Consider the following 112,120-nt stretch of genomic DNA (forward strand, 5'->3'; position numbering starts at 1 on the left):
AGATGCAGTCCCACGGCCACGATGCACGGTGCGGGCCGCCGCCACCGCTCCGGCCAGATGCAGTCCCACGGCCACGATGCACGGTGCGGGCCGCCACCACCGCGCCGGCCGAACGCCACCGGCTGCGGCTGCGATGCATGGCGGGCCCGCCATCGCTCCGGCGCGGCCCGGCCGGGCCTGGATTCGTGGTGCGGGGAGCCGGGCTCAGGGTGGAGGGTCGGGGTGGAAGTCTGCGGTCAGCTCGCGGTAGGCGTCGAGGACCGTGCGGGTCTGCTCGGCCAGGTCGGCGCCGGGGTCCGAGGGCGGCAACGCGGCCGCGGACTGTTCGGGGTCGGTGGGCTGCAGGGACTCCCGGGCGGCGCGGATGGCGCGGCGCATCTCCTCCTCGCGGGTGAAGTTGCGGCCGGCCTGTTCGGCCCGGCGGAGGCTGGCCTCGCGGTGGGACAGCTCGGCCTGCAGGTCGGCGAGGGCGCGCTCGGTGGCGTCCCGCTGGGCCTGCACTTCCAGGGCGGTGCCGTCGGCCGGGGACTGGGCGGCGAAGTCGGGGCGGCTCAGCTGGGCGAGGACGGCGGCCAGCTTCTGCCTTCGGGCCAGGACGCCGGAGATCTCCCACAGGGCGTCGGCCAGCATCGACTGGGCCTGGTTCACGTCGATCAGGCGGCCCAGGTGGGGCCACGTGTCGCTGATGGCGTCGGCCAGGGCCACCGAGCGGTCGAAGGTGGCGCGCTCGTCGGAAGCGGTCAGGATGTGCGCACCGGAGGGGGCCGGGCGGGGGCGCCGGTCGTTGCGGGCGTTGCGACGGCGGCGCACGACCGGTTCGGCGTAGGCGGCGCCGAAGAAGGTGACGGCGGACATGAGCAGGCCGAACTCGATCGGGGCGAAGGCCGCCACGACGCCACCGGCGATGAGCGAGGGAACGATGAAGATGGCGGCGCCGGACGGGGAACGGCGCTCCTCGACCGCCTTGCTGACGCTGGGCACGGTGGTCTCGACCAGGGCCTGCCAGGAGCGCTGCACGAGCCGGGTGCCGGACATCGGCAACCGCTCGCGGGAAACCACGATGGCCGCCTCGTCCCGCATGACGTACAGCCGCGATCCCACGTGTCGAAGGATAGGGGACCTGGTCACGTCGGATGACCCACCGGTCACCGGCGACGTCGAACGGGCCCTCCGCCGCAGGCCCGCGACGTTCCGGGCCTGCGGCCGAGGCGAACCGCTCGAGGTCCTAGAGCTGCGGCGCCACCTCGGCGGCCACCAGCTCGACGTGGGCGAGGTCGCTCAGGTCGAGGACCTGCAGGAAGATCCGCGTTGCGCCGGCTGCCTCGTACGCCTTGAGGGTCTCCACGACCTCGGCGGGCGTGCCGACGATGCCGCCGTTCTCGCGCATCTCGGCCGGGTCGCGGCCGATCGCCTCGGCCCGGCGGCGCACCTCGGCGTCGTCGCGGCCGACGCAGAGCACCGCGGCGGCCGAGAGGGCCGGCAGCGGGGTGCGGCCGACCGCCGAGCACGCCGCGCGCACCCGCTCGTACGCCGGGGCCACGTCCTGGACCTTGACGAAGGCGACGTTGAACTCGTCGGCGTAGCGGGCGGCGAGCGCGGGGGTCCGCTTTTTGCCCTGGCCGCCCACGATCACCGGCGGGCGCGGCGACTGCGCGGGCTTGGGCAGCCCCGGGGAGCCGCTGAGCTGGTAGTGCTTGCCGTGGAAGTCGTACGTCTGCCCGGCCGGCGTGGCCCACAGCCCGGTGATGATCTCGAGCTGCTCCTCGAGCCGGTCGAAGCGCTCGCCCAGCGGCGGGAACGGGATGCCGTACGCGGCGTGCTCGGCCTCGAACCAGCCGGCGCCCAGCCCGAACTCGACGCGCCCGCCGCTGATCTGGTCGGCCTGCGCGACCGCGATGGCCAGCGGCCCGGGCAGCCGGAACGTGGCCGAGGTGACGAGCGTGCCGAGCCGGATGCGGGAGGTCTCCACGCCCAGCGCGGCGAGCGTCAGCCAGGCGTCGCTCGGACCGGGCAGGCCGTCGCCGCCCATCGTGAGGAAGTGGTCGGAGCGGAAGAAGCCGTCGTAGCCGCTGGCCTCGGCGGTCTGCGCGACGCGGCGCAGATCGTCGTGGCTCGCCCCCTGCTGGGGCTCGGTGAAGATCACGAGACGCATGACCTCAACCCTGCCAGATGGGCGTCGGCGCGCCCGGGGGAACCTGCCACACACGATCCGTAGCAAGGCAGTAACGTTTCCTGCCATGGCCGGGTATGCATGGATCAGCCTCACCACTGACTACGGAACGTTCGACGGCTTCGTCGCGGCGTGTCACGGGTCGATCGCCCGCATCGCCCCGGAGGTACGCGTCATCGACGTGACGCACCACGTGCCACCGGCGGACGTGGCCCGCGGCGCCGCCGTGCTCGCGCAGACCGCGCCGCATCTGCCACCCAGCGTGCACGTCGCCGTGGTCGATCCCGGCGTGGGCACGGCCCGCCGCGGGATCGCCCTGGCGACGCCGAACGGCGTGCTGGTCGGCCCCGACAACGGGCTGCTCATCTGGGCCGCTGAGGCGCTCGGCGGCATCGAGCGCGCGCACGAGCTGGCCAACAAGGACTGGTTCCCCACCGCCGTCTCGAGCACCTTCCACGGCCGCGACATCTTCGCTCCGGCCGCCGCCCGCATCGCCGCGGGCGCGGGCCTCGACGAGGCTGGCCCGGCCGTCGACAGCGACACTCTGGTACGCCTGCCCGCGCCGGTCGTCACGGTCGGTGACGGCTGGCTGGAGGCCGAGGTGCTCACCGTCGACCGCTTCGGCAACGTGCAGCTGGCCGCGACCGGCGACATGCTGCGCGGTCTCGGCGCCGAGCTGCTGATCAACGGAACGGTCAGCGCCCGGCGCGGCACGACGTTCGCCGACGTCGACAAGGGCGAGTTGCTGGTCTTCGAGGACTCGGCCGGGCACGCGGCGATCGCCGTCAACAACGGCCGGGCCGTGGTCGTGCTGTCGGTGCGGCCCGGCGACGTGGTCAAGATCGCAGTGCGGCAGTAGAGCGGGCGTACGTCCGCTCGCCCGCCAGCCGCCACAACAGCCGTGCGGGCAGCGGCAGCTCGGCGAGGAAGCGGCGTCGCTCGTCCGGCGTCGCCTCCTCGAGGATCGCGCCGAGGAAGACCAGCGCCATCCGGCCCTTGGGGATGACCTCCTTGGCGCGCTCGCCCACGGCCCGCCACTCGGCCGGGGTGAGGTGCTGCTCGATGAGCGGCAGCACTTCGCGCTCCTCGTCGGCCAGGTGCTCGTCGAGCGCCGCCGACGCCTGGGCGATCACGTCGGTGAGCTCGTCGCGGTCGGCGGCCAGGGCCCGGCGCCGCCAGCGGGGCAGGATCTCGTCGATGCGCTCGAGCGGCTGGTGCAACCGCTCGTGCTGCGCCTCCATCCGGTTGATCAGGTCGGTGTGCATCCGGGCCCGGGTGAGCAGCAGCGGCCAGACCAGCTCGTCCTCGGCCGAGTGATGGTGGTGCAGCCCGGCGGCCACGTTGGCCAGGTGCGCACCGAGGATTTCGGCGCGAGCGGTGTCGCCGGGCCGGACCGCCCGGATCAGCGCGGGAAGCATGCGGAACTCGCGGCGGAACACCCGGTGGACCACGACCATGTCCCAGGTGTCGGTGCGTTCGGCGGTGGTAACGGAAGTCATGCCGCCACGGTCGCAAGGCCGACTTGCAGACTGACTGCAAGCGGCCTGCATCCTTATGCTTTGAAGCCGTGCTGATCGCCCGCGTGCTCGGTGCCACCGAGATCGAGGTGGACGGAACCGTCGCCGACCTCGGCGGGCCGCTGCCGCGCCGGCTGGTCACGGCGCTGCTCGCCGCCGAGGGCCGGGCCGTGACGGAGGAGGCGCTGGCCGAGGCGGTCTGGGGCGATGACGCGCCCGTGAACCCCAGTTCCTCGATCCAGGTGTACGTCTCCCGGCTGCGCCGCGTGCTGGGCCGGTCGGCGCTGCCGCGGGCCGGCGAGGGCTACCGGCTCGCGGCCGACGACACAGACGCCGCCCGGTTCGCGGCCGACGTGCGGCGCGGCCGCGAGTTGCTCGACGACGAGCGGCCCGGCGAGGCGCTGCGGTCCTTCGACGCCGCCCTGGCCCGGTGGCGCGGTCCGGCGTACGCGGACCTGCCGGAGTCGCCCGCTCGCGCCCACCTGGACGAGCTGCGCGCGGTCGCCGTCGAGGAGCGGCTCGCGGCGCGGCTGGCCTCCGGGGACGCCCCGGGCGTGGTGGGCGAGCTGGAGGCCGCGATCACGACCGAGCCCTACCGCGAGCGCCGGTGGGAGCTGCTGATCCTGGCGCTGTACCGCAGCGGGCGCCAGGCCGAGGCGCTCGCCGCGCTGCACCGGGTGCGGGCCCGGCTCGCCGACGACCTGGGCATCGACCCCGGCCCGGCCCTGCAACGGCTGGAGAGCCGGCTGCTCGCCCAGGACCCGGGGCTGCTGCTGACGGCGCGCCCGGCCCCGGCCGTACGCCCGCTGTCGCACTTCTTCGGGCGCTCGGCGGAGCTGGCCCTGATCGCCGAGCTGTCCGCGGCGAGCCGGCTCGTCACGCTGGTGGGCCCGGGCGGGGCGGGCAAGACGCGGCTGGCGGTCGAGCACGCCGCCGCGCACGACCCGTGGTTCGTCCGCCTCGCCGACGTCACCGACCCCGCGCTGGTGCCCGCCGCCGTGGCCGCCGCGGTGGGCGTACGCGGCAGCACCGTCGACGCCGTCGCCACCGCGCTCGGCGACCGTTCCGGCCTGCTGCTGCTCGACAACTGCGAGCACGTGGTCGCCGCGGCCGCCGACCTGGCGCTCACCCTGCTCGCCCGCTGCCCGGGCCTGCGCGTGCTCGCCACCAGCCGCGAGCCCCTGGGCGTCGACGGCGAACGGCTGCTGCCCGTGGCGCCGCTGCCGGCCGCCGACGCGATCGCGCTGCTGACTGACCGGGTCACCGCCGTACGCCCCGGCTGGCGCCCCGATCCCGCCGACGAGCGTGCCCTGGCCGGCATCGCCGCCGCCCTCGACGGCATCCCGCTCGCGCTCGAGCTGGCCGCCGCCCGCGCCCGCGTGCTCAGCCTGACCGACCTGCTCGGCATGTTCCACGACCGGTTCCCGGCGCTGGGCCCCGTGCCGCGCGGCGCGCTCGCCCCGCACGAGACCCTCGAGGCCGCCGTCGCCTGGAGCGTCGACCTGCTCGCCGCCTCCGACCGTGCCGTGCTGCTGCGCCTGTGGCCGTTCGAGGGCGGCTTCCCGCTGTCGGCGCTCGAGGACGACCTGGACGCGCTCTCCGGGCTGGTGGCGCGGTCGGTGGTCGTCGCCGACACGACCGTCACGCCCACCCGCTACCGGCTGCTGGAGATCGTGCGGGCGTACTGCCGCAAACACGACCCGCAGCCCGAGCGCAGCCGGGAGCTGCACGCCACCTGGGTACGCCGGCTGGTCGAGCAGCACGCGCCGCTGCTGCGCGGCGAGCGTTCGACGCACGCCATCCGGGTGCTGAACCGGGAGCTGCCCAACCTGCGGGCGGGCATCGCGCACGATCTCACCGTGGCGCCCGCCGCCGCCCTGCGCACCGCCGGGCTGCTGGAGTGGTTCTGGTTCCGCGGCGGGTTCGTGGCGGAGGGGCTGCCGCTGCTGCGGGCCGTCATCGCCGCCGCGCCGGACGCGCCGCCGGTCGACCGTGCCCGCGCGTGGGTTGCCGCGGGGCTGCTGCGCTACATCGCCGGCGACATGGACGCCATCGAGGACCTGCGCACGGCCGAGGCGATCCTCGACGGCGCGACCGGGCACGACGCGCTGGACCTGCGCGCGCACCTGGCCTACTACAAGGCGCTGTACTGGTCGGTCCGCGGCGAGTTCGACCGCGCCGTCACGCAGGCCGGCAAGGCGATGGAGCTGGCCGGGCAGGTCGGGGAGAAGTACGTCGGGGCGTCCGCCGCGATGTCGCTGGGCGCGGCGCTGACCGGCGCGGGGCAGGTCGCCGAGGGCCGGCGCGTGCTGCAGCAGGCCCACGACCAGTCGCTCGCGGTGCACCAGCGCTGGACCGCCGCCATGACCGGGCTGCTGCTGGCCCGCGCGCTGCTGACCGGGACGCCCGACGCGCGGGAGGCGCTGGCCGTGCTGCGCCGGGCCCTCGCACGCTTCGCCGAGGAGGACGACATCGGCAACGTGCTGGCCGGGCTGCACACCGGCGCGTACGCGCTGGCGCTGACCGGCCGGGCGCGGGAGGCCGCCACCCTGCTGGTCGCCGTGCGCCGGTTCGCCGCCCGCCGCGGCATCGACCCGGACGCCACCGACCCGCCCCGGGCGGCCGCGCTGGCGGCCACGCTGACCCCCGCCGACCTCGCCGCGGCCGAGCACGCCGCCGCGGACCTGGAGGAATCGGCGCTGCCCGCGTTACTGGGACCGCCGCCGGGGCAGGATTGAGGCATGCCCGAAGGCGACACCGTCTGGAACACCGCGCGCGTGCTCGAACGCGCCCTTCAGGGTGAGGTGCTGACCGGTTCGGACTTCCGCGTGCCGCAGCTGGCCACCACCGACCTCAGCGGCTGGACGGTCGCCGAGTCGGCCAGCCGCGGCAAGCACCTGCTGACCCGTCTCACCCGCGACGGTGAGAAGCCGCTCACGCTGCACTCGCACCTGCGCATGGAGGGCGCCTGGCGGGCGTACGCCCCGGGCGAGCGCTGGACCGGCCGGCCCGCCTACCTGATCCGCGTCGTGCTGCGCAGCAGGCGTTCCGTCGCGGTCGGCTACCACCTGCACGAGGTCGCGCTCTATCCCACCGCCGAGGAGGAGACCCACGTCGGCCACCTCGGCCCCGACCTGCTGGGCGCCGACTGGGACGTGGACGAGGCGGTACGCCGCATCGCCGCCCACCCCGAGGTCACGATCGCCGAGGCGCTGCTCGACCAGCGCAACCTCGCCGGCGTGGGCAACCTCTACAAGGCCGAGACGCTGTTCCTGCGTGGACTCTGGCCGTGGACGCCGGTGGCCCAGGTCGACGACCTGCCGGGCACGGTGCGGATGGCCCAGAAGCTGGTGGCCTCGAACCGCGGCCGCTGGACGCAGACCACGACCGGCTCGCTGCGGCGGGGCGAGACGAGCTATGTGTACGGTCGTCGCGCCAAGCCGTGCCGGCGCTGCGGCACGGCGATCCAGAAGGACGAGAAGGGCGAGCGGATCACATACTGGTGCCCGCGCTGCCAGCCCCGGCCGCCGGCCGCTTGAGCTCCGACAGCCCCTCGGCGACGCCGCGCAGCCGGTCGGCGGCGTCGACCAGGCTCGCGAAGGCGGGGTGCTTGCCCTCCACCATCGGGTGCCCGTCCTCGGCGACGTAGCTCGCGGCGGCCGCGACCAGCCGCTCGTAGGCGTCGACGCCCTCGGTGAACTGGGCGGCCAGCGACGCGTGCGACTCCGTCAGGGCGTCCCGCTGGTCGGGCGGGGTAATCGGCAGCGCGCGTTCCACCCCGGCCACCCGCTGGCCGAGGTCGCGCAGCCACTGCTCGGCGGTCGCGGCCTCGAGCAGCGCCGCCTGGCCCGGCCCGTGCAGCCGGCCCGCGAGCATGGTGAGCGTGGCCGACGCCCGGTCGAGCCTGTCCCACGCCTGGGTGATCGCCGAGCCGCGCAGCGCGTAGCGGTTCTTCTGCCGGCGCACCTCGTTGACGACCGTGCGGCCGGCCGGGAAGCGCTCGATCGCCGCGGTGAGCTTGCCCGCGGCCAGCGCCGGGTCGGGCGCCGGGGGCGCCGGGGTGGCGGCCAGCTCGCGATGGTCGCTGAACCGCCACCAGGCCAGCGCCACCGAGGCGCCCGCGGTGCCGGCCCAGATCGCGTCGGCCCAGCCGATCCCCGAGTACGGGGTGAGGACGGCGGTGGCCGCGGTCAGTCCGCCTCCCAGCACACTCCACCGCCGCGCCGAGCTGCGCAGCCGCTTGAGTCGCCGGAAGTACCTGGTCCGCTCGTCCACCGTCGTCCTCCCCCTCGGGCCGTGGATCGTCAGGTCAGCCGGCGGCAGAGGTGTCGCCGCGCTTCTGGTTCATGCTCGCGCGGAGCTCGTCGAGCCGGGCGACGCCGGCCGGGTCTGCAGCCGGAGTGGCGGAGCCGGCCTGCTCGACCGCGGGCTGCGCCGGGGCGGCCCCGAGCTTCTCGCCCGCCATGCTGGCGCGGATCTGCTCGAGCCGCGAGGAGCCCGCCATGTCGAGGCTGGACTTCTGCACCTCGAGCATGCGGCCCTCGACCGAGTTGGAGGCCAGCTCGGCGCGGCCCATGGCATCCGCGTAGCGGCGCTCGATCTTGTCGCGGACCTCGTCGAGCGACGGCGTGTTGCCGGGCGCGGCGAGCGACGACATCGACTCGAGCGACTTGGCCACCGTCTCCTGCATCTTGGCCTGCTCGAGCTGGCTGAGCAGCCGGGAGCGCTCGGCGATGCGCTGCTGGAGCACCATCGCGTTGTTCTCGACCGCCTTGCGGGCCTGGCCCGCGGCCGACAGCGCCTGGTCGTGCAGCGTCTTGAGGTCCTCCATCGACTGCTCACCCGAGACCAGCTGGGTGGCGAGCGTCTGGGCGGTGGACTCGTATTTCTGGGCCTCGGACTCGTCGCCGGCCGCACGCGCCCGGTCGGCCAGGACCAGCGCCTGCCGCGCCATGCCCTGCAGCTTCTCGACCTCGGACATCTGCCGGGACAGCTTCATCTCCAGCTGGCGCTGGTTGCCGATCACCGCCGCGGCCTGCTGCACGAGGGCCTGGTGCTGGCGCTGTGCGTCCTCGATGGCCTGCTGGATCTGAACCTTCGGGTCGGCGTACTCGTCGATCTTCGCGCCGAAGAGCGCCATCATGTATCGCCAGCCCTTGACGAACGGATTCGCCATGTCGCGGTATCCCCTCAATGTCGCTCAATCGGTTCCGCCACCGACGCAGATCGAGGAGCTGTCGCGATGGCAGTTACCTGGTGTGGTCATGCCATCGTGTCAGCTCGACGCCACCGACGTCACGTGACCTCCGGGGGATCTCAGGGTCTCCCCCAGGCTTCGAGGCTACGCGCAAATCCTGGTCGGGGTCGATCCCGAGGGGCCGTCCCCGAGGACTGCACGGATTCGTGGAACCGGGCCGGAACCACAACAGGCCGGGCTCGCTCTCACGAGCGGGCCCGGCCTGTGCAAAAGGATCTCTCAGGCGGCGTAGACGACGTCGCGTTGTGGTTTGCGTGTCGTGTGCAGGGTCGCCTTGAGCGGCGAGTCCTGGCGGACCGAGACGGAGACGTTCCCGTCGGTCGCCATCTTCTTGACGGCGTCGCTCTTGTCGTCGACCGGCAGCAGCACGCCGTCCATGTCCTCGGCGAGGGAGAGCGTGTCGCTGACCTCGCTGAGCAGTTCGGAGAGGCGTGCGCCGAGCGCGTCACAGATGGCGGCGAGCAGCTCGCTGGACGCTTCCTTCTGGCCGCGCTCGATCTCGGACAGATAACCCAGGCTGACGTTCGCGGCGGTGGACACCTCGCGCAGCGTGCGGTGCTGCCCCTGCCGGCGCGCCCGTAGTGCGTCGCCGATGACCCGGCGTAGCAGGACCATGGCACCTCCTCCTGCGGCGGGGCCGCCGGCACACGCCGGAGGCTTCCCGCAACCGTACCCGCTGCCGGCGATACCGACATCCCGCCCCGCCGAAATCCGGGACGGCCCGACAGCGGGGCATCTGGACAACCTCTGCGATCAATGGGGCATTCCCCAGCTCAGGACGGTGCCGGGGCGCCCTCGATACAGTTTGAGAGCAGTTGTAGTGCCCGCGTCACACTTTCAGTGCGGATGGCCTCGCGATTTCCGTCGAGTTTCAGCTCGCGCACCTCGGTGCCGGGCGGCCCGGCGACCGCCACGTAGACCAGCCCGACCGGCTTGCCGTCCTGCGGCTCGGGCCCGGCCACGCCGGTCGTCGCCAGCCCCCAGTCGGCGCCGCACCGCTCGCGGGCGCCCTCGGCCAGCGCGGCGGCGACGTCGCCGTCCACCGGCCCGCGCTCGTCCAGCAGGTCGCTCGGCACGCCCGCGAGGGTGTGTTTGAGCTCGGTGGCATAAACCACGAGCCCGCCCCGATAGACCGCGCTCACCCCGGGGATCTCGACGACGGTCGCGGCCACGAGACCACCCGTCAGCGACTCCGCGGTGGCAAGGCTCTCCCGGCGCTCGACGAGCCGGTGCACGGCCGCGGCGGCGGCCACGTTCAGGTTTTCCACACCGATCATCTACCCGCGAGAACCCGGTGCATTCCGGGCATTGCGGCGCAGTCGCAAGGCCTCGATCACATAGTCCGCACCGGTCACAACGGTCACGACCGTTGCGGCCCCCATCAGCACCACGCCGACGACGTCGAACGGCTCGGGCACCGGCCACAGGTACCACGCGATCGCGGCGATCTGCAGCACGGTCTTGAGCTTGCCGCCGCGGCTGGCCGGGATGATGCCGTAGCGGATCACCCAGAACCGCAGCGCGGTGATGCCCCACTCGCGCACGAGGATCAGCAGCGTCACCCACCACGGCAGCCGGTCGTAGACCGACAGCAGCACCAGCGCCGTGCCGGTGAGGGCCTTGTCGGCGATCGGGTCGGCGACCTTGCCGAACGAGGTCACCATCGACCAGCGCCGGGCGATCCAGCCGTCCACGAAGTCGGTGGCCGAGGCCACGCAGAAGACCAGGCAGGCCGCTATGCGCGCCCCGGTGCCCTCGAGCTGCGACGACACCACGAGGCCGAGGAAGACCGGCACCAGCACGATCCGCATCACGGTGAGGACGTTCGCCGCGTTGTACGGCGACACGGTCCGCGGCGCGGACACCGGGACCGGCTCGTCGGTCACCGCGCGGACACCGGTGCCGCGGAGATCATCTCGACCGGCACGGCGACCAGGTCGACGCCCTCGGTGGCGGTGACCCGCGCCCGCACGAAGTCGCCGGGGCGCAGCGCGGCCACGTCCGTACCCTCCGGGCCGGCGACCAGCGTGGTGGAGCCGTCGACCTCGGGGGCCTGGTGCTCGGCGCGGCCCTCGACCTCGCCGTGCTCGACCGAGTCGACCAGCACCTCGACGATCGAGCCGAGCCGTTCCTCGGCCCGCTGGGCGCAGAGCTCGTCGGCGAGCGTGACGACCCGGTCGTACCGCCGCTTGATCGCGTCCTCGCTCACCTTCTTGTCGAGGCCGGCCGCCTCGGTGCCGTCCTCGTCGCTGTAGTCGAAGACACCGATCGCGTCGAGCCGCGCCTCGGAGAGGAACCGCACCAGCTCGTCGACGTCGCGCCGGGTCTCGCCGGGGAAGCCGACGATGAAGTTGCTGCGCGCGCCGGCCGCCGGGGCCAGCGCGCGGGCGGAGTCGAGCAGCTCCAGGAACCGCTCGGTGGAGCCGAACCGGCGCATGCGGCGCAGCACGGGCTCGCTCGAGTGCTGGAACGACAGGTCGAAGTAGGGCGCGACGCCCGGGGTCGTGGCGATCGCCTCGACCAGGCCGGGCCGGGTCTCGGCGGGCTGCAGGTAGCTGGCGCGCACCCGGACGATGCCGTCGACCGCGGCGAGCTGGGGCAGCAGCTTCTCGAGCAGGCGCGGGTCGCCGAGGTCCTTGCCGTACGACGTGCTGTTCTCGCTGACGAGCACGAGCTCGCGGACGCCGGATTTCGCCAGCCACTCCGCCTCGGCGAGCAGCTCCTGCGGGTCGCGCGAGACGAAGGCGCCCCGGAACGCCGGGATCGCGCAGAACGCGCACTTGCGGTCGCAGCCGCTGGCCAGCTTGAGGCTGGCGACCGGGCCGCTGTCGAGCCGGCGGCGCAGCACCGGGCGCAGGTGGGCGGGGGTGTGCTCGTCGACCGTGGCGTGTCCCGGAATGACGACCTTGGCGGACTGGCGCTGCACCGGCGTGATCGGCAGCAGCTCGCGCCGGTCGCGCGGGGTGTGCGCGTCGAACCGCTCGCCCGCCATCACCCCGTCGAGGCGGGCCGCGATGTCGGCGTAGTCGTCGAAGCCCAGCACCGCCTGCGCCTCGGGCAGGCTGTCGGCCAGCTCACGCCCGTAGCGCTCGGCCATGCACCCCGCGGCGACGACCTTGGCTCCGGTGTCGGCGGCGGCGAGCAGCGTCTCGATCGAGTCCTGCTTCGCCTTCTCCACGAAGCCGCACGTGTTGACCAGCACCACGTCGGCCCCGTCGGCATCGGTGCTCACCTGCCAGCCACCCTCGTCGAGACGGGCGGCGAGCTCTTCGGAGTCGACCTCGTTACGGGCACAGCCGAGGGTGAGCAGGGCGACACGGCGGGAAGAAGAAGGAGTTACCGACACCCGACCAGGTTAGCGGGCGCCGGGACTGATCCGAAGGCGCGCCCGAGCCGTACCCCTGCATGCTATGGAGACTGCCCCGAAGCGCCAGCGGCACGCGGAAGCTCTGCTCGTCGCCGCCCTCGTCGTCATCGCGATCCTGGCCCGCTGGGCCGGCTTCTCCACGAAGACGAACGACATGAACATCTTCTTCCAGTGGTACCACCAGCTCGGCCGCGCCGGCGGCTGGCGGGGCATCGGCGCCGAGGTGGGCAACTACAACGCGCCGTTCCTCTATCTGCTGGCCTTCACGCTCTATCTGCCCGGCCCGCTGATCCTGAAGATCAAGGCGGTGTGGGTGGTCTTCGACGTCGTGCTGGCGTTCTTCGCCTACCGGATCGTCGCGCTGCGGTGGCCGGGCAGCCGCATCCCGACGGCCACGGCGCTGGTCGTGGTGCTGCTGCCGACCGTGGTGCTCAACGCCTCGTTCTGGGGCCAGATCGACGCCATGTGGGCCGCGCCGGCGCTGGGCGGCGTCTACTACCTGCTGCGCGGCAAGCCCTGGTGGGGCGTCGCGCTGTGCGGCGTCGCGCTGGCGATCAAACCGCAGGGGCTGTTCATCTTTCCGCTCCTGCTGCTGCTGGCCCTCGCCGGCAGGATCCCTTGGCGTACGCTCCTCGCCGCGCCCGCCGTGTTCCTGGTGCTCGACCTGCCGGCCATCGCCTTCGGGCGCAACCCGATCGAGCTGCTCACGATCTACAGCATGGGCCGCCAGGCCCGCAACGTGCCCGAGCTCAGCCTGCGCGCCCCGAACGTGTTCGCGCTGGTCACCGGCGGCATCCGCGAGGACACCCTGCGCCTGTTCGGCTACCTGTTCGCCGCCGCGGTGGTGCTCGGCGTGATCTACGTGCTGATCGCCCGCGCCGTCGAGCTGACCGCCGAGCGGACCGTGCTGGCCGCCGCGCTCTTCTCGATCATGATGCCGTTCCTGCTGCCGGGCATGCACGAGCGCTACTTCTTCCTGGCGGACGTGACGACCGTGGTGCTGGCCGCGTACCTGCCCCGGCTCTGGTTCGTACCGCTGCTGGTGCAGGCGTCGTCGCTGCTGTCCTACCAGCCGTACCTGTTCGGCCGCGTCGTGCCCGTGCTCCCGACGATCGGCGCCCTGCTCATGCTGGCCGCCCTGGTCGTCGTGGCCCACCGCCTGCTGAGCGAGGCGTTCCGCCGCGACCCGATCGAGGAGGAGCTCAGTCGTCTGGTCGAAGAGACGCCAGAGCTTCCGCTAGCTCGTCGGGCTTGACCAGCACGTCGCGGGCCTTGCTGCCCTCGGACGGGCCGACGATGCCGCGGGTCTCCATCAGGTCCATCAGGCGGCCCGCCTTGGCGAAGCCCACCCGCAGCTTGCGCTGCAGCATCGAGGTCGAGCCGAACTGCGACGTCACGACCAGCTCGATCGCCTGGACCAGCAGGTCGAGGTCGTCGCCGATCTCCTCGTCGATCTGCTTCTTCTTGCTCGCCGGCGCCTCGGTGACGTCCTCGCGGAACTCCGGCTCGCGCTGGTCCTTGCAGAACTTGACGACCGCCGCGATCTCCTTCTCGTCGACCCAGGCGCCCTGGATGCGGACGGGCTTGGAGGCGCCCATCGGCAGGAACAGCCCGTCGCCGCGGCCGAGCAGCTTCTCGGCGCCCGGCTGGTCGAGGATGACCCGGCTGTCGGCCAGCGACGACGTCGCGAACGCCAGCCGGGACGGCACGTTCGCCTTGATCAGGCCGGTCACCACGTCGACCGACGGGCGCTGGGTGGCCAGCACCAGGTGGATGCCGGCGGCCCGGGCGAGCTGGGTGATGCGCACGACCGAGTCCTCGACGTCGCGCGGCGCGACCATCATGAGGTCGGCGAGCTCGTCGATGATGACCAGCAGGTACGGGTACGGCTTCATGACCCGCTCGCTGCCGGGCGGCGCGGTGATCTCGCCGTTGCGCACCTTGCGGTTGAAGTCGTCGATGTGCCGTACGCCGTTGGCCGCGAGATCGTCGTAGCGCATGTCCATCTCGCGCACGACCCACTCGAGGGCGTCCGCGGCCTTCTTCGGGTTCGTGATGATCGGCGTGACGAGGTGCGGGATCCCCTCGTACGCGGTCATCTCCACCCGCTTGGGGTCGACCAGCAGCAGCCGTACCTCGTCCGGGGTCGCCCGGGTCAGCAGCGACACCAGCAGCGAGTTGAGGCAGGAGCTCTTGCCCGCGCCGGTCGCGCCCGCGATCAGGATGTGCGGCATCTTGGCGAGGTTGGCGACCACGAAGCCGCCCTCGATGTCCTTGCCGAGCGCCACCAGCATCGGGTGGTGGTCGGCGGTGGCCGCCCGCGAGCGCAGCACGTCGCCCAGCGAGACGTTCTCGGGGTCGGTGTTGGGGATCTCCACGCCGACCGCGCTCTTGCCCGGGATCGGGCTGAGGATGCGCACGTCGGGCGACTTCACCGCGTACGCGATGTTGCGCGACAGCTGCGTGATGCGCTCGACCTTGACGCCCGAGCCGACCTCGACCTCGTACCGGGTGACCGTCGGCCCGCGGGTGAAGCCGGTGACCATCGCGTCGACGTTGAACTGCTCGAACACCCCGGTCAGCGCGGCCATGATCTCGTCGTTGGCGCGGCTGCGGGACTTCGCCGGCGCGCCCTTGCCGAGCAGCGTGGGCGGCGGCAGGCGGTAGTCGCCCGGCACCGCGCTGATCTCGAGCTGCTCGGCGCGGGTGGGCATCTCGGAGTGCTCGGGCGGTTCCGGCTTCTTGCGGCTGACCGGCACCTTGGGCACGGCCACCGTGTCGTGCAGCAGGAAGTCGTCGTCCTCGGCGGGCGGCTCCTCGGGCTCGGAGCCGGCCAGCCCGATGTCGGCCAGCGAGCCCTGCCGGCGGCGCGACGGGCGGCGCGGGGGCTGCTCGTCCTCGTCGTCGTCCCCGGGCAGCTCGGGCACGGGCAGCGGGGCACGCTCGGTGGACCGGCCCAGCAGCACGTCGACGAGCAGCATCACCCGCTCGGGCACCTTGTTGATCGGCGTGGCCGTGATCACCAGCAGGCCGAACACGAAGAGCAGCACCAGCAGCGGCACCGCGACCCACGCCGTGACGGCCCGCTCGAGCAGCGCGCCGAAGCCGTAGCCGAGCAGGCCCCCGGCCTTGGTGATGCCCACGTCGTCGGCGGGCTGCTCGCTGATGTGCAGCAGCGCGGCGGTGGCGATGATGATCGCGGTCCAGCCGACCAGCGAGCGGCCGCGGTGCTCGGGGTCGGCGGGCTTGCGCATCAACCGCACCGCGCCGTAGAGCAGCAGCAACGGCAGCAGCACCGCCAGGGCGCCGAAGAACAGGTGCGTCGAGTCGGCGAGCCACTGACCCACCGGCCCGGCGCTGTCGGCCCAGACCGCCACCCCGACCAGGATCGCGAGCCCGAGCATGAGCAGCCCGGCGCCGTCGCGGCGGTGCTCGGGGTCGATCTCCTTGGCGGTGGCCGCCTGCCTGCCCACGCCGCGGGCCGCCCAGCCGACGCTGTGCGCCACGCCCATCCACAGGGCCCCGAGGCCGCGGCCCACGCCGGTGGCGATGACCGCGCCGAGCGTGGGACGGGCGCGGGAGGCCGTACGGGCCCGGGCCGCCGGGCGGGTCGACTTGGTGGACTTGCGTGCGGGCTGCCGCGCCGGTTGCCGGGCACGGCTGGTCGCGGCGCCGCGCGACGTGGACGCGGCGCGACCCCGGCTCGCCGGAGAGGTTCGGCCCGCCATGGTCACACCGTATCGCCGCGACGCTCATGAATCCGGGAGGCGCACCGACGTAGAGTCGGCGGGTGCAGCCCTTCACCAAGGACATGATCGCCGAGGCGCTCGACGCCCGCGGCTTCACCTACTTCACCGACGCCGACGGCGACCTCGGCGGGAACTTCCAGGGGAACCTGATCTACTTCTTCCGGATCGGCGAGCAGCAGGAGGTGCTCCAGGTCCGGGCCATGGTGCAGCACCTGTTCGCGATCGAGGACGTGCCGCGGCTCTACGAGTTCTGCAACTCCTGGAACCACGACCAGCTCTTCCCCAAGGCGTACGTGCACGTCAACGACGACGGGACCGTGCTGGTGGTCGGCGAGGTGATCGCCGACTGGGAGAAGGGCGTGACGCCCGAGCAGCTCGACCAGGTGATCATCGCCGCGGTCGCGACCAGCGTCCAGCTCGCCAACGAGGTCGCCGAGCTGCGCCAGTCGTCCTGAAAAGGCCGATGCCCGGGGGCCGCATCGGCTCCCCGGGCATCGGCGCGGGCGTCACGGGGTGGTGAAACCCAGGGTGTACGCGCCGCTGCCCGCGGAGGCGACGACGACGTACCGGTAGGTGCCGGCGCGGCCGTTGAAGGTCAGCTCCTTGTCGCCCTCACCGGTGGCGCTGGCGACCGTGCGGAAGCCGCGGCTGGTGAGCCGCTGGAGGACCAGGTCGAAGTCGGCCCCCTCGGCCGTGGCCGTCAGACAGGCGGTCTGCCTGCCGGCGTTGGCGCGGAACGAGCCGCCCTCCGGCTGGGCCTGCGCGGTGCGCGCCCGGGGCAGCTGACCCGTGCGCTGCACGGCCTGGTCGGCGCAGTCGCCCGCGGGCTGCTCGGCCGGAGGCTGCTCGGCCGGGGGCTCGGAAGCCGGCGGCTCGCTGGGCTCGGCCGTGCCGCCACCGCCGTTGCCCTCCCCGCCGCCGGTGGTGACCAGCGTCAGGTTCTCCGCCGCGAGGATCTCGTTGACCGGCTGGAAGAACGTCTCGCCGCCGACCGTGCAGTCGCCGGACCCGCCCGAGGTCATGCCCTGGGCCTGGTCGCCGCTGAGCCACGGGCCGCCCGAGTCGCCGCCCTCGGCGCAGACGTTGGTGCGGGTCAGGCCGGTGACCGCGCCCTCCGGGTACACCACGGTCTGGTTCTTGGCGAGGATCGTGCCGCAGCGGGTGCCGGTCGTGGAGCCGGAACGGCAGACCGCCGCGCCCACCGGCGCCTCGGTGTTGCCGGCCACCGGCAGCTCGTTGCCCGCGAAGTCGTTGACCACCGGGCGCGGCGTCCAGTTGCCGTTGACCTCGACGAAGCCCATGTCGGCGTTGCCGGGGAAGGTCGACGCCCGGACGGTGCCCTGCGCCTGCTGGTTGAAGCCGGACGTCGTGGAGCCCACGCCGCCGCAGTGGCCGGCCGTCACGAAGCCGCCCTCGACCGAGAAGCCGATCGAGCAGCGGGCGGTGCCGCCGTCGACGCGGATGAAGTACGGGTCGGCGCCGCGCACGTCGAACAGCGGCTTGGGGCTGGCCGTGCTGGTGACGACCGAGTAGGTGCCGGCGGCGACGCCGGCCGTGCGGGCCAGCCTCTTGGCGGACGCCTGCTCGCCGGGCTTGGCGACGACGACCAGCTTGTTGGTCGCGACGTCGACGTACCACCCGGTGACGCCGGAGGCCTCGGAGCGGACCGAGTCCAGCTTCTCCTTGGCCTTCACGAGCGACTGCTCGCTGCGCTCGACCAGCACCGGCACCGCGCCGGCGGCCCGGACCGCCTGCTGCGCGTCCGGGTCGGTGACCGCGATCTTGAGCGTGCTGCCGTCGGTGGCCAGCCAGGCGCCACCGAAGCCCGTGCCGGTCTGCGCCGACAGCTTGGCGCTCACCCGGCTCGCCCACTTGGACCTCTGCAGGCGGGCCGTCGCCTGGTCGCCGTCCAGACCCAGGTCGCGCTGCATCGCCGCAAGGATCTGCGCCGAGTAGCCGCTCGCCCGGGGCTGGGCCGCCTTGGTCGACGGCGTGGTGCCGGCCATCGACGGCAGGGTGAACGCCACCGCCGCTCCGCCGGCCACCACGACCGCCGCCGCCACGGCGATCCGTCTGCGCTGCATCTCTGGGTACTCCCCTCGCCACGGGTGCCGTGGGGGCGGCACCGTGACCTGAAGTACGGGGATCGGCAGCGAAAGGTTTAAATGCGGATCAGACTTCTACGACGGTCGGCACGATCATCGGCCGGCGGCGGTACGCGTCGTTGACCCACCGGCCCACCGTGCGCCGCACGACCTGCTGCAACTGGTGGGTGTCGGTGATGCCGTCCTCGGCCGAGCGGTGCAGCGCGGCGGTCAGCAACGGGATCACCGGGTTGAACGCGTCCGGGTCCTCGCTGAAGCCCTTGGCCGAGATGTTGGGCTCGCCCACCACCTTGCCGGTCACCGAGTCGATCACCACGGTCGCCGAGATGAACCCGCCGTCGCCCAGGATCCGCCGCTCGGTCAGCAGCGACTCGCTGACGTCGCCGACCGCGAGCCCGTCGACGTAGACGTAGCGGTTCTGCACCCGGCCGACGTGCCGCGCGTGCCCCTCGACCAGGTCGACGACGTCGCCGTCCTCGCAGAGCACCACCCGGTCGGGGGCGACGCCGGACTCGATGCCGAGCTGGGCGTGCGCGCGCAGGTGCCGCCACTCGCCGTGCACCGGCATGAGGTTGCTGGGGCGTACGACGTTGAGCAGGTAGAGCAGTTCGCCGGCCGGCGCGTGGCCGGAGACGTGCACCTTGGCCGTCTCCTTGTGCACCACGGTGGCGCCGGCCCGGGACAGCCGGTTGATCACCCGGTAGACCGAGGTCTCGTTGCCGGGCACCAGCGAGCTGGCGAGCACGACCGTGTCCCCGGTCTCGATCGTGATGTGCCGGTGGTCGCCGGTGGCCATGCGGCCGAGCGCGCTCATCGGCTCGCCCTGCGACCCGGTCGACATGAAGACGACCTCGTCGCCCGGCAGGCTGGTCGCCTCGTCGAGGCTGACCAGCAGGCCGTCGGGGATGTTCAGCAGGCCCAGGTCGCGGGCGATGCCCATGTTGCGCACCATCGAGCGGCCGATCAGGGCGACCTTGCGCTCGTACTCCCAGGCGGCGTCCAGCACCTGCTGGACGCGGTGCACGTGAGAGGCGAAGCTGGCCACGATGATCCGGCCCTTGGCCTTGCCGAAGATCGAGCTGAGCACCGGGCCGATGTCGCGCTCGGGCGCCACGAAGCCGGGCACCTCCGCGTTGGTCGAGTCGGACAGCAGCAGGTCGACGCCCTCGGCCCCGAGCCGCGCGAAGCCGGCCAGGTCGGTGATGCGGCCGTCGAGCGGCACCTGGTCCATCTTGAAGTCGCCGGTGTGCAGGATCAGACCGGCCGGGGTGCGTACGGCCACCGCCAGCGCGTCGGGAATGGAGTGGTTCACCGCGAAGAACTCGCAGTCGAACGGCCCCAGCCGCTCGGTCTGCCCCTCACGCACGGTCAGCGTGTAGGGGTCCAGGCGGCGCTCGGCCAGCTTGGCCTCGACCAGCGCGAGCGTGAACTCCGAGCCGACCAGCGGGATGTCCGCCTTGTGGGCGAGCAGGTACGGCACGGCGCCGATGTGGTCCTCGTGGCCGTGCGTGAGCACGATCGCCTGGATGTCGTCGAGCCGGTCCAGGATCGGCGTGAAGTCGGGCAGGATCAGGTCGACGCCCGGCTGCTCCACGTCGGGGAACAGCACGCCGCAGTCGATGACCAGCAGCTTGCCGTCGAACTCGAGCACCGTCATGTTGCGGCCGATGGCTCCGAGCCCGCCCATGGGGATGACGCGCAGCGCGCCCTCCGGCAGTGGCGGTGGCGGATCCAGCTCCACGTGAGCTTGACTCATTGGCGTTTATCTGTCTTTCGTCGTTTGAAGCCGGCTCTCGCCCGTCACAGGCTGATGCCGGCCGCGGCTGCGTCCTGGCGCAACTGGTCGAGTTCGGCGCCGGTCGCGTCGACCAGCGGCGAGCGGACCGGGCCCGCCGGGCGGCCCTGGGCGTTCAGGCCCGCCTTGACCAGCATGGTCCCCGGCACGCGGAAGATGCCGGTGAACAGCGGCATCGCCCGCCGGTGCAGGGCCAGGGCGGCGGCGTTGTCCCCGCGCTCGAACGCCTCGATCATGTCTTTCGCCAGCACGCCGGTGAAATGGGTGGAGGTGCCGACCAGGCCGGCGCCGCCGATCGACAGCAGCGGCAGGGTGGCCGCGTCGTCGCCGGAGTAGTAGGCCAGGTCGGTGCGGCTGAGCACCTCCGAGCTCGCGACGAGGTCGCCCTTGGCGTCCTTGACCGCCACGATGCGGTCGTGCTCGGCGATGCGGCACATCGTCTCGGTGGCGATGGCGACCCCGGCGCGGTGCGGGATGTCGTAGACCATCACCGGCAGGCCGACCGAGTCGGCGACCGTGAGGAAGTGCTTGGCCACGCCGGCCTGCGGCGGCTTGTTGTAGTACGGCGTCACGACCAGCACGCCGTGCGCGCCGGCCTTCTCCGCGGCGTGGGCCAGCTCGATGGTGTGAGCGGTGTTGTTGGTGCCCACCCCCGCCACGACCTTGGCCCGGTCGCCCACCGCGTCGACCACGGCGCGGAGCAGGGTCTCCTTCTCCGCGTCGGTGGTGGTCGGCGACTCACCGGTGGTGCCGCTGACGACGAGCGCGTCGTTGCGCTGCTCGTCCACGAGGTAGGTGGCCAGGTGCGCCGCGCCCTCGACGTCGAGGGAGCCGTCCGGGGCGAACGGGGTGACCATCGCGGTCAGCAGCCGTCCGAAGGGTCGCGGGTCGTGCGTCATACCCCCCAACCTATAGGACGGCCCATTCAGACGTAGAGCGCGGTGAACGGGGCCCAGGGCAGGTTACGCAGCACGCTCCACACGCCCCACACAGCGACGAAGGTGATCAGAACGGCCGGGCTGAGCGTGAGCTGCGGCAGGTTCCACCGGAAGAGGCGCTTCGCGGCCCAGGCCACGTACATGTAGAGCAGGAACGGCACCGCGAACGTGAAGATCGCGTGGTGGCGGGCGGCGGCGGGCAGATCGCCGTGCAGCAGGAACCAGGCCGCGCGGGTGCCGCCGCAGCCCGGACAGACGAACCCGGTGGTGTATTTGAGCAGGCAGGTGGGGGCGTCGCCGGCGCCCGCGTCGGCCGGGTGGGAGGCCAGCGTGTATCCGGCGGCCGCGCCCATGCAGGCCAGCAGCGCGACCGGCGCGGCCCAGACCGGCGACCTGGTCCACACCCGCTGGACGAACCGGGTGACCCGGTCGGGCCGGTGCTGCTGCGCGTAGTAGGCGAGCCACTCGGGCGGCACGGGCGGGCCCTGCACCGGCTGGTCGTCGAGCCACGGCCGGGCGGCATCCGGGGTGGTGGCGGCGCTCATGAGCGCCACGGTACACCGGCCCGGCCCGCTCCCAGGGCGGCTGCCCGGCCCGCTCCCAGGGCGGCTGCCCGGCCCGCTCCCAGGGCGGCTGCCCGGCCCGCTCCCAGGGCGGCTGCCCGGTCCGCTCCCAGGGCGGATGTCAGCGGGGCCGTCACGGTACACCGGCCGGGCTCGCTCCCAGGGCCGCCGTCAGCGGGGCCGCCAGGTCGCCCCGCTCGGGCAGCGCGATCTCGCTCAGGCCCAGCCAGCCGGCCAGGCGGTGCAGCTCGGCGGCGAGCGCGGCGGCCGTCTCGTCGGCGTCGGCGCCGGCCTCGAGCCACGCGGCGGGGATCAGCAGGCGGCCGGACTTGCGGTCGGCCTTGAGGTCGACCCGGGCCGCGAACCGGTCGCCGAGCAGGAACGGCAGCACGTAGTAGCCGTAGAGCCGCTGGGCCGCGGGCACGTAGATCTCGATGCGGTAGTTCATGCCGAACAGCCGCTCGGTGCGCCCCCGCTCCCAGATCAGCGGGTCGAACGGGCTCACGAGCGTCGCCGCCCTGATCCAGCGGGGCAGCCTCGCCTCGTGGTGCAGATAGGTCGGCTGTTTCCAGCCGGGAACCCGTACGGGAAGGAGCACTTGATCCTCGATGAGCTCGGCGACGGCCTGCTTGAACCCGTCGACCGGCAGCCGGAAGTAGTCGCGCAGCTCGGGCTCGGCGGCGACGCCCAGCGCGCGGGCGGAGAGCTCGACCAGCGCCCGGAACGCGTCGACAGGCGCGGGGGTCGGCGCGTTGAGCACCGCCTGCGGCAGCACCCGCTCGGGCAGGTCGTAGCGCCGGGCGAACGACGTCGTCCGCTCGGCCGCGGTGACCTGGCCGGTGTAGAACAGCCACTCGAGGGCCTGCTTGACCGACGACCAGTTCCACCCCCAATGGTCGGTGCGGCGGGGCTCGTCGTGCTCGATCTCGGCGGCGGTGATCGGCCCGCGCTGGCGCACCACGTCGAGCACGCGGGCGACCAGCTCGGGCTGCTCCTGCGCGACCCGCCGCATGCCGCCCCAGGCCATCTCTCCGGCGCGGGCCATGCGCCAGCGGAACAGCGGCTGCAGGTCGGTGGTGATCAGCGACGCCTCGTGCCCCCAGAACTCGAACAGGTCGCGCGGCTTGCGGTAGGCCGCCCGCTCCAGCAGCTCGACCGGATAGGGCCCGAGGCGGCTGTAGAGCGGCATGAAGTGGGCACGCTGCAGCACGTTGACCGAGTCCATCTGGATCAGGTGCACCCGGCGCAGCACCCGCCGCAGGTGGCGCAGGTCGGTCGCGCCACCCGGCTTGGGGTCGGCGAAGCCCTGCGCGGCGAGCGTGACACGGCGGGCCTGCGCGACGGAGAGCGAGTCTGGGAGAGCCATCGACGAGCACGGTAGAGCAGGGGTACGACAAAATCGCGGGATGGCCGAGATTCGCCCGTTCGCCGACGCCGACGCCCGCCCCGTCGCCGAGATCCACGTGCGCACCTGGCAGGTCGGATACGCCGGGATCGTCCCCGGGGACTACCTCGCCGGGCTCGACGTGGACGAGTTCGTCGCCCGCCGCCGCACCCGCCCGCTGCCCGAGGGCGCCCAGACCCTGGTCGCGGAGGAGGACGGCCGGGTCGTCGGGTTCGTCAGCTTCGGGCCGTACCGCCGGGAGGACGGCCCCGACCCCGGCATGGGCGAGCTGTACGCCATCTATCTGCACCCCGACCACTGGGGACGCGGCACCGGCCGCCGGCTGATCGACGCCGCGCGGGGCGGGCTGGCCGCGGCGGGCTTCCCCGACATGCGGCTCTGGGTGCTCACCGGCAACACCCGGGCCCGCCGGTTCTACGAGCGTGCCGGGCTGGCGCCGGACGGCGTCGAGAAGTCCTGGACGCCCCGCGGGACCACGGCCGAACTACCCGAAATGCGCTACGCGACCGCTCTGTAGGCTCCCCGCATGGCAATCGGCTTCGTCCGTCCCGCGCGCCCCGGCGACGCCGCGGAGATCGCCCGCATCCAGCTCGCCACGTGGCGCACGGCGTACCGGCGCATGTTCCCCGCGCACGTGCTGGCCAACCTCGACGAGGCCTACCTGGCCCGCGGCTGGACCGAGGCGATCGAGCAGCCGCCCAGCGAGCAGCACCGCGTCCTCGTCGCGGTCGAACAGAGCGAGACGGCGACCAGCACGGTCGGCTTCGCCGCCGCCGGCCCCGCCGACGAGCAGGCGCTCGCCCCCGAGGAGCCGCCGCTGCCCGCCACGTTCGCCGCGGTCACCGACCTGCTGGTCGAGCCGCGCTGGGGCCGCCGCGGCCACGGCAGCCGCCTGCTCTCCGCCGCCGTCACCCACTGGCGCGACGACGGCTTCACCCACGCGGTGGCCTGGGCGTACGAGCAGGACCAGGCCATGCAGAAGTTCCTCACCTCGGCCGGCTGGCAACCCGACGGCGCCGGCCGCGCGCTCGACGTGGACGACATGCTCGTCCCCCAGCTGCGCCTGCACGTGGCGCTGAGCGGAGAATAGAAAGGTGACCACGCCGACCTTCGTCTACGACGGCGACTGCTCGTTCTGCTCCACCTGCGCCGAGTTCATCACCAAGCGCATCCCCACCCACGCCCGGGTGGTCCCGTGGCAGTTCGCCGACCTCGACGCGCTCGGCCTCACCGCCGACCAGTGCGAGGAGGCCGTCCAGTGGGTCAGCGCCGACGGCACGGTCGCCTCGGGCCCGGACGCGATCGCCCTGCTGCTGCGCGACGCCGGCCGGTTGTGGCAGGTCGCCGGCGGGGCGCTGCAGCTGGGGCCGGTGCGGCTCGCGGCGTGGCCGGCCTATCGGTGGGTCGCCGAGCATCGCCATCTGCTGCCGGGCGGAACTGCGGCTTGCTCCTTGCCGCAGGCCCAGCGGGACGCGCTCTACGGGCGCGACGGCTGATCGGCTTGCGCGCCTTTTCTTGAGCCCACCCCGCCCTACCAGGGGGCGGGCCCAAATCCTACGCCGCGCCGGCGCCGGGTTTCCGTTGTCCACATCCGGCCGTCGTCCACAGGCCGCGCTCGCTCGTCCGAACCCACGGAACCACTGAGCCCGCTCCACTGAGCCGCTTAGGCCGTCCCACTAAGCCGCTGAGGCCGTCCCACCCGAGCCACCGAGCCAACCTCCTCAGCCGCTGAGCCCGTCCCACCCGACCACTGAGCCCACCCCACCCGACCAGGGGGGCGGGCCCAGACCCTATGCCGCCGCGGCGCCCGACGTTGTGTTGTCCACATTCGCGCGCTGTCCACAGGCGGCTGCCCACGTCCGACCCGTTTGTGGTCCGATGGGTGGGCCCCGGCCGACCACCGAGGGCTGGCTGGAGGCGCGGGACTCCGAGCCACGGGGCCGGCGGCGCCGGACTCTGAGCCACGGCGCCGGCGGTACCGGGCACCCGGGGCTCCCGGGCGGGGAGCGGCGGGGCCGGACAGAAGCGGGGCCGAAAAGCGGCGGACACCGCGCCGCAGAGACCTGAGACGCCGGCCGTCGGAGCCGCCGCGACGACGGTCGAGCCGGAGTGAGCCGACCACCGACGGCCGAGCAGAAGCAGGCCGACCACCGACGGCTGAGCATCTGAGCCGACCACCGACGGCCGAGCAGAGTACGCCAAGCCCTCGTGCTGAGCAGGAGCAAGCCGAGCAGCGACAACCGGTAGGAAGTAAGCAGAGCAAGACAGCCGAGCGCAAGTAAGCAGAGCACAGACGGCCGAACACGAGTAAGCCCAGCACAGACGGCCGAGCGGGAATGAGCCGAGCGCCAACAAGAAAGTCGGCAAGGAGGACAACGGGCAGAGGAATCCGGCACCGAGCAGGGAGACGAACGGCGACGACTCTAAGGCGCCGCCGCCGAGGAGGGAGAAGGACGACCCAGGTGACGGCGGACCCACTCGACCGGCCGCACCCGCTCGAGCGAGAGGAAGCTGGCCATCGCCACCAGGTGAGGAGCGAAGGAAATGGTGATCATCGAGAACGTCATGAGGTGGAAGGAGTAGAAGAAGGCCACCCCCAGCCAGCGGAACCGCTGCGGCACGGCGAAGATCAGCGGGCTCAGCAGCTCGAACAGCATGATGCCCACCTGCGCCGCGATCAGGAGGCCCGGGATCACGGCTATCTCGTCGGCGAACCAGGTGCCGCGGCGGATGATGGCCTGGGCGAGCACGGCGCTGGTCAGCCAGTCGACGCCGCCGAAGCGGAGCTTGGCCCAGGCGGCGAGGAAGTACGTGCAGACGACCGCGATCTGGGTGACCCGCAGCGCCCAGCCGCCGGCCTCGCTCAGCGTCCGGTCGCCGTGCCGGGCGCGGCCGACGGTGGGCAGGACGGCGAGCGCCACGAGCAGGCCGACACGGTCGTGGTCGACCTTGCCGTAGCTCATCGCGATGACCATCCACTCGAGGTACAGCGCGAACACCGCCCACCCGAGCAGCCGCGGCGCCCGCCCGGTGGCGGCGGCCGGCGCGAGCACGATCAGGGCCCAGAACACGGCCCACACGAGCAGGTGGGTGGGCGTCGGCAGGTGCAGCAGACGGCCGATCAGCAGCGGCTCGTACAGGTCGCCGGGCGTGTTGGCGTGCGAGCGGACCCAGGGGGTGAAGACGACCAGGTCGAGGACGACGAAGACGTACACCAGCGTGCGGAAGGCGGCGATCCTTCCGAGCGGCACCGGCGCGAACAGCCATCTCATGGGCGCGTCCATTCCGCGACGACCTCGTCGCGCCACGTGCCGGTGGGGCGGGCGTGTTCGATGCCGTGCCAGCGCACCACGATGCGCACCGAGCGCAGCGGGGCCGCGCCCGGCGAGTGGTCCGCGTACGCGGAAGCGACCCGGCTCAGCCGCGAGGGGTCGTCGACGTACGCCTGCTGCTGGCCCTCGATCTCGGCCCGGCGGATGCCGCTGTTGCCCTCGGTGATCGCGACCGTACGACCGTCGGCGTCGACGCCCTCGACGCGGGTGTCACGCGCGTCGCCGTTCGGGTCGGGCGCCGTCGAGTACATCCGGAACGGCCCGAACGGGAAGTCGTCGTCGGTGCCCCACAGGGTGCCGGCGAGCAGCAGCGCCCCGGCGATCAGGGTTGCTACGACCCGGACCGATCGGCCGCGTACAGAGAGCTGGTCCACAGCGAGACAAACTAGCGGGCTCAGTCGAGGAAGCTGTCCAGCCCGACCGTCAGGCCCGGGCGCTGCAGGATCTTGCGGACGCCGAGCAGGACGCCGGGCATGAACGACACCCGGTCGAGCGAGTCGTGGCGGATGGTGAGCGTCTCGCCGAGCGAGCCGAACAGCACCTCCTGATGGGCGACCAGACCCGAGGCGCGTACGGCGTGGACCCGTACGCCGTCGATGTCGGCTCCGCGGGCGCCGGCGACCTCGTCCTTGGTGGCGTCGGGCTGGGGGCCGAGCCCGGCCTCCGCGCGGGCCTGCGCGATCAGCTTGGCCGTGTGGGTGGAGGTGCCGCTGGGCGCGTCGAGCTTGCGTGGGTGGTGCTGCTCGATGATCTCGACGGACTCGAAGTAGCGGGCGGCGCGCGCCGCGAACTGCATCATCAGCACGGCGCCGAGGCCGAAGTTCGGCGCGACCAGCACGCCGACGCCGGGCTTGCCGGCCAGCCAGCCGCGCACCCGGTCGAGCCGCTCGGCGGTGAAGCCGGTGGTGCCGACGACCATGCTGATGCCCTGGTCGATCGCCCAGTGCAGGTTGTCCATGACCACGTCGGGCGTGGTGAAGTCGACGAACACCTGGGCGCCCGCGTCGGAGGCCTTGAACAGCTCGTCGCCCTGGTCGATCATGGCGACGAGGTCCATGTCGCCGGCGGCGTCGACCGCCTTGCACACCTCGAGGCCCATGCGGCCCCGCGCTCCGAGCACGCCGACGCGGATCGTCTCCACCTGGTTCGTCACGTGGACAATTTAGTCCGCCGCGCCCACCAGCGTTCGGCCAGGCTCACCACCGTGAAGACGCCGGCGACGTAGAGCCAGCCGACCAGCACGTCGATCACGTAGTGCTCGCCCGTGTAGACCAGCGTGAACGTCATGGCCAGCGGATACGCGAGCAGCACCGGCCACCACCGCTTGCGCACCATCGGCAGGAAGAACGCCACGGCCATCATGGCGTACGCGGTGTGCAGCGACGGCATGGCGGCCACCGGGTTGGACTGCTCGACCTGCAGGGCGTTGAGCGTGTTGCCGGCGCCGTGCAGCCCGATGACGTCGAGGCCGCGCGACGAGAAGCGCTCGACGTGATCGCCGAGGTAGCCGTACTGGGAGGCCCACCACGGCGGGGCGGCCGGGTAGAGGAAGTACGTGACCAGGCCGGCCAGGCTGAGCGTGATCCAGCGCCGGATGAACCGGTAGGACAGCTTGCGGCTGCGCACCCACAGCACCACGGCCACCGTCGGCACGGTGAGGAAGTGCGAGATGTACACCAGCGTGGTGACCACCTCCCACCACGGGACGTGCTTGGTGTACAGGTGCTCCTGCAGCCAGACGGTCGGGACCTTGCCGTCCGTGAGCCAGCCGAACATCGCCGTGTCCGCGTCGATCAACGGGTAAACGTGCGGCGCGAACAGCTTGTCCGCGGCGCCCCGGGACACGTTGTAGAAGACCAGCAGCAGGACGACCGGGCCCCAGTCGCGCAGGAACAGCAGATGCTCACGCCAGGGCAGGTAGTTGCGCCACGCGATCGTGGCCAGCCACAGCCAGCCGAACGCGGTGACCGGGTCGCTGGTGGGCACGCCGACCAGCCACACGAAGACCGCGAACGCCACCGCCCAGATCGTCATGCCGATGATCCGGCGTTGGCGTTGCTCCGGCGTGATGGCCGGAGTGGGCGGCGGCGGAGCTTCCAGCGTCGTCACGGGGTCCAAGGTTAACCGTGGGTCCCGAACGCCGATTCGTCGAAGGGGCCGACCACGGCCAGCGACATCGGCTGGGCGAACAGCTCGGCCGCGATCGCGTTGACCTCGTCCCGGGTGACCGCGTCGACCCGGGCGAGCAGCTCGTCGACCGCCATGAGGTCGCCGTAGAGCAGCTCGGACTTGGCCAGGCGGCTCATCCGCGACCCGGTGTCCTCGAGACCCAACACGTACGAGCCCTTGACCATGCCCTTGCCGCGGGCCACCTCCTCGGCCGTGACGCCCTCGGACGCCACGCGGGCGAGCTCGGCGCGGGCCAGGTCGAGGACCTCCTCCACCTTGCCGGGCGCGCAGCCGGCGTAGACGCCGAACAGCCCGGCGTCCGCGTACTGGCTGGCGTACGAGTAGACCGAGTACGCCAGGCCGCGGCGCTCGCGGATCTCCTGGAACAGCCGGCTCGACATGCCGCCGCCGAGCACGTTGTTGAGCACGCCCAGCGCGAAGCGGCGCTCGTCGCGGCGGCCGATGCCGACCCCGCCGATGACCAGGTGACCCTGCTCGGTGTCGCGGTTGCGCACCACCGTGTGCGGCTTCTGCGTGGGCACCCGCTTCGTGCCGCCGCGGGGCGGGGCCGGGGCGGCCGGCGCGGAGTCGAGCGCGGTGCCGGCCAGGGCCTTGCGGACCAGCCGGACGACCGTGGCGTGGTCGAGGTTGCCCGCGGCCGCGATCACGATGTGCGGCGCCTTGTAGCGGCGCCGGTAGAAGCCGTTGATCTGGGCCCGGGTCATCGGGGTGATCGATTCCTCGGTGCCCGAGATCAGCCGGCCCAGCGGGTGGTCGCCGAAGATCGCCTCGGTGAAGATGTCGTGCACCTCGTCGCCGGGCTCGTCCTCGTGCATGGCGATCTCTTCGAGGATCACGCCGCGCTCGGTCTCGACGTCGGCGGGCTCGATCAGCGAGTCGGCGACGGCGTCACAGAGCACGTCGACCGCGAGCGGCAGGTCGGCGTCGAGCACCCGCGCGTAGTAGCAGGTGTACTCCTTCGTGGTGAAGGCGTTCGTCTCGCCGCCCACGGCCTCGAGCTCCGCGGAGATCTGCAGCGCGGTGCGCTTGTGGGTCCCCTTGAAGAGCAGGTGCTCGAGGAAGTGCGAGGCGCCGAGCATGCCCGGCGTCTCGTCGCGCGAGCCGATGCCCACCCAGACGCCGAGTGCGGCGCTGCGGGTGGTCGGGATCGCCTCGGTGACGATGCGCAACCCGCTGGGCAGGGTGGTGCGCTTGACGCCGTCCGAGAGGGTCCTGGTGGACACGCGGGCCGACCTCTCGGCCGGCCCGCGGGAACTCGTTGCCACTAGTGGTTACTCGCGGCGCTCGCCACGGTCACCGCTCGGGCGCGACCGGCGACGACGGGGCTCGCCGCCGCCTTCGCCACGCTCGCGCGGCTCACGCGGCGGACGGCCACCCTCGGAGGAGGCGGCGGCGGCCGGCGCGGCCGGGGCCTCCTCGCCCTCGGGGCGGACCTTGTCGAGGTAGATCTTGCCGCGGGCGTCGATGTCCGCGATCGACACCTCGACCTTGTCGCCGACGTTGAGGAAGTCCTCGACCTTCTCGACGCGCTTGCCGTCGCCCACCTTGGAGATGTGCAGCAGGCCGTCGCGGCCGGGCAGCAGCGAGATGAACGCGCCGAACGCGGCCGTCTTCACCACCGTGCCGAGGAACTTGTCGCCGACCTTGGGCAGCGTCGGGTTCGCGATCGCGTTGATCCGCTCGACCGCGGCCTCGGCCGACGGGCCGTTGGTCGCGCCGACGTAGATCGTGCCGTCGTCCTCGATCGAGATGTCGGCGCCGGTCTCGTCCTGGATCGCGTTGATCGTCTGGCCCTTGGGGCCGATCACCATGCCGATCTTGTCGACCGGGATCTTCACCGAGGTGACCCGCGGCGCGTACTCCGACATCTCGGCCGGGGCGTTGATCGCCTGCTCCATGACCTCGAGGATCGTGGCGCGGGCGTCGTGCGCCTGCTGCAGGGCGCCGGCCAGCACGTCCGACGGGATGCCGTCGAGCTTGGTGTCCAGCTGCAGCGCGGTGACGAACTCGCTGGTGCCGGCGACCTTGAAGTCCATGTCGCCGAACGCGTCCTCCGCGCCCAGGATGTCGGTCAGCGCGACGTACTGCGTCTTGCCGTCGACCTCGTCCGAGATCAGGCCCATCGCGATGCCGGCGACCGGCGCCTTGAGCGGCACACCGGCGCTCAGCAGCGACAGCGTCGAGGCGCAGACCGAGCCCATCGAGGTGGAGCCGTTGGAGCCGAGCGCCTCCGAGACCTGCCGGATGGCGTACGGGAACTCCTCGCGCGTCGGCAGCACGGGCACCAGCGCCCGCTCGGCCAGCGCGCCGTGGCCGATCTCGCGGCGCTTCGGCGAGCCCACCCGGCCGGTCTCACCGGTCGAGTACGGCGGGAAGTTGTAGTTGTGCATGTAGCGCTTGGACTTCTCCGGCGCCAGCGTGTCGAGCGCCTGCTCCATGCGCAGCATGTTCAGCGTGCTGACGCCCAGGATCTGGGTCTCGCCACGCTCGAACAGCGCCGAGCCGTGCACCCGGGGCAGCACGCCGACCTGGGCCGACAGCGGCCGGATGTCGCGCGGGCCGCGGCCGTCGATGCGGATCTGCTCGCGCAGCACCCGCTGGCGCACCTCGCTCTTGGTGACCGAGCGGAAGGCGGCGGAGATCTCCTTCTCGCGGCCCTCGAAGCGCTCGTCGAGCTGCTCGTGCGCCTTGGCCTTGACCAGGTCGAGGGCCTCCTCGCGCTCCTGCTTGCCCGCGATCTTGAGCGCCTCGGCGGTCTCCTCGCGGACGGCCTCGACCACGGCCGAGTAGACGTCGTCCTGGTAGTCGAGGAACACCGGGAACTCGACGGCCGGCTTCGAGGCGACCTCGGCCAGCTCGCTCTGCGCGCGGCACAGCTCGCGGATGGCGGGCTTGGCGGCCTCGAGACCGCTCGCCACGACCTCCTCGGTCGGCGCGGTGGCGCCGCCGGCGATCAGCTTGATCGCGTTCGGGGTGGCCTCGGCCTCGACCATCATGATCGCGACGTCGGCGCTGTCGCCCTCGCCGACGACCCGGCCGGCGACGACCATGTCGAAGGTGGCCCGCTCGAGCTCCTCGAGGGTCGGGAACGCGACCCACTGGCCGTCGATGTGCGCCACGCGGGTCGAGCCGATCGGGCCGCTGAACGGCAGGCCGGACAGCTTCGTCGACATCGACGCGCCGTTCATGGCGACCACGTCGTACGGGTGGGCCGGGTCGAGCGCGAGGACGGTCTCGACGACCTGGACCTCGTTGCGCAGGCCCTTGGTGAACGACGGGCGCAGCGGCCGGTCGATCAGGCGGCAGGTGAGGATCGCGTCCTCGCTGGGGCGGCCCTCACGGCGGAAGAACGAGCCGGGGATGCGGCCCGCGGCGTACATCCGCTCCTCGACGTCGACGGTCAGCGGGAAGAAGTCGAAGTGCTCCTTCGGCGACTTGCTGGCCGTGGTGGCGGAGAGGACGACGGTCTCGCCGAGCTGGACGATGACCGAACCGGCGGCCTGCTTGGCGAGGCGGCCGGTGGAGAAGGTGATCTCGCGGGTGCCGAACGTGCCGTTGTCGATGACGGCGGTGCGAGACTCGGTGCCGAGAGCGGTGTTCTGCTCTGTCATGTGGTGCGGTACTCCTTCGTCGAGGACCCGGCGGTCTACACAGCGCGGTTTCCAGGCTGCCGGTCTTCGATCGAAGTACCCAGGAATGTCTGCCTGGGGACCACTACCGAGGACCGGTGGCTTGCCCTCTGCGTACCGCGCGGGTCCGTGGGTGAAACATGTCGGGGGAGTGGCCGCGTCGGGCCACTCCCCCGTCAAGTCATCGGCGCAGGCCGAGGCGCTCGATGAGCGACCGGTAGCGCTGAACGTCCTTCTTCTGCACGTAGTTGAGCAGGCGGCGGCGACGGCCGACCAGCAGCAGCAGACCACGACGGCTGTGGTGGTCGTGCTTGTGGGTCTTCAGGTGCTCGGTCAGGTCGGCGATCCGCTTGGTCAGCATCGCGATCTGGACCTCGGGCGACCCGGTGTCGCCGTCCTTCGCCTTGTACTCGTCGATGATCTTGTTTTTGGTCTCTTGATCGAGCGCCATGTTCTCCGTGATCCTGTGTTGCCGGTGAGATACGGCTACCCCGCGACCCGCGGCGTCGGGCAGGCAGGCGGGACCGGTCGTCGGACATCCGACGGCACCCCAACCCTACCAGGGCGTCAACGGAGCAACGCGCGGGTCTCTTCCACGTCCTCGCGGATCTGGGCCACCAGCGGTTCGATGCCCTCGTACGTGCGTTGTTCGCGCAGATGGGCGACGAAGTCGAGGCTCACCCGCTCGCCGTACAGGTCGCCGTCGAAGTCCAGGACGTACGCCTCCACCCGGCGCTCCTGCCCCGAGAAGGTGGGGTTGGTGCCGATCGACACGCTCGAGGGCAGCCGGGCGGCGTGCTGGCCGCCACGGATCAGCCAGGCCGCGTAGACACCGTCGGCGGGCACCGCGGCGTAGCGGTGCACCATCAGGTTCGCCGTCGGGAAGCCCAGCTCGCGGCCGCGCTGGTCGCCCCGGACCACCACGCCGGCCAGGCGGTGCGGCCGGCCGAGCGCCGCGGCTGCCGCCCGCACGTCCCCGGCGTCGACACAACTGCGGATGTACGTCGACGAGAAGACCAGCCCGTTGTCGGAGACCAGCGGCGCGTCCTCCACGGTGAAGCCGAACGACACCCCGAGCCGCTCGAGCAGCGCCACGTCGCCGGCCGCCCGATGCCCGAATCGGAAGTTGTCGCCGACCACCACGACCGCGGAGTGCAGCGCCTCCACCAGCACGTCGTGCACGAACGCCTCCGGGGTGAGCTGCGAGAACGCCGGGGTGAACGGCACCACGCAGAGCGCGTCGACCCCCAGCTGCTCGATCAGCTCGGCCTTGCGGACCGGCTCGGTGAGCACGGCCGGGTGCGACCCCGGGCGTACGACCTCGGACGGGTGCGGGTCGAAGCTGACCACCACCGACTGCAGGCCCAGGTCGCGGGCCCGCTTCACGGTGTGCCCGATGATCGCCTGGTGGCCGCGGTGCACGCCGTCGAAGACCCCGATCGTGACGACCGACCGCCCCCAGCCGCCCGGCACCGTCTCAAAGCCCCGCCACCGCTGCATGTGTTCCGCCCTCCCGGCGTACGCGTCCCGGCCTCAGCCTACTTTTCAGGCGGGAGCGAGCACTATCTCGGCCCGCGCGCGCCCCTCCCGCTCGGACACGATCGCCAGCACCTCGCCGCTGGGGGCGAAGACGGCGTACGGCCCGTCGATGCCCGCGGGAGCCAGGGGGCCGCCGTGGCTGAGCACCCGGGCCTCGTCGGCGGTGGCCTCCCGCTGCGGGAACGCCTGCCGCGCGGCCTGTGACATCGGCAGCGACACCACGTCGGGGGCGACCTGCTCGAGCTGTTCCAGCGTGCGGGCCTCGGCCAGCGTCAGCCCGCCGACCGCGGTGCGGCGCAGGGCCGTCAGGTGACCGCCGACTCCCAGCGCCGAGCCGAGGTCGCGGGCGATGGCGCGGATGTAGGTGCCCGACGAGCAGGTCACGTCGACGTCGACGTCGATGTGCCCGTCGCCGCGCCGGATGGCGAGCACGTCGAGCCTCGACACCGTGACCCGGCGGGCGGGAAGCTCGACCTGCTCCCCCTCGCGCACGCGCTTGTAGGCCCGCTGCCCATTGATCTTGATGGCGCTCACGGCGCTGGGCACCTGGTCGATCTCGCCCCGCTGCCTCGCCAGCCCCTCGTGGATCGCCTCGTCGGTGACCCCGTCCGCGGGCGCGGTGGCGGTGACCTCCCCCTCGGCGTCGTCCGTGATCGTCGACTGCCCGAGGCGGATGGTGGCGGTGTAACTCTTCCCCGACCCGATGACGTACGTCAGGAGCCTCGTCGCCCGGTTGACCCCGATGATCAGCACGCCGGTCGCCATCGGGTCGAGCGTGCCGCCGTGACCGACGCGCCGCGTCTTCGCCAGCCGCCGGATCCGCGCCACCACGTCGTGCGACGTCATCCCCGCCGGCTTGTCCACCACGATCAGTCCGTCCGCGCTCACCCGACCACCTTAGGAGCCGCCCCTCCCCCACACCCCGCCGGGCGCGCCCTCAGCGCTGGACGCCCACCACGGCCCAGCGGCCCGAGCGCCAGCGCCACACGATCGTGACGAAGCGGATGAGGATCAGCAGGGCGAGGCCGGCCCAGACGCCGCCGAGGCCCAGGTCGAAGAAGTACGCGATCCAGATGGCCGGCAGGAAGCCGAGCAGCGCCGCGGCCAGCGTGATGTTGCGCAGGAACCGGATGTCGCCCGCGCCGATCAGCACGCCGTCCAGCGCGTACACGACCCCCGCGAACGGCATCAGCCCGATGAACCAGGGCCAGACGAGCGCGGCCTGGTCGTGCACTCCGGGGTCGGGCGTGAACCAGCCGGGGATGGCGTCCGACCCGGCGGCGGCGAGCAGCGCGAACACGACCCCGGCGATCCCGCCGGCGATCGTCACCTTGCGCGCGACAGCGATCGCGCCGGCGGCACTGCCGGCGCCGAGCGCCGCGCCGACCAGCGACTGGGCCGCGATCGCGACCGCGTCGAGGGCGAGCGCGCTGAAGAACCACAGTTGCAGGGCGATCTGGTGCGCTCCGACCGACTCGACCCCGAACCGGCTCGCCACCGCGGTTGCCGACAGGAAGCAGGCCTGAAACGCCGCCCCGCGGATGAGCAGGTCGCGCCCGACGCGCAGCTGCTGGCCGATGATGTGCGGGCTGGGGCGCAGATAGCGGGTCTCGCGGACCAACGCGTACAGGAAGAGGAAGCCGGAGACGCTCTGCGCGACCACGTTGGCGATCGCCGACCCCGTGAGCCCCCACCCGACCGGGTAGACGAGCAGCGGGCACAGCACCGCCGACAGCACGTTGGCGCCGAGCACGAAGAACAGCGGCCGCCGCGTGTCCTGCACGCCGCGCATCCAGCCGTTGCCGGCCGCCGCGAGCAGCAGACCGGGCGCTCCGAGCGACGCGACCCGCAGCCAACCCGCCGCGGCCTCCGCCGTCGCGGGGTCACCCGAAAGGGTCTGCGCGAGCGGGCCGGCGAGCGGCTGGGCGAGCAGAGCCAGCAGGACGCCCACCGCCAGCGCCGTCCACGACGCCTGGACGCCCTCCGCGACCGCCGCTTCGCGGTCACCGGCGCCGAACCGCCGGGCCGCGCGGCCGGTGGTGCCGTACGCCATCAGGGTCCCGAGCCAGACCGCCACCGACATGACCGTGCCGCTGACCGCGACCGCCGCGAGCGGCACCGGCCCGAGGTGGCCCACGACTGCGGTGTCGACGAGCACGTAGAGCGGCTCGGCGGCCAGCACGACCAGTGCGGGCAGCGCGAGCTGGGCGATCCTGCGGGAGTCGGTCTCAGGCCGGGCAGGCGAGCTCATGAACAGTCATGATGCTCGCCCGGTCGTAAGGAGTGCAACGCGGGTGAAGACTTACTGCCCTACTGCCGCGTGTCCATCGACGTCTGCAGCGCGCGACGCGCCTGCTCGCGGGCCTCGTCGGTGTTCTGGGGCTTCGGCTTGGCGGCCATGATCGTGGTCCTTCCACGGTGGGTGCGGACGCAGCGCGACGGCACGCGTCCTCGGATCGGTCGAGCGGGCGTCACATGTGCCGGCCCGGGATCGCCGGGCGCATGGCGGTGGTGACGCGGCCCGAGTCGGTGGACCCGGGTGGCTCGAGGCTCCGCAGCGGGCGGTTGTCACGGCCGCGCAAAACCAAATCACCGTTCAGGTACCAAACTATCGTTCAGTCCGCGGGATGGAGCACTGTTCCCACGCTGCGAGACGTCGGGCCGATTTCCGGCAGGGTGAAGTGCCGCCTGTCACGGCGATGAGCTGGTAGGACGCTCAACGGAGGGATCCAGCCGCCATCCGCGGGCGATCAACCGGACGATCGGGTCGCTGGCGACCACGAACGTGACGGCCGACACGGGCGAGCCTCGTGTTTCCGGACGCTCCGCGTCAGGTGAGGTGGGCGTCCAGGAGGGGACGGATCTCGGCGATCACGTCGTCGGGGGTGCCGTACGCGGTGAAGCCCGCGGCCAGCCGGTGACCGCCGCCGCCGAGGGCCGTGGCCACCGCGCTGACGTCGACGCCGCCCTTGGAGCGCAGCGACACCGCCCACTCGCCGGGGACGAGCTCCTTGACGAGGACCGCCACGTCGGCCTCGGCCACGCCGCGGACCGGGTCGATCAGCGAGTCGAGCACGTAGGGGCGCTGGCCGTGGCGTTCCAGGTCGGCAGTGGTCGCGTACGTCCACACCAGGCCGCGCCCGCCGGCGGCGGCCGGGTCGAGCAGCGCGCGGCCCAGCACCTCGCCGGCCAGCTTCATCGCGCCGAACGGGCGGGTGTCGAAGGTGCGCCGGGCGATCGCGGCGGGGCTGATGCCGGTGGCGATCAGGCGGGCCGCCAGCGTGTGCACCGACGGCGAGCGGACGAACTTGAACGAGCCCGTGTCGGTGGTGAGCGCGACGTACAGGCATTCGGCGATCTCGGCGTCGAGCGGCACGCCCAGGCGGCTCAGCAGCTCGTCGGCCACCACCGAGGTCGCCGCGGCGCCGGGGTCGACGAGGGCGACGTCGCCGAAGCCGGTGTTCGACGCGTGGTGGTCGAGCACGACCACGCGGGAGCCGCCGTCGAGCAGGCTCGCCAGCCCGCCCAGGCGCGACTCGGCGGCCACGTCGAAGATCAGGGTGAGCGCCGGCGACGCGTACGCCTGCTGCTCTGGAACGAGCAGGTCGATGCCGGGCAGCGCGCGGTAGGGCTCCGGCACGTCGAACTCGCCCGGGAAGGTGGCGCGCAGCCGGGTGAAGCCGAGCCGCCGCAGGCCGAGCGCGAAGCCGAGCATGCTGCCGAGCGCGTCACCGTCGGGGTTGACGTGGCAGATCAGCTGGACCTCGTCGTCGAGCCCCGCGCCGCGGACGGCAGCGACCGCCGCCTCCCAGTCCGACGCCGCGACGGCCTCGGACGGGCCGGCGACGCGGGAGGAGGCAGCGGCCCGGGAGGAGGGAGTGCGGCCCGGCGTCGGGCCGGGCCGCACCGCGGAGGGCGATGTCACCCCTGGTCCTCGCGGGCGCCCACCCGCTCGGTGTCCGGGGCGTCGTCCTCGTCGTCGTCGCTCTTGTAGGGGTCGGGGTCGCCCGCGTACTGCTTGCCGGCGGCCAGGCGCTGCACCTCCTGGTCGCGCTGGCGGGCCTCGGCGAGCAGGTCGTCGATCTCCTTGGCGTGGTCCTGCACGTTGTCGAGCACGAACGCCAGGCTCGGCGAGTGCCGCAGCCCGAGCGCGTGCCCCACCCGGGTGCGCAGCATGCCCTTGGCGCTCTCGAGCGCCGCCTGGGTGGCCGCCTGCTCGGTCGGGTCGCCGAGCACCGTGTAGTAGACCGTCGCCTCGCGCAGGTCGCCGGTGATCCGCGCGTCCGTGACGGTCACCATGCCGAGCCGGGGGTCCTTGATCTCACGCACCAGCGACGCTACGAGTTCCCGTACGCGTTCCGCATGCCGACGCGTCTTGGCCGGGTCCGACATATCGCCCACCTCCGACTGGAATCCCGCGGGTCCGAACAACCCCCGCCCAACTGCTGAAGCCTACCCACGCGGCCGCCGGGCCGAACGTCCCCCACTCAGTCGTCGTCGCCGTAGAGGCGGCGCCGCACGGAGAGCAACTCGATCTCGGGACGCCCGGCCACCTGGTTCTCGCAGGTGTCGATCACGGCGCGCGCCTGCGCGGGCTCGGCGGCCACCGCCGCCACCCCGAGCTGGGCGCGCCCGTGCAGGTCGTGAAAGCCCACCTCGGCGGCGCTGACCTCGTATTTCTTCAACATCGCGAGGATCGGGCGGACATAGGAACGCTTCTGCTTCAGCGAGCGCGAGTCACCCGGAAGAAGCAGGTCGAACACTGCGGTCTCGGTATACATCAGCGCGAAGGTTACTGCTCCCGTACGACATCGCGCCTCGCGATTATCACGTCGCGCTCGATGCCCTGGTCCACCCGGTGCTCCAGGGGCAGGTGCGGTACGACCTCGAGGCCGTTGGCCAGCAGGATGTCCTCGGCCAGCTCCCGGCGCGCGACCTTGGTGTTCCACGAGAGCCCGAGCGCCCCGCCCTCGCGCAGCAGCGGCAGCCACTGCGGCACCGCGCGTTCCAGCAGGTCCAGCGGCCGCCGCGAGATGCCGCCCTCGTCGTCGTAGGAGCCGTGCGCCACCCCGTACGGCAGATCGGCGACCAGCACGTCCGCCACCCCGCCGCGCAGCAGCCCGTCGAGCTGGGTGGTGTCGGCCTGCAGCACCACGAGCTTCTGCACGGCGCCCGCCTTGTGGTCGTCCTTGCTGGCTGCCAGCGACACCTCGAGCCGCCGCGCGGCCCGCCGGCCCTGCCGCCGTACGGGAACCAGCTCCGCGGTGTGCTTGAGGCGCTTGCGCTTGAGCCACGTCTGGAGGAACAGCTTGTACGCCTCCACGTCCTTGCCGTCGATCTCCACCCCGACGGCGTCGTAGCCGTACATGAGCGCCTGGTTCAGCGTGGTGCCGCGCCCGCACAGCGGGTCGAGCACGGTGAGGCCGCCGTCGAGCATCCGGCCGGCCGAGGCCGAGGCGAGCAGCGTCAGGTTGAGCACGAGCTTGGTGAACTGCTCGTTGGTCTTGCCCGCGTACTTCGGAATGGTGATCAGGTCGCTGTCGTAGCGGGCCAGCGGCGCGAGGGCGAGCGGGCGCAACAGCTCGTCGTCGACGCGCTCGAACAGGGCGTACGCCGACGAGAGGTTCGAGAGGTACGCGATGTCGCGCGCGCCGAGCTGTCCGGAGAACGTGAGGTACTCGACGCCGCCCAGCGAGGTGACGGAGACCTCCGACGTGGCGGGCGCGAGGTAGCCGAGGAACGCCGTCAGCTCGGCGGTCGCGAGCCGGGCGGCCTGGTCGGCGTAGACGCGGTTGGCGGAGGGGGCGAGCAGCAGGGCATACCGGGACATGGGTGCCATTGGACAGCAAGGCCCCCGGCACCGAAGTGCCGGGGGCCTCGACCGTTGCGAACCTTACGCGCGCGGCTTCTCGCGCATCTCCCAGGTCTCGATCACGTCGCCGACCTGCGGGCTGCCGAAGCCGCTCATCGTCAGACCACACTCGAAGCCCTCACGGACCTCGGTGGCGTCGTCCTTGAAGCGGCGCAGCGAGCTGATCGTGACGTTGTCGGCCACCACGACGCCGTCGCGCAGGACGCGAGCCTTGGCGTTGCGGCGCAGCAGACCCGAGCGGACCAGACAGCCGGCGATGAGACCGATCTTGGACGAGCGGAACACCTCGCGGATCTCCGCCGTGCCGAGCTCGACCTCCTCGTACTCCGGCTTGAGCAGGCCCTTGAGCGCCGCCTCGATCTCCTCGATGGCCTGGTAGATCACGCTGTAGTAGCGGATCTCCACGCCGGCGCGGTCGGCCAGTTCCTTGACCTTGTTGGAGGCCCGGACGTTGAAGCCGATGATCGTGGCGGTCTGCTCCGACGAGGCCGACGCCAGGTTGACGTCGCTCTCGGTGATCGCACCGACGCCGCGGTGGATGACCTTGAGCTGCACCTCGTCCGGAATGTCGATCTTGAACAGCGCGTCCTCGAGGGCCTCGACGGAACCGGAGCCGTCACCCTTGATGACCAGGGTGAGCGACGCCTTCTCGCCTTCCTTGAGGTCACGCATGAGGTCGTCGAGCGACTTCGCGCGGCCCGAGTTGGCGAAGGTCGCCGCCCGGCGGCGAGCCTGCCGCTGCTCGGCGATCTGCCGCACGGTGCGGTCGTCCTCGGCGGCGAGGAACGTGTCACCCGCGCTCGGCACCGAGGTGAGACCCAGCACCAGCACCGGACGGGCGGGACCCGCCTCCGCGACCTGGTTGCCGTTCTCGTCGAGCATGGCGCGGACGCGGCCGTGCGCGCCGCCCGCCACGATCGAGTCGCCGGCCCGCAGCGTGCCCTTCTGCACCAGGACGGTGGCCACGGCGCCGCGGCCCTTGTCGAGGTGCGCCTCGACCGCGACACCCTGGGCGGGGCCGTCGGTCGGAGCGGTCAGCTCCAGCGCCGCGTCGGCGGTCAGCAGGACGGCCTCGAGGAGGTCGTCGATGCCGATGCCGGGCTTCGCCGCGACGTTGACGAACATCGTGTCGCCGCCGTACTCCTCGGCGAGCACGCCGTAGTCGGTCAGCTGCTGGCGCACCTTCTCGGGGTTCGCGTCCGGCTTGTCGACCTTGTTGACCGCGACCACGATCGGCACGTCGGCGGCCTTGGCGTGGTTGAGCGCCTCGACCGTCTGCGGCATCACGCCGTCGTCGGCAGCCACCACGAGGATGACGATGTCGGTCACCTTGGCACCGCGGGCACGCATGGCGGTGAACGCCTCGTGACCCGGGGTGTCGATGAAGGTGATCGCCCGGTCCTCGCCGTTGTGCTCGTACTGCACCTGGTAGGCGCCGATGTGCTGGGTGATGCCACCCGCCTCGCCGGCGACCACGTTGGTCTTGCGGATCGCGTCGAGCAGCTTGGTCTTACCGTGGTCGACGTGACCCATCACGGTCACGACCGGCGGCCGGGTGACCAGGCGGGACTCGTCCACCTCGGCGTCGAGGTCGATGTCGAACTGCGCGAGCAGCTCGCGGTCCTCGTCCTCGGGGCTGACGATCTTGACCTCGAAGCCCAGGTGCTCGCCGAGCAGCAGCAGGGTGTCGTCGGACACCGACTGCGTGGCGGTCACCATCTCGCCCAGGTTGAACATCTCCTGGACCAGCGAGCCGGGGTTCGCGTTGATCTTGTCGGCGAAGTCGGAGAGCGACGCGCCGCGGGAGAGCCGGACCTCCTGGCCCTGACCGCGCGGAGCGCCCGAGCTCATCTGCGGCGCCGACAGGTTGTCGAACTCCTGACGCCGCTGCTTCTTCGACTTGCGACCGCGGGTCGGCCGGCCACCGGGACGCCCGAAGGCACCCGCGGCACCGCCGCCACGACCGCGACCGCCGCCACCGGGACGACCGGGAGCGCCGGCACCGGCCGGAGCACCGCCACCGCCGCCGGGGCCGCCACGGTAGCCACCGCCACCGCCGCCACCACCGGGACGGAAACCGCCGCCACCGCCACCGCCGCCACCGGGGCCGCCGCGGTAGCCACCGCCACCGCCGCCGCCGGCGCCACCGGGACGGAAGCCGCCACCGCCGCCGCCGGGACCGCCACGACCGCCGCCGGGACCGCCGGGACGACCGGCGCCGCCGCCGGGACCGCCACGGCCGGGACCGGCCGGGCGCTGCGCGGGCATGGACGCGGGGCTGGGCCGCGGCGGCATCGACGCCGGGCTCGGCCGCGGCGGCATGCCGGGCTGGTTGGGCCGGGGCATCGCGGCGGGCGTGGGACGCGCCCCGCCGCCGGACACACCGAACGGGTTGTTGCCGGGACCGCGCTGCGGCGGACGCGGAGCGCCACCGGCGGGACCCGGACGCGGGCCACCCGGAGCACCGGGAGCCGCGGGACGGCCGGCCGCGGGCGAGCCCGGGCGCGGCGGGACCGAGCCGGGGCCCGGCGGACGGGGACGCGAGCCGCCGTCGGCCGGCGGCTGCTGGGCGCGACGCTCGGCGTCACGCGTGCGGGCGGCCTGCGCGGCCTTGACCGCGGCCTCCTGCTCGGCCTTGAGCGCCGAGGCACGAGCCTCGGCCGCCGCGACCTCGATGTCGTGGGCGCTCGCCGGCTTGGCGACCGGGCCGGGCCGGGGACCCGGACGGCCGACCGGCGGCTTGGGACTCGCGAAGGGACCGGGCGACGGCGCGGCCGGCGACGTGGGGGCGCTGGACGCTCCCGCGGTCGGAGCCGGGGCCGGGGCCGGGGCGGTGGGCCGGCGCGGCGGCTGAGGCCGGGCGCTCGGCGGAGCCGGACGGGCGGAGGTGGGCGCGGACGCGCTGGGAGCCGCCGCGGCGGGGGCCGCCGGAGCGGAACCTGCCTCGAGGGCGCCACGCAGGCGCCGGGCCACCGGGGCCTCGACCGTGCTGGATGCGGACTTGACGAACTCGCCCATCTCCTTGAGCTTGGCGAGAACGGTCTTGCTGTCGACCCCGAGCTCCTTCGCGAGCTCGTGTACGCGGGCCTTTCCTGGCACTGCACTCCTCACTTCGAGGTCGTGCGAGCGCACCCGCAACGACCTCACTCGTGCACTAGAAGCCTGTTCATTTCAGGGACTTCATCGTGTGCTCATCTTGGTCGTCCTACCTTGCTGGGTCGTGACGCGGCCACCATGGCCACATCATCGGTCGTTCCGTGCGGCATGACCGTACGGATGTGCTCGGCCAGCAGATCGGTGTCAGCAACACCGGTGAGTCGCAGCGCCCGCCCGAAGGCGCGACGCCGCTGAGCCAGCGCGAAGCAAGCTGGATCGGGATGCAGATGCGCTCCCCGGCCCGGCAGTCTGCGGTTCGGATCGGGCTGGAGCCGGAGGTCAACCCCGGTGCCGGCCGCGACGAACCGAATCAACTCGGAGGCCGGCGCGCGCTTGCGACAACCGACGCACGTCCGAACGAATTCAGCGCGCGCCGGGCCGACCATGAGAAAGTCTACTCCTCGTGCGTCCGAAACGCGTATCCGGTCAGCTACCCGCCTCGGCCGCATCCCGGCCGGCGGGGTTCGCGGGGGCGGCGGGCTCGTTGTCCGGCCGGATGTCGATGCGCCAGCCGGTGAGGCGGGCGGCGAGCCGCGCGTTCTGCCCCTCGCGGCCGATCGCCAGCGACAGCTGGAAGTCGGGCACGGTCACCCGGGCCGTCCGGGTGGCGGCGTCGACCACCTCGACACGCAGGGCCTTCGCCGGCGAGAGCGCGTTGCCGACGAACTGGGCGGGGTCCTCCGACCAGTCGATGATGTCGATCTTCTCGCCGTGCAGCTCGCTCATCACGGCGCGCACGCGCTGGCCCATCGGGCCGATGCAGGCGCCCTTCGCGTTGACGCCCGGGACCGTGGAGTGGACCGCGATCTTGGTGCGGTGACCTGCCTCACGCGCGATGGCGGCGATCTCGACCGTGCCGTCGGCGATCTCGGGCACCTCGAGCGCGAACAGCTTCTTGACCAGCGCCGGGTGCGACCTCGAAAGGGTGACCTGGGGGCCGCGGAAGCCCTTGGCCACGTGCACCACGATGGCCCGCAGCCGGGAGCCGTGCTCGTACGGCGCCTCGCCCGGCACCTGCTCGGACTGCGGGAGCACCGCCTCGATCTTGCCGAGGTCGACCAGCACGATGCCCTTCTCGGCGCGGGCGGCGTCGGCCTGCACGATGCCGGTGACCAGGTCGCCGTCGCGGCCCGCGTACTCCCCGAAGTGCTGCTCGTCGGTGGCCTCGCGCAGCCGCTGCAGGATCACCTGCTTGGCGGTCATCGCGGCGATGCGGCCGAAGTCGTGCGGGGTGTCGTCCCACTCGCGCACCACCGTGCCGTCGGCGTCGAGCTCCTGCGCCAGCACCGACGCGACGCCGGTGCGGCGGTCGATCTCGACCCGCGCGTGGCCCTGCGCGCCGTCGGTGTGCCGGTAGGCGGTCAGCAGCGCCGTCTCGATGGCCGCCAGAATCGTCTCGAACGGGATCTCCCGCTCGCGCTCCAGGGCGCGCAGCGCCGCGAGGTCGATGTTCACTCCTCGCCCTCCCCTTCGTCGTCGTCCTCGTCGTCGAACTCGGCCTCGTCCAGCCGCTTGAACTCGATCTGCACCTTGCCCGGGCCGAGCTCGCTGTAGCGCAGCTCGCGGGGTGTGCCGTCGACGTCCAGCACGATGCCCTCGTCGTCGGTGTCGACCACCCGGCCGGTCAGCCCGTCGACCGCGACCAGCCGGCCCCTGTTGCGCCGCCAGTGGCGCGGCAGGGTGAGCGGGCGGTCCACGCCGGGCGAGCCCACCTCGAGCTGGTACTCCCCGGCGAGCACCTCACCGCCGGTCTCGTCGGCCGCGTCGAGCGCCGACGAGATCTCGCGCGAGACGATCGCCACGTCGTCGAGGCTGATGCCGCCGTCGGCGTCGACCAGCACGCGCACCAGGTGGCGACGGCCCGCGCGGGCGACGCTCACGTCCTCGAGGTCGTAGCCGGCCTCGGCCACGACCGGCTCGATGACGGCGCGCACCCGGGCGCGGGCGGCGGCCAGATCGATGCGCGGGGCGGCCGGGACGCGCGGCTGCTCGTCGTCCCGGCGGCGGCGCGCTCCGGGCCCCTGCCCGGGCCGGGCGCCGGCGCGACCACGCTGCGTCATCGGTGCTCGACCCTCTCTCCACAACCGCCGGTCAAAACGCGACGACCGGACAAACGACTGTATGCCGCCGGGCCGGACGACCCCGCGGCTGGGACAGAGCGTAACGCGCTCGCCCGGACGCCGGTTCGCCGCCGCACCGAATCCGCGCCATCCGCAGGTCACGGCGTGTCCCCCATGGTGTTGACTGGCGCGGTGCGGATGTTTGCGACCGGGCACCCCCGGCGGCAGGTGCTCGCCGGGGCGGCCGTCCTGGGGGTGGGCGGCCTGACCGGCTGCGGGCTGTTCGACGACGACCCCGAGCCGCCCGCGGCGCCGGACCCGCTGCAGCCGCTGCTCGACGAGGCGGTGGCGCTGGCCGCGTCCTACGACCGGGCGGCCGCCGCCCAGCCGGGCCTGGCCACCCGGCTCACCCCGCTGGCCGACGACCACCGGGCGCACGCCGCCGAGCTGGCCCGGCTCATCGGTGGCACGCTGCCGTCGGCGGGGGCGAGCGCGAGCGCGCCGGTGGCCGCGGCCGCCGGGACGATCGCGAGCCTGCGCGCGGCCGAGCAGGCGGCCCAGCGATCCGCCGTCGCGGCGTGCAAGGCCGCGCCCGCCGACCGCGCGGCGCTGATCGGCTCGATCGCCGCGTGCCGTGCCACCCACGCCGAGGCGCTGCGGTGAACCCCCAGCTCGGCGCCGCGCTCGCCGCGGAGGAGGCGGCCATCTACGCGTACGGGACGATCGGGGTCCACCTGGCCGGCCGTGGCGACGTGACCGAGGCGCGCGCGGCCCAGCAGGCTCACCGCGGCCGCCGCGACTTCCTCGTCGGCCGGCTGGCCCAGCTCGAGGCAAGCGCGGCGCCGTCGCCCGCGGGCTACGAGCTTCCCTTCCCCGTGACCGACCGGGCAAGCGCGCTCAAGCTGGCGATCCACGTGGAGGACGGCGTCGCGCAGGCGTGGCGGCCCGTGCTGACGGTGACCACGGGCGCCGACCGCAGCACGGCCCTCGCCGCGATGACCGAGGCGGCCGTGCGCGCCACCCGCTGGCGCCGCCTCGCCGCGGTGAACCCGGTGACCCTGCCTTTCCCAGGACGCCCCACTTAGGGCCTATGTCCCTTCTCCAGCTACGCGGCGTGCACCTTCCGCGTACGGATGGATGTCCGAGAATGACAGGGTGCACGACGAGATCAGCTTCACCTCGCCGCGGGGACAGCTCGCGGCCCGTCTGCGTGACGTGATCGAGCACCGCTGGCCGGCCGAGGTCCGGGCGATCGGCGTGCACGGCTCGCTCGCCCACGGCGTCGACCACGACGGCAGCGACGTCAACCTGGTCGTGGTCACCTACCGGCCGGGCGCCGGCCCGCGCAGCGCGCTGCGCAAGGTGGACGGCATCCTGGTCGACCTCCAGGTGGTGACCGCCGAGGAGGGGCTACGCCGGGCGCGCGAGCTGACCCCGCGCTGGCCGCTGGAGGCCGAGCGGTACGTCACAGCCCGCCCGTTGCACGATCCGCGCGGCTGGTTCGCCGAGCAGCGCGACGCCCACCTCAACCGGCTCACCGAGGCCCGGCCGGTGGAGTTCAGCGGCCTGGCCCGGCACAACTGGGAGATCGCCTCGGCCGCGCACGGCCGCGCGGTGCGCCTGGTCGAGTGGTACGAGACCGACGCCGCGCTCGTGATGATCGCGGAGGCCCGGCTGCACGCCGCGCTGGTGGCCGGCCTGCTCACCCGCACCTACTTCCGCAACCCGGCCGACGCCGTCCAGCGCACCGGCCTGGCCGGCGCCGGCGTGCAGGAGCTCGGCGGCGTGCTCAAGCAACAGGCCGACGAGCTCACCGCCCGCGGCAAGCCGGTCGACGGCAACCTCGCGCTGCTCTTCGAGTGATCAGACCCCGATGAGGGCGCCGATCCCGTACGTCGCCGCGGCCGCCACCGCCCCCAGTGCCAGCTGCCGGAGGCCGCCCAGCCACCACGGCCGGGCCGTGAACCGGCCGACGACCGCGCCCGTGACGAATAGGCCGAGCCCGCCCACGGCCAGCGCGAGCACCAGGCTGTCGAAGCCCAGCAGATAGGTGAGCAGCGGGATCAGCGCGCCGGCCGCGAAGCACACGAACGACGACCCGGCCGCCGTCCACGGGCTGGGCAGCTCGTCCGGGACCACGCCCAGCTCCTCCTGGGCGTGCACGCGCAACGCCTGGTCGGGGTGCGCCTTGAGGACGTCGGCGACCTGGCGGGCGAGCGGTTCCGGCAGCCCGCGCGCGACCCACATGCCGACCAGCTCGTCGGCCTCGCCCTCGGGGTTGACGGTCAGCTCGCGCAGCTCCTTGGCCAGCTCGGCCGCGACCTGCTCGTTCTGGGTGCGCACGCTGGTGTACTCGCCGATGCCCATCGAGATCGCACCGGCGACCAGCCCGGCCACCCCGGTGAGCACCAGGGCGCTGCGGCCGGCCCCGCCACCGCCCACGCCCGCGATCAGCGCGATGTTGGTGACCAGGCCGTCCATCGCGCCGAACGTCGCCGCCCGCAGCCAGCCGCCGGAGACGTCGGCGTGGTGGTGCTCGACGGCCGCGGTCACGGCAGGGTCAGGATCTCGGCGCCGTCCTCGGTGACCACCAGCGTGTGCTCGAACTGAGCCGTCCACTTGCGGTCCTTGGTGACGACCGTCCAGCCGTCGTCCCACACGTCGTACTGGTAGGTGCCTAGCGTGATCATCGGCTCGATCGTGAAGGTCATGCCGACCTCCATGACGGTGTCGAGGCGCGGGTTGTCGTAGTGCGGGATGTAGAGCCCGGAGTGGAACGTCTCGCCGATGCCGTGGCCGGTGAAGTCGCGCACCACGCCGTAGCCGAAGCGCTTGGCGTACGACTCGATGACCCGGCCGATCACGTTGATCGGGCGGCCCGGCGCGACCGCCTTGATGCCGCGCATCATCGCCTCGTGGGTGCGCTCGACCAGCAGCCGCGCCTCCTCGGCGGGCTCGCCCACGCAGAACGTCGCGTCGGTGTCGCCGTGCACGCCGTCGAGGTACGCCGTGACGTCCACGTTGATGATGTCGCCGTCCTCGAGCACCGTCGAGTCCGGGATGCCGTGGCAGATGACCTCGTTGAGCGACGTGCAGCACGACTTGGGGAAGCCCTTGTAGCCCAGCGTCGAGGGGTAGGCGCCGTGGTCGCAGAGGAACTCGTGCACCACCCGGTCGATCTCGTCGGTGGTGACGCCGGGCTTGCAGTGCTCACCGGCGAGCTGGGTGGCCTGCGCCGCCAGCCGCCCCGCGACCCGCATCTTCTCGATGGTCTCGGGGGTCTGCACGTGCGACCCGCGCCACTCTTTCGGGCGCTTCTTGCCGACGTACTCCGGGCGGACGATCTGCGCCGGGACCGCCCGCCAGGGCGACTGCTTTCCCGGCGCCAAGGGGGCGCGAACGGTCATACCTCCAGCCTATCGCCGCCACGGCGGGCCGATCCGCGATGCCGGCGGCCGTCCCATAACAGGTTCGCCGGGCGCGATCGACCGGTTCTTGCCGCTCCCGGACCCCTGTGTAATCGTGTCTGCGTGGATCAAGAGCGGGCGGACGAGAACTTCACGGCCACCGCGGCCGTGGAGGGCGGCCGGGTCGTCGTGACGGTCACGGGTGAGGTCGACATGTCCACCGCGGACGCCATGCTGCACACCGCCACCAAGGACGCCTCCCCCGCCGCCGTGCTCGACCTGCGGGCGGTCACCTTCTTCGACTCGGCGGCCATCCACGCGCTGCTGCGGCTCGTCGACCACTACGGCGAGCGGCTCACGGTCCTGCCGTCGCCGCAGGTGCGCCGGGTGCTGGAGATCTCGGGGCTGTCCACCCAGCCGTGGCTCAGCGACTGAGCGGCCGCCGCAGGGTCACCGACGTCCCCGCCGGGGAGCGCATCACCGCCAGCTCCGAGAGCGCGCCGATCAGCGCGAGCCCGCGGCCGCGGAAGCCGCCCGACGAGCTGGGCCGCCAGCTGCCGGTGTCCCGTACGGTGATCGTCACCGCGTCGTCGGCGAGCGCGGCCTCCACGGTGATGAACGGCTCGGCCGGTTCGATCGGGTGCTCGATCGCGTTCGCGGCCGCCTCCGAGACCGCCACGGTCAGGTCGAAGATGTCGGCCTCGGGCACGTCGTGGGCGGTGAGGAAGTCCTCGAGCCGGCGGCGCAGCACGCTCAGCCGGGTCGCCTCGGCGGGCAGCCGCAGCAGGAACTCCTGCGGCTCGGCGACCTGAACGGCGAGCAGCGCGATGTCGTCGCGCCGGGTGCGCTTGGCCGCCTTGGCCAGCAATGCGTCCAGGAGATCCTCCACGTGTTCGGCGGGCTCGGCGGCGTCGGCGGTGAGCTCGGCCAGCCCGGCGTCGATCCCGGTCTCCCGGTCCTCGACCAGGCCGTCGGTGTAGAGCAGCAGCCGCGCCCCGGGCGGCAGGTCGGCGACGAGCGTCGGGTAGCTCACGTCGGTGAGCGCGCCGACCGGCGGGCCCAGCGCTGTCATATGGAGGAACGAGCCGGCCTCGCCGGGCGGCACGACCAGCGGCGAGGGGTGCCCGGCCGACGAGTAGTGCAGCCGCCGGGTCGCGGGGTCGAGGCGCACGCACACGACCGTCGCGAACTGCCGCCGGCCGAGGTTGTCGACGAGGCGGTTGAGCCTGGTCAGCGCCTCGCCGCAGTCGAAGCCCTCGAGGACGTACGCCCGCAGCGCGTTGCGCAGCTGGCCCATGACGGCCGCCGCCTGCACGCCCTTGCCGACCACGTCGCCGATGACCAGGAACAGCTGGTCGTCGCGGCCCGCGATCACGTCGTACCAGTCGCCGCCGACCTCGGCCTCGCTGCTGCCGGGCAGATAGCGGCTGGCCACGACCGCCCCCGGCACCTGCGGCAGCGACTCCGGCAGCAGGCTGTGCTGCAGCGTGCTCGCGATGCGGTGCTCGGCCTCGTAAAGCCGCGCGTTCTCGATGCGCAGCCCGATGATCCGGGCCAGCTGGGCGACCACGGGGGCGTCGAGGGTGCCGTGCGGCGACGACCAGACCCGCAGCTCGCCGACGGTCGCCCCGGACGTGTCCGGCAGCGGCAGCGTCACGTCGGGGGCGGTGTGCGGGTCGGCCCCGCCGTCCACCTGCGCGCGGGCGCCCGGAGCGTCGATCACCACCCGCCCCGCCGCGGTCATCTCGCGCACGTGGTGGGCCGCCACGTCGAGGACCTCCGCCGTGGTGCGCGCGGTGTTGACGGCGGCGGCCGTGTCGACCAGCCCGCGCAGCCGGTCGATGATCCGGCGGCGGGCCTGGCCCAGGTCGAGGTTGGCGCGCACCCGGGCGGTCAGGTCGCGGGAGGAGAACGGCTTGACCAGGTAGTCGTCGGCGCCCGCGGCGAGGCCCTCGCTGGAGGCCTCCTCGCCGGCCCGCGCGGAGAGCACGACGATCGGCACGTCGCGGGTGCGCTCGTCGGCGCGCAGCGCGGCGATCAGGCCGAACCCGTCGAGCCGCGGCATCATCACGTCGGTCAGCACGAGGTCGAACTCCTGCCGCCGGGCCAGGTCGAGCGCGGCCTGCCCGTCCCCCACCGTCGTGACGTCCCAAACCTGGCGCAGCAGCCGGGTCAGGTGGTCGCGCAGGTCGGCGTTGTCGTCGGCGACCAGGATCCGCCCGCGCGGCACACCCGTCTCGGCGGGCGCGGGCACGGGCACGGGCAGCGCGTCGCCGGCCCACCACTGCTCGGCCTCCTCGACGTACGGCCGGACGTCGATCGTCGGGGCCACGCGGTCGGCGGCCTCGGTGATGCGGTCGGCCGGCAGGTGGGCCGTGCCGAACGGGACGGTGACCGTGAAGGTGCTGCCCTCGCCGAGCCGGCTCTCGACGCCGGCCGTGCCGCCGTGCAGCTCGGCTAGCTCGCGCACGAGGGCGAGCCCGATGCCGGTGCCCTCGTGACTGCGCGCCCAGACACCGGTGACCCGGTGGAAGCGGTCGAACAGCAGCGGCAGCTGGTCGGGGGCGATGCCGATGCCGGTGTCCCGTACGGTCAGCTCGGCCCCCCGCTCGCCGGCGCGCAGGCGCACCTCGACGAGCCCCGACGGGGTGTACTTGACCGCGTTCGAGAGCAGGTTGAGGACGATCTTCTCCCACATCTCGCGGTCGACGTGGACGGGCGCGGCCAGCGGCGGCACGTCCACCACCAGCCGCAGCCCGGCGCGCTCGGCGGCCGAGCGGAACGTGCTGGCCAGCCGGGCCGTGTAGTCGGCGAGATCGGTGGGCTGGTACGCGGCGCGCAGCCGGCCGGACTCCAGGCGCGAGAAGTCGAGCACGGTGTTGACGAGCTTGAGCAGCCGCAGGCCGTTGCGGTGCATGGGCTTCAGCCGCTCGCGCTGCTCGCCGGGCAGGTCCGGGTCGTCGAGCAGGTCCTCGAGCGGGCCGAGGATCAGCGTCAGCGGGGTGCGGAACTCGTGGCTCACGTTGGAGAAGAAGTTGGTCTTCGCTCGGTCCAGGGCGGCTAGCTCCGCGGCCCTGGCGCGTTCCTGCTCGTACGCCCGCAGGTTGCCCACGGCGCGGGAGATCTGCGCCGCCGCGAGCTCGAGGAAGTCGCGGTAGCCGCCGCCCAGCGCCAGGTACCGGCTCACTCCGACCACGAGCGCGCCGGCCGTTCCCGTGCCCACGGTCAGCGGCAGCACGAGCGCCTGGTCGGCCGCCGAGGGTGGCGCGTCGACGATGTCGAGCAGCGCCACCGACTCCGCCCGCCCCGTCCGGATCACCCGTCGCACCACCGTGGACGCGCTCGCCGCGCCGTCGATGACGACCTCGGCGTACGGCACGTCGGCCGCGTTCTCCGCGAACACCGCCTCCACCTCGGCCGTGAGCGCCGCCTGGTCGGGCGAGCCCGCCAGCCGCGAGCCCAGCGCGCTCAGCGTGCGCACCCGCCGGCCGCTGAGCACCCGCTCGGTGGTGTCGCTGACGATGCAGAAGACGCCACCCACCTCGCCGGAGGCCGTACGGATCGGGTCGTACGAGACGTCGAAGTAGGTCTCCTCGAGGAACCCGTGCCGCTGGAGCATGAACGGGTGGTCGGCCGCCCAGAACGCCTCGTCGCCGGCCCGCACCCCGTCGAACAGCGCCTCGAGCACCGACCACGCCTCGGCCCACATCTCGTGCCCGGGCCGGCCCAGGTGACCGGGGTGCTTGTCGCCCATCACCGCGATGTAGGCGTCGTTGTAGAGCGCGCAGTAGTCGGGGCCCCAGAAGATGACGACCTGGGCGCGGGAGGCGAGCATCGTGGCGACCGCGGCCTGCAGCTCGGGCGCCCAGCCGGCGGGCGGCCCGATCGGGCTCGCCGACCAGTCCAGCGCGAGCATGCGGCGGCCCATCTCGCCGCCACGCTCGAAGGCCGCCAGCAGCCGTCCCGGCACGCCGTCCAAGCCATGGCCTCCCACACTCGACCGGTTCCGGTTCAGCACGGTAACACCGGATCGAACGCGCGGCGCGCGGACCGGTTACGCCGCGAAGGCGGCCGGCTGCAACCCGGAACGCCCGGCGGCCGCCTCGACGAGGGCGGCGAACACGCGCAGATCGGCGGTGCGCTCGGGATGCCACTGCACGCCCACCGCGTACGTGCGGGACGGGTCCTCGATGAACTCGATGACGCGGTCCTCGGGGCACCAGCCGGTGGCCCGGAACGAGCCCGGGTTGTCGACCGCCTGGTGGTGGAACGAGTTCACCGTCGCGTGCGCGCCGAGCAGCCGGCGGGCCATCGAGTCCGGCGCCGTCACCACGTCGTGCCGCCCGAACGCGGAGGCGTCCGCCGCGAGCGGGTCGGTGCCCGCGGCCGCGCGGTGCCGCTCGTGGCCGATCAGATCGGGCAGGTGCTGGTGCAGCGAGCCGCCGGTGGCCACGGCCATCACCTGCATGCCGCGGCACACGCCCAGCACCGGCAGGTCGGCCTCGAGCGCGGCGCGCATCAGCAGGATCTCGGACACGTCGCGCGGCTTGTCGGTCTCGGTCTCCGGATGCCGCTCGGCGCCCCAGGCCGCCGGGTCCATGTCGCCGCCGCCGCAGAAGACGATGCCGTCGAGGGAGTCGATGACGTCGGTGCCCGGGTCGTCCGGAGTGATCAGCACTGCTCTGCCGCCCACGGCATGCACGGCCTGCACGTACGTCATCGGCAGCATGCCCGCCATGACGTCGTTGCCGTTGTAGGTCACCTGCTGGGCGTAGCAGGTCATGCCGATCAAAGGCCTGCGCATGTGGTGCATTCCTTTCCCGTTGCGGTCAGCTCCGGCGTGCGGCTGCCACGAGCGCTCCGAAGAGCCGCTCGTCGCGGATGGTCTCGGGATGCCACTGCACGCCCAGCACGAAGCGGTGATCCGGATCCTCGACTGCTTCGGCGAGGCCGTCCTCGGCACGGCCGGTGACCGTGAGGCTGCCCGCATCCGCGACGCCCTGGTGGTGGAAGCACCGGATCGCGAGATCGTCGCCCATCAGGCCGGCGATGCGGCTGCCCGGAACGAACGACGCGTCGTGCTCGCCGTAGACACCGGGGGCCGGTCGGTGCTTCTCGTGTCCCAGAACGTCCGGCAGATGCTGGTGCAGCGTGCCACCGGCGGCGACCACCAGCAGCTGCATGCCGCGGCAGACGCCGAGAACGGGTATGTCCGACTTTAACGCGCGACGCACGAGCAGTATTTCGGCGCGGTCACGATCCGGGCGCGGCACGGTCAAGGGCTCCGGCTCGGCGCCGTAGAGCTCGGGGCTCACGTCCGGGCCTCCGGCCAGCACGAGCCCGTCCAGCACGTCGAGCACGTCGGTGTCCTCGTGCTGGGGGATCAGAACGGGACGACCACCCGCCTGGGTGACGGCCTCGGTGTAGTCGTGCGGCACGAGCGTGGTCGGCAGGTCCTGCCAGACACCCCAGGTTGCCTGCTCCACATAGGTCGTGATGCCGATGATCGGACGCATCGCCCCACCGTAACGAGATCGTGTTTCCCCGACAGCCGCTGAACGGATACGAGCGGGAGTCCGATGGTGGATAGAGGCGCGCGGCGTCGCCTCCGACATCGGAGGCGGCGCCGCGCCCGGGTCCCTCTGTCCCACCCGTACGGGGATCGACCTGCACGGGCGGGGATTCGACCCCTTCACCCGCCGAAGCGGGTGTAAAAGGGGCGTTGCCCGTGTAACCGGAGTCTCAAACATTCACAGCGGAGTTACATAGGCTCCCGTGATGCCACCGTCGACGACGAACTGCGACGCGGTCATGAACGAGGCGTCGTCGCTGGCCAGGAACGCGACGGCGGCCGCGATCTCCTCGGGCTCGGCGAACCGGCCCATCGGCACGTGCACCAGACGGCGGGCGGCCCGCTCCGGGTCCTTGGCGAACAGCTCCATCAGCAGCGGGGTGGCGACCGGCCCGGGACACAGCGCGTTGATCCGGATCCCCTCGCGGGCGAACTGCACGCCCAGCTCGCGGGTCATCGCCAGCACGCCGCCCTTGCTGGCCGTGTAGGCGATCTGCGAGGTCGCGGCGCCGAGAAGCGCCACGAACGACGCGGTGTTGATGATCGAGCCCTTGCCCTGCCGCTGCATGTGCGGGATCGCGTACTTGCAGCAGAAGAACACCGAGGTCGTGTTGACCTTGAGGACCCGCTCCCACGCGTCGAGGCCGGTCACCAGGATCGAGTCGTCGTCCGGCGGGGAGATGCCGGCGTTGTTGAACGCGATGTCCACCCGGCCGTGCCGCTCCGCGACCCCGTCGAACAGCGCCCTGACCTGCTCCTCGTCGGACACGTCGCAGGCGACGAACTCGCCCCCGGTCTCCTTGGCGGCGGCCGCGCCGGCCTCCTCCGAGATGTCGACGGCGACGACCTTGGCGCCCTCGGCGGCGAACCGGCGGGCGGTGGCGAGCCCGATGCCGCTGCCGGCGCCGGTGATCACGGCGACCCGATCTTGCAAACGCTCCACTTAATCTCCCATGGCCATAAAGACGTTCTTGACGTCGGTGAAGCTGAGCAGCGCGTCGGGGCCGAGCTCGCGCCCCAGCCCGGACTGCTTCATGCCGCCGAACGGGGTCCAGTAGCGCACCGACGAGTGGCTGTTGACGCTCAGCGCGCCGGTCTCGACGGCGCGCGAGACCCGCAGCGCCCGGCCGAGGTCGCGGGTCCACAGCGAGCCGGACAGCCCGTACTCGGTGTCGTTGGCCAGCCGGATGGCGTCCTGCTCGTCGGAGAACGGCAGCACGGAGAGCACCGGCCCGAAGACCTCCTCGCGCCAGTGCCGGTCGCCGGTCGAGTGGGCCAGCAGCACGGTCGGCGGGAACCACCAGCCGTCCCGGTCCGGCGCCTGCCCGCGGAAGGCGACGTCGGACCCTTCGACGTACGAGGCCACGGTGTCGCGGTGGCCCGCGGAGATCAGCGGCCCCATCTCGGCGGACGCGTGGGACGGCTCCTCCACCCGGAACGCCTTGACCGCCGGCTCCAGCAGCGACAGGAACTTGTCGTACACCGACTCCTGCACCAGCAGCCGCGAGCGGGCGCAGCAGTCCTGCCCGGCGTTGTCGAACACGCTCGCCGGGGCGGAGGCGGCCGCCTTCTCCAGGTCGGCGTCGGCGAACACGATGTTCGCACTCTTGCCGCCCAGCTCGAGGGTCACCCGCTTCACCTGGTCGGCCGCGCCCGCCATGATCGACTTGCCGACCTCGGTGGAGCCGGTGAAGCAGATCTTGCGCACGGCCGGGTGGGTCACGAACCGCTGCCCCACGACCGAGCCCTTGCCCGGGACGATCTGGAAGACGCCGTCGGGAAGGCCCGCCTCGAGGGCCAGCTCGCCGAGCCGGATCGCGGTGAGCGGGGTGAGCTCGGCCGGCTTGAGCACGACCGTGTTGCCGGCCGCCAGCGCCGGGGCGAACCCCCAGCCGGCGATCGGCATCGGGAAGTTCCACGGCACGATGATGCCGACCACGCCGAGCGGCTCGTGGAACGTCACGTCGAGCCCGCCCGGAACCGGGATCTGGCGTCCGCTGAGCCGCTCGGGCGCGCCGGCGTAGTAGTCGAGCACGTCGCGCACGTTGCCCGCCTCCCAGCGGGCGTTGCCGATGGTGTGGCCGGCGTTGCGCACCTCGAGCTGCGCGAGCTCCTCGAGGTGCTCGTCGACCACCGCGGCGAAGCGGCGCAGCAGCCTCGCCCGGTCGCCGGGCGCCACGGCCCGCCAGGCCGGGAACGCCGCGGCCGCCCGCTCGATGGCGGCGTCGGTCTGGGCCAGATCCAGCGACGGCACGGTGGTGAACACCGCGCCGGTCGAAGGATCGATCACTTCAGTCGTCGTCACAGATCCCTCCCTCCCGGATCCTTACACACGGCAAAGGATCTTGAATCCGCTCGTCGGCGGCTTGTGGACAACGTCCTTCTGTGGATGACGCCGCGCCCTGCCCCCGGCGCGGCTAGGCTCGGCCCCGCCGCACGTCCCTGGGTGGGCGGGGGAGGCGGTGGCCCACCGCGCCGAGCCGGGCGAAGCGGGGGCCGAGCCGGGCCGGGGAGAGCGCGCGAGGCGGCGGCCCGCCCCGCGCGGGCGGTCACATGCGCTCGAAGCCGCGCCGCAGCTCCCAGTCGGTGACGGCGGCGTCGAAGGCGGCCAGCTCGACCTTCGCCATGTTGGCGTAGTGGCCGACGACGTCCGCGCCGAAGGCGGCGCGCGCCACCTCGCTGCCCAGCCACAGCTCGTGCGCCTCGCGCAGCGTGGTCGGCACCCGCTCGGCGTCGGCGTCGTCGTACGCGTTGCCGGTCGTCTCCGGCTCCAGCGGCAGCGAGTTCTCCAGCCCGTGCAGCGCGCCCGCGATCAGCGCGGCGATCGCCAGGTAGGGGTTCACGTCGCCGCCGGGCACCCGGTTCTCCACGCGCATGCCCTGGCCGTGCCCGGCGATGCGCAGCGCGCAGGTGCGGTTGTCGACGCCCCAGCGCAGCGCGGTGGGCGCGAACGACCCGGGCTGGTAGCGCTTGTAGGAGTTGATGTTGGGCGCGAACAGCAGGCTGAACTCGCGCATCGTGGCGAGCAGCCCGGCGAGCACGCGCTGCCCGGTCTCGCTCAGGTGCGCCGGCCCGTCGCCGAGCATGGCCGACTTGCCGTCGGAGCCGCGCAGCGAGAAGTGGATGTGGCACGAGTTGCCCTCGCGCGCGTTGGGCTTGGCCATGAAGGTCAGCGCCATCCCCTCCTGCGCGGCGATCTCCTTGGCGCCGTTCTTGTAGATCACGTGGTTGTCCGCCGCGGTCAGCGCGTCGGCGTAGCGGAAGGCGATCTCGTGCTGGCCGAAGTTGCACTCGCCCTTGGCGCTCTCGGGCACCAGGCCGGCGCCGTACATCTCGTTGCGGATGCGGCGCAGCAGCGGCTCGACCCGCGCGGTGCCCAGCAGCGAGTAGTCCACGTTGTACTGGTTCGCCGGGACGAGGTCGCGGTAGTTCTTGTCGAACGCCTGCTCGTACGTGTCCTTGTAGAGCACGAATTCCAGTTCGGTGCCGGCGTACGCGGTGAGGCCGTGCTCCGCGAGCCGGTCGAGCTGGCGCTTGAGGATCTGCCGCGGCGAGGCGTACACGGGCTCGCCGCCGGTGGTCTCCAGGTCGGCGAGCACCATGGCCGTACCCGGCTGCCACGGCACCGGCCGCAGCGTGCCGAAGTCGGGCTTCATCACGAAGTCGCCGTAGCCGCTGGACCACGAGGACATCTCGTACCCGTCCACGGTGTTCATGTCGACGTCGACCGCGAGCAGGTAGTTGCAGCCCTCGCTGCCGCCGCTGACGACCTCGTCCATGAAGTAGCGGCCGTGCAGGCGCTTGCCCTGCAACCGCCCCTGCATGTCGGTGAGGGCGAGCAGCACGGTGTCGATCCTGCCGCTGTCGACCGAGACGTCCAGTTCCTCGAGGTCCATGCGGGCTCCTTTCCCCAAGGGGCCGGGCGCAAGCCCGGCCCCGGATGACTACTCGGTCGGCAACGTGGGTTCGCCGTGCGCGGCCTTCTCGATCAGGTTCTGCTTCGGGCCGGTGAACCACTTGCGGGCGCTCACGAACCACCAGATCGTGGCGAAGGCCAGCACGACCAGAACCGCGAAGATCGTGTAGTTGAAGTTCGCCGCGGTGATCGGGCTGGCGGTCGGCAGGACGAAGAGCACGCAGATGATCGCTACCCAGACGATCGCGATCCAGCCGACCGGCGCGCTCCACCGGCCGAGGTTCCACGGGCCGGGCTCGAACTCGGAGCCGAGCTTGCGCCGCAGGAACACCGGCATGACGTACGCGATGTAGAGGCCGATCACGGCGACGGAGGTGGCCGCCAGGTACGCCGTGGTGTTCCACAGCGACGGCAGCACCAGCAGGGTGGACAGCGTCACGCACAGCCAGATCGAGTTGGTCGGCGTGCCCGTGCGCGGGTTGACCTGCTTCCACAGCCGCGAGCCGGGCAGCGCGCCGTCGCGGGCGAACGCGTACGACATCCGGGAGTTCGCGGTCACCGAGGCCATGCCGCAGAACCACTGCGCCACCATGCAGATGAACAGCAGGAACGTGCCCAGGTCGTGGCCTGCAGCGTCGATGAAGATCTGCGCGGGCGGCAGGGCCAGCTCGGTGGTGCGCTCGGCCTCGTAGTCCTGGATCGACCACGTGATCGCGAACAGCAGCACGAAGCCGGCGATCACCGACACCACCACCGACATGACGATGCCGCGCGGGGCGGCGCGGGCGGCGTCGTGCGTCTCCTCGGCCACGTGCGCCGAGGCGTCGTACCCGGTGTACGTGTACTGCGCCATCAGCAGGCCGATGAGCACCGCGTACACGCTCGCCCCGGCGAAGGTGAAGCCGGTGGCGTTGTGCACCTCGGTGAAGACCTCGGAGATCGGCTTGTGATTGTCCGGCACGAACGCCAGCACGCCGACGATCACGGCCACACCGACCAGGTGCCACCAGGCGCTGACGTCCGACAGCAGCCGGACGAGGTTGACGCCGAACGTGTTGAGCAGGCCGTGCACGACGATGATCACCAGGAAGATCAGGAACGTCCGGCCGGTGGTGACCTCCATGTCGAAGGTCAGGCTGAGGAACGCCGAGGTCGTGATCGCGGCGCCGAAGTCGATGGCGGCGGTGACGGCGACCTCGCCGAGAAAGTTGAACCAGCCGACGAACCAGGCCCAGGCGGCCTTGTTGCGCTTGGCCAGCGCGGCGGCCCACCAGTACAGCGCGCCGGCGGTCGGATAGGCCGAGCACACCTCGGCCATGGCCAGCGCCACGAAGGTCACCATGACGCCGACGAACAGCCAGCCCAGGGTGATGGCGATCGGGCCGCCGGCGGTCATGGCGATCCCGTACGAGGTGATCGCGCCGGCCAGGATGGAGATGATCGAGAAGGAGACCGCGAAGTTCGAGAAGCCGGACAGTCGGCGATGCAGTTCCTGCTGGTAGCCGAGTTGGGCAAGGCGTTCTTCGTCGGTGCTGGGTGCGGGGTTGGCGCTCATGTGCGGCTCCCTTACCGAAGGGGTGCTGTGACCGGGGCCACGGCGTGCCGTGATGATCTACCCGCTGTGTTACGCGCGTCAATGCACAGCGTTAATTGCGTTGCCGCGCCACCGGCCCGGCCGCACACTCGTAACCACAGCACGCGAGCCCTCGGCAGGCTTCGCGAACACCCGGGGCCGCCTTCGGCGCCCCGGCCCGCGGCGGCGCGGGGCGCGGTCACCTCTCTCTCACGCGGCATCGCCGCGCCACGCGCCCGTCCCGCGCCGCCGCACTCCCCCCGCTCTCCCGCACCGCTCTCACCTGCGGCGATACCTATGGCGCCAGCGATATGTCCAAAAAATCTGTAGCGGCGGTACTAGAAATTCGGAGGCGACGGGCATAGCATTCAAGGCGTCGGCCACGCACAGCCGACACGCAACTGGCACAGACGCTGAGTTGGTTAAGGAGGACGAGATACCGCAGCAACACGCAGTCACAACGTCCCCGACCCGACGAGAGGTGATCGCAGCCGATGCCCTTCACTCCGGTGGTCCGCTAGCGGCACGCAGGCGGACGACCGCATGCGCCGGCGACGGCCGGCACCAGAATTGAAAAGCCAGGGCCCCGGTTACCCGCCGGGGCCCTGGATCGTCTGCGCCGGCCACCCCGGAGACGACTTCCCCCCGGAAGGGACCATGAGCACGACCTTCGACGACGCCGACTTCCCGGCGTACACCATGGGCCGCGCCGCCGGCATGATCGGCGTGACGCCGGCCTTCCTGCGCAGCCTCGGCGCCGCGGGCCTGATCGAGCCCGAGCGCTCCCACGGCGGCCACCGCCGTTACTCCCGCCACCAGCTGCAGCTCGCCCTGCGCGTCCGGCAACTGCTCGACGAGGGCATCCTGCTCACCGCCGCCTGCCGCATCGTGATGCTCGAGGACCGGCTCGCCGCGGCGCACCGCCAGATCCTCGACCTGGGCGGGACGCTCAGCCCCACCGACGACGCGGACATCCCCACCCAGACCCGTCCGGACATCGCAAAGACCCACTACTACCGCGCGACCTGAGGCCGTCGCGCCCGGCTGTGGCAGCCTGAAGGGCATGTCCAGCCTCGACGACTGGCGACGACCGGGACCGACCCCTCGGCAACGCCGCATCGACCTCGTCATCGGCCTCGTCGTGGTCGCCGGCGCGCTGCTCAACGTGGTGCTCAGCCGCAGCGCCGGCGTCTTCGTCTGGGGCGTCGAGCGCAGCCTGGCCGAGCAGCTCGCCTTCGGCTTCGCCGTCACGCTGCCGCTGGTCTGGCGGCGCTCGCACCCCGAGGCGGTCATGGTGTTCACCGCCGTGGTGTTCATCGCCGGGCAGGTGCGCGGCGCACAGGAGATCCAGTTCGCCTCCGGGGCCATCTTCGCGGCGATCTACGCGGCGGGCGCCTGGGCGCAGGACCGCCCGCGCGCCCGCTGGCTGCGCATCGTGGTGATCGGCGCGATGTTCGGCTGGCTCGCCATCGCCTGGCTGATCGCCGCCGACCAGGTGCCCGAGGGCGGGATCCCGGGCGGCTCCGGCGAGCTGCCGCCGCTGCTGGCCGGGATCGTCAACCAGGTGCTGATCAACATGGTGGTGTTCGGCTTCTCGTACTTCTTCGGCGAGACGGCGTGGCTGGCCGCCCGGCGCGAGGCCATCCTCGTCGAGCAGGCCGGGCAGCTGCGCCAGGCGCGGGCCGCGGCGGCCGATCAGGCCGTGTTCACCGAGCGGGTGCGGATCGCCCGGGAGCTGCACGACGTCGTCGCCCACCACGTCTCGGTCATGGGCATCCAGGCGGCGGCCGCCCGGCGGGCCATGGACCGCGACGCCGGCACCGCCCGCGACGCGCTGACCGCCGTCGAGGAGAGCGCGCGGACAGCCGTGGACGAGCTGCACCGCATGCTGGGCGCGCTGCGGACGTCGGACGAGCCGGCGCCCGCGCCGACCGCGGGCGTCGAGCGGGTCGGGGAACTGCTCGAGCGGGTACGCGAGGCCGGGCTCACCGCGGAGTTCGCGGTCTACGGCACGGCCGTGCCGCTTGCCGGCTCGACGTCGCAGGCCGCGTACCGGATCGTGCAGGAGGCGGTGACCAACGCGCTCAAGCACGCGAACGCGTCCACGATCGACGTGCGGCTGCGCTACCTGGCCCGCGACCTCGAGATCGACGTGGCCGACGACGGCCGCGGCTCGACCACCACCGGCGGCAGCGGCGGCGGGATGGGCCTGGTCGGGATGCGCGAACGCGTCGCCGTGCTGGGCGGCACGGTCGAGGCCGGCAACCGGTCGGCGGGCGGCTTCCGGGTGCGTGCCCGGCTGCCGCTCGCGCCCACGGTGCCCGCCCAGCGCGGGGCCGAGCAGGCGGTGGCCTCGTGATCCGGGTCCTCCTCGCGGACGACCACCGGCTGGTCCGCACCGGCTTCCGCGTGATCCTCGACCTCGAGGACGACATCGAGGTCGTCGGCGAGGCGGAGGACGGTGCCCGGGCGGTCGAGGCGGCCGCCCGGCACGCGCCCGACGTGGTGCTGATGGACGTCGAGATGCCCGGCATGGACGGGCTCGAGGCCACCCGCCGGATCGTCGCCGCGGGCGGTGGCCCGTCGGTGCTGATCCTGACCACGTTCGACCGCGACGACTACCTGTTCGCGGCGCTCGAGGCGGGCGCGAGCGGCTTCCTGCTCAAGAACAGCTCGCCGGAGTCGCTGGTCGAGGCCGTACGGGTGGTCGCGCGCGGCGACGCGCTGCTGGCGCCCGAGATCACCCGGCGCGTGATCTCGGCGTTCGCCCGGCCCGGAGCGGCCGCCCGCGCCGAGCCCGCCGCCCGCCTCGGCGAGCTCACGCCGCGCGAGCACGAGGTGCTGGTGGCGCTCGCGGGCGGCGCCACGAACGCCGAGATCGCCGCCGCGCTGCACCTGGGCGAGACCACGGTCAAGACCCACGTGAGCCGGGTGCTGACCAAGCTGGGGGCGCGTGACCGTACGCAGGCGGTCGTGATGGCGTACGAGCTCGGGGTGGTCCGTCCGGGCGGTTGAGCCGACCCGGGTCCTCCGCGCGGAGGACCCGGCGGATCATGCTCGGGCCGGACGTTTTCCGGCGCCGGATTGCCTAGCGTCGTGGGCATGACCACCGTGCTGAACGTCGATTCCGTCAGCCGCCGCTTCGGCGACCGGGCCGTTCTGAAGGACGTGTCGTTCGCCGTGGGGGGCGGCAAGCTGACCGGCTTCGTCGGCGCGAACGGCGCCGGCAAGACCACCACGATGCGGATCATCCTGGGCGTGCTCGCCGCGGACGCCGGCGAGGTGACCCTGGACGGTCGCCCGCTGAACCGCGAGATGCGGCAGCGGTTCGGGTACATGCCCGAGGAACGCGGCCTGTACCCGAAGATGACCGTGCACGACCAGATCGTCTACCTCGGCCGCCTGCACGGGCTGAGCGGCGCCGACGCCGAGCGGCGCACGTCCGCCCTGCTCGACCGGCTGGGGCTGGGCGAGCGGGCCGGCGAGCAGGTCGAGAAGCTGTCGCTGGGCAACCAGCAGCGCGCTCAGGTCGCCGCCGCGCTCGTGCACGACCCCGAGGTGCTGGTGCTCGACGAGCCGTTCTCGGGCCTCGACCCGCTCGCCGTCGAGGTGATGGTCGACGTGCTGCGCGACCGGGCCGCCGCCGGGGTGCCGGTGCTGTTCTCCAGCCACCAGCTCGACCTGGTCGAACGGCTCTGCGACGACCTGGTGATCATCGCGGACGGCTCGATCCGCGCCGCGGGCGACCGCGCGTCGCTGCGGACCAGGCACGCCGTGCCCCGCTACGAGCTGCTCGTCGACGCCGACGCCGGCTGGCTGCGCGACCAGCCCGGGGTGACCCTGCTCGACCTCGACGGCCCGCGCGCCGTCTTCGACCTGGACGCCGGGTTCGACGACCAGAAGGTGCTGCTCGCCGCGCTGGAGCGTGGCCCGGTGCGGTCGTTCGGCCCCGTCGTCCCGTCCCTGACCGAGATCTTCCGAGAGGTCGTCCGATGACTACGTACGCCGCCGCCAAGGTCGTCGCCGCTCGCGAGATCAGGATGAAGCTGCGCGACAAGACGTTCATCTTCAGCACGGTGTTCTTCCTGCTGTTCTCGATCGCGGTCACCGTGTTGCCGGCCGTGTTCGCCGGCGGGCCGTCCTCGGTGGCGGTCGCCGACCGGGCCACGGCCGCGCGGCTGGAGCAGTCACCGGACCTCGAGGTACGCGTGGTCGCCGACGACGCGGCCGCCGAGAAGCTCGTGCGCGACGGCGACGTGGACGCCGCCGTGGTGTCCGGGCCCGAGGTGATCGCGCTGCAGGACCGGCCCGGCGAGGTGGCCCGGGCGCTGAGCACGGAACCGCCCGTACGGCTGCTGGAACCCGATGCCGTGGACCCGTTCCTGGCGTACATCGTGCCGTTCGCGCTGGCGTTCGTCTTCTTCTTCACGTCGCTGCTGTTCGGCCTGCAGATCGCGCAGAGCGTCACCGAGGAGAAGCAGACCCGGATCGTGGAGATCCTCGTCGCCAGCGTGCCGACCCGCGCGCTGCTGGCCGGCAAGGTGGCCGCGCTCGGCCTGCTGGCGTTCGCGCAGGTGGCTCTGATCGCCGTGGTGACGTTGATCGGCGCGCGGCTGGCCGGGCTGGACCGCGGCGTGCTGCACCTCCTGGAGCCGGCAATCGGCTGGTTCGTCGCGTTCTTCCTGATCGGCTTCGCCATGCTGGCCGCGCTGTGGGCGGGCGTGGGCGCGCTGGCGTCGCGGCCGGAGGAGCTCAACGGCGTTTCGCAGCCCGTGCAGATGGCCGTCATGCTGCCGTTCTTCGCGGTGATCTTCTTCGGCGAGAACGACCTGGTGATGCGGATCCTGTCGTACGTGCCGTTCTCGGCGCCGGTCGCGATGCCGGTGCGGATCTTCAACGGGGACGCCGCGGGCTGGGAGCCGTTCGCCGCGCTGCTCATCATGGCGGTCACGGCCGTCGCGCTGCTCGCCGCGGGCGCCCGCCTCTACGAGGGGTCGCTGCTGCGCTACAACGGCAAGACCTCGTGGGCGACGGCCTGGCGGGCGAGGACTACGGCGTAGTGCCGCCGACCCGGCGCACGATCGCGAGCAGCGACTCCTCGACGTCCTCGATGGGGCGCTCGGGCATGAACACCAGCCAGTCGACGGCCACCACCAGGCCGACGCCGAACAGGGCCGACGAGGCCACGCGCACGTCCAGGTCGGCGGGCAGGTCGCCGGAGTCGACGCCGGCCCGGACGGTCTCCGCGATCACGCCGATCGCCTGCTCGCGCAGCAGCACCAGCGTCTGCTGCCACTCCCGGTTGGTGCGCCACATCTCGCTCAGCAGCAGCTGGGCGAAGGCGCGGTAACGGCGGATGTACTCGAGCTGGCTGCGGACCAGGGCTGCCACCGCCTCGCGCGGGGGCAGCCCGTCCACGGCCGCGCGGAACTCGTCGGTGAGCAGCCCGATGCCGTACCGCAGAAGCTCCTCGAACAGGTCGGTCTTGGATTTGAAGTTGTAGTAGACGGTGCCCTTGGCGACCTGCGCCCGCAGCGCGATGTCGTCCACGGTGGTCGCCGAGAAGCCCTGCTCGGCGATGAGCTCGACGGCCGCCTCGAACAGCCGTTGCCGCGTGCGCGTCCGCCGGTCCGTCGTCATAGCACCAATTCTGGATGCAGGTCGGCCACTGTCATGCGCCGGCTCCGGTGCGCGGCCAGTAGGGTGAGGACAAAGGCCCCCATCCCGTACGCCACCAGGAGCGCGGCACCCGTGAGCACGGTGCCCCACGGGCCGCCGTCGACGGCGTGCCGCACGGCCTGCACCACGTACGTCATCGGCAGGAACGGGTGGATCGCCTGGAAGAACTCTGGCGAGGTCTGCACCGGATAGGTGCCGCCCGACGACGTGAGCTGCAGCATCAGCAGCGCGAGCGCGGCGACGCGGCCGGCGGCGCCCAGGGCCGCGCCGAGCAGCTGCATGATCGCCGCGAACACGGCGGCCGTCAGCGCGAGCAGCCCCCACGTGGCCAGCGGGTGCACCGGGTCGAGCCCGAGCGCGAAGTGCACCACCGAGAACAGCAGCGTGGCCTGCACGAACCCGACGGCGACCGCGGGCAGCAGCCCGGCCGCAGCGACCCGCCACGTGGGCGCCTCCGAGACCAGATAGCGGCGGTTGAGCGGGCGCAGCACCATGTACGTGATCATCGCGCCCACCCAGAGGGCCAGGGCGAGGAAGTACGGGGCGAACCCCACGCCGTACGTGCCTGCCGGGTGCCGCACGGTGCGGTCCAGCGACACCGGATCGCCGAGCACGTCGGCGCGGTGGCTGGGGTCGTCGCCGTACCCGGGGATCTGCTCGGCGCCGTCGGCCAGCCCCGAGGCGAGCTGCTCCGCGCCGCCCTGCAGCCGGTCCAGCCCGTCCGCGAGCTGGTGACCGCCGTCCGCCAGGGTGCCGAGGCCGCCGGAAAGCTCGCGGGCGCCGGAGGACAGCCGGTAGAGGCCGCCCGCCAGGTCGAGCGCGCCCTGCCGGGCCTGCGCGGTGCCGTCGCCGAGCCGGTCCGCGCCGGTCGCGAGCCGGTCGAGGCCCGCGGCGAGCTGGTCGACCTGGGTGCGGGCGCGCCGCACGTCGTCCGCGAGGTGCGGGGCCGCGGCGGCGATGCGGCGAGCCGTGGCCGCGACCTGGCGCAGCTCGGTGCGCAGCGTCGCGAGGTCGGCGCCGGCGATCCGGGACTGCACCTGACGGGCGGCGCCGACCAGCCGGCCCGCGAGCTCGCGCGCCTGCCCGATGCCCTCGGTGTCGTCCGGCAACCCGTCCAGATAGTCCTGCAGCTGCTCGGCGTTGCGCAGCGCCCGGTCGGCGGCGTCGTCGATCGCGCCGATGTTGGCCGCCAGCGTGTCCGCCCCGCGCGCCACCAGCGTCGCGGCGTCCGCGATCCGCTCGGCATTGTCGCGCAGCAGCGGCTCCGCCTCGTCCGCGGCCGCGTCGACCGCGCCCGCCAGCCGGCGTCCCCCGTCCGCCGCCTGCCGCGTGCCGGTCGCCAGCTGCTGGGCGCCGGCGTCGAGCTGCGCCAGCCCGTCCGCGAGATCCTCCGCACCGCCGGCCGCCGTGCCGAGGCCGCTGCGCAGTCGTCCGGCGCCCGACTTCGCGTCGTCCAGGCCGCCCGCGAGCCGGTCCGCGCCCGACCTGGCGTCGCCTGCGCCGTTCTCGAGCTTGGCGGCCCCGTCCGCGGCCTTCTCGGTCTGCTGCTTGAGGTCGGTGAACCCGATCAGCATCTTGTCGAAGTAGTCCGCCGAGGCACTGGCCGCCGCCGCGGACCGCACCTCGTCGAACGCCGTCCGGGCGAAGACCCCCGTGAGGTAGTTGGTGGCGTCGTCGCTGACCGCCGTGAGCCGGGCCGCCTGCGGCTGCTCACTCGCGTCCGGCCCGCTGGTCAGGTCGGTCGAGAAGTCGGCCGGGATCCGCAGCAGCAACTGGTAGCTGCCGTCCGCGAGCCCCTTCTCCGCCCCCGCCTCGTCGGTGACGTGCCAGTCGAAGACCTGCCGGTCGATCAGCTCGTCCGCGATGTCCCTGCCCGCGTGCACCTGGGTGCCGTCGCTCGCGGTGGCCGTCCGGTCCTCGACCACGAGCGCCGCAGGGATGTGGTTGAGCCGGCCGTAGGGGTCCCAGAACGCGTAGAGGTAGAGCGCCCCGTACAGCAGCGGAATCACCGCCAGGGTCGCCAGCGCCGCCCGCGTGAGGTGCCCGCGCAGAAACCGCCGCAGCTCCATCCCCGCCAGCGCCGGTGTGGACAGCCTCATCGTCCCGCCTCTTCCCGCTCCCCTGCCGCGAGCCCACCCTCGGTGCTCAGGCGGATCACGGTCGTGAAGCGGGACGGGTCGACCTCGCGGGCGGTCACGAGCACCGCCCTGCCGCGGGCCGCGATCTCGGTGAGCAACGCCCACAGGGACTCCTGCTCCCGCGGGTCGAGGCCGTCGTCGAAACCGTCGAGCGCGATCGCGGCCGGCTCGGCGAGCTCGGCCAGCACGACGCCGAGGACCTGTCTCTCGTACGGGGAGAGGTCCTGACCCTGCTTCCGCGGATCGAGACCGTGCAACGGGACCGGGGCGTGGCGCCGCCCGAGCAGGGCGAGCCGTTCGCGCACATGCTCGGCGACCGTGAACACCGGTTCGGGGGCGGAGACGTCGGGGACGTGGCCCAGCGACACCCGTCCGCGCACGTCGACCCGCCCGGCCGTCAGCCGGAACCGGCGTGCCAGCGCGAGCAGCGTCGTCGTCCGGCCGCTGCCGGGCGGTCCCACGACCGCGACGAGATCGCCGGCCTCGACCGTGACATCGAGTTCACGGAACAGCCACGGGTCGCCGCGACGGCGGCCGCGCCTGCGGACGCCTGCCCCGCGGGCCCCGAGTACCGTCATGACCGCCTCCTGCGATTGAACTGACCGGTCAGTTCAAAAATGTACTCCGGGAGTTGATCGAAGCGCGGCGATGGTGGTGGACCTCACTGCCGCGCCAGGGCAGGATCATGGGCATGTCGACGCGATGGGGCATGACGGTTCCGCTGGGCGGCATTCCGCTCTCCGAGCACGCCACGGTCTTCCGGGCGCTGGCCGACGCCGGTTTCACCGACCTGTGGACCTCGGAGGTGGCCGGCTCCGACGCGTTCACGCCGCTGACGCTCGCCGCCGCATGGAACCCTTCGTTCCGCCTGGGCACGGCGATCGCGCCCGTCTTCACCCGCGGCCCGGGGCTGCTCGCGATGACCGCGGCCGCGCTGGCCGAGGCGGCTCCCGGGCGGTTCCAGCTGGGCATCGGCGCGTCGTCGCCGGTGGTGGTCGGCGACTGGAACGGCGTGGAGTTCACCGAGCCGTTCCAGCGCAGCCGCGACATGCTGCGCTTCCTGCGGGCGGCGCTGGCCGGCGAGCTCGTCGACGACGAGTTCGACACCTTCGCCGTACGGCGGTTCCGGCTCGAGCGGCCGCCGGCGACCCCGCCGCAGATCCTGCTCGCCGCGCTGCGCCCGGGCATGCTGCGTCTTGCCGCCGCCGAGGCCGACGGCGTGATCCTCAACTGGCTCTCCGCCGCGGACGTGCCGGCCGCACTCGCCGAGGTCAAGCGGGACTTCGAGGTGGCCGCGCGGATCTTCGTGTGCCCGACCGAGGACGCGGAGCAGGCCCGGCGCGTGGGCCGGCGCACGATCGCCGCGTACCTGACGGTGCCCGCCTACGCCGAGTTCCACCGCTGGCTGGGCCGCGGCGACGCTCTGAACCCGCTGTGGCAGGCCTGGTCGTCCGGCGATCGCAAGGGCGCGCTGGCCGCCATCCCGGACGAGGTGGTCGACGACCTGATCGTGCACGGCTCCCCCGAGCAGTGCCGTGCCAAGGTGCAGGCCTATGTGGACGCGGGGGTGACCGTGCCCGCCATGGCGCTGCTCCCCACGCCGACCCTGACCTCCGGCGACGTCCCCGCAATCCTCGACCTGCTCACCGCGCTGGGCCGTTGACGTCAGGTTCCGGCCGTTCACCCGCCTCCGCCGCGGGCGTCGAGAAACTACGATGCGGCGCATGGCATTGATCCACAAGGCGACGTTGAGTCCCACCAAGGTTGTACTGCTGTCGGCGTGGCTCCCGAGCCGCTCGTGGTATCAAGGCGCGTCCGGCGCCGCGGTCGAGCGGGTCGCGTCCTACCGCTTCGACGACCCCGAGGGCGAGGTCGGCATCGAGACGCTGCTCGTCACCGCCGGCGACGGCGCCACTTATCAGATCCCGCTCACCTACCGCGGCGCGCCGCTCGAGGGCGCCGACGAGTGGCTGGTCGGCACCACGCAGCACTCGACGCTGGGCGCGCGCTGGGTCTACGACGGCACCGGCGACGTCGTGTACGCCGAGGCGCTGGCGCAGGCCCTGCTCACCGGCAGCGGCCAGGCGCAGGAGTTCGTCGAGGAGGACGGCCACCTCGTGCCCCGCCCGCCGAGCATGACGGTCACCACCAGCCTCATCTCCAGCGACTTCGCCGAGGCGCGGGCCGTCACCGCGATCACCGCGGTGGACACCGCCGACCCCACGGTCGTCGAGACCGACAAGCTGACCCTGGTCGTGCCGCGCCGGCTGAGCCAGGCCGTGTCGCACCCGGGGGCCGTGCTCTTCGGCACCTGGGAGGGCCAGCCCGCGTCCGTGCCGCTGGCCTTCGCCCACCCCCGCTGACCTCACAAAAAGGCGCACTCCCCGGGTGGGGGTGCGCCTTTTCCGCGTCCTGCTCACTCACCGTCGGCGAGGATGGCGTACAGCTTGCGCCTGGTCTCGTTCAGGATCTCGAGGGCCCGCTGGCGCTGCTCGGGCGTGCCGTTGAAGCCGACCTGCTTGAGCGCGCCCATGATGCCCACCGCCGCGTCGCGGAAGTCCTGCACCTGCGACATGGTGTCGTCGCCGATCGAGGCCCACGGCGGGTTCTGCGCGGCCGTCTCGGCCTCGGGCCGGCCGTCGGCGGTCAAGCGGTAGCTCTTGCGACCTTCGGAGGCCTCGGGCTCGATGAGGCCCTCGTCCTCGAGCAGCTGCAGCGTCGGGTAGATCGAGCCGGGGCTGGGCCGCCAGATGCCGTTCGTCCGGGAGTCGAGCTCCTGGATCATCTCGTAGCCGTGCATCGGCCGCTCGAGCAGCAGCGCCAGGACGGCGGTGCGCACGTTGGGCCGGGAGCCGCGGCCACCGCGACGGCCGCCTCGATGACCGGGGCCGCCGAACGGGCCGCCGGGACCGAAGTCGCCGGGGCCGCCGAACGGGAACCCGGGCGGGAAGGTGAAGCCGCGGCCACGGAAGCCGTGCGGGCCGTGATGAACGTTCCTCATGACTATCTCCGATCTGTTGTCGATAGTTAGACGATATATCGGCAACGCATCGGGTGCAAGGGTTTTCGGGTAGGACCGGGCCGCGATGGGTGTGGAGGGCCCCGGATCTGGCAATGTGATAGGTGTGCTGACGGTGCCGATTCGCCAGCTCGGGGAGTCCGAGCGCGCGCAGGTCGAGAAGATCCTCGACCGCGACCCCTACGCCGGCGCCCAGATCGCCGAGCGGGTGACCCTGCACGGCCTGAACTGGTGGCGCTCGGACGGACGAATCTTCGGGTACGGTCCCGGCCGTCGCGTCGAGTCGCTGATCTGGTCGGGCGCCCACCTCGTGCCGGTGTGCTCGACGCCCGCGGCCACCGCCGCGTTCGCCGAGATGCTCGGCGCGGAGCCGCGCATCTGCTCGTCGATCATCGGCCGGTCCGACGCGGTGCTCGACCTGTGGGACAGGCTGGGCGGCCACTGGGGACGGGCCCGCGACGTGCGGCCCAACCAGCCGCTGATGGTCGCCGACCGGGACCCGTCGATCGCCGCCGACCCCGAGGTGCGGCTGGTGCGGCCGGGCGAGGTCGACGCGCTGTTCCCGGCCGCGGTCGCGATGTACACCGAGGAGGTCGGGGTCTCGCCGCTGCTCGACGACGGCGGGCGCGGCTACCGGCGGCGGATCGCGGAGCTGGTCAAGGGCAAGCGGGCGTACGCGCGCTTCGTCGGCGACCGGGTGATCTTCAAGGCCGAGCTGGCGATCGTGACGCACCGCACGGCGCAGGTGCAGGGCGTGTGGGTCGACCCCGAGTTCCGGGGACGCGGCCTGGCCGCCCCCGCGATGGCCGCCGTGGTGCGCGACGCCCTGCGACGCGTGTCACCCACCGTGAGCCTCTATGTGAACGACTACAACACGTCAGCACGGCGCGTGTACGCCCGGTGCGGCTTCGTGTCGGCCGGCTCGTTCGCGACGGTGCTCTTCTAGACGTACGAAGCGCCGCCACGGCCCGCGCACGGGCTCATCCCGACCGCCGCAGCCTGCGCACGGGGCCTGCCCCGGCCGCCGCGGTCTGGGGACGGACCAGCCCCGCCGAAGGCTCGACGGGGCCGGTCAGCACATCGGGCGTGTGGTCAGTGGACGGTGACCTGGGGGCCGGGGAGCAGCTCGCGGAGCTCGTCGGGCAGGTCGGCGCCCATCTGGTCGGCCAGCCGCAGCGCCTCCTCGACCAGGGTCTCAACGATGATCGACTCGGGGACCGTCTTGATGACCTGGCCCTTGACGAAGATCTGACCCTTGCCGTTGCCGGACGCGACGCCGAGGTCGGCCTCGCGCGCCTCGCCGGGGCCGTTGACGACGCAGCCCATGACGGCCACGCGCAGCGGCACCGGGAAGCCGTCGAGCGCCGCGGTGACCTGCTCGGCCAGCGTGTAGACGTCGACCTGGGCCCGGCCGCACGATGGGCAGGAGACGATCTCGAGACCGCGTTCACGCAGGCCCAGCGACTCGAGGATCGCGGTGCCGACCTTGATCTCCTCGACCGGCGGGGCGGACAGCGACACCCGGATCGTGTCGCCGATGCCCTCGGCGAGCAGCGCGCCGAAGGCGACCGAGCTCTTGATCGTGCCCTGGAACGCGGGGCCGGCCTCGGTGACGCCCAGGTGCAGCGGGTAGTCGCACTGCTCGGCCAGCTGGCGGTACGCCCGGATCATGACGACCGGGTCGTTGTGCTTCACCGAGATCTTGATGTCGCGGAAGCCGTGCTCCTCGAACAGCGAGCACTCCCACAGCGCCGACTCGACCAGCGCCTCGGCGGTGGCCTTGCCGTACTTCTGCAGCAGCCGCTTGTCGAGCGAGCCCGCGTTCACGCCGATGCGGATCGGCACGCCCGCGTCGGAGGCCGCCTTCGCGATCTCCTTGACCTTGTCGTCGAACTGGCGGATGTTGCCGGGGTTGACCCGCACGGCCGCGCAGCCGGCGTCGATCGCGGCGAACACGTACTTCGGCTGGAAGTGGATGTCGGCGATCACCGGCAGCTGCGACTTCTTGGCGATCGCGGGCAGCGCCTCGACGTCGTCCTGCGAGGGCACGGCGACCCGGACGATCTGGCAGCCCGCGGCCGTGAGCTCGGCGATCTGCTGCAGCGTGCTGTTGACGTCGGCGGTGAGCGTGGTGGTCATCGACTGGACGCTGACCGGCGCTCCGCCGCCGACCGGCACGTTGCCCACCATGATCTGCCGGCTGTGCCGGCGGGGCGCCAGCGGCGGCGGGGGCACGGCCGGCATACCGAGACTGACAGCGGTCACTTTCGCCTCACCTGTTGAAGATCGTGATCGGGTTGACGAGGTCGGCGGTGACGGTCAGCAGGGTGAACGCACCACCGATCAGGATGACTGCGTAGGTGACAGGCATCAGCTTGTAGTAGTCGACGCGACCCGGGTCGGGCTTACGGAACCGAGCGTAGAGCCACGAGCGCACCCGCTCGTACCAGGCGATCGCGATGTGACCGCCGTCCAACGGCAGCAACGGCAGCAGGTTGAAGATGCCGATGAACACGTTCAGCGAGATGAAGACGTTGAGGAACAACTCGGGCACGCCGTGCTCGAGGGCCTCGCCGCCGAGCCGGCTCGCGCCGACCACGCTGATCGGGGTCTCGGGGTCGCGCTCCGCGCCGGTGATCGAGTGCCACAGCGCCGGGATCTTGTCGGGGATCTTCTTGAGCGACGCGAACGTGTTCTTGACGATGAACCAGCCGTAGTCGGCGGTCGCGCCGAACGCCTCGACCGGGCTCGACTTGATCATGGTCGGCACGCTGCGCTCGTCCCAGCCGACGCCGGCCACCGACACCGTGGTGGTCGCGCCCGCCGAGTCGGTGACCGGGGCACGCTGGGCGGCGATGAGGTCGACCTGAGCCGTGGCCGTGGTGCCGTTGCGCTCGTACGTGAACGGCGTCCGTCCGGCGGGAAGCGAGCGGATCACCTGGGTGAGCTGGCCGTACGACGTGATCGGCGTGCTGCCGACCTGGGTGATCAGGTCACCGTCGCGCAGGCCGGCCGCGTACGCCGGGCCGGCGACCGCGCCGTTCTGACCGGGGGTGCAGGTCTGCTGCGTGGCCGGCAGGGTGATCCAGGTGCACTCGGTGATCGAGATGACCGGTTTCTGCGCCAGCGTGTCGGCGTCGGTCTGCGGATAGGCCGTGTTGGGCAGGCCGATCGAGATCGCGGCGAACCAGGCGGCCACGGCGGCGAGCAGGAAGTGCGTGATCGAGCCGGCCGACATCACGATCGTGCGCTTCCACACCGGGAACCGCCACATCGCGCGGGGCTGGTCCTCGGGGGCGACGTCGTCGTCCTGCGGCGTCATGCCCACGATCTTGCAGAAGCCGCCGAGCGGGATGCCCTTGAGCCCGTACTCGGTCTCGCCCCGCTGGAACGAGAACAGCGTGGGGCCGAAGCCGACGAAGTAGCGCGAGACCTTCATGCCGAAGGCCTTGGCCGTGAGCATGTGGCCGAACTCGTGCAGGCTCACAGAGATCAGGATGGCCAGCGCGAACGCGGCCACTCCCACCCAGTACAGCATCAAGCTCCTTCTGCCGCGATAGCGATCATCTGCTGCGCCTGGTCGCGCGCCCAGGACTCGGCCGCGAGCACCTCTTCGACGGTACTCGGCTCGGCAAAGTCCGGTGCCGCCGCGAGCACCCGTTCCAACGTGTCGACGATGCCCAGAAAAGGTAGCCGACCGGCGACGAACGCGGCCACACACTCCTCGTTCGCGGCGTTGTAGATCGCCGGGCGGCAGCGGCCCTCCCGGCCCGCGTGCTTGGCCAGCCGTACGGCCGGGAACGCCTCGTCGTCGAGCGGGCGCAGCTCCCAGTTGTGCGCCTCGCGCCAGTCGACGCCGGCGGCCGCGCCGGGCACCCGCTCGGGCCAGGCCAGCGCCAGCGCGATCGGCAGCCGCATGTCGGGCGGGCTGGCCTGGGCGAGCGTCGAGCCGTCGGCGAACTCGACCATCGAGTGCAGCACCGACTGCGGGTGCACCATCACCTCGATGTCGTCGTAGGGCACGCCGAACAGCTCGTGCGCCTCGATCACCTCGAGCCCCTTGTTGACCATCGTGGCGGTGTTGATCGTCACGACCGGGCCCATGTCCCACGTCGGGTGCTTGAGCGCGTCGTCCGGTGTGACGTTCGTCAGCTCCTCGCGCCGGCGACCCCGGAACGCTCCCCCGCTGGCGGTCAGCACGAGCCGGCGCACCTCGGCCGCCGCGCCGCCGCGCAGGCACTGGGCCAGCGCGGAGTGCTCGGAGTCGACCGGCACGAGCTGGCCCTCCTTGGCGATGCGGCGCACCAGCGGGCCGCCGGCGACCAGCGACTCCTTGTTCGCCAGAGCCAGCACGCGGCCCGACTCGAGGGCGGCGAGGGTGGGGGCCAGCCCGAGGCTGCCGACGACGCCGTTGAGCACCACGTCGCACGGCTGCCGGGCGAGCTCGGTCATCGCGTCGGGGCCGGCCACGATCCTGGGCAGCCTGAAGTCGCCGGTCGCCCACCCGCGGCGCTGCGCCTCGGCGTAGAAGGCGAGTTGCAGGTCCTGCACCACCGAGGCGCGGGCCACCCCGACCACCTCGACGGCGAGCTCGAGCGCCTGCGAGGCGAGCAGCGCGACGTTGCCGCCGCCGGCGCCGAGCCCCACGACCCGGAACCTGTCCGGGTTGCGGCGCACGATGTCGATGGCCTGGGTGCCGATGGACCCGGTCGAGCCGAGCAGTACGAGATCGCGCATGCCGCCCATCCTCCCGGAAGCCCGGCGAAAGCGTACCGCCGCATGCCCTCGGCGTTCGCCGGCTGTGGACAACGGGTCGAGCTGTGGACAACTGGGTATGGGGATCGCCGTGGTGAGCTGGGTGCGGCGGGTGCGCCGGATGGTGGCCGTGCCCTTCCGTCCCCTGCGCGGGCGGGATCTGGCACTGCACGCGGCCGCGGTCACGTTCTACGGCGGCATCGCGGTCGTGCCGATCGCGCTGCTCGCCGTCTGGATCACCGGGCTGATCGCCGGGGCGGACCGCGTGCGGCGGCTCACCGGCCGCACCATCGAGGCGCTCCCCGACCAGATCGGCGCCCCGCACGCCCTGGCCGCGCTGATCGAGGCCGGCCTGCACCTGACGCCGCTGTTCGCGCTGGCCAGCCTGCTGCCCGCGACCCTCTACGGCGAGGGCCTGCGCCGGGCGTTCGTGTCGCTGCGGGACCCCGGCGGCGAGCCGCTGGTCGGCTGGCGCGGCCGGCTGCTGTGGCTGCCGCTGCTCGCGGCGGCCCCGGCGCTGACGCTGGCGTTGTTCCTCGCGCTGCCCTCGACCGCCGACCTGTGGGAACGCGGCGGCTGGTACTCGGTGCTCGGGGTGGTGCTGTCGTTCCTGGCCGCCTGGCTGGTGCTCACCCCGGTGCTGATCTGGGTCTACCGGTACGTGGCCCCGGGCCGCCCGCGCTGGCTGTCGACGGTCCTGGTCGGGTCGTTCACCGCCGCGAACCTCTCCGGGTTCCTGCACGGCTTCGTGCTGTTCTGCTCGTTCCCGCTCGACCTGGGCGCGCCGTTCGGCGGGTTCGACGAGATCGGCGGCATGGTCGCCGTCGGCCTCTGGCTCTACCTGTTCCACGTCATCGTGCTCGCCGGCTACGCGGCCACCCGCTCGGCCAGCGCCTACCAGATCCGGCGTGGATCCTGAGCCGCTCGCGCTACGCTCAGGCGTCATGACCACTCTCTCCGCCGCCGGGCTCCCCGCCCGGTCCGACGTAGTGATCATCGGCGCCGGTCACAACGGCCTCGTCTCCGCGATCCTGCTCGCCCGCGCCGGGCTCAGCGTCGTCGTGCTCGAGGCGTCCGGCGTCATCGGCGGCGCCGCGCGCACCGAGCACCCGTTCGCCGCGGTGCCCGGGCTGGGCCACTCCACCGGCTCCTACCTGCTGGGCCTCATGCCCCCGGAGCTGCTGCGCACGCTCGACGTGGACATCCCCGTGCTACGCCGCGACCCGCACTACTTCCTGCCGACGCCCGGCCCGGCCGGCTCGCCCCACCTGCTGTTCGGCCGCGACCACGCCGCCACCCGCGCGCAGCTGGAGCGCTTCTTCTCCCGGCGCGACGTCATCGCCGACGAGCAGCTCGCGGCCGAGATCGGCGCGCTGCGGGCCGACCTGGCCCCCGCCTGGCTCGCCGAGCCCGGCAGCGTGGAGCAGATCGCCGACCGCTACATCCGGCCGCAGCTGCAGAGCACGTTCATCGACCTCGTGCGCGGGTCCGTGGCCGACTACCTGGCCCGGTTCGGCTTCAAGAGCGAACTGCTGATGAGCATGTACGCGGTGACCGACGGCCTGTCCGGGCTGAACGCCGGCCCCGACGACCCCGGCACCGGGCACAACTTCCTCGTGCACAACATGTGCCGGCTGCCCGGCGCGGACGGCACCTGGATGATCGCCGAGGGCGGCATGGGCACGGTCACCCGCGTCTTCGCCGAGGCCGCACGGGCCGCGGGCGCCCGGATCGTGACCGACGCACCCGTGCAGGCGGTCACCGTCGACGGCGGCGCCGCGAGCGGCGTGGTCCTGGCCGACGGCCGCACCGTCGGGGCCCGGGCCGTGCTGGGCTCCTGCGACCCGTACCGCCTGATGGACCTGGTGCCCCCGGGCGCGCTGCCGGCCTCGCTCACCGAGCGCATGGCGGCCGTACGGCGTCCCGGCACCACGCTCAAGCTCAACCTGGCCCTGCGGGGGCTGCCCCGGTTCTCCTGCCTGCCGCCGGGCTCGCCCTCGCCGTTCGGCGCCACGATCCACCTGCTGCCCGGCTCGGCCGCGCTCGCGGGCCACGCCGAGTCCGACTCCCCCATGGCCGCGCTGCGCGCCATGTGGGCCGACGTGCAGGCCGGGCGGCTGCCCGAGGAGCCCACCATCGAGTGGTACCTGCACACCACGGTCGACCCCTCGCTGCAGGACGCCGAGGGGCACCACTCCTCCGCGCTGTTCGTGCAGTCGGTGCCCTACACCCCCGCGGGCTCCACCTGGGAGGACGAGCTTCCCGCGTACGTCGACCGGCTGCTGGACATCTGCGAGCGCTACGCCCCCGGCACCCGGGCGCTGGTCGCCGACACGATGCCGCTGACCCCACCCGGCATCGAGCAGCACTTCGGCATCACCGGCGGGCACATCCACCACGTCGACAACACGGTCGCCTTCGACGAGCGCATGCCTTACTTCACCGGGCTCGACGGGCTCTACGCGGGCTCCGCCGGCGCCCACCCCGCGGGCAGCGTCATCGGCGCGGCCGGCCACAACGCCGCGCGACGCATCCTGCGCGACCTCAGCGTCTGAGCGCGTCGAGCCGGGCGGCCAGGTCGTCGACCCAGTCGGACGGGGTGCGGTTGTCGGGGAGGGGGACGCCGGCCTCGGTGCGCCACAGGACATCGTCCAGGACGGTCCGCAGGTGCCAGGCGAGGATGCGGCCCACGTCGAGGCGGGTGCGGGTCAGCTGTTCGTAGCGGGCCACGACCGCCGGGAACAGCTCGGCGCCGCAGTCGGCGGGCAGGCAGCGGAAGTCGAACTCGGGCTCGCCGGGACCCGCCGTCTCCAGGTCGACGAGCAGGCGCAGCCGCAGCGTCGAGGGGTCCCAGAGGTGGTTGTCGCCGTGCAGGTCGCCGTGCACCAGGACGGTCCGGGCGGGAGCTGCGAGCGCGCGGTCCGCCCACTCGCACCACGACAGCACGTGATCGCGCTGGTCGGGGCGAACGTGCGGACCGAGCCGGGCGCGCAGCGTGCCGGTTGTCGCGGGTAGCGCAGAGGCGACCGGGTCGGGAACCGCGTCCAGCAGGGCGGGGTCGTGGAGGGCGGCGAGGACGGACGCCAGATCGTGCGCCACCGCGGGGTGGTCGGCGGGCGTGATCAGGGGGCGGACGGCGAAGAAGGGCTCCGCGGGCTCGTAGCGGGTCAGCAGCAGGGCGGGTGTGCGGGAGAACCCCACCACCTCGGGCAGGGGCAGCTGCGGGGCGGCCGTGCGCAAGGCGGTCAGGGTCCGGGCCTGCGCGCAGACGCGTAGCGCCGCGGGGTGGGACCAGGCGAACTTCACCACGACGCGGTCGTCGACGACGGCGGTCGCGGCGCACCACTGCGGGTCGGTCTCGGGGATGAGCCGGCGAACGCGGACGGGACGGTCGGCGAGGTCGGGAGCGACCGTGCGCAGCGCGGCCCGCAGCGCCTCCACGGTCGGCGCGGGCAGCCAGGTCGGGTTCATGCCGGGCGCGACCACTCACTCAGGTCGCCGTGGCGGGGTGAGCGTTCTGGGCGCGCCGGCGCCCTGCTCGCCCCGCCACGGTCCCGGCGGGAGCGACGGTCCGTACCCCCCACCCCGCTACGACATCTGCTTCTCAGGAATTTGTCTTCTCGGCGCGGATCTTGTGGCCGACGCTGGTGAGACAGCGGCCGGTGGGCAGGTCGAACTTCCAGCCGTGCAGCTGGCAGGTCAGCACGTTGCCGTCGACCATGCCGAAGCGGCTCAGGTCGGCCTTGAGGTGGGGGCAACGGCGCTGGACCGTCCAATCGCCCAGCTGGGTGTCCTCGGCCTCGACGGCCTTCTCGTGCTCGTCGTACCAGCCCTCGGCGTACTGCAGGCGCTCCTCGGAGAGGCACTTGAAGAACGCGTAGACGTACTCGTTGTACTGCCCGATGCGGGCCGCAGAGAAGCGGCAGCTGAGGAACAGGCTGTTGACCCAGTCGCCCTCGTCGATGTGGATGAGGTGCTCGATCAGCGCGCGGCCGGTCTTGAAGCGGTAGCGCACCTTCTCGTCGGCGTAGGGGCGGACCTGCTTGCCGGGGAAGTCGACCACGATCGACTCGACGACCTCGCCGTCGGGGCCGAACGAGTCGGTCAGGTCGAAGCGGACCGGGCCGCCGACGCCCTGCGCCATGTAGATCGACTCCTCGAGGAGGGGCTCGATGCGCTTCTTCATCGCGCCCAGCACGTCGATCTCGGGGTGGCGCCAGGACGCCTTCTCGGCCTCGATGACCGCGGCCTTGCGCTCGCGCATCTCCTCGAGGTGCTGCTTCTTGTTGGCGAAGAACTCGTCGACCGGCGTGGGGTGCGTGGTCTCGGCCTTCCCGTCGGCGGTGAGCGAGGTGACGCTGCCCGGGAGCAGGACGATGCCGTTGGTGCCGCCGACCTTGGCGTACTCCTCCAGGAAGACCGACTGGTCGGGGAAGATGTTGCCCTCGTCGCCGAAGATGTCGTTGAACTGCCAGAGCGTGTCGTCCAGGAAGCACGGCGGGCCGGCGATCGGGAAGACGTGGTCGGCCTTCAGGTCGTCGATGTAGCGCCAGGTGCGGTCGAACTGGCGGTCGCGCTTCTGCTTGCCGAACGCGGCCTTGGCGGCCTCGGGCAGCTCGTAGACCATCGGGTACCAGATCGCGCCGGAGAACTGCAGCATGTGGGCGTGCACGTGGCCCAGCTCGTTGAACCGGGTCAGGTCGGTCGGCCGGGCGTCGTTCTGGTTGAGCACGCGGACGCCGTCGTGCTCGACCCAGAGCGAGGAGTCGCCGATCGGGCCGTCGGTGGGGCTGATCAGCGCCTGGATCATGACCTTGAGACCGCCGTCGAGCTCGTGAACCTCGTCCGACCTGGTCTTGAAGAAGCTGGTGAAGCCGAGCTCGCGCAGCTCGTCCTCGAGCTGGCTGGTCGGGTACTCCGGCAGGAGCACCGTCGCCTTCTTGCTGACGAAGCGCTTGAGGTGCTCGGCGTCGAAGTGGTCGCGGTGCAGGTGCGACACGTAGAGGTAGTCGACGTCGCCCAGCGTCTCCCAGTCGAGCAGGGAGTTGTCGGGGAACGGGAACCAGGAGGCGAAATAGGCCGGGTTGACCCACGGGTCGCACAGAATGCTGCCGGCGGCGGTGTCGATCCGCATGCTCGCGTGTCCCGTGCCTGTGATCCGCACCGTTTCACTCCCTCGATCCAAGAAAGGCGACCGCATCGAAGGTACCGGGTCCGGGTTGGTGGGCCGCGCGCGGAGCCGCCGTGCGAAACTTGACCTCGGACGCCATCGCCTTTTAAAGGGAAGGACTTCGCCGTGGCCGCGGATCAGGATCCGGTCTACGCACCCGACCAGCTCAAGCCGGGCAACCGCAAGCGGGGTCAGCGCGCAGCCATCATCTCGGCCCTCGTCATGCTGCTCTACTTCTGGGGCAACCACGAGGGCAACACGGAGAACATCTGGATCGCCCTCTTCGCGATCGGCCTGGTCGTCGCCGTGATCATCGACGCCGTCATGCGCCGCAACGGCCTCAAGGCCGAGGACCAGTAACCTCCCGGCACGAAAAAGGCCCGCTTCCGCGGGCCTTTCGTCGTTTCAGCGCTGTCGGGTGTTTCAGCGCCGTCGGGTGTTTCAGCGCCGTCGGGTGTTTCAGCGCCGTCGGGTCAGGATGTCCTTGACCTCGCGCAGAGCGGCGTCGACCTCGGCCTCGAAGTAGCCGCCGGGAACCAGCCCGAACTGCAGCATGTCGAGGTCGTTCTCCGGCACCGGCATCGGGCCGCGGCCGGTCATCGCCTGCAGGATGCCCTCGAAGAGCCGGTCGACCTGGCCGGGGTCGTAGCCGCTGCCGAACCGCCGCGGCTGGAACGTGCGCCGCAGCTGGTCGACCCGGTGCAGCTCGCCGCCCGGCTCGCCCATGGGCGGGGGCAGCTGGGGCTGCTGGCTGCCGTAGCCCATCGGCGGGCCGCTCATCGGGGCGTTGCCCATCGGCGGGCCGCTCATCGGCGGGCCGCTCATGGGCGGGGGGCCGCCGTAGCCGCCGCGCGGGTCGGCCTGCGGCATGCGGATCTCGGCGGTCATGTCGGTCTTGCCGTGCCGGCCCGCCTCGAAGCCGTCGAACCCGCCTGCGGGCGACTCGAAGCTGCCCGTGTCGTAGCCGGGGCCCTGGTCGTAGCCGCGGGGGTCGCGGTCGTACGCGGGCGGAGGCGCGGGGGGCCGCTGCGGCAACTGGGCCTGCGGCGGCTGGCCGTATCCGGTGGGCTCGTCGTAGCGGCCGTACGGGTCGGGCTGCATCGGGCCGCGCGCCGGAGGCTGCTGCTGCTGGAAGCGGTCGTCACGGACCGGCGGAGCGGGGAGGCGCTCGGTGGGCGGGGCCATCCGGCCACCCATGCCCTGGCCGGCCATGCCCTGACCGCCCATGCCGCCGCTCATCGCCGCGCCCAGCCCCTGCTTGGGGCCGCCGCCGATGCTGCCGGCCGACAGGCCGCCGCGCAGCGAGTCACGCATGGGGTCGGGGGCGGGCGCGCCCCGGCCGCCGCGGTCCTCGAGCTCGGCCAGCTGCCGCTCGACGCGGTCGAGGTGCAGGTCCACCTGCCACTCGTCGTAGCCGCCGAAGCGCACGCGGAAGACCACGTCGTGCACCTCCTGCGCGCCGACGGGCGGGCCCGCCTGCTCGCCGGAGAGGGTGGCCTCGACCCGGTCGAGGAAGGCGTCCACCTCGTCGACCTTGTAGCCCCGGCGCAGCGCACGCCGCCGGAAACGCTGCCCCTGACTCGTCACAACGTCTCCCACTTCGCTCGCTGGGACCTGCGCCCAGTCACTGTGCCACCTCCGCGTCGGCCGCGGCGCCCCCTGCGCTCGCCTCCGTGAGCTCGCCCGCGGCCAGCTGGCCGCACGCGCCGTCGATCTCCCGTCCCCGGGTGTCGCGGACCGTCGTCGCCACTCCGGCCTCGCGCAGCCGGCGGACGAACTCGCGCTCGACCGGTTTCGGACTTGCATCCCACTTGCTGCCCGGGGTCGGGTTCAGCGGGATGAGATTCACATGCGCCAGCTTGCTGCGCAGGAGCTTACCGAGCAGATCGGCGCGCCAGGGCTGATCGTTGACGTCCCTGATCAGGGCGTACTCGATCGAGATCCGGCGTCCGGTCCGGGCCGCGTAATCGAACGCGGCATCGAGCACCTCGGCCACCTTCCAGCGCTGGTTGACGGGCACTAGCTCATCGCGCAGATCATCATCGGGGGCGTGCAGGGACAGCGCAAGGGTCACCTGGAGGTCTTCGGCCGTCAACCGGCGGATTGCGGGCACCAGACCCACGGTCGAGACGGTGATGTGCCGTTGCGAAAGTCCCAGACCCTCGGGCGCCGGCGCGATGAGCCGGCGCACAGCCTCGATCACACGCGGATAGTTGGCCAGCGGCTCGCCCATGCCCATGAAGACGACCCGCGACAGCCGCGGGGGCGAGCCGGTGACCGCGCCGCTCGCGGCGACGCCGGCGAGGTAGACCACCTGGTCGACGATCTCGGCGATCGACAGGTTGCGGGTCAGCCCCTGCTGGCCGGTGGCGCAGAACGGGCAGGCCATGCCGCAGCCCGCCTGGCTCGACACGCACGCGGTCACGCGGTCGGGATAGCCCATCAGGACGCTCTCCACCAGCGCGCCGTCGTGCAGCCGCCACAGCGTCTTGCGCGTCGCGCCGTCGTCACAGGCCAGCTCACGTACAGGGGTGAGCAGCGTGGGCAGCAGGTCGCCGGTGAGCCGGGCGCGGGTCGCCGCGGGCAGGTCGGTCATCTGGTCGATGTCGCGCACGAGCCGGCCGAAGTAGTGCGTGGAGAGCTGCTTGGCGCGGAACGCGGGCTCGCCGAGCGTGGTCACCGCCGCCTTGCGGGCGGCCAGGTCGAGGTCGGCGAGGTGGCGGGGAGGCATCGACGGACGGCGCCGGGTGGTCACCGCATCGGGCTGGTCGGGGCTGGTCGGGATGACCGGAAGAATCGTCATGGCACAACCAGTCTCGCACGCTCGGGGGCGTGCCTGCCGCTCACGTGTTCGCCCCGATCAGGGCGAAGAGCAGGTAGGCGGTGGGGACCGCGAAAAGGATGGAGTCGAGGCGGTCCATGAGGCCGCCGTGACCGGGCAGCAGGTGGCTCATGTCCTTGACGCCGAGGTCGCGCTTGAGCATCGACTCGGCCAGGTCGCCGGCGACCGCCACCACCGAGAGGACCGCGCCGAACAGCGCGCCCCAGTAGAAGGGGATCTCCAGCAGGTAGTACAGCAGCAGGGCACTGCCGACGGCGGCGGAGAGCACCGAGCCGGCGAAGCCCTCCCAGGTCTTGCCGGGGCTGATCGACGGCGCCATCTTGTGCCGGCCGAGGAAGACGCCGACCGCGTACCCGCCTGTGTCGGAGAGCACGACGGCGAGCAGCGTGCACAGCACCCGCCAGCGGCCGTCCTCGCCCGCGTCCGGAAGCTGCAGCAGCACGCCGAAGCCGAGCAGGAACGGCACGTAGACGGCGATCAGGATGCTGGCGACCGCGTCGCGGCGGAAGGCGGCCACGCCGTCGGCTATGCGCCAGATCACCGCGGCGGCGACCGTGACGACCAGGCCGAGCAGCAGCGCGTCGGGCCCGTCGCGCCAGGCCAGCCAGGTCATCAGCAGCGAGCCTGCGATCAGCGGGATGAGCGGGGCGTCGGCGCCGGAGGCCCGCAGGGCGCGCACCATCTCGTACACGCCGACGGCGGAGGCCAGCGCGATGACGCCCAGGAAGGCGTCCGGCCAGATGACCAGGGAGATCAGAACGGTCAGGACCAGGCCGACCCCGACGCCGATGGCGGCGGGCAGGTTGCGCCCGGCGCGGCCCTTGGCCCGCCTGCGCCCCTTGTGCGGAACCGCCGGGAGCTGCCCCGTCGGGACGTCCTCGCCCGCGTGCCAGGCCTGACCGGGCACGCCGTAGGCGTGCGGCGCCGGCGCGCTCGTGTCGTCGCCGGCGCTTCGCCCGGCACGCGGATCGAGGTAGGACATCAGACCTCGAGCAGCTCGGCTTCCTTGTGCTTGACGAGCTCGTCGACGACCGACACGTACTTGTGCGTCGTGTCGTCGAGCTCCTTCTCGGCGCGGCGGCCCTCGTCCTCGCCCGCCTCGCCGTCCTTGACGAGCCGGTCGAGCTGCTCCTTGGCCTTGCGGCGGACGTTGCGGATCGCGACCCGCCCCTCCTCCGCCTTGCTGCGCGCGACCTTGATCATGTCGCGGCGGCGTTCCTCGGTCATCTGCGGCAGGTGGATGCGCAGCTGGTTGCCCTCGTTGTTGGGGTTGACGCCGAGGTCCGAGTCGCGGATGGCCCGCTCGATCGGGCCGAGCTGCGACGCGTCGTACGGCTTCACGATGACCATGCGGGGCTCCGGGATGCCGACCGACGCCATCTGCGTGATCGGCGTGGGCGCGCCGTAGTAGTCCACCACGATCTTGGAGAACATGGCCGGGGTGGCCCGCCCCGTACGGATCGCGGCGAACTCCTCCTTGGCGTGCTCGACCGCGCTCTCCATCTTTTCCTCGGCCTCGAAGAGAGTCTCGTCGATCACCGGCTCTTCTCGCCTCCTAGCTTTTCCTCGGTGGTGCGGACGGTGGGTGGCTTCAGGCGGTGATCAGCGTGCCGATCTTCTCGCCGCTGACCGCGCGGACGATGGTGTCGTCGCCCTGGGCGCCGAAGACCAGCATCGGCAGGTCGTTCTCCTCGCAGAGGCTGAAGGCGGCCTGGTCGGCCACCCGCAGGCCCTGCTGGATCACGTCGGAGAAGGTGAGGGTGTCGAGCTTGCGCGCATCGGGGTCGATGCGGGGGTCGGCGGTGTAGACGCCGTCGACACCGTTCTTGCTCATCAGCACGACGTCCGCGTGGATCTCGAGGGCGCGCTGGGCGGTGACGGTGTCGGTGGAGAAGTACGGCATGCCGGCGCCGGCGCCGAAGATGACGCACCGCCCCTTCTCGAGGTGGCGGATGGCACGCAGCGGGATGTAGGGCTCGGCGACCTGGGCCATCGTGATGGCGGTCTGCACGCGGGTCTCGATGCCCTCCTTCTCCAGGAAGTCCTGGAGGGCCAGGCCGTTCATGACCGTGCCGAGCATGCCCATGTAGTCGGCGCGGTTGCGGTCCATGCCGCGCTTCTGCAGCTCGGCGCCGCGGAAGAAGTTGCCGCCGCCGACCACGACGGCGACCTGGATGCCCCGGCGGATGACGGTGGCGATCTGCCGCGCGATGCCCTGCACGATGTCGGGGTCGACGCCGACCGCGCCGCCGCCGAACACCTCGCCGGAGAGCTTCAGCACGACCCGGCGGGGCCGTGCGGACGGCGGGGCCGGACTGTCAACCGCAACTGCCTGTTCGGTCACCATCGTCATGAGACCCGCCTTCCTCTTCCATGCTCAGCAGAGACCTTATGGGAGAAGGAGGCCGGACGCAGAATCGCGTAGCCGGCCTCCTCACACCAGTGACGGCCCGCTTACTCCTGGCCGACCTCGAACCGGACGAACCGGGTCAGGGTCAGCCCGGCCTCGTCCGCGATCTGCTTGACGGTCTTCTTGTTGTCGACGACCGACGCCTGCTCGAGCAGGACGAAGTCCTTGAAGAAGGAGTTCACCCGGCCCTCGACGATCTTGGGCAGAGCCTTTTCGGGCTTGCCCTCCTCCTTGGCGGTCTCCTCGGCGATGCGGCGCTCGGACTCGACGACCTCGGCCGGCACCTCCTCGCGGGTGAGGTAGCGCGGGCGCATGGCGGCGATCTGCATGCCGATGCCCCGGGCGTCCGCGTCGGCGGCCTCGTCGTCCTTGCCGGTGTACGACACCAGGACGCCCACCTGCGGCGGCAGGTCCTGCGCCTTGCGGTGCAGGTAGACCGCGACGGTGCCGTCGACGATCACGAACTTGTTCAGGACGATCTTCTCGCCGATCTTGGCCGAGTACTCCTGGATCGTGTCCGCGACGGTCTTGCCGCTGGGCAGCGTGGCCTCGAGCAGCGCGGCGGCGTCGGCGATCTTGTTCTGCTCGCCGAACTCGACCAGCTGCTGACCCAGCGCGACGAAGTCGGGGGTCTTGGCGACGAAGTCGGTCTCGCAGTTGAGCTCGAGCAGCGCGTTGCCGGAGTGGCTCACGATGCCGTTGGCCGCGGTGCGGCCGGCCCGCTTGCCGACGTCCTTCGCGCCCTTGATGCGCAGGAACTCAACGGCCTTGTCGAAGTCACCCTCGGCCTCGTCGAGCGCCTTCTTGCAGTCCATCATGCCGGCACCGGTCAGATCGCGGAGCTTCTTCACGTCCGCGGCGGTGTAGTTAGCCATGACTCTCTCTCGATGTCAGGTTCGTCGGTGACTTACTCGGCCGAGGCGGTGGCGGCAGCGGCCGGAGCGGCGGCCGCGGGGGCCTCCTCGACGGGCGCGGCCGAAGCCTCGGCAGGAGCGTCCTCGGCCTTCTTCTCCGCGCCCTCGTACAGGTCGCGCTCCCACTCGGGCAGCGGCTCGCCGGCGGCGACGGTGCCCGGCTCGGGCTTCTCGTCGGCGCCGCCACGGCCACGGCCGGAGCGGGCGATCAGACCGTCGGCGACGGCAGCGGCGATGACCTTGGTCAGCAGCTCGGCCGAGCGGATCGCGTCGTCGTTGCCCGGGATCGGGAAGTCGACCTCGTCGGGGTCGCAGTTGGTGTCCAGCACCGCGATGACCGGGATGCCCAGCTTGCGGGCCTCGTCGACGGCGATGTGCTCCTTCTTGGTGTCCACGACCCAGATCGCCGACGGCGTCTTGGTCATGTCCCGCAGACCGCCGAGGGTCTTGGAGAGCTTGGTCTTCTCGCGGTAGAGCTGCAGGGTCTCCTTCTTGGTGTACCCGGCGGCGGTGCCGGTCAGGTCACCCAGAGCCTCGAGCTCCTTCATCCGCTGCAGCCGCTTGTAAACGGTCTGGAAGTTGGTGAGCATGCCGCCCAGCCAACGGTGGTTCACGTACGGCTGGCCGACGCGGGTCGCCTGCTCGGCGATCGCCTCCTGCGCCTGCTTCTTGGTGCCGACGAAGAGGATGTGGCCACCCTCGGCGACGGTGTCCCGCACGTACGCGTACGCCTTCTCGATGTAGTCGAGCGTCTGGCGCAGGTCGATGATGTAGATGCCGTTACGCTCGGTGAAGATGAAGCGCTTCATCTTCGGGTTCCAGCGCCGGGTCTGGTGCCCGAAGTGGACACCGCTCTCCAGCAGCTGACGCATGGTCACGACGGCCATGGTGGGTTTACTCCCTGCAGTCCCTGGTTGTCACGCTCGCCGGCGGCGAGCGTCCTGGCGCCCGGTCGCCGGCCACAGTCGGACCCGAGATGATCGAGACCAGGGAGGGCCGTCGCTGCCGGTCGGTGAGGAACCTGGCAGAGGGCGCGCGAGGTCGACCGCACGGGGCGGTCGCCGTCAACCAGCATACGCCAAGCTTCGGCGGGGGCTTCCGCGGGTTTTAGGCCACCGCCAGGCCGGCCGCGAGCAGCAGGACCAGACCCACCGGCAGGTACGCCGCGGGAGGGCGCAGCCAGGTGTCGCGCGTCACCGGGCCGCCGCGCGCGACCGAGAACAGCCCGATGCCGGCGAGCGTGAACCCGAGCGTGAGCAGGACGGCCGGGACGACCGCGCGGGGCGTCGGGTCCGCGGTGAACGTCGCCTCGAGGAGCAGCCGGACGACCGGGATCATCAGGACGAGCGTGACGAGCGCGACCAGCAGGGACGAAACCGGTCGGCGGCCCTGATAGACGGGGTCGGGGTCCTTCTTCGGCTGCACCGGGGGCACGAGCGTCGTCGGCTGCGCCACGGCGCCGCGGGCCTCCGCGGGCGGCGCCACCGGGTCGCTGGTGGGGCGGATCGTGGGGTACTCGGGGCCGCGGACCGGGATGCGCGGCTCGGGCTCGGCGGTGCGGGCGTGGCTGCCCGAGGTGGTCACCGGGTCGTACGCGGGCGCGGCCGGCCGCTGCTCGGGCAGGCGGAAGGCGCCGCTGGGCCGCTCGTGGATGCCGGAGTCGTACGGGGTGGCGGCCGGGATGGAGCCCGAGACCTCCGAGCTGGTCGATCGGGCGTACTGGCCGCCCCCGGAATACCAGGTCGGCTCGGGGTCGTCGGCGTATCGGTGTCCATCCACGATGTCGAAACTTAAGTGACCCGGTGCACCGGCGCCAGCGGTGAGCCCATAACACACCTGGACGGTGACAGTGCGGTTTTCCACAGTCGCGCTCCGTCCACAGATCTTGGCAGGGCGGGATGCGCCGCGGCCGCCGCCGGGCCACCTTGTCCGGCATGACGACGCAAAGGCAGGCGGTGGGGGCGTACGGCGAGAAGGTCGCGGCCCGGCACCTGCAGGAGCAAGGACTCGTGGTCCTCGACCGCAACTGGCGCTGCCCCGACGGCGAGGTCGACCTCGTGCTGCGCGACGGTGACGACATCGTCTTCTGCGAGGTGAAGACCCGGCGCGGCGGCGGCTTCGGCACCCCGGCCGCGGCGGTCACCTATCGCAAGGTGCGCAAGCTGCGGCAGCTCGCGGTGCGGTGGCTCGCCGAGGCGGGCGTGCGCCCCCACGAGATCCGCTTCGACGTGGTGGAGGTGCTCGTGCCCCCGCGCGGCGCCGGCAGCGTCACCCACATCCGCGCGGCGTTCTGAGCGGGGCCGCGGCATGAGCTACGCACGTGTTCTCTGCGTCGGGCTGCTCGGGGTGACCGGTCACCTCGTCGAGGTCGAGGCCGATCTGTCCCAGGGGCTGCCCGCGGTGGTGCTGACCGGGCTGCCCGACACGGCGCTGCACGAGGCCCGCGACCGGGTGCGGGCCGCGGTGGTCAACTCCGGCCAGTCGTGGCCCAACCGTCGCATCACGGTCAACCTGCTGCCCGCCGCGCTGCCCAAGCAGGGCAGCGCGTTCGATCTAGCTATCGCCACGGCGCTGCTCGCGAGCGCCGGCGAGCTGTCGGCCGGCGCGCTCGAGGGCGTGGCGGTGCTCGGCGAGCTGGGGCTCGACGGGGCCGTACGGCCGGTGCGCGGCGTGCTGCCGATGGTGGCCGCGGCGGCCGGCGTGGGGCTGACCCGGGTGATCGTGCCGCTGGGCAACGCGCGCGAGGCGACCGTGGTGCCCGGCATCACCGTGCAGGCCGTCGACAGCCTGCGCCGGCTGGTCGCCTTCGTGCGCGACGGCGAACCGCTGCTCGCGCCGCCGCCGCCCGACTCCGCGCCGCCGCCGGCCGGGCCCGACCTGGCCGACGTCGCGGGCCAGGAGCTGGGCCGCTACGGGCTGGAGGTGACCGCCGCGGGCGGGCACCACCTCGCGCTGTTCGGGCCGCCGGGCGCGGGCAAGACCATGCTCGCCGAGCGCCTGCCGTCGATCCTGCCCGAGCTCGACGACGCCGAGGCGCTCGAGGTGACCGCGCTCCAGTCGATCGCGGGCGTGCTACCGCCCGACGGGCAGTTGATCCGGCGCCCGCCGTTCCAGGCCCCGCACCACACGGCGTCGTCGGCCGCGCTGGTCGGCGGCGGCAGCGGCCTCGCCCGGCCCGGGGCGCTGTCGCTGGCGCACCGCGGCGTGCTGTTCCTCGACGAGGCCGCCGAGATCCCCACGGCGACCCTGCAGGCGCTGCGCCAGCCTCTGGAGACCGGCCGGGTCGTGCTGGCCCGCGCCCGCGGCACGACCGAGTTCCCGGCCCGAGTGCAGCTGGTGCTGGCCTCCAACCCCTGCCCGTGCGCCTCCCCCGCGGGCGACCAGCACTGCACGTGCCCGCCCTTGGCGCGGCGGCGCTACTTGGCCAAGCTGTCGGGTCCGCTGCTCGACCGCATCGACATCCGGCTCACGCTGACCCCGCTGAGCGCCGCCCAGCTGACGACCGCCGCGGTGCCCGCCACCTCGTCCGCCGAGGTCGGCAAGCGCGTCGCCACCGCCCGCGCGGCCGCCGCCGACCGGTGGTCGTTCGAGGGCTGGCGGGTCAACGCCGAGGTGCCCGGCCCGGTGCTCAGGCGCGCGCCCTGGCGGCTGCCCGCCACCGACACCGCCGCCCTGACCGCCGCCCTGGACCGGGGCCTGCTGTCGGCGCGGGGTTACGACCGAGTGCTCCGCCTGGCCTGGACCATCTGTGACCTGGACGGCGGCACCCACCCGGGCCACGCCGAGGTGACCGAGGCCATGCAGCTGCGAATGGGTGATGTCCGTGGATGAGCCGCTCTCCCCCGCCTCCCCCGCCGTCCCCTCTTCGGGCCCCGGCCGTTCTCTTCTCTCGTCCGACGCCCGGCCCGAGCTTCTCCCGTCCGATACGCCGTCCGACTCGCTGTCGCCGGCCTCGCCCACCTCCGCCTCACCCACCGGCGCCCGGCCACCGAAGCCCACCCCCTCACCCGCCTCTGCCTCACCCACCGTCGACCCGCCGGCGAGCGCCACCCCCTCGCCCACCTCCACCCCACCCGCCGGCGCCCGGCCGCCGAAGCCCACCGCCTCGCCCACCTCCGCCTCACCCACCGGCGCCCGGCCGCCGAAGCCCACCCCCTCGCCCGCCTCTGCCTCACTCGCCGTCGACCCGCCGGCGAACACCACCCCCTCGCCTGCCTTTCCTTCCTTCTCCTCTGCCGATGACGCCGACCGCGCGGCTCGGGTGACGCTCACGTGGCTGGCGGAGCCCGGGAATCGCACGGTCTGGTCCCTGGTGCAGCGGGACGGAGCGGTGGCGACCCTGACGCGGCTGCTGCGTGGCGACCTACCGGACGGGGGGCTACGGGCCGGGGTGCTGGCCAAGGCGGCCACCCTCGATCCGCGGCGACTGGCGGACCTAACCCTTCGGCGGGCGGAACGGCTGGGCGCGCGCATCGTGGTGCCGTCCGACGAGGAGTGGCCGGCGCGGGTGGAGTCGCTGGCGACGCTCTCGTTGGACGCGCCGCGACAGGTCGATCGGGACGTACGGCCGCCGCTGTGTTTCTGGGTGCGCGGGCCGTGGCCGCTGGGCGAGGCGCTGGAGCGGTCGGTCGCGGTGGTGGGCGCGCGGGCGGCGTCCGGCTATGGCACCCATGTGACGACCGAGATCGCGTACGGGCTGGCGGCGCATGGGTGGACGGTGGTGTCGGGCGGGGCGTACGGCATCGACTCGGCTGCTCACCGGGCGGCGATGGCGGCCGGTGGGCGTACGGTGGCCGTCCTCGCGTGCGGGGTGGACCGGCCCTATCCGGTGGGCAACTCGGCGATGTTCGAGCAGATCGCGGAGTCGGGCCTGCTGATCAGCGAGTGGCCGCCGGGCTCGGAGCCGCTCAAGCACAGGTTTCTGATTCGCAACCGGGTCATCGCGGCCGCCACGGCCGGCACGGTGCTGGTCGAGGCGGCGGCCCGCAGCGGCGCGATCCAGACGATGGGACGGGTGCTGGCGCTGCGGCGGCCGGCGATGGTGGTGCCCGGACCGGTCACGTCGGCCATGTCCGTCGGCTGTCACGAGCTGCTGCGCGAACGGCCGGACGCGACGCTGGTCACGGGCCTGGCGCAGGTACTGGAGACGGTGGGGCGCATCGGGGAGTACCCGGCCGACCCGCCGCGCGGCCCGGAGCATCGGCGCGACGCCCTGGACGACGAGTCGGCCCTGCTGCTCGAGGCGGTGCCGAGGCGCGGGACCGCCACGCCGGAGGAGCTCGCCGCCAAGGCCGGGCTGGACCTGCGGACGGTGCTCAGGCGACTGTCCCTGCTGGAGCTGACCGGTCTGGTCGAGCGCCGCGGGGACGGCGTGACCCTGGCGCGGAAGCGGTGATCGCAGTGGGTGCGGGCAGCACAAAAGCGGGCGCCTCTCCCCTGCGGTCGGTCGCCCGCGGTGCCGTGCGCACGGCGCCGGGAGGGTCAGTCCTCGGCGTCGTCCAGGTCGCGGCGGTGGACCTTCATCCATGCCTCGACGTCGTCGGTCGCCCAGACCTTGCCCTGCGCGAGGTCGGCGACGGGCTTGGGGAAGTCGGCGCGGCTCGTGATCTGGTACGCGCGCTGCCGGCTCACCCCACCCAGGCGGATGCGGATCTCGTGCGCCCCCATGAGCCGGATCGGTTTCGCTGCCACATGATCGACCGTAGGCGCGAGACTATTAGTCAATCATCAAGTTGCTAGGAGACAGCTAGTCGTGTGTCATCTATACTGTTCCCATGACTAGGCGTCGCGCGACTACTCGGCTGGTTCCTCTCGGGCCGAGCCATCGACGCACGTGGCGGTCGTTGTGGCGCCGGTGCAGCTGCGGCCTCGCCGCTCCCTGCATCGACGCCCGGCTCCCGGCCGTGCCGCCGCCGTTCCCGCCGCGCCGCGCCGCCTCGTCGACCGACCTTTCCCCGCCCTCGCACGCACCGTCAACGGAAAGGAGGTACCACCAGGCCGATATCCCACAGAGTCCGGGCGACAGGGAGAGCGATCCCACCTTCCTGTCACGCTGCTTGCCCGGCGGCTCCACTCTCCGGCAAGGAGACCCCAGAAGCCGCCGGGCGACAGCTACCTTTCGCTGCCCGGTCTCGTCCAGGCCATCCGCACCATCGGGGGCGGCCGCCGTCATCACATTCCCACCGACGGCGGCCGAGCCCGCCGCCCGCGACGTCCCCCGTCGCCGGCTCTTCGCTACAGCCCACCCGGCCGTCGGCTGGCCCGAACACGACGCCTCCCGGCGCCCACCTTTCGCAATCGCCCACTCGGCCGTCGACCGGCCCGAACACGACGCCTCCCGGCGCCTACCTTTCGCAACAGCCCGCCCGGCCGTTGGCCGGCCCGAAATGGCCTACCACCACATCAACCTCAACCATTGGTGATCCGTCTGCCGCATCTCCGAGCCGGTTCGAGGCTCGCGCGACCCAGGTGGCTCCTGGCCCGCGCGACGCCCATCCTCAACCACTGGCCAGTTCTGCACCGCGATCACCCATGGCACTCGCTCTGGGGGAACCGCTATGACACACACAGATCCACCCGACATGCCGGCACGCGCGGCGTCGCGTCCCGACCGGCGCACCGGAAACGCTCAGCCTTTGCGAGAAACCCGGCGCCGCCTCCCACCCGAGCCGCCGGCACCACCCGAGCACTTGAACAACCGCCCCGAGTGGGACTGCATCGCTTGCGGTAGGCCGTGGCCGTGCGCCGCCGCAAAAGAGCAGATGCTCGAGGAGTTCGACGCTTTCCCGTCCGTGCTGACCATCTACATGACGGCTCAGATGTACGACGCCCTCGACGACTTGGCCACCATCAGCCGCCTCCCATCCACGAACCTTTTCGAGCGCTTCGTCAGTTGGTCCCGCAGGCCCGCCACCAGTTCCCGCAGCGGCAAACGCCGAGACTTCGTCGCAGCCCCGCCCACCAACCTCCAGATAAAGGCCGCAGCCTGACCGCCGACCAACGCTCACCCGAAGTCTCGACCCACCTCCGGCGCCCACTTGCACGCCCCGGCCCGGATATTCGCCATTGCACCTTCGTGGCGTGGATGCCTGCTGGCCTTGGCGCACGGGCAACGGTTAGTACCGCCGCGGCTCGGATACTCGCCGGCCCCGGCGCACGGGCGGCCGTTCACACCACCGCGGCCCGAATACTCGCCGGCCCCGGCGCACGGATGGCCGTTCACACCACCGCGGCCCGAATGCTCGCCGGACCCGGCACGCAGACAGCCGTTCACACCGCAGATCGAATACTCACCGATCACGGCGTACGTGCAACCGTTCACAAACTTGGGCCGTCGCGCGAGTGACCACTCGATCGGCAGCTCGGATACTTGCCAACCATGGCGCACAGGCAGCCGTTCGCCCCACGAGGGCCCGGACACTTGCCGATCTCGGCACACGCGTAGCCGTTCGCCCCGCCGAAGCCAAACACTCGCCGGCCTCGGCACACGCGTAGCCATTCGCACCGCCACAGCCCGGACACTTGCCTGACTTTGACGCACGGGCGGCCGTTCACACCACCGCGACCCCGGACACTCGCCTGCTTTGGCGTACGGGCAACGGTTCGAACCACCGCATCGTGGATACTCGCCGACCCGGGCGCTCGGGCACCGAGCTACACCGCCCCAGCACGGGTACTTGCCGATCAGACGCGGTTCATCGCCGGAAACGCTTCTGAGCGGGCTGCGTCCCTCCGCGCCTCAGGACGGCGATGTGGGAGCCGACTGCACTGACCTGAAGTCCGTTGAGCAATTGAACCAACTTTCGCGCGGTGACACTCGAAACGAATAGGCGCCGCGGTCGTCGGCAGCGGGTCGCTTTTGGATCGTGATGTCGTCACCCCTTCGCCCTTGCTCGAGCGCGCGGATCGGACCGACTGCTCCCCTGCAATGCGGCTGGTCGACGAGTCTTCCCGCTGCCGACGACTGCGATGGCCAGCGCTTCGGCAAAAATCAGCGCCGCGGACGTCTAGGACTGCCGCGCCGCCCAGCCTTGGCCCACCGCGCCGATCGGCCGGGCCCACCGTGCACGCGGCCTGGCCATTCGGCGGGCGGTGTCTCGCCCTTGGCGTGAGCAATGGCCGACCGGTTGCGCGAATGGGTATTTCGGGGCCGCTCCGGGGAGCGGAAGAACGGGCGACGACGTGGCCGTCACGTGGGTGCTTACGCACCTCGTATTGCGGCTGTTGACCGCCGCCCGCCCTGCCGCCCGATCAAGCTCGGCCTTCTCAGTGCGGCATGGCTATCATACCGACGTGGCTTCGTACGTACAATACGATGGAGCATCGTGGTCACGTAGAATGGAAGCCATGATCGATCCTTCCGCGGACCGTGCGGTCTTCCGCCAATTGGCTGACCTGCTCCGCAACCAGATCGAGTCCGGGGAGCTGGGGCCCGGGGAGCCGCTGCCCAGTGAGCTGCGCCTGGCGCAGGAGTACGGAATCAGCCGCACGACCGTCCGGCAGGCGATCGGCCAGCTCCGCACCGAGGGCCTGGTGACGGTCGACCGGCCGCGGGGCACCTTCGTCCGTGTGCCGGAGCCGATCGAGCTCATCGCGCTGGCCCGCGGGGAACGCGCCAGTGCCCGCATGCCCACCGACGCTGAGCGCCGCAAATACCGTTTGGGCGAAGGCGTTCCGGTGCTGGTCGTGACCGCCACCGACGGCACCGAAACGGTCCACCCAGCCGACCGCTTCCAACTCACCCGCCCGTAGCCACACGAGCCCGCAAGCCGGCGCTGGAGCCCGGCTTGGACCGGGGCCCGCTGCGCCCGGTCGACGAGATGGTGTCGTGAGGAGGCAACCGCCTGACCAGCTCGGACACATACCGGCGCCGAGCAAGGCGGCAAGCGGGAAGACCGCAGGCCAAGCCAGCGCTCGCAGGCAGTACACCGCACTGCCGCCCAGGACGGCAGCCGCCAGCAAGACGGCAAGCGGGACGATCGCAGGCCAAGCCAGCGCTCGCAGGCAGTACACCGCACTGCCGCCCAGGACGGACGGCAGGCCGCCAGCAAGACGGCAAGCAGGACGACCGCGGGCCAAGCCAGCGCTCGCAGGCAGTACACCGCACTGCCGCCCAGGACGGACGGCAGCCGCCAGCAAGACGCCAAGCGCGCGGCAGACCGGCAGCCGGTACGGCCGGCGGCTGACCTGAGCCGAGGGCAGCGGGTCAGCCGCGGGAACCGTAGGCCTGCGGGACCGGCGGGCGACCGGACCGCAGCGCGGGACGGGGATGGGTCACTTGCGGGTTCGGCGGGTGTAGCCCCTTCCGGTGTGCCAGGACTCTATGACCAAGTGGTCGGCGGGGACGCCCACATAGGTCAGCGCCACCTCGTGGATGTCGACGCGGAACAGGCCGGAGTCGTCGCCGTGGGGCCAGTCGGGGGGATGGGGCAGCTCGACCGCCACGCCGGAGAGCTTGGCGTCGCCGGGGCCGGACTCGGGGTTGTCCTTGGGGGGCTCGAGGGTGGGCGAGTGCATGGCCAGCCGAGGGTCGCGGCGGATGTCTCGCAGCTTCATCGAGCCGGCCATCATGCCGAACACCAGCTCGCCGTCCTCGAAGCCGGCCTCGGTGGCGCTGATGCGGGGGGAGCCGTCGCGTCTCAGGGTGGCGATCGTCTTGTTCGTGCCCGCGTCGAAGAGAGCCCTCACCCGCTCGGCGAAGGCCGGTGCGTCCTTTTCGATCTCATGCCAGCTAGCCATGCCGTCGACCCTAGGACGGGGGTACGACAAAACCGAGGCTCAGAAGACGCGGTATGCGGCCGAGGCGAGCGTGAAACCGTGGCCGGTTTTCTCGTCCTTGCACGTCAGTCCGGTGTCGGCACTGTCGCAGCGGACGGAACCGGAGCGCAGGGCATCGCCGTACGCGAGGGTGGTCTCCGAAGTGCCGATCAGGGTGTCGCCGGCGCAGGTGAGAGTCGCCTCGCCGTCGCTGATGGCCAGGCCGTTGCCCCAGTCCAGATCGCAGTCGGCGGGCTTGTCGGGCGGCCGCCACGACTTGGTGACGATGTCGCACCGCACGTTCGACGGGGTCAGGGCGCAGGCGATGTTCTTCGACGGGGTGCGGAACATCGCCTCGTCGACCGGCGCGGCGGGCGGCGGCGACGGGTCGGGGCCGCCGAAGCCGACCTTGGCCGAGGGCGGCGGCGCGGGCGGCGCGGAGGCGGGCGCGGAACAACCGCAGAGCACGCCCAGCAGGGCGAGGACGAGGATGCCGCGTATCGGTACCATGGTGATCGCAGTCTAGGAACGTCCGGCAAGACGCGCGTGGCCGCTTGACGATCATGCGCGGAGCGAAGAACGTCGACACGGTGGGGACGCGGGAACTGCACGAAAGACTGCCGCCGGAGATGCGCGAGGCGGTGGACGACTTCGGCCATCACCTCGCCCGGGTCGACAACCGATCGGCGGAGACGGTACGGGCGTATCTCGGCGACGTCGTCTCGTTGCTCGACCACGCGGCCGACACCGGCGCCACCACGCTTGCGGAACTGGACATCGTGCTGTTGCGTGGTTGGCTCGCGGCCCGTATGCGGCAGGGCGCGGCGCGTGCGTCGCAGGCCCGCCGGGCGGCCGCGGCGCGTTCGTTCACCGCATGGGCGAAGCGCTCGGGCCGCACGGCGTCCGACCCGGGCGCGCACCTGGTGAGCCCCCGCGCCCATCGAGGCCTGCCCACTGTGCTCCGCGCCGACCAGGCCGCCGCGCTCGTGGAGGGCCGCCGCCTGCGCGAGCCCGCGCTGCAGAGCGGAACCGCGGAGGCGCAGGCAAGGGGGGAAAAGAGCGGCGCGCAAAGCACCGAGTGGCCCGAAGGCCAGCACTCGGGTGCTGCCGCAAAGGACGGTGGCGGCGGGAGGCGGGACGCGCACGGCGGACGGCCGGCGGACGCAGGACAAGAAAGGGGCGCGGGCCGAGACGGCGGCGCGGGCGCGGGACTGGACGCGGGCGCGGGACGAGACGCGGGCGCGGGTGGGCGGGATGCCGAAGGGCTGCGGGACAGGGCTGTGCTGGAGCTTCTCTACGCGACGGGCGTGCGGGTGAGTGAACTCTGCGGCCTCAACCAGGCGGACCTCGACGAGGCGCGGCGGGTGGTGCGGGTGTTCGGCAAGGGCGCCAAGGAGAGGGCCGTCCCCTATGGGCTGCCGGCCCAGCGCGCCCTGGACGACTGGCGCCGGCTGGGGCGGCCGGAGTTCGCGAACGAGCTGAGCGGCGACGCGCTGTTCCTCGGGGTCAAGGGGGGACGGCTGCAGCAGACCGTCGTACGGCGCATCGTGGACGCGGCCGCGCGGGCGGCGGGGCTCCCGCACACCAAGCCGCACGACCTGCGCCACTCGGCGGCGACCCACCTGCTCGACGGCGGGGCCGACCTGCGCGCGGTGCAGGATCTGCTCGGGCACGCCTCGCTGTCGAGCACGCAGATCTACACCCATGTGTCCACCGAACGACTGCGGGCGGCGTTCAAACAGGCGCACCCGCGGGCGTGACCCCGTACGATCGAAGGGTGAGCGCCGGAGAACCGCCCGCAGCCGTTCCCGGCGCCCGTCTTCTGTTCTCGCTCGACCCCGGCGTGTCCTATCTCAACCACGGCGCGTTCGGGGCGGTGCCGATCGCGGTGCAGCGCGCCCAGCAGCGGCTGCGCGACGAGATCGAGGCGAACCCGCTGCGCTTCTATGCCCAAGGGCTCGGCGACCGCGTCATCCATACCCGACGGCACCTCGCGTCGTTCCTCGGCGCCGACCCCGAGCACAGCGCGCTGGTGCCGAACACGACGGCCGCCGTCTCGCTCGTGCTCAACTCGGTGAAGCTCGAACCGGCCGACGAGGTGCTGCTGACCGACCACAGCTACGGCGCCGTCGCGCTCGCCGCCCGCCGCCGCTGCCGACGGGCGGGCGCCACCGTACGGACCGTCGCGCTGCCGATGCCCGCGAGCGACGCCGAGCTGGTCGCCCGGGTGCGCTCGGCGCTGCGCCCGGGCCGCACCAAGCTGCTGATCGTCGACCAGATCGCCTCGGCGACCGCGATGACCTTTCCGGTCCGCGAGATCGCCGCCGCCGCGCACGAGCACGACATCCCGGTGCTGGTCGACGCGGCGCACGTGCCCGGCCAGCTCCCGGTCGACGTGGCCGCGATCCGCGCCGATTTCTGGGTGGGCAACCTGCACAAGTGGGCCTTCGCCCCGCGCGGCACCGCGCTGCTCTCGGTCGCGCCGCAGTGGCGCCGCCACATGGAGCCGCTGATCGTCTCGTGGGACCAGGACCAGGGTTTCCCGCACGCGGTGGAGTCGCAGGGGACGGTCGACTACACCCCGTGGCTGGCCGCGCCGACGGGCCTGTTCACCTTGCGCACGCTCGGCTGGGACGACGTGCGCGCCCACAACGCCGCGCTCGCCGCGTACGGCCAGCGGGTGCTCGCCGAGGCCCTCGGCGTGCCGGCCGGGGAGCTGCCCCGGCCCGCCGACCCCGACCTCGCGATGCGCGTCGTGCCGCTGCCCTCGGGTCTGGCCACCACGCCGCCCGAGGCCAAGGAGCTGCGCCAGCACATCGCCGACAAGCTGGCCGTGGAGACCGCCGTGAACGCGTGGGGAGGGCGCGGCCTGCTGCGGCTGAGCGCGCAGGTCTACAACCGCCCCGACGAGTACGACCGGCTGGCCGAGCGGCTCCCCCAGCTGTTGCACGATTACCGCCGCTGATCGACCGGCAGCAGCCGCACCCGGCCGAGGCCGAGCAGGGCGAGCGGGTCGAGGTAGAGCGGGCCCCGGCGCAGACCCCAATGCAGGCAGGCAGCGGCCGGGCAGCCCGGATGCCCCGGCTGGAGCCGCCCGAGCGGATCACCGCGCGCGACGACCTCGCCGACCGACACCGAGGCGGTCACCGGCTCGTACGTCGTCCGCAGCCCACCGGCGTGCGCGACGCTGACCACGCCCCGCCCCGCGACGAGCCCGGCGAACAGCACGGTGCCCGGCCCGGCGGACCGGACGGGAGAAGCCGGCGCACCAGCGAGGTCGACCCCGCGGTGCCCGGACAGCCAGCGCTCGGCCGGCGGGTCGAAGGGCCGGGACACGGACGGGGGAACAACCGGCCAGCCGAAGGCCAGCAGAATCAGCAGCAGCATGGCCGCCACCCTGGCGGATCGGGCCCGGGCCCGCGACCGCCCCTGTGGAGGAGCCGGCGTTGTGGAAAACGCGGCCCAGGGGCCGCGGCGTGCTAGTTGCCGAAGCCCGCGTCGTCGGGCAGGGAGATGTCCGGTTTCTCCAGTTCCTCGACGTTGACGTCCTTGAACGTCATGACCCGCACGTTCTTGACGAACCGAGCCGGGCGGTACATGTCCCACACCCAGGCGTCGTGCATCTCGACCTCGAAATACACCTCGCCGTCGGAGTTGCGCACGTGCAGGTCGACCTGGTTGGCCAGGTAGAACCGGCGCTCCGTCTCCACCACGTAGGAGAACTGGCGGACGATGTCGCGGTACTCCCGGTAGAGCTGCAGCTCCATCTCGGTCTCGTACTTCTCGAGATCCTCTGCGCTCATCGCTTCTCGCCCTCCATGGCCTCATCTTCCCCCACCGACGGCGACGGCTGAGGCTGGTCGCCCGACGCCACGCCGACGGTACTCCCAGCGCCCGACGACGACACCGGCGACTCGGCCGACGAAAAAGCGCCGGATGCATCAAACAGTACTGGCTGGTCCGCTTCCGGCACCACGCGCTGCACCGGACGCCTGGCGCGTGGCGGACGGTTGCCACGCCCGGAGACAGCGGCGACATTGACGTACGAGAACCGGTGCTCCGCGCAGGGCCCGTGGGCCTTGAGCGCCGCGCTGTGCTCGTCGGTGATGTAGCCCTTGTGCACGGCGAACCCGTACGCCGGGAACTGGTCGTGCATCTCGACCATGATGCGGTCCCGGGTGACCTTGGCGAGCACGCTGGCCGCCGCCACGCACGCCGCCACCCGGTCGCCCTTCCACACCGCGAGTCCGGGCACGCCCAGCCCGTCGACCGGGAACCCGTCGGTCAGCACGTACTCCGGCCGGGTGGTCAGCGACGCGAGCGCGCGCCGCATCGCCGCGAGGTTGCACACGTGCAGACCCCGGGCGTCGACCTCGGTGGCCGGCACGATCACCACGGAGTACGCCAGCGCCCGCGCGACGACCTGCTCGTAGACGCGCTCGCGGGCGGCCGGGGTGAGCAGCTTGGAGTCGGCCAGCTCGTCGATCTCGCCGCGCTTGCCCTCGGGCAGCACGGCCGCGGCGGCCACGAGCGGCCCGGCGCAGGCGCCCCGGCCGGCCTCGTCGGCACCGGCCACGTGGCGGAAGCCGCGGCGTTGCAGGGCGCGCTCGAGGGCGTAGAGGCCGCCCTCGCGGCGGACCACGGTGCGCGGAGGAGCGAGCATCAGCGGGCCCGCCGCAGCAGCTCGGGCAGCTCGACCGGGTAGATCGACTCGGAGCTGGCCTCGATCTCGTCGGCCGACCACCAGCGGTGGCCGGTGATGGTCGCGAGCTCGTCCGCGTTCATGCCTGCGGTGTCGACCTGCCAGCCCGGCACCCGCAGCAGGAAGAACTCCTGCTGCTGGCGGTAGTCGCGGGCGTCGTAGCTGAACTCGGTCACCTGACGCCAGTACGGCTCGCCCAGGTCGGCGGGGTCGACCCGCAGGCCCACCTCTTCGAAGAGCTCGCGGGCGGCGCCCTGCGCGGGCGTCTCGCCGCTGTTGAGGCCGCCGCCGGGGGTGAACCACCAGTTCGTGCCGGGGCGGGCCGGATCGCCGCCGTGGAGCAGCAGGGCCCGCCCGGCCGGGTCGACCAGCAGCACGCGGGCGGCGCGGCGTTCGACTACGGTCACGCGACCAAGCCTATTGCGCCGATCGTGGATCTTGAGAGCGGGTGTTACTTGGGGTCCGGGATCTTGCTGAAGCCGTTCGGCACCGAGAGCCACGTCGCGCGCCCGACCGGCCAGAACACGGTGAACGCCCGGCCGACGATCGAGTCCTCCGGGATCGTCGCCTCCTGCACGTTGCCCTCGGTGTCCTGCCAGTGCTCGAGGGAGTCGCCCGAGGCCGACCGGTGGTCGCCCATCACCCAGAGCCGGTCCTTCGGCACGGTGACCTCGAAGTCGGTGTCGGCGGGCGCGTCCTGCTCGCCGGCCTCGTTGCGGAAGATGTACGGCTCGTCGAGCGTCACACCGTTGATCTCGAGCTTGCCGACCTCGGACTTGTAGACGATGCGGTCGCCCGGAACGCCGATGATGCGCTTGATGAAGTCCTCGCCCTCGGCGCCCGACTGCCACTCGGTCGGCGCCTCGAAGACGATGATCTCGCCGCGGCGGGGCTCACGGAAGTCGTAGACCAGCTTGTTGACGAGCACCCGGTCGAGCACGTTGAGCGTGTGCTCCATGGACGGGGACGGGATGTAGAACGTCTGCAGCACGAAGGCCCGCACCAGGACGGCGACCAGCACCGCAACGCCCAGAAGGATCGGAAGCTCGCGCCAGAACGAACTCTTGCGCTTTTCCGTCTGCTCGTCAATCACGAGGGGAGCCTACGTCGCCGGGTCACGAACGGCAGTCCGGAACGCGCGGAGAACGCCGCACTCAACAGAAAGGGGAAGGCGAAAAACTCCGTCGCGGGCTTCTCGCGGCGCAGCGGGGCGCCGGCCGTGGGACGGTCCGCGGCGTACGTCTTCCAGACGTCGGGCACCGAGAGGCTGGTGAAGTGGTTGCTCGGCCAGACGATCACGAAGGCGCGCCCGATGACGTTGCTGATCGGCACCGGCCCCTGGCAGCGCGCGTCCTGCGAGACGGCGCGATGGTCGCCCATGACGAACATCTCACCGGCCGGGACGGTCACCTCCGTGAAGCGGCGGCTCGTGCACTGGTTGGGGTTGGGCGGCTGGTTGAGATCGGAGTTGAACCCGTCGGCGATGTACGCCTCGTCGATGCCCACGCCGTTGACCATGATCCGGCCCTTGGCGTCGCAGCAGGCGATCTTGTCGCCGGGCAGGCCGATCACCCGTTTGATGAAGTCGCGCTCACCCGGCCGGCTGACACCCACCAGGTCGCCGATCGTCCGGCCCAGCTTGGCCCCGAACGTGTTGCTGACCGGCTCGGTGACCTCGGGCGTCCAGTTCTCGTCGCCGCGGAACACCACGATCTCGCCGCGCACCGGGTCGCGCATGTCGTAGATGACCTTGTTGACCAGCACCCGGTCCTTGACCTGCAGCGTGTTCTCCATCGACCCGCTGGGGATGTAGAACGCCTGCACCAGGAACGTGCGGATGAGCACGGCAAGGCAGAAGGCGACCACCAGCAGGAGCGGCAGCTCCTGCCAGAGGGGCATCTCCTTGCGCCGGATCATCGACCGCCGCCGCCGAGAGGCCGGGCCGTAGCCCTCCATCGGTTCCACGCTTCGCATCTCCCGCCGCCGACCGGCCGAAATCACCCCGGATACAGCACTACCGCCCGAGTGTTTCCCCTCGCGGGGACTTACGGGCGGTAGTGCTGCAAGGGTTCACACTGATCCCATCCGGCACACGACAAGCATATGGCGCGTGCGCACGGATCGATGTGGATCAGACGGTCTGCTTCTCCCGAAGCTCCTTGATCTTGGCCTTCTTGCCCCGGAGCTCGCGCAGGTAGTAGAGCTTGGCGCGGCGGACGTCACCGCGGCTCACGACCTCGATCCGGTCGATCGCCGGGCTGTTGAGCGGGTAGGTCCGCTCGACGCCGACACCGAAGCTGATCTTGCGGATCTTGAAGGTCTCGCGCAGCCCGGCGCCCTGCCGGCCGATCACGACGCCCTGGAAGATCTGGACGCGGGAGCGGTTGCCTTCGACGACCCGGGCGTACACCTTGAGGGTGTCACCGGCGCGGAAGTCGGGAATGTCGGTGCGCTGCGACTGGGCGTCGAGAGCGTCCAGCGTGTTCATCGCTGCATCCTCGTTCTTCGGAGCGCACCGGGAGTTCGGTGCGCGGCTGGGTGATTCTGATCCTCCGTGACTGCAGAGGATCCTCGACTTCGCTCCGCGGCGCGGGGCGAAATCGGCAACCTCCCTACTTTGCCACACCGGGCGGCGTGATCCGAAATCCGCCCTCGTCCAACGTGCGTCTGTCCGCCTTGTCGAGACGCTCGGACGGGTACGCCGCCATCATGTCGGGCCGCCGGGAGGCCGTACGCAGGAGGCTCTGATCGCGGCGCCACCGGGCGATGCGCCCGTGGTCGCCGGACCTCAGCACGGACGGGACCTCGTGATCGCGCCACGTGGCCGGCTTGGTGTAGACGGGCGCCTCGAGCAGCCCCGCGGCGTGCGACTCCTCGGTCAGCGAGTCCGCGTTGCCCAGCACCCCCGGCAGCAGCCGGGTCACGGCCTCCATGATCACGATGACCGCGACCTCGCCGCCGAACAGCACGTAGTCGCCGAGCGAGACCTCCCGCACCGGCATCCGCGCGGCCGCGTCGTCGATGACCCGCTGGTCGATCCCCTCGTAGCGCCCGCAGGCGAAGATCAGGTGGTCGAGCTCGGCGAACGCGTGCGCGTCGGCCTGGGTGAACGGCTTGCCCACCGGCGACGGCACGATCAGCGTGCCCGCACCGACCGCGTCGAGCGCCTGCCCCCACGGCTCCGGCCGCATCACCATGCCCGGACCGCCGCCGTACGGGGTGTCGTCGACCGTGCGGTGCACGTCGGTGGTCCACGTCCGCAGGTCGTGCACGGCCACGTCGAGCAGCCCGGAGGCCCGCGCCTTGCCGATCAGCGAGAGCTCGAGCGGGACGAAGTACTCCGGGAAGATCGAGATGATGTCGACGCGCACTACAGATCCAGCAGGCCCTCGGGCAGCTCGACCACGACGCGGCCCCCGGCGAGGTCGACGGTCGGGACGATCGCGGTCACGAACGGGATCAGCGCGGTGCCGCCGGCCGCCTTCTTCAGCACGATCAGGTCGGACGCGGGAGCGTGCTCGATGCGGTCGACCGTGCCGTGCACCGTGCCGTCGGCCGACTCGACCCGCAGCCCGATCAGCTGGTGGTCGTGGAACTCGTCCGGGTCGTCCGGCGGCGTCAGCTCGGCGCTGTCGACCTGCAGGAACACGCCGCGCAGCGCCTCGGCGAGGTTGCGGTCGTAGATGTTCTCGAACACGGCGATGCCGCGGCCCTGATGCCAGCGGATCGACTCGAGCTTGAGCTGTTTCGGCACTTCGAACGCGACGCCGGGAACGGCCGCCGGGCCGGTGCTCACCCGGCGGTCCCGGGGGACCTCCGTGGCGAACACCGACCCGGGGACGAAACGTTCCTCTGGTTCGTCGGTCCGCACGACGACCGAGACCTCGCCCCGGATGCCGTGCGGCTTACCGATCTGGCCGACTACCAGGAGCATCGGTCAGTACGCGTCGACGATGTCGACGCGGATGCCGCGCCCACCGATCGACCCGATGACCTGCCTCAGGGCCTTGGCCGTGCGACCGCCGCGCCCGATGACCGTGCCCAGGTCCTCCGGGTGCACGCGGACCTCGAGCCGCTTGCCGCGGCGCGAGTCGACGAGCCGCACCCGGACGTCGTCCGGGTTGTCGACGATGCCCTTGACGAGGTGCTCCAGCGCCGGCCGGAGCGCCCCGTCAGCTCGCGTCGGCGCCGGCACCGGCCGGGTCCTCTGCGTCTGCCGCGACGGCCTCACGGTTCGGCTCGGCCGGGTCGACGGCCTTGGTCTGCTCCGGGCGAGCCGCAGCAGCCTCGGGGCCCGCCGGGGCCTTCTTCGCCGGCTTGGCCGGGGTGTCGGCGACGCCGGCGGCCGACTTGGCCTCGGCCTCGTAGACCTCGGTGCGGCTCTGCTTCGGCTCCTTGACGAGCAGCGGCGGCGGGGCGGGGAGGCCCTTGAACTGCTGCCAGTCGCCGGTCTTCTCGAGGATGCGCTGCACGGCCTCGCTCGGCTGCGCGCCGACCGAGAGCCAGTACTGCACGCGCTCGGACTTGACCTGGATCACCGAGGGGTGTTCCTTCGGCTGGTAGATGCCGACGTACTCGATGGCGCGGCCGTCGCGCTTGGTGCGCGAGTCGGCGACGACGATGCGGTACTGCGGGTTGCGGATCTTGCCCATCCGCAGGAGCCGGATCTTAACGGCCACGGTTCTCTTCGCTCCTGAATGACTGCGAGGTTGAGCCGGCGGCGACCCCCGTGGGGACAGGGGAGCCGAAGTCTCATGGACTGGCATCGCAGAGGGGTTAGAGGGCGCCTCACGCGAGCCGGATACCAAGGAGCCATTCTGCCAGACGAAACAGCGTGGCTCCCAATCGGGCACCGAAGGCGTCAGAATTCGCGGGCGACCGGCGGCCGGTCCCAGCCCGGCGGCACCTCGCGCGGCACCGGCCAGGCCGGATCGGGGCGGAAATCGGTCCAGGTGCCGTCGAACGGGAACTCGCCCGCCTCGGCCATCTTGATGATCCGGCGGCCCTCCGCCCACACCGTGGCCTCGTCGCGCACCCAGTAGTGCTGCGGCAGGGCCAGCCGCTCGGCGAACTCGTCCTCGTCCTTGAACTCCCACGACAGGTCGGGGTGCACCACCACGTCGAGGTCCTGGTCGATGACGTCGACGCCGGCCACGTGACCGTCGTCCCAGCGCAGCGCCCGGTACTCGAGGTTGACGTACCAGTGGGTGAAGGCGCCGCGGTCGTCGCGGAAGAACCAGACCGAGTGGTCGGCGCCCGGCGGCAGGAACTTGAGCAGCCCGGGGCCCTGCCACGTGGACGGAACCACCCGGTACTGCTGCCGGACCCACTCGGTGAACGGCATGTCGCGGATGCCGCGCCCGTCCACCGCCTCCTCGACCATCACGGCCGAGCCGCGGGCCAGCCACAGCAGCAGCCCGCGCTCGTCGTCGGAGACGACCCGGCACGGGCGGACCGAGGCCAGCCGCGGGCCGTCGATGTTGCGGTACAGGACCTGACGGCCCGGGGCGAACATCAGTAGGAGCGGGCCAGATAGGCGACCAGGCCGTCCTCGCTGTCGGAGTCGGGCATCGAGCCGTCGGCGCGGGTCAGGCAGCGCACGGTGACCGCCTTGCCGTTGGCCTCCTTCTCCCCCGCCTCGCCGACCGCCGACCACGGCACCCGCGCCCAGCCGGTCTGCGCGGCCTCGATCGCCTCGCCCAGCGTCTTGACCTCGACCGTGTTCGCCTGCCGGAACGCCAGCGCCTCGTCGTAGAGCCGCTGCTGGTCGGCCTCGAGCGCGGCGCTGACCGCGCCCACCACCTCGGCCAGCGGGGTCGGCGTCTTGGAGCCGTCGACCCGGCGCGCGATCGTGACGCTGCCGCCGGCGAGGTCGCGCGGCCCCACCTCGATGCGGATCGGGACGCCCTGGAGCTCGGCGTCCACGGCGCGGCGGCCGAACGGGATGTCGGCCCGGTCGTCGAGCTTCACCCGTACGCCCGCGGTCTTGAGCTCGTCGCGCAGCTTGCCCGCCGCCTCGGCGACGCCCTCGCCCGCCTTGACCACCATGACCTGCACCTGGATCGGCGCGAGCCGCGGCGGCAGCCGCAGGCCGTTGTCGTCGCCGTGCACCATGATCAGGCCGCCCATCATGCGGGTGGAGGTGCCCCACGAGGTGGTCCAGGCGTGCTCGACCTTGCCCTCCTTGGAGGAGTACGTGATGTCGAACGCCTTCGCGAAGTTCTGGCCCAGCTCGTGCGAGGTGCCCATCTGCAGCGCCTTGGTGTCGCCCATCATGGCCTCGACGGTCATGGTGTTGGTGGCGCCGGCGAAGCGCTCGCCCTTGGTCTTGCGGCCGGGCACGACCGGGATGGCCAGCAGCTCCTCCATGAACGCCTGGTAGACGTTGTGGTGGATGTTGCGGGCGTGCTCGCGGGCGTCGGCCTCGGTGGCGTGCGCGTCGTGGCCCTCCTGCCAGAGGAACTCGGTGGTGCGCAGGAACGTGCGCGGGCGCAGCTCCCAGCGCACGACGTTGGCCCACTGGTTGAGCAGCAGCGGCAGGTCGCGGTAGGAGTCGACCCACTTGGCCATGAACTCGCCGATCACCGTCTCGCTGGTCGGGCGCACCACCAGCGGCTCGGCGAGCTGCTTGCCGCCGGCGTGGGTGACCACGGCCAGCTCGGGCGAGAAGCCCTCCACGTGGTCGGCCTCGCGGCGCAGGTAGCTCTCGGGGATGAACAGCGGGAAGTAGGCGTTCTGCACGCCCTCTTCCTTGATCCGCAGGTCCATGTCGGCCTGCATGCGCTCCCAGATGGCCCAGCCCGTCGGCCGGATCACCATGGTGCCGCGCACGGGGCCGTTGTCCGCCAGCTGCGCCTTGGCGATCAGATCCTGGTACCAGCGGGGGAAGTCCTCCGCACGGGGAGTGAGCACACGAGCCATGAGGCGACATCCTAGTCGCGCCCCTTGTGCAACCCACCGGGTGGGCATCTCGTGTCCTCTGATGGGGGAGGCGAGGCCGATGAATGCCGTCGATGAGTTCGACGAGTTCTACCGGGACACGAGCCGGCGTCTGGCACGGTACGCCTACGGGCTGACCGGCGACGTGGCCGACGCCCAGGACCTCGTGCAGGAGGCGTACGCCCGGGCCTGGCAGCGGTGGCGGCGGCTGTCCGGCTACGAGGACCAGGAGGCGTGGCTACGGCTCGTGGTGAACCGGCTGTCGGCCGATCGGTGGCGGCGGATCGGCGTACGGCGGGCCCGGGCCGCGGCCGAGCCTCCCCCGCAGCCCGCCGCGCCGCCGTCGGAGGACACCGTGCTGCTGATCCGCGCGATGCGGACGCTGCCGACGGCCCACCGGCGGGCGCTGGCCCTGCACTACCTGCTCGACCGCTCGGTGGCCGAGATCGCCGCGGAGACGGGGGCGTCCACCGGGACCGTGAAGTCGTGGCTGTCCCGCGGCCGGGCGGGCCTGGCCGCCACGCTGGGCGTCGAGCGCGAGCCGGAAGGAGTCCGTGATGCCCGCTGATCTCGAAGAGCTGTTCGGAGGGCTGGGCCGCGCCGCGGACACCATCCCGCTGGTCCCGGCCGAGCGGGCCCGCCGCCGGGGCGAGCAGCGCACCCGCAACCAGGCGGCGGTCGCCGCGGCCGTCGTGGTGCTGGTCGCCGTGGGCGTGCTCGTGGGCCTGCGCGTGCAGCGGCAGCAGACCCATCCGGCCGACGTCGTACGCCCCCTGCCCCCGGTCGGCGCGCCGATCGGGTTCGGCGAGGCGGCGGTCAACGTGTCCACCGCGATCGCCGGCGACCGCGCGTACACCTCCTGGCGCACCGCCGACGGCTGGGTCCGGGTGGTCGCCGCCGACCTGCGCACCGGGGCGCGGTCGTGGACGGCCCGGACGGTGGCGCGCTCCGACGACTACAGCGGCGTCGCCGCGCTGCCGCAGGCCGTCGCGGTCTTCGTCGTCCCGGACGGCGACGACGTGCCGTCGGTCGGCACCACCGCGAACCGCAGGGTCCACGTCCTCGACCCGCTGACCGGCCGGGAACGCTGGAAGCGGGACCTCGGCGGAGCCGACGACGTGCTGCTCAACAGCCACGCCCTGGTGCGGATGGCCGCCGGCACCGGCCGCACCGAGGCGTACGACTGGCTCACCGGAGCCATCCGCTGGTCGGTGCCGCCGGGCACCGACCGTCCGGTGCGCACGGTCGCCGTGCGCGAGCCCGACGAACAGCACGGCGCCGTCTCCACCGACGACCGCCTGGTGCAGGTGACCGAGGCCGGCCGGGTCCGGGTGGTGCACGTGGCCGACGGGCAGGCGGTGCCGAAGGTGACCATCCCCGCGCCCGGCCAGGCCGACACGCACGTCGCGTACGGCGACATCCTCTACAACAGCGAGCGGAGCGGCGGCACCACCAGCCCCTGGCGCGTGCGGGCCACCGACCTGGGCACGCTGGAGTCGTGGGTGGTGCTGACGCTGCCCGCGGGGCACGACGTCGACTCGATGTGGCCGTGCGGGTACAAGCGGCTCTGCGTGATGGCCATGGGCCGCGCGTACCCGCAGACGACGGTGCGGTCCGTCGACGTGGCCGAGCGGCGCACGGTCTGGCAGCTCGGGGACTTCGACGGCGGCTACGGCGGCTCGATGGGCGAGCACACCCTGATCGGGACGATCGGCCAGAAACCTGCCGCCACGCTCTACGACTCCGCCGGGCGTCCCGTGTACGTCAACCGGACCGACGCGGTGGACTGGCTGGGCACGGACGCCTTGCTCGTGCAGCCGCTCGGCGGCCCCGGCCTGGTGCAGCGCGTCAGGCTGACCGACGGGCGGGCGACCGCTCTGGGCTGGTTGCCCGCGCCCGCGGCCGCCCACCCGGCGGGCGACGCGGTCGCGCCCTGCGTGCACAACGGCGAGCGGCTGGTCTGCCCCAGCTCCGTCGACGTGCGGATCTTCAGCCTCACCGGATGACGCGACCGCGCAGCACGATGCGGCTGGGGGCCCGTACGACGCGCAGGTCGCGGCGGGGGTCGGCCTCGTAGACCACCAGGTCGGCGAGGCCGCCCTCGACCAGCCCCGGGAAGCCCAGCCACTCGCGGGCCCGCCACGACCCCGCGGCGAGCACGTCCCCGGCGGGCAGCCCGGCGTCGGCGAGGATCAGCATCTCCTCGGCGACCAGCCCGTGGTGGATGCCGCCGCCCGCGTCGGTGCCCACGTAGATCGGCACGCCGGCCTCCCACGCCGCGCGCACCACCGACGGGAACCTGTCCCGCAGCGTGAGCATGTGGTCGGCGTACGTGTCGAACTTGCCCCTGGCCCGCTCCGCGATCCCGCCGAACGTCCTGATGTTGATCATCGTGGGGACCAGCGCCGTGCCGCGCCGGGCCATCTCGTCGATCAGGTCGAGCGACAGCCCCGTGCCGTGCTCGACCGAGTCGACGCCCGCGCGCACCATGATCTCGACGCCCTCCTCGGAGAACGTGTGCACGGCCGCGCGTGCGCCCTCCGCATGGGCTGCCTCGACGGCCGCCGCCATGGTCGCCGCGTCCCAGGAGGGCGCGAGGTCGCCGGTGTCCCGGCTGATCCAGTCGCCGACGAGCTTGACCCATCCGTTGCCGGCCTTGGCCTGCTCGGTGACGGCGGCCCGGACGTCGTCCACCCCGTCCACCTCGATGCCCACGTCGCGCAGATAGCGCCGTGGCGCCGCCACGTGCCGTCCCGCCCGCGCGAGCCGCGGGATGCCGTCCTCGTCCTCGAGCTCCGGATAGGGGTACGGCGAGCCGGCGTCGCGCAGCGCCAGCACGCCCGCGTCCCGGTCGGTGCGGGCCAGCTCGCGCGCCTGGTCGAGGCTCGTGATCGGCTTGGCCCCGTACGCGATCCCGAGGTGGCAGTGCGCGTCCACCAGCCCCGGCACCACGAACCCGCCGTCGCTGATCGTCTCGGCGTCCCGCACCGGCTCGTACGTGACCCGGTCCCCCACCAGCCAGAGGTCCCGGACTTCGCCGTCCGGCAGGATCGCTCCACGCACATGCAAGGCCATGCCGACAGTCTGGCCTACGCGCCCTGCTGTGCCTCGCTGTACTCGTCGCGCAGGGCGGTGAGCGCGGGGACGTCGATGGTGATCGGGTACGGGACATCGGTCGTGAAGACCTTGTTCGTGCTGGTGACAGTGTCGTACCGGCCGTTGTCGCTCAGGCGGAACTCGGTCAGCACGACGCCGCCTTTGAAGGTCGGGTCGACCACAACGTAGGTAGTGACCTCGTTGCTCGCATAAACCGTCCACTTGGCGTGCAGGTCACGGAAGTGGGAAGTCGGCGAAACGACCTCGACGACGAGCAGGGCACCGTCGACCGGGACCGGGGTTCGTGCGGCATACGCCTTATGCACCACCACGACATCGGGCCGAGGTTCGTTGCGCCGATCAACCTCGAGTGAAAGGTCGATCACCGGGAAATAGCCTGCCGGACATCGGGGCCGGAGCATGAGCATCACTTCGACGGCAAGCAGCTGATGGATCGGGGTAGGTGACGGCAAGATGAGCCTTCCGTCGATCAACTCGTAGCGAAGATCCTCGGGAAGGCTCGCCAGGTCGTCGACGGTCCAGTCCTGCTTCTCGTCCAGCACGCTCGGTTCGAGCGTGCGCGGGTCCAGCAGTCTCGGCTTTTCCAAGGCGGCGGTCATCGGGACCTCCTCAGGGGATGTCACGAGACTACTGTACCCATGCCTAGATCACTATCCCCCTGATCTCAGCTCTTGTCCTTGTTGTCGCGCTGCTGCTTCATCAGCTTGTTGAAGTCGAGGTTCGGCAGGCTGAAGCCGCCCCCCGCGCCGCCCAGCGCGTTCGGGTCGAGGCCCGGCGGGAGCTGGGGCATGCCGCCCGGGAAGCCCGCCGGCAGGCCGCCGCCGGCGCCCGTACGCGGCCGGTTGTTGCCGCCCTTGGCGCCCTTGCGCTTGTTCTTGGGGCTCTTCGTGGCCTTGCGCCGGCCGCCGCCGGGCAGGCCCATCATGCCGCTCATCTGCTTCATCATCTTCTGCGCGTCGGCGAAGCGGTTGAGCAGCTGGTTGACGTCCATGACCGTGACGCCCGAGCCGTTGGCGATGCGGGCGCGGCGCGAGCCGTTGAGGATCTTGGGGTTGGTGCGCTCCTGCGGGGTCATCGACCGGATGATCGCGGTGACCCGGTCGAAGTGGCTGTCGTCGAGCTCGGCCAGCTGGTCCTTCATCTGGCCCATGCCCGGCATCATGCCGAGGATGTTGGCGATCGGGCCCATCCGCCGCACGGCGATGAGCTGGTCGAGGAAGTCCTCGAGGGTGAAGGTCTCGCCGGCAAGCAGCTTGCCGGTCATCTTCTCCTTCTGATCCTCGTCGAAGGCCTGCTCGGCCTGCTCGATGAGGGTCAGCACGTCGCCCATGCCGAGGATGCGGCTGGCCATCCGGTCGGGGTGGAAGAGGTCGAAGTCCTCGAGCTTCTCACCGGTCGACGCGAACAGGATCGGCTCGCCCGTGACGTGCCGGACCGACAGCGCCGCGCCACCGCGGGCGTCGCCGTCGAGCTTCGAGAGCACCACGCCGGTGATGCCGACGCCGTCGCGGAAGGCCTCGGCGGTCTGCACCGCGTCCTGGCCGACCATGGCGTCGATGACGAAGAT

At 72.3% G+C, this 112,120-nt stretch carries 108 protein-coding genes and 3 pseudogenes (1 of these 111 cut by a window edge); 32 read left to right on the top strand and 79 right to left on the bottom strand.

The genetic code is table 11. The features are described 5' to 3' along the window. Window positions 1-204 precede the first annotated feature (204 nt). Window positions 205-1,101: a hypothetical protein gene (locus ACSNN8_RS05900; RefSeq protein ID WP_436647408.1), complete on the bottom strand. Its 897-nt coding sequence runs from the start codon at window positions 1,099-1,101 to the stop codon at window positions 205-207. Between the two features lie 124 nt (window positions 1,102-1,225). Next, entirely contained in the window at window positions 1,226-2,152 is a 927-nt protein-coding gene (locus tag ACSNN8_RS05905) for an LLM class F420-dependent oxidoreductase (RefSeq protein WP_436647409.1), read from the bottom strand. Window positions 2,153-2,237: 85 nt separating this feature from the next. Here ACSNN8_RS05905 and ACSNN8_RS05910 point away from each other — a divergent pair, with 85 nt between their 5' ends. After that, window positions 2,238-3,029: an SAM hydrolase/SAM-dependent halogenase family protein gene (locus ACSNN8_RS05910; RefSeq protein WP_436647411.1), complete on the top strand. Its 792-nt coding sequence runs from the start codon at window positions 2,238-2,240 to the stop codon at window positions 3,027-3,029. Here the strand turns inward: ACSNN8_RS05910 and ACSNN8_RS05915 are convergent. Continuing rightward, window positions 3,007-3,669 (bottom strand): hemerythrin domain-containing protein, encoded by a 663-nt coding sequence (locus ACSNN8_RS05915; protein ID WP_436647412.1) that lies wholly within the window; start codon window positions 3,667-3,669, stop codon window positions 3,007-3,009. The two genes, ACSNN8_RS05910 and ACSNN8_RS05915, sit on opposite strands and share 23 nt — an antisense overlap. Before the next feature lie 68 nt (window positions 3,670-3,737). Here ACSNN8_RS05915 and ACSNN8_RS05920 point away from each other — a divergent pair, with 68 nt between their 5' ends. Both ACSNN8_RS05920 and ACSNN8_RS05925 read left to right on the top strand, forming a co-directional pair. Further along, on the top strand, window positions 3,738-6,425 hold the full coding sequence (locus ACSNN8_RS05920) for a BTAD domain-containing putative transcriptional regulator (RefSeq protein WP_436647414.1): 2,688 nt from the start codon (window positions 3,738-3,740) through the stop codon (window positions 6,423-6,425). A 3-nt stretch (window positions 6,426-6,428) separates the two neighbouring features. After that, window positions 6,429-7,226, top strand: coding sequence for a DNA-formamidopyrimidine glycosylase family protein (locus ACSNN8_RS05925; protein ID WP_436647415.1), 798 nt, complete (start codon window positions 6,429-6,431; stop codon window positions 7,224-7,226). On the opposite strand, the gene pspM is transcribed toward ACSNN8_RS05925, so the two are convergent. The 7 genes and pseudogenes from pspM to rimO form a co-directional block, all read right to left on the bottom strand. Then, window positions 7,180-7,962, bottom strand: a complete 783-nt coding sequence (gene pspM / locus ACSNN8_RS05930; RefSeq protein ID WP_436647417.1) for a phage shock envelope stress response protein PspM — start codon at window positions 7,960-7,962, stop codon at window positions 7,180-7,182. The two genes, ACSNN8_RS05925 and pspM, sit on opposite strands and share 47 nt — an antisense overlap. A 34-nt stretch (window positions 7,963-7,996) precedes the next feature. Next, complete coding sequence (locus ACSNN8_RS05935; RefSeq protein WP_436647418.1) at window positions 7,997-8,863, bottom strand: PspA/IM30 family protein; 867 nt, start codon at window positions 8,861-8,863, stop codon at window positions 7,997-7,999. A 300-nt stretch (window positions 8,864-9,163) separates the two neighbouring features. Then, window positions 9,164-9,262 (bottom strand): annotated as a pseudogene (locus ACSNN8_RS05940) (helix-turn-helix domain-containing protein); the annotation flags it as partial. A gap of 32 nt (window positions 9,263-9,294) precedes the next feature. Further along, window positions 9,295-9,559, bottom strand: a pseudogene (locus tag ACSNN8_RS05945) (helix-turn-helix domain-containing protein); the annotation flags it as partial. A 158-nt stretch (window positions 9,560-9,717) separates the two neighbouring features. Next, complete coding sequence (locus ACSNN8_RS05950; protein ID WP_436649422.1) at window positions 9,718-10,203, bottom strand: CinA family protein; 486 nt, start codon at window positions 10,201-10,203, stop codon at window positions 9,718-9,720. 18 nt (window positions 10,204-10,221) lie between these two features. After that, complete coding sequence (gene pgsA / locus ACSNN8_RS05955) at window positions 10,222-10,830, bottom strand: CDP-diacylglycerol--glycerol-3-phosphate 3-phosphatidyltransferase (protein WP_436647419.1); 609 nt, start codon at window positions 10,828-10,830, stop codon at window positions 10,222-10,224. Continuing rightward, window positions 10,827-12,290 carry a 30S ribosomal protein S12 methylthiotransferase RimO gene (rimO, locus tag ACSNN8_RS05960; protein ID WP_436647420.1) on the bottom strand — a complete coding sequence of 488 codons (1,464 nt, stop codon included), beginning with the start codon at window positions 12,288-12,290 and terminating at the stop codon, window positions 10,827-10,829. The genes pgsA and rimO overlap by 4 nt, the downstream gene beginning before the upstream one ends. A 64-nt stretch (window positions 12,291-12,354) precedes the next feature. Between rimO and ACSNN8_RS05965 the strand changes: the two genes are divergently transcribed. Next, window positions 12,355-13,566 (top strand): glycosyltransferase 87 family protein, encoded by a 1,212-nt coding sequence (locus ACSNN8_RS05965; RefSeq protein WP_436647421.1) that lies wholly within the window; start codon window positions 12,355-12,357, stop codon window positions 13,564-13,566. On the opposite strand, the gene ACSNN8_RS05970 is transcribed toward ACSNN8_RS05965, so the two are convergent. Beyond that, window positions 13,514-16,039: a DNA translocase FtsK 4TM domain-containing protein gene (locus ACSNN8_RS05970; RefSeq protein WP_436647423.1), complete on the bottom strand. Its 2,526-nt coding sequence runs from the start codon at window positions 16,037-16,039 to the stop codon at window positions 13,514-13,516. The two genes, ACSNN8_RS05965 and ACSNN8_RS05970, sit on opposite strands and share 53 nt — an antisense overlap. A gap of 62 nt (window positions 16,040-16,101) precedes the next feature. Between ACSNN8_RS05970 and ACSNN8_RS05975 the strand changes: the two genes are divergently transcribed. Continuing rightward, window positions 16,102-16,515: a YbjN domain-containing protein gene (locus ACSNN8_RS05975; RefSeq protein ID WP_436647425.1), complete on the top strand. Its 414-nt coding sequence runs from the start codon at window positions 16,102-16,104 to the stop codon at window positions 16,513-16,515. Window positions 16,516-16,566: 51 nt separating this feature from the next. Here the strand turns inward: ACSNN8_RS05975 and ACSNN8_RS05980 are convergent, their stop codons facing one another. The 5 genes from ACSNN8_RS05980 to ACSNN8_RS06000 all read right to left on the bottom strand — a co-directional run bounded on the left by ACSNN8_RS05980 (window position 16,567) and on the right by ACSNN8_RS06000 (window position 22,827). Further along, on the bottom strand, window positions 16,567-18,144 hold the full coding sequence (locus tag ACSNN8_RS05980) for a S1 family peptidase (RefSeq protein WP_436647427.1): 1,578 nt from the start codon (window positions 18,142-18,144) through the stop codon (window positions 16,567-16,569). 88 nt (window positions 18,145-18,232) lie between these two features. After that, window positions 18,233-19,921: a ribonuclease J gene (locus ACSNN8_RS05985; RefSeq protein WP_436647428.1), complete on the bottom strand. Its 1,689-nt coding sequence runs from the start codon at window positions 19,919-19,921 to the stop codon at window positions 18,233-18,235. Between the two features lie 44 nt (window positions 19,922-19,965). Next, entirely contained in the window at window positions 19,966-20,859 is an 894-nt protein-coding gene (gene dapA / locus ACSNN8_RS05990; protein WP_436647429.1) for a 4-hydroxy-tetrahydrodipicolinate synthase, read from the bottom strand. Window positions 20,860-20,885: 26 nt separating this feature from the next. After that, entirely contained in the window at window positions 20,886-21,443 is a 558-nt protein-coding gene (locus ACSNN8_RS05995) for a DUF2752 domain-containing protein (RefSeq protein WP_436647430.1), read from the bottom strand. A 151-nt stretch (window positions 21,444-21,594) separates the two neighbouring features. After that, window positions 21,595-22,827, bottom strand: coding sequence for a winged helix-turn-helix domain-containing protein (locus tag ACSNN8_RS06000; protein ID WP_436647431.1), 1,233 nt, complete (start codon window positions 22,825-22,827; stop codon window positions 21,595-21,597). 40 nt (window positions 22,828-22,867) lie between these two features. Between ACSNN8_RS06000 and ACSNN8_RS06005 the strand changes: the two genes are divergently transcribed. From ACSNN8_RS06005 to ACSNN8_RS06015, 3 genes are read left to right on the top strand one after another with little or no spacing between them, the layout of a single operon-like run. After that, on the top strand, window positions 22,868-23,383 hold the full coding sequence (locus ACSNN8_RS06005; protein WP_436647432.1) for an N-acetyltransferase family protein: 516 nt from the start codon (window positions 22,868-22,870) through the stop codon (window positions 23,381-23,383). 9 nt (window positions 23,384-23,392) lie between these two features. Further along, window positions 23,393-23,956: an N-acetyltransferase family protein gene (locus ACSNN8_RS06010; RefSeq protein ID WP_436647434.1), complete on the top strand. Its 564-nt coding sequence runs from the start codon at window positions 23,393-23,395 to the stop codon at window positions 23,954-23,956. 4 nt (window positions 23,957-23,960) lie between these two features. Next, window positions 23,961-24,362: a thiol-disulfide oxidoreductase DCC family protein gene (locus ACSNN8_RS06015; RefSeq protein ID WP_436647436.1), complete on the top strand. Its 402-nt coding sequence runs from the start codon at window positions 23,961-23,963 to the stop codon at window positions 24,360-24,362. 927 nt (window positions 24,363-25,289) lie between these two features. Here the strand turns inward: ACSNN8_RS06015 and ACSNN8_RS06020 are convergent. The 18 genes from ACSNN8_RS06020 to rimP all read right to left on the bottom strand — a co-directional run bounded on the left by ACSNN8_RS06020 (window position 25,290) and on the right by rimP (window position 44,644). Then, window positions 25,290-26,138, bottom strand: a complete 849-nt coding sequence (locus ACSNN8_RS06020) for an MFS transporter permease (protein WP_436647437.1) — start codon at window positions 26,136-26,138, stop codon at window positions 25,290-25,292. Continuing rightward, a complete protein-coding gene (locus tag ACSNN8_RS06025) occupies window positions 26,135-26,572 on the bottom strand; it encodes a hypothetical protein (RefSeq protein ID WP_436647438.1) in 438 nt (145 codons plus the stop codon). Before ACSNN8_RS06025 ends, ACSNN8_RS06020 begins: the two co-directional genes overlap by 4 nt. A gap of 20 nt (window positions 26,573-26,592) precedes the next feature. Continuing rightward, the gene (gene dapB, locus ACSNN8_RS06030) at window positions 26,593-27,351 is read right to left on the bottom strand and encodes a 4-hydroxy-tetrahydrodipicolinate reductase (RefSeq protein WP_436647440.1); all 759 of its coding nucleotides are present in this window, start codon (window positions 27,349-27,351) and stop codon (window positions 26,593-26,595) included. Further along, window positions 27,348-28,232 (bottom strand): phosphatase PAP2 family protein, encoded by an 885-nt coding sequence (locus ACSNN8_RS06035; protein WP_436649423.1) that lies wholly within the window; start codon window positions 28,230-28,232, stop codon window positions 27,348-27,350. Before ACSNN8_RS06035 ends, dapB begins: the two co-directional genes overlap by 4 nt. Window positions 28,233-28,318: 86 nt before the next feature. Further along, a complete protein-coding gene (locus tag ACSNN8_RS06040) occupies window positions 28,319-29,611 on the bottom strand; it encodes a M16 family metallopeptidase (protein WP_436647442.1) in 1,293 nt (430 codons plus the stop codon). Window positions 29,612-29,659: 48 nt separating this feature from the next. Next, window positions 29,660-31,999: a polyribonucleotide nucleotidyltransferase gene (locus tag ACSNN8_RS06045; protein ID WP_436647444.1), complete on the bottom strand. Its 2,340-nt coding sequence runs from the start codon at window positions 31,997-31,999 to the stop codon at window positions 29,660-29,662. Window positions 32,000-32,198: 199 nt separating this feature from the next. Continuing rightward, window positions 32,199-32,468 carry a 30S ribosomal protein S15 gene (gene rpsO, locus ACSNN8_RS06050; RefSeq protein ID WP_436647446.1) on the bottom strand — a complete coding sequence of 90 codons (270 nt, stop codon included), beginning with the start codon at window positions 32,466-32,468 and terminating at the stop codon, window positions 32,199-32,201. A gap of 116 nt (window positions 32,469-32,584) precedes the next feature. After that, window positions 32,585-33,517 (bottom strand): bifunctional riboflavin kinase/FAD synthetase, encoded by a 933-nt coding sequence (locus ACSNN8_RS06055; protein WP_436647447.1) that lies wholly within the window; start codon window positions 33,515-33,517, stop codon window positions 32,585-32,587. 45 nt (window positions 33,518-33,562) lie between these two features. Beyond that, window positions 33,563-34,444, bottom strand: a complete 882-nt coding sequence (gene truB / locus ACSNN8_RS06060) for a tRNA pseudouridine(55) synthase TruB (RefSeq protein ID WP_436647449.1) — start codon at window positions 34,442-34,444, stop codon at window positions 33,563-33,565. A gap of 49 nt (window positions 34,445-34,493) precedes the next feature. Continuing rightward, entirely contained in the window at window positions 34,494-35,807 is a 1,314-nt protein-coding gene (locus ACSNN8_RS06065; RefSeq protein ID WP_436647450.1) for an MATE family efflux transporter, read from the bottom strand. Between the two features lie 579 nt (window positions 35,808-36,386). After that, window positions 36,387-37,463, bottom strand: a complete 1,077-nt coding sequence (locus tag ACSNN8_RS06070; RefSeq protein ID WP_436649425.1) for a DHH family phosphoesterase — start codon at window positions 37,461-37,463, stop codon at window positions 36,387-36,389. Between the two features lie 14 nt (window positions 37,464-37,477). Next, window positions 37,478-37,948 (bottom strand): 30S ribosome-binding factor RbfA, encoded by a 471-nt coding sequence (rbfA, locus tag ACSNN8_RS06075; RefSeq protein WP_436647452.1) that lies wholly within the window; start codon window positions 37,946-37,948, stop codon window positions 37,478-37,480. Between the two features lie 95 nt (window positions 37,949-38,043). Then, window positions 38,044-38,337 (bottom strand): DUF503 domain-containing protein, encoded by a 294-nt coding sequence (locus ACSNN8_RS06080; protein ID WP_436647454.1) that lies wholly within the window; start codon window positions 38,335-38,337, stop codon window positions 38,044-38,046. Between the two features lie 11 nt (window positions 38,338-38,348). Then, window positions 38,349-39,386 (bottom strand): TRM11 family SAM-dependent methyltransferase, encoded by a 1,038-nt coding sequence (locus tag ACSNN8_RS06085; protein ID WP_436647455.1) that lies wholly within the window; start codon window positions 39,384-39,386, stop codon window positions 38,349-38,351. A 63-nt stretch (window positions 39,387-39,449) separates the two neighbouring features. Continuing rightward, the gene (infB, locus tag ACSNN8_RS06090; protein WP_436647456.1) at window positions 39,450-42,527 is read right to left on the bottom strand and encodes a translation initiation factor IF-2; all 3,078 of its coding nucleotides are present in this window, start codon (window positions 42,525-42,527) and stop codon (window positions 39,450-39,452) included. A 92-nt stretch (window positions 42,528-42,619) separates the two neighbouring features. Beyond that, the gene (locus ACSNN8_RS06095; RefSeq protein ID WP_436647457.1) at window positions 42,620-42,970 is read right to left on the bottom strand and encodes a YlxR family protein; all 351 of its coding nucleotides are present in this window, start codon (window positions 42,968-42,970) and stop codon (window positions 42,620-42,622) included. A gap of 40 nt (window positions 42,971-43,010) precedes the next feature. Then, window positions 43,011-44,039, bottom strand: coding sequence for a transcription termination factor NusA (nusA, locus tag ACSNN8_RS06100; RefSeq protein WP_436647459.1), 1,029 nt, complete (start codon window positions 44,037-44,039; stop codon window positions 43,011-43,013). After that, the gene (gene rimP, locus ACSNN8_RS06105; protein ID WP_436647460.1) at window positions 44,036-44,644 is read right to left on the bottom strand and encodes a ribosome maturation factor RimP; all 609 of its coding nucleotides are present in this window, start codon (window positions 44,642-44,644) and stop codon (window positions 44,036-44,038) included. Before rimP ends, nusA begins: the two co-directional genes overlap by 4 nt. Before the next feature lie 198 nt (window positions 44,645-44,842). Here rimP and ACSNN8_RS06110 point away from each other — a divergent pair, with 198 nt between their 5' ends. From ACSNN8_RS06110 to ACSNN8_RS06120, 3 genes are all read left to right on the top strand, one after another. After that, complete coding sequence (locus ACSNN8_RS06110) at window positions 44,843-45,307, top strand: hypothetical protein (RefSeq protein ID WP_436649427.1); 465 nt, start codon at window positions 44,843-44,845, stop codon at window positions 45,305-45,307. Further along, on the top strand, window positions 45,304-45,729 hold the full coding sequence (locus ACSNN8_RS06115; RefSeq protein ID WP_436647462.1) for a ferritin-like domain-containing protein: 426 nt from the start codon (window positions 45,304-45,306) through the stop codon (window positions 45,727-45,729). Before ACSNN8_RS06110 ends, ACSNN8_RS06115 begins: the two co-directional genes overlap by 4 nt. A 70-nt stretch (window positions 45,730-45,799) precedes the next feature. Further along, window positions 45,800-46,507 carry a nucleotidyltransferase domain-containing protein gene (locus ACSNN8_RS06120; RefSeq protein ID WP_436647463.1) on the top strand — a complete coding sequence of 236 codons (708 nt, stop codon included), beginning with the start codon at window positions 45,800-45,802 and terminating at the stop codon, window positions 46,505-46,507. Here ACSNN8_RS06120 and ACSNN8_RS06125 read toward each other — a convergent pair whose 3' ends face one another. Together ACSNN8_RS06125 and map are read right to left on the bottom strand one after the other, a co-directional pair. Continuing rightward, on the bottom strand, window positions 46,508-47,197 hold the full coding sequence (locus tag ACSNN8_RS06125) for a VIT1/CCC1 transporter family protein (RefSeq protein WP_436647464.1): 690 nt from the start codon (window positions 47,195-47,197) through the stop codon (window positions 46,508-46,510). After that, window positions 47,194-48,051, bottom strand: a complete 858-nt coding sequence (gene map, locus ACSNN8_RS06130) for a type I methionyl aminopeptidase (protein WP_436647465.1) — start codon at window positions 48,049-48,051, stop codon at window positions 47,194-47,196. Before map ends, ACSNN8_RS06125 begins: the two co-directional genes overlap by 4 nt. A gap of 123 nt (window positions 48,052-48,174) precedes the next feature. On the opposite strand from map, the gene ACSNN8_RS06135 reads away from it, so the two are divergent. Then, window positions 48,175-48,486: an STAS domain-containing protein gene (locus ACSNN8_RS06135; RefSeq protein ID WP_436647467.1), complete on the top strand. Its 312-nt coding sequence runs from the start codon at window positions 48,175-48,177 to the stop codon at window positions 48,484-48,486. Here ACSNN8_RS06135 and ACSNN8_RS06140 read toward each other — a convergent pair. The 7 genes from ACSNN8_RS06140 to ACSNN8_RS06170 all read right to left on the bottom strand — a co-directional run bounded on the left by ACSNN8_RS06140 (window position 48,476) and on the right by ACSNN8_RS06170 (window position 59,094). Beyond that, window positions 48,476-51,979 (bottom strand): SpoIIE family protein phosphatase, encoded by a 3,504-nt coding sequence (locus ACSNN8_RS06140; RefSeq protein ID WP_436649429.1) that lies wholly within the window; start codon window positions 51,977-51,979, stop codon window positions 48,476-48,478. The genes ACSNN8_RS06135 and ACSNN8_RS06140 overlap by 11 nt on opposite strands. A 126-nt stretch (window positions 51,980-52,105) precedes the next feature. Then, window positions 52,106-52,855, bottom strand: a complete 750-nt coding sequence (locus tag ACSNN8_RS06145; RefSeq protein WP_436647469.1) for a gamma-glutamyl-gamma-aminobutyrate hydrolase family protein — start codon at window positions 52,853-52,855, stop codon at window positions 52,106-52,108. Window positions 52,856-52,880: 25 nt separating this feature from the next. Next, window positions 52,881-53,567 (bottom strand): gamma-glutamyl-gamma-aminobutyrate hydrolase family protein, encoded by a 687-nt coding sequence (locus ACSNN8_RS06150; protein WP_436647470.1) that lies wholly within the window; start codon window positions 53,565-53,567, stop codon window positions 52,881-52,883. Between the two features lie 234 nt (window positions 53,568-53,801). Further along, window positions 53,802-54,566: a 3-oxoacyl-ACP reductase gene (locus ACSNN8_RS06155; protein ID WP_436647472.1), complete on the bottom strand. Its 765-nt coding sequence runs from the start codon at window positions 54,564-54,566 to the stop codon at window positions 53,802-53,804. Then, a complete protein-coding gene (locus tag ACSNN8_RS06160) occupies window positions 54,567-55,928 on the bottom strand; it encodes an aldehyde dehydrogenase family protein (protein WP_436647473.1) in 1,362 nt (453 codons plus the stop codon). A gap of 244 nt (window positions 55,929-56,172) precedes the next feature. Next, a complete protein-coding gene (locus ACSNN8_RS06165) occupies window positions 56,173-57,519 on the bottom strand; it encodes a glutamine synthetase family protein (protein ID WP_436647474.1) in 1,347 nt (448 codons plus the stop codon). Window positions 57,520-57,567: 48 nt separating this feature from the next. Continuing rightward, window positions 57,568-59,094 (bottom strand): amino acid permease, encoded by a 1,527-nt coding sequence (locus tag ACSNN8_RS06170; RefSeq protein WP_436647475.1) that lies wholly within the window; start codon window positions 59,092-59,094, stop codon window positions 57,568-57,570. Window positions 59,095-59,769: 675 nt separating this feature from the next. Here ACSNN8_RS06170 and ACSNN8_RS06175 point away from each other — a divergent pair. The 5 genes from ACSNN8_RS06175 (at window position 59,770) to ACSNN8_RS06195 (ending at window position 64,172) form a co-directional block, all read left to right on the top strand. Further along, window positions 59,770-60,141, top strand: coding sequence for a MerR family transcriptional regulator (locus ACSNN8_RS06175; protein ID WP_436647476.1), 372 nt, complete (start codon window positions 59,770-59,772; stop codon window positions 60,139-60,141). A 34-nt stretch (window positions 60,142-60,175) separates the two neighbouring features. Next, window positions 60,176-61,471 carry a sensor histidine kinase gene (locus tag ACSNN8_RS06180; protein ID WP_436647478.1) on the top strand — a complete coding sequence of 432 codons (1,296 nt, stop codon included), beginning with the start codon at window positions 60,176-60,178 and terminating at the stop codon, window positions 61,469-61,471. After that, window positions 61,468-62,127 carry a response regulator gene (locus ACSNN8_RS06185; protein ID WP_436647479.1) on the top strand — a complete coding sequence of 220 codons (660 nt, stop codon included), beginning with the start codon at window positions 61,468-61,470 and terminating at the stop codon, window positions 62,125-62,127. The genes ACSNN8_RS06180 and ACSNN8_RS06185 overlap by 4 nt, the downstream gene beginning before the upstream one ends. 87 nt (window positions 62,128-62,214) lie before the next feature. Further along, window positions 62,215-63,108: an ABC transporter ATP-binding protein gene (locus ACSNN8_RS06190; RefSeq protein ID WP_436647481.1), complete on the top strand. Its 894-nt coding sequence runs from the start codon at window positions 62,215-62,217 to the stop codon at window positions 63,106-63,108. After that, window positions 63,105-64,172, top strand: coding sequence for an ABC transporter permease (locus ACSNN8_RS06195; RefSeq protein ID WP_436647482.1), 1,068 nt, complete (start codon window positions 63,105-63,107; stop codon window positions 64,170-64,172). The genes ACSNN8_RS06190 and ACSNN8_RS06195 overlap by 4 nt, the downstream gene beginning before the upstream one ends. Here ACSNN8_RS06195 and ACSNN8_RS06200 read toward each other — a convergent pair. The 3 genes from ACSNN8_RS06200 to ACSNN8_RS06210 are packed head-to-tail and all read right to left on the bottom strand — an operon-like array spanning window position 64,162 to window position 67,507. Further along, window positions 64,162-64,752 (bottom strand): TetR/AcrR family transcriptional regulator, encoded by a 591-nt coding sequence (locus ACSNN8_RS06200; protein ID WP_436647483.1) that lies wholly within the window; start codon window positions 64,750-64,752, stop codon window positions 64,162-64,164. The genes ACSNN8_RS06195 and ACSNN8_RS06200 overlap by 11 nt on opposite strands. After that, window positions 64,749-66,890, bottom strand: coding sequence for a YhgE/Pip family protein (locus ACSNN8_RS06205; protein ID WP_436647485.1), 2,142 nt, complete (start codon window positions 66,888-66,890; stop codon window positions 64,749-64,751). Before ACSNN8_RS06205 ends, ACSNN8_RS06200 begins: the two co-directional genes overlap by 4 nt. Continuing rightward, complete coding sequence (locus tag ACSNN8_RS06210) at window positions 66,887-67,507, bottom strand: ATP-binding cassette domain-containing protein (protein ID WP_436647487.1); 621 nt, start codon at window positions 67,505-67,507, stop codon at window positions 66,887-66,889. Before ACSNN8_RS06210 ends, ACSNN8_RS06205 begins: the two co-directional genes overlap by 4 nt. A gap of 113 nt (window positions 67,508-67,620) precedes the next feature. Between ACSNN8_RS06210 and ACSNN8_RS06215 the strand changes: the two genes are divergently transcribed. Next, window positions 67,621-68,592, top strand: coding sequence for an LLM class F420-dependent oxidoreductase (locus tag ACSNN8_RS06215; protein WP_436647489.1), 972 nt, complete (start codon window positions 67,621-67,623; stop codon window positions 68,590-68,592). 61 nt (window positions 68,593-68,653) lie between these two features. Continuing rightward, window positions 68,654-69,292: a CG0192-related protein gene (locus tag ACSNN8_RS06220; protein ID WP_436647490.1), complete on the top strand. Its 639-nt coding sequence runs from the start codon at window positions 68,654-68,656 to the stop codon at window positions 69,290-69,292. Between the two features lie 53 nt (window positions 69,293-69,345). On the opposite strand, the gene ACSNN8_RS06225 is transcribed toward ACSNN8_RS06220, so the two are convergent. Further along, window positions 69,346-69,930: a PadR family transcriptional regulator gene (locus tag ACSNN8_RS06225; protein ID WP_436647492.1), complete on the bottom strand. Its 585-nt coding sequence runs from the start codon at window positions 69,928-69,930 to the stop codon at window positions 69,346-69,348. A gap of 124 nt (window positions 69,931-70,054) precedes the next feature. Here ACSNN8_RS06225 and ACSNN8_RS06230 point away from each other — a divergent pair, with 124 nt between their 5' ends. Then, window positions 70,055-70,894, top strand: a complete 840-nt coding sequence (locus ACSNN8_RS06230) for a GNAT family N-acetyltransferase (protein WP_436647494.1) — start codon at window positions 70,055-70,057, stop codon at window positions 70,892-70,894. Between the two features lie 146 nt (window positions 70,895-71,040). Here the strand turns inward: ACSNN8_RS06230 and ispG are convergent, their stop codons facing one another. From ispG to dxr, 3 genes are read right to left on the bottom strand one after another with little or no spacing between them, the layout of a single operon-like run. Next, entirely contained in the window at window positions 71,041-72,213 is a 1,173-nt protein-coding gene (gene ispG, locus ACSNN8_RS06235) for a flavodoxin-dependent (E)-4-hydroxy-3-methylbut-2-enyl-diphosphate synthase (RefSeq protein WP_436647495.1), read from the bottom strand. Between the two features lie 7 nt (window positions 72,214-72,220). Beyond that, window positions 72,221-73,486, bottom strand: a complete 1,266-nt coding sequence (locus ACSNN8_RS06240) for a M50 family metallopeptidase (protein ID WP_436647497.1) — start codon at window positions 73,484-73,486, stop codon at window positions 72,221-72,223. Next, window positions 73,486-74,694, bottom strand: coding sequence for a 1-deoxy-D-xylulose-5-phosphate reductoisomerase (gene dxr, locus ACSNN8_RS06245; protein WP_436647498.1), 1,209 nt, complete (start codon window positions 74,692-74,694; stop codon window positions 73,486-73,488). Before dxr ends, ACSNN8_RS06240 begins: the two co-directional genes overlap by 1 nt. Window positions 74,695-74,782: 88 nt before the next feature. Between dxr and ACSNN8_RS06250 the strand changes: the two genes are divergently transcribed. Then, window positions 74,783-75,622, top strand: a complete 840-nt coding sequence (locus ACSNN8_RS06250) for a YhjD/YihY/BrkB family envelope integrity protein (protein WP_436647499.1) — start codon at window positions 74,783-74,785, stop codon at window positions 75,620-75,622. Window positions 75,623-75,647: 25 nt separating this feature from the next. Beyond that, window positions 75,648-77,258, top strand: coding sequence for a phytoene desaturase family protein (locus tag ACSNN8_RS06255; RefSeq protein ID WP_436647501.1), 1,611 nt, complete (start codon window positions 75,648-75,650; stop codon window positions 77,256-77,258). On the opposite strand, the gene ACSNN8_RS06260 is transcribed toward ACSNN8_RS06255, so the two are convergent. After that, window positions 77,248-78,174 (bottom strand): phosphotransferase family protein, encoded by a 927-nt coding sequence (locus tag ACSNN8_RS06260; RefSeq protein ID WP_436647502.1) that lies wholly within the window; start codon window positions 78,172-78,174, stop codon window positions 77,248-77,250. The two genes, ACSNN8_RS06255 and ACSNN8_RS06260, sit on opposite strands and share 11 nt — an antisense overlap. Before the next feature lie 133 nt (window positions 78,175-78,307). Next, window positions 78,308-79,867, bottom strand: a complete 1,560-nt coding sequence (locus tag ACSNN8_RS06265; RefSeq protein WP_436647504.1) for a Rieske 2Fe-2S domain-containing protein — start codon at window positions 79,865-79,867, stop codon at window positions 78,308-78,310. Between the two features lie 132 nt (window positions 79,868-79,999). On the opposite strand from ACSNN8_RS06265, the gene ACSNN8_RS06270 reads away from it, so the two are divergent. After that, complete coding sequence (locus tag ACSNN8_RS06270) at window positions 80,000-80,233, top strand: DUF2631 domain-containing protein (RefSeq protein WP_436647505.1); 234 nt, start codon at window positions 80,000-80,002, stop codon at window positions 80,231-80,233. 99 nt (window positions 80,234-80,332) lie between these two features. Here ACSNN8_RS06270 and ACSNN8_RS06275 read toward each other — a convergent pair whose 3' ends face one another. From ACSNN8_RS06275 to ACSNN8_RS06310, 8 genes and pseudogenes are all read right to left on the bottom strand, one after another. Then, on the bottom strand, window positions 80,333-81,460 hold the full coding sequence (locus ACSNN8_RS06275) for a DivIVA domain-containing protein (protein WP_436647507.1): 1,128 nt from the start codon (window positions 81,458-81,460) through the stop codon (window positions 80,333-80,335). 37 nt (window positions 81,461-81,497) lie between these two features. Then, entirely contained in the window at window positions 81,498-82,676 is a 1,179-nt protein-coding gene (gene rlmN, locus ACSNN8_RS06280) for a 23S rRNA (adenine(2503)-C(2))-methyltransferase RlmN (protein WP_436647509.1), read from the bottom strand. Between the two features lie 40 nt (window positions 82,677-82,716). Then, window positions 82,717-83,595, bottom strand: a pseudogene (locus ACSNN8_RS06285) (phosphatidate cytidylyltransferase); the annotation flags it as partial. A 101-nt stretch (window positions 83,596-83,696) separates the two neighbouring features. Then, complete coding sequence (frr, locus tag ACSNN8_RS06290) at window positions 83,697-84,254, bottom strand: ribosome recycling factor (RefSeq protein WP_436647511.1); 558 nt, start codon at window positions 84,252-84,254, stop codon at window positions 83,697-83,699. A 52-nt stretch (window positions 84,255-84,306) separates the two neighbouring features. Beyond that, entirely contained in the window at window positions 84,307-85,068 is a 762-nt protein-coding gene (pyrH, locus tag ACSNN8_RS06295; protein WP_436647513.1) for a UMP kinase, read from the bottom strand. A 101-nt stretch (window positions 85,069-85,169) separates the two neighbouring features. Beyond that, entirely contained in the window at window positions 85,170-86,000 is an 831-nt protein-coding gene (tsf, locus tag ACSNN8_RS06300) for a translation elongation factor Ts (RefSeq protein WP_436647515.1), read from the bottom strand. 32 nt (window positions 86,001-86,032) lie between these two features. Beyond that, window positions 86,033-86,926 carry a 30S ribosomal protein S2 gene (gene rpsB / locus ACSNN8_RS06305; protein ID WP_436647516.1) on the bottom strand — a complete coding sequence of 298 codons (894 nt, stop codon included), beginning with the start codon at window positions 86,924-86,926 and terminating at the stop codon, window positions 86,033-86,035. A 220-nt stretch (window positions 86,927-87,146) separates the two neighbouring features. Beyond that, window positions 87,147-87,818, bottom strand: coding sequence for a hypothetical protein (locus ACSNN8_RS06310; RefSeq protein ID WP_436647517.1), 672 nt, complete (start codon window positions 87,816-87,818; stop codon window positions 87,147-87,149). 155 nt (window positions 87,819-87,973) lie between these two features. On the opposite strand from ACSNN8_RS06310, the gene ACSNN8_RS06315 reads away from it, so the two are divergent. The 3 genes from ACSNN8_RS06315 (at window position 87,974) to ACSNN8_RS06325 (ending at window position 91,434) form a co-directional block, all read left to right on the top strand. Then, the gene (locus ACSNN8_RS06315; protein WP_436647518.1) at window positions 87,974-88,333 is read left to right on the top strand and encodes a YraN family protein; all 360 of its coding nucleotides are present in this window, start codon (window positions 87,974-87,976) and stop codon (window positions 88,331-88,333) included. Between the two features lie 13 nt (window positions 88,334-88,346). Beyond that, window positions 88,347-89,870, top strand: a complete 1,524-nt coding sequence (locus ACSNN8_RS06320) for a YifB family Mg chelatase-like AAA ATPase (protein WP_436647519.1) — start codon at window positions 88,347-88,349, stop codon at window positions 89,868-89,870. Window positions 89,871-90,300: 430 nt separating this feature from the next. Continuing rightward, window positions 90,301-91,434 (top strand): DNA-processing protein DprA, encoded by a 1,134-nt coding sequence (locus ACSNN8_RS06325; protein ID WP_436649431.1) that lies wholly within the window; start codon window positions 90,301-90,303, stop codon window positions 91,432-91,434. An 86-nt stretch (window positions 91,435-91,520) separates the two neighbouring features. On the opposite strand, the gene ACSNN8_RS06330 is transcribed toward ACSNN8_RS06325, so the two are convergent. Then, entirely contained in the window at window positions 91,521-91,706 is a 186-nt protein-coding gene (locus tag ACSNN8_RS06330; protein WP_436649433.1) for a DNA-binding protein, read from the bottom strand. 1,094 nt (window positions 91,707-92,800) lie between these two features. Here ACSNN8_RS06330 and ACSNN8_RS06335 point away from each other — a divergent pair. Both ACSNN8_RS06335 and ACSNN8_RS06340 read left to right on the top strand, forming a co-directional pair. After that, on the top strand, window positions 92,801-93,028 hold the full coding sequence (locus tag ACSNN8_RS06335; protein WP_436647521.1) for a hypothetical protein: 228 nt from the start codon (window positions 92,801-92,803) through the stop codon (window positions 93,026-93,028). 1,357 nt (window positions 93,029-94,385) lie between these two features. Then, window positions 94,386-94,790, top strand: coding sequence for a winged helix-turn-helix domain-containing protein (locus ACSNN8_RS06340; protein WP_436647523.1), 405 nt, complete (start codon window positions 94,386-94,388; stop codon window positions 94,788-94,790). A 522-nt stretch (window positions 94,791-95,312) separates the two neighbouring features. Here the strand turns inward: ACSNN8_RS06340 and ACSNN8_RS06345 are convergent. After that, window positions 95,313-95,777, bottom strand: coding sequence for a pyridoxamine 5'-phosphate oxidase family protein (locus ACSNN8_RS06345; protein WP_436647524.1), 465 nt, complete (start codon window positions 95,775-95,777; stop codon window positions 95,313-95,315). A 39-nt stretch (window positions 95,778-95,816) separates the two neighbouring features. After that, window positions 95,817-96,305 (bottom strand): DUF6636 domain-containing protein, encoded by a 489-nt coding sequence (locus tag ACSNN8_RS06350; RefSeq protein WP_436647525.1) that lies wholly within the window; start codon window positions 96,303-96,305, stop codon window positions 95,817-95,819. Between the two features lie 53 nt (window positions 96,306-96,358). On the opposite strand from ACSNN8_RS06350, the gene ACSNN8_RS06355 reads away from it, so the two are divergent. Next, the gene (locus ACSNN8_RS06355) at window positions 96,359-97,555 is read left to right on the top strand and encodes a tyrosine-type recombinase/integrase (RefSeq protein ID WP_436647526.1); all 1,197 of its coding nucleotides are present in this window, start codon (window positions 96,359-96,361) and stop codon (window positions 97,553-97,555) included. Window positions 97,556-97,572: 17 nt separating this feature from the next. Continuing rightward, a complete protein-coding gene (locus tag ACSNN8_RS06360; protein ID WP_436647527.1) occupies window positions 97,573-98,760 on the top strand; it encodes an aminotransferase class V-fold PLP-dependent enzyme in 1,188 nt (395 codons plus the stop codon). Here ACSNN8_RS06360 and ACSNN8_RS06365 read toward each other — a convergent pair. The 13 genes from ACSNN8_RS06365 to proS form a co-directional block, all read right to left on the bottom strand. Continuing rightward, window positions 98,748-99,182 carry a M23 family metallopeptidase gene (locus tag ACSNN8_RS06365; RefSeq protein ID WP_436647529.1) on the bottom strand — a complete coding sequence of 145 codons (435 nt, stop codon included), beginning with the start codon at window positions 99,180-99,182 and terminating at the stop codon, window positions 98,748-98,750. The genes ACSNN8_RS06360 and ACSNN8_RS06365 overlap by 13 nt on opposite strands. A 92-nt stretch (window positions 99,183-99,274) precedes the next feature. Continuing rightward, the gene (locus ACSNN8_RS06370; RefSeq protein ID WP_097318465.1) at window positions 99,275-99,598 is read right to left on the bottom strand and encodes a DUF2469 domain-containing protein; all 324 of its coding nucleotides are present in this window, start codon (window positions 99,596-99,598) and stop codon (window positions 99,275-99,277) included. After that, a complete protein-coding gene (locus ACSNN8_RS06375) occupies window positions 99,595-100,458 on the bottom strand; it encodes a ribonuclease HII (RefSeq protein WP_436647530.1) in 864 nt (287 codons plus the stop codon). The genes ACSNN8_RS06370 and ACSNN8_RS06375 overlap by 4 nt, the downstream gene beginning before the upstream one ends. Then, window positions 100,458-100,904, bottom strand: coding sequence for an NUDIX hydrolase (locus ACSNN8_RS06380; RefSeq protein ID WP_436647531.1), 447 nt, complete (start codon window positions 100,902-100,904; stop codon window positions 100,458-100,460). The genes ACSNN8_RS06375 and ACSNN8_RS06380 overlap by 1 nt, the downstream gene beginning before the upstream one ends. A 44-nt stretch (window positions 100,905-100,948) precedes the next feature. Continuing rightward, window positions 100,949-101,590, bottom strand: coding sequence for a signal peptidase I (lepB, locus tag ACSNN8_RS06385; RefSeq protein ID WP_436647532.1), 642 nt, complete (start codon window positions 101,588-101,590; stop codon window positions 100,949-100,951). Beyond that, window positions 101,587-102,471, bottom strand: a complete 885-nt coding sequence (gene lepB, locus ACSNN8_RS06390; RefSeq protein ID WP_436647534.1) for a signal peptidase I — start codon at window positions 102,469-102,471, stop codon at window positions 101,587-101,589. Before lepB (ACSNN8_RS06390) ends, lepB (ACSNN8_RS06385) begins: the two co-directional genes overlap by 4 nt. Window positions 102,472-102,628: 157 nt before the next feature. Beyond that, window positions 102,629-102,985, bottom strand: coding sequence for a 50S ribosomal protein L19 (gene rplS, locus ACSNN8_RS06395; RefSeq protein ID WP_436647535.1), 357 nt, complete (start codon window positions 102,983-102,985; stop codon window positions 102,629-102,631). Window positions 102,986-103,109: 124 nt separating this feature from the next. Next, a complete protein-coding gene (gene trmD / locus ACSNN8_RS06400) occupies window positions 103,110-103,868 on the bottom strand; it encodes a tRNA (guanosine(37)-N1)-methyltransferase TrmD (RefSeq protein WP_436647536.1) in 759 nt (252 codons plus the stop codon). Continuing rightward, on the bottom strand, window positions 103,868-104,431 hold the full coding sequence (rimM, locus tag ACSNN8_RS06405; protein ID WP_436647538.1) for a ribosome maturation factor RimM: 564 nt from the start codon (window positions 104,429-104,431) through the stop codon (window positions 103,868-103,870). The genes trmD and rimM overlap by 1 nt, the downstream gene beginning before the upstream one ends. Window positions 104,432-104,434: 3 nt before the next feature. Then, entirely contained in the window at window positions 104,435-104,692 is a 258-nt protein-coding gene (locus ACSNN8_RS06410) for an RNA-binding protein (protein WP_014447131.1), read from the bottom strand. Beyond that, entirely contained in the window at window positions 104,670-105,176 is a 507-nt protein-coding gene (gene rpsP / locus ACSNN8_RS06415) for a 30S ribosomal protein S16 (RefSeq protein WP_436647539.1), read from the bottom strand. Before rpsP ends, ACSNN8_RS06410 begins: the two co-directional genes overlap by 23 nt. A gap of 182 nt (window positions 105,177-105,358) precedes the next feature. Then, window positions 105,359-106,015, bottom strand: coding sequence for a DUF402 domain-containing protein (locus ACSNN8_RS06420; RefSeq protein ID WP_436649435.1), 657 nt, complete (start codon window positions 106,013-106,015; stop codon window positions 105,359-105,361). After that, entirely contained in the window at window positions 106,012-107,418 is a 1,407-nt protein-coding gene (gene proS, locus ACSNN8_RS06425; protein ID WP_436647541.1) for a proline--tRNA ligase, read from the bottom strand. The genes ACSNN8_RS06420 and proS overlap by 4 nt, the downstream gene beginning before the upstream one ends. 79 nt (window positions 107,419-107,497) lie before the next feature. Between proS and ACSNN8_RS06430 the strand changes: the two genes are divergently transcribed. Together ACSNN8_RS06430 and ACSNN8_RS06435 are read left to right on the top strand one after the other, a co-directional pair. Further along, window positions 107,498-108,004, top strand: a complete 507-nt coding sequence (locus tag ACSNN8_RS06430) for a SigE family RNA polymerase sigma factor (protein ID WP_436647542.1) — start codon at window positions 107,498-107,500, stop codon at window positions 108,002-108,004. After that, a complete protein-coding gene (locus tag ACSNN8_RS06435) occupies window positions 107,994-109,442 on the top strand; it encodes an outer membrane protein assembly factor BamB family protein (protein ID WP_436647544.1) in 1,449 nt (482 codons plus the stop codon). Before ACSNN8_RS06430 ends, ACSNN8_RS06435 begins: the two co-directional genes overlap by 11 nt. On the opposite strand, the gene ACSNN8_RS06440 is transcribed toward ACSNN8_RS06435, so the two are convergent. From ACSNN8_RS06440 to ffh, 3 genes are all read right to left on the bottom strand, one after another. Then, the gene (locus ACSNN8_RS06440; protein ID WP_436647545.1) at window positions 109,432-110,511 is read right to left on the bottom strand and encodes an amidohydrolase family protein; all 1,080 of its coding nucleotides are present in this window, start codon (window positions 110,509-110,511) and stop codon (window positions 109,432-109,434) included. The two genes, ACSNN8_RS06435 and ACSNN8_RS06440, sit on opposite strands and share 11 nt — an antisense overlap. A 14-nt stretch (window positions 110,512-110,525) precedes the next feature. Further along, entirely contained in the window at window positions 110,526-111,152 is a 627-nt protein-coding gene (locus ACSNN8_RS06445) for a Uma2 family endonuclease (RefSeq protein ID WP_436647547.1), read from the bottom strand. Between the two features lie 65 nt (window positions 111,153-111,217). Further along, a protein-coding gene (ffh, locus tag ACSNN8_RS06450; RefSeq protein WP_436647548.1) for a signal recognition particle protein crosses the window boundary here: on the bottom strand, window positions 111,218-112,120 show its 3' portion. Its footprint extends 657 nt past the window's final position; only the last 903 of its 1,560 coding nucleotides appear in the window; its start codon lies off the right edge, out of view — the gene reads right to left on this strand; the stop codon is at window positions 111,218-111,220.

It is taken from the genome of Actinoplanes sp. URMC 104, from assembly GCF_051386375.1.
Classification (GTDB): Bacteria; Actinomycetota; Actinomycetes; order Mycobacteriales; family Micromonosporaceae; genus Actinoplanes.

Coding starts and splice junctions, on each gene's coding strand:
- ACSNN8_RS05905 (WP_436647409.1), bottom strand. CDS start 2,152: ATGCGTCTCGTGATCTTCACCGAGCCCCAGCAGGGGGCGAGCCACGAC.
- ACSNN8_RS05910 (WP_436647411.1), top strand. CDS start 2,238: ATGGCCGGGTATGCATGGATCAGCCTCACCACTGACTACGGAACGTTC.
- ACSNN8_RS05915 (WP_436647412.1), bottom strand. CDS start 3,669: ATGACTTCCGTTACCACCGCCGAACGCACCGACACCTGGGACATGGTC.
- ACSNN8_RS05925 (WP_436647415.1), top strand. CDS start 6,429: ATGCCCGAAGGCGACACCGTCTGGAACACCGCGCGCGTGCTCGAACGC.
- ACSNN8_RS05935 (WP_436647418.1), bottom strand. CDS start 8,863: ATGGCGAATCCGTTCGTCAAGGGCTGGCGATACATGATGGCGCTCTTC.
- ACSNN8_RS05965 (WP_436647421.1), top strand. CDS start 12,355: ATGGAGACTGCCCCGAAGCGCCAGCGGCACGCGGAAGCTCTGCTCGTC.
- ACSNN8_RS05970 (WP_436647423.1), bottom strand. CDS start 16,039: ATGGCGGGCCGAACCTCTCCGGCGAGCCGGGGTCGCGCCGCGTCCACG.
- ACSNN8_RS05980 (WP_436647427.1), bottom strand. CDS start 18,144: ATGCAGCGCAGACGGATCGCCGTGGCGGCGGCGGTCGTGGTGGCCGGC.
- ACSNN8_RS05985 (WP_436647428.1), bottom strand. CDS start 19,921: ATGAGTCAAGCTCACGTGGAGCTGGATCCGCCACCGCCACTGCCGGAG.
- dapA (WP_436647429.1), bottom strand. CDS start 20,859: ATGACGCACGACCCGCGACCCTTCGGACGGCTGCTGACCGCGATGGTC.
- ACSNN8_RS05995 (WP_436647430.1), bottom strand. CDS start 21,443: ATGAGCGCCGCCACCACCCCGGATGCCGCCCGGCCGTGGCTCGACGAC.
- ACSNN8_RS06000 (WP_436647431.1), bottom strand. CDS start 22,827: ATGGCTCTCCCAGACTCGCTCTCCGTCGCGCAGGCCCGCCGTGTCACG.
- ACSNN8_RS06005 (WP_436647432.1), top strand. CDS start 22,868: ATGGCCGAGATTCGCCCGTTCGCCGACGCCGACGCCCGCCCCGTCGCC.
- ACSNN8_RS06010 (WP_436647434.1), top strand. CDS start 23,393: ATGGCAATCGGCTTCGTCCGTCCCGCGCGCCCCGGCGACGCCGCGGAG.
- ACSNN8_RS06020 (WP_436647437.1), bottom strand. CDS start 26,138: ATGAGATGGCTGTTCGCGCCGGTGCCGCTCGGAAGGATCGCCGCCTTC.
- ACSNN8_RS06035 (WP_436649423.1), bottom strand. CDS start 28,232: ATGACGATCTGGGCGGTGGCGTTCGCGGTCTTCGTGTGGCTGGTCGGC.
- ACSNN8_RS06045 (WP_436647444.1), bottom strand. CDS start 31,999: ATGACAGAGCAGAACACCGCTCTCGGCACCGAGTCTCGCACCGCCGTC.
- rpsO (WP_436647446.1), bottom strand. CDS start 32,468: ATGGCGCTCGATCAAGAGACCAAAAACAAGATCATCGACGAGTACAAG.
- ACSNN8_RS06055 (WP_436647447.1), bottom strand. CDS start 33,517: ATGCAGCGGTGGCGGGGCTTTGAGACGGTGCCGGGCGGCTGGGGGCGG.
- ACSNN8_RS06065 (WP_436647450.1), bottom strand. CDS start 35,807: ATGAGCTCGCCTGCCCGGCCTGAGACCGACTCCCGCAGGATCGCCCAG.
- rbfA (WP_436647452.1), bottom strand. CDS start 37,948: ATGTCGGACCCGGCCAAGACGCGTCGGCATGCGGAACGCGTACGGGAA.
- ACSNN8_RS06080 (WP_436647454.1), bottom strand. CDS start 38,337: ATGTATACCGAGACCGCAGTGTTCGACCTGCTTCTTCCGGGTGACTCG.
- ACSNN8_RS06085 (WP_436647455.1), bottom strand. CDS start 39,386: ATGTCCCGGTATGCCCTGCTGCTCGCCCCCTCCGCCAACCGCGTCTAC.
- ACSNN8_RS06095 (WP_436647457.1), bottom strand. CDS start 42,970: ATGGTCGGCCCGGCGCGCGCTGAATTCGTTCGGACGTGCGTCGGTTGT.
- rimP (WP_436647460.1), bottom strand. CDS start 44,644: ATGACGCAGCGTGGTCGCGCCGGCGCCCGGCCCGGGCAGGGGCCCGGA.
- ACSNN8_RS06110 (WP_436649427.1), top strand. CDS start 44,843: ATGTTTGCGACCGGGCACCCCCGGCGGCAGGTGCTCGCCGGGGCGGCC.
- map (WP_436647465.1), bottom strand. CDS start 48,051: ATGACCGTTCGCGCCCCCTTGGCGCCGGGAAAGCAGTCGCCCTGGCGG.
- ACSNN8_RS06140 (WP_436649429.1), bottom strand. CDS start 51,979: ATGGGCCGCCGCATGCTCGCGCTGGACTGGTCGGCGAGCCCGATCGGG.
- ACSNN8_RS06145 (WP_436647469.1), bottom strand. CDS start 52,855: ATGCGCAGGCCTTTGATCGGCATGACCTGCTACGCCCAGCAGGTGACC.
- ACSNN8_RS06150 (WP_436647470.1), bottom strand. CDS start 53,567: ATGCGTCCGATCATCGGCATCACGACCTATGTGGAGCAGGCAACCTGG.
- ACSNN8_RS06165 (WP_436647474.1), bottom strand. CDS start 57,519: ATGGACCTCGAGGAACTGGACGTCTCGGTCGACAGCGGCAGGATCGAC.
- ACSNN8_RS06170 (WP_436647475.1), bottom strand. CDS start 59,094: ATGAGCGCCAACCCCGCACCCAGCACCGACGAAGAACGCCTTGCCCAA.
- ACSNN8_RS06175 (WP_436647476.1), top strand. CDS start 59,770: ATGAGCACGACCTTCGACGACGCCGACTTCCCGGCGTACACCATGGGC.
- ACSNN8_RS06180 (WP_436647478.1), top strand. CDS start 60,176: ATGTCCAGCCTCGACGACTGGCGACGACCGGGACCGACCCCTCGGCAA.
- ACSNN8_RS06190 (WP_436647481.1), top strand. CDS start 62,215: ATGACCACCGTGCTGAACGTCGATTCCGTCAGCCGCCGCTTCGGCGAC.
- ACSNN8_RS06195 (WP_436647482.1), top strand. CDS start 63,105: ATGACTACGTACGCCGCCGCCAAGGTCGTCGCCGCTCGCGAGATCAGG.
- ACSNN8_RS06200 (WP_436647483.1), bottom strand. CDS start 64,752: ATGACGACGGACCGGCGGACGCGCACGCGGCAACGGCTGTTCGAGGCG.
- ACSNN8_RS06205 (WP_436647485.1), bottom strand. CDS start 66,890: ATGAGGCTGTCCACACCGGCGCTGGCGGGGATGGAGCTGCGGCGGTTT.
- ACSNN8_RS06210 (WP_436647487.1), bottom strand. CDS start 67,507: ATGACGGTACTCGGGGCCCGCGGGGCAGGCGTCCGCAGGCGCGGCCGC.
- ACSNN8_RS06215 (WP_436647489.1), top strand. CDS start 67,621: ATGTCGACGCGATGGGGCATGACGGTTCCGCTGGGCGGCATTCCGCTC.
- ACSNN8_RS06220 (WP_436647490.1), top strand. CDS start 68,654: ATGGCATTGATCCACAAGGCGACGTTGAGTCCCACCAAGGTTGTACTG.
- ACSNN8_RS06225 (WP_436647492.1), bottom strand. CDS start 69,930: ATGAGGAACGTTCATCACGGCCCGCACGGCTTCCGTGGCCGCGGCTTC.
- ACSNN8_RS06240 (WP_436647497.1), bottom strand. CDS start 73,486: ATGCTGTACTGGGTGGGAGTGGCCGCGTTCGCGCTGGCCATCCTGATC.
- dxr (WP_436647498.1), bottom strand. CDS start 74,694: ATGGGCGGCATGCGCGATCTCGTACTGCTCGGCTCGACCGGGTCCATC.
- ACSNN8_RS06250 (WP_436647499.1), top strand. CDS start 74,783: ATGGGGATCGCCGTGGTGAGCTGGGTGCGGCGGGTGCGCCGGATGGTG.
- ACSNN8_RS06255 (WP_436647501.1), top strand. CDS start 75,648: ATGACCACTCTCTCCGCCGCCGGGCTCCCCGCCCGGTCCGACGTAGTG.
- ACSNN8_RS06260 (WP_436647502.1), bottom strand. CDS start 78,174: ATGAACCCGACCTGGCTGCCCGCGCCGACCGTGGAGGCGCTGCGGGCC.
- rlmN (WP_436647509.1), bottom strand. CDS start 82,676: ATGACGATTCTTCCGGTCATCCCGACCAGCCCCGACCAGCCCGATGCG.
- pyrH (WP_436647513.1), bottom strand. CDS start 85,068: ATGACGATGGTGACCGAACAGGCAGTTGCGGTTGACAGTCCGGCCCCG.
- tsf (WP_436647515.1), bottom strand. CDS start 86,000: ATGGCTAACTACACCGCCGCGGACGTGAAGAAGCTCCGCGATCTGACC.
- rpsB (WP_436647516.1), bottom strand. CDS start 86,926: ATGGCCGTCGTGACCATGCGTCAGCTGCTGGAGAGCGGTGTCCACTTC.
- ACSNN8_RS06315 (WP_436647518.1), top strand. CDS start 87,974: ATGACGACGCAAAGGCAGGCGGTGGGGGCGTACGGCGAGAAGGTCGCG.
- ACSNN8_RS06320 (WP_436647519.1), top strand. CDS start 88,347: ATGAGCTACGCACGTGTTCTCTGCGTCGGGCTGCTCGGGGTGACCGGT.
- ACSNN8_RS06330 (WP_436649433.1), bottom strand. CDS start 91,706: ATGGGGGCGCACGAGATCCGCATCCGCCTGGGTGGGGTGAGCCGGCAG.
- ACSNN8_RS06335 (WP_436647521.1), top strand. CDS start 92,801: ATGCTCGAGGAGTTCGACGCTTTCCCGTCCGTGCTGACCATCTACATG.
- ACSNN8_RS06340 (WP_436647523.1), top strand. CDS start 94,386: ATGATCGATCCTTCCGCGGACCGTGCGGTCTTCCGCCAATTGGCTGAC.
- ACSNN8_RS06345 (WP_436647524.1), bottom strand. CDS start 95,777: ATGGCTAGCTGGCATGAGATCGAAAAGGACGCACCGGCCTTCGCCGAG.
- ACSNN8_RS06350 (WP_436647525.1), bottom strand. CDS start 96,305: ATGGTACCGATACGCGGCATCCTCGTCCTCGCCCTGCTGGGCGTGCTC.
- ACSNN8_RS06355 (WP_436647526.1), top strand. CDS start 96,359: ATGCGCGGAGCGAAGAACGTCGACACGGTGGGGACGCGGGAACTGCAC.
- ACSNN8_RS06365 (WP_436647529.1), bottom strand. CDS start 99,182: ATGCTGCTGCTGATTCTGCTGGCCTTCGGCTGGCCGGTTGTTCCCCCG.
- ACSNN8_RS06370 (WP_097318465.1), bottom strand. CDS start 99,598: ATGAGCGCAGAGGATCTCGAGAAGTACGAGACCGAGATGGAGCTGCAG.
- ACSNN8_RS06375 (WP_436647530.1), bottom strand. CDS start 100,458: ATGCTCGCTCCTCCGCGCACCGTGGTCCGCCGCGAGGGCGGCCTCTAC.
- lepB (WP_436647534.1), bottom strand. CDS start 102,471: ATGCGAAGCGTGGAACCGATGGAGGGCTACGGCCCGGCCTCTCGGCGG.
- rplS (WP_436647535.1), bottom strand. CDS start 102,985: ATGAACACGCTGGACGCTCTCGACGCCCAGTCGCAGCGCACCGACATT.
- rimM (WP_436647538.1), bottom strand. CDS start 104,431: ATGCTCCTGGTAGTCGGCCAGATCGGTAAGCCGCACGGCATCCGGGGC.
- proS (WP_436647541.1), bottom strand. CDS start 107,418: ATGGCTCGTGTGCTCACTCCCCGTGCGGAGGACTTCCCCCGCTGGTAC.
- ACSNN8_RS06430 (WP_436647542.1), top strand. CDS start 107,498: ATGAATGCCGTCGATGAGTTCGACGAGTTCTACCGGGACACGAGCCGG.
- ACSNN8_RS06435 (WP_436647544.1), top strand. CDS start 107,994: ATGCCCGCTGATCTCGAAGAGCTGTTCGGAGGGCTGGGCCGCGCCGCG.
- ACSNN8_RS06440 (WP_436647545.1), bottom strand. CDS start 110,511: ATGGCCTTGCATGTGCGTGGAGCGATCCTGCCGGACGGCGAAGTCCGG.
- ACSNN8_RS06445 (WP_436647547.1), bottom strand. CDS start 111,152: ATGACCGCCGCCTTGGAAAAGCCGAGACTGCTGGACCCGCGCACGCTC.